Genomic DNA, 115,343 nt, shown 5'->3' with positions numbered 1-115,343 from the left:
CAGCAACCCAAATCCCAGTCCCCAAAGGAGTATCAGGACGAACACTACACTGCTGACCGCAAGTTGGAGCGAGGGTAGAGCCGCAAGTATTAGCATTGGGGCAGCCATCAAGATCAATGTTACTGCCATGGCAGTCTGTATGCCTTTATTGATCAGTGTCGCCCCTAGGCCATTTCCTATAAAACCGGCAACACCGAACACTAAGAGCGCAAGGCTGAGCATCTGTGAATTCAGGCCAATCAGTCCGTCCAGATAGGGCGCAACATAGGTATAGGCTGCAAACTGACCACTGAAGACCAATAAAACAGCAAGCAGACCTAGCCGTGGACTGGGTTCATTCATCAGTTTGAATAGCGCTGCAGCTCCAGTCTGGGTTTGGCTCGGCAAGGAAGGTAGCAACCGGTAAAGTGCCAGAGCCACCAGCATTGAAGTTACAGCCGCAACTTCAAATACTACCCGCCAGCCAAGCCAATCGCCGAGTAGGGTACCAGCAGGCACTCCCGCTACTGTGCCAAGGGACACGCCCGAGAAGATCAGCGCTGTTGCTCTGGCTCCCTGCGCAGGTCGGAGCCGGAACCCTAGGGTCCCAGCAATGGTCCAGAAGCTGCCAACGGCAAGTCCCAGCATAACTCGTCCAACCAGTAGTATCCAAAATGTGTCTGCTACCGAGACCAAAGCGTTAGAGATCGCCAGCAAACCCAAGAGACCAACCAGCAAAAAACGACGATCAAGCCGAGCAGCCCATTGCAAGGTTAACGGGGCTGCCAGTGCGGCCAAAAAGCCTGGTAGCGTAACCATCAGACCCGCTTGACCTTCCGTGATGGCCAGATCCGCTGCAATGTTAGGTAACAGTCCAACAGGTAAGAATTCAGTTGTCACCAGAGCAAAGGCACCTACGCCCACAGTGGCGACTGCTGGCCAGGTGCTCTCTAATGGCGTTTTATCAGATATGTGCATAAATTCCTCAATGAATCAGGCCGGCAGTGCCGGCCTGTGGATCAACCAAATTTCACCAGATCTAAGGCAGGTAAGGGGCCACCCGGAAACTGGGCCAGCCGACCTTGTTCAGTGCCACCCAAATCAATGCCCGCAAAACCGAGTTGAGCAATCAGTTTGGCAACAACCGCTTTGGCCGCGGTGTTTTCGCCGGAGTAAAACATGACCCGTTTGCCACCTTTCGCACTGGGTTGTGCCAGTAAGGCTGGTGGCAAATGATTAAACGCTTTTACGACCCTCGCCCCCGGTACAAGAGAGGCAACCACAGCACTGGATGCCTGCCCCTGCAAATCGACCGCTTTAAAGGCCGGGGCTTCAATGGGATTGTTGGTATCGACCACAATTCGTCCATCCCAGGGGCCAAGCCCCTGGACTGCGGAGGGTATTTTTGACCAGTTGACGGCCAGGAATACCAGGTCAGCCTTGGCTGCTTCGCTCGCGGACACCGCCTTTGCGGTTGGACCTAACTCCTCCACTAAAGCTGCCAGCGAAGCAGGACCTCTGCTGTTGGCAATTGCAAACGGGATCCCGGCCTGAGCCAGCAGGTGAGCAATGGCACTGCCAATACTTCCTGCGCCAATAATGCTGATTGTGTTCATCATAAGCTCCTTATGCGGTAAAACCGCCATCGACTAACAGTTCAGCTCCGGTCACGAAAGCGGCTTCGTCACTGGCAAGGAAGGTGACAGCACTTGCGATGTCTGCACCCTGACCATAACGTCCGACCGCGATGTTTGGCCGAACGAAGTCTGCGACTGCACCGTCGGCAGGGTTCATGTCGCTGTCGGTTGGGCCCGGGTGGACGGTATTCACAGTGATGCCTCTTGGGCCCAGATCACGGACCAGGCCTCTACTGAAACCGGCAACGGCCCCTTTGGTCAGGGTATAAGCGGAAGCGGTGCCGAAAGCCGCATACTGCACCATAGAGCTGCCGATATGGATGATACGGCCACCGGTTCCCATGTGTTTCAAGGCTTCCTGAGTGGCAACAAAGACGCCGGTCACATTGACGGCCAGAATGCGTTCAAAGTCAGTGAAGGCAATCTGCTCTGGCTGACCCAAAACACTAATCCCGGCGTTATTCACCAGAATATCGACTTTGCCGAAGCTGGCTGCCACTTGGTTTACGGCTTGGCGCACCGCTTCTGGATTGCCGGCATCGGCCTGGATAGCCAGTGCTTTACCGCCGGCCGCCTGAATTTCCGAGACCAGTGCTTCGGCTTTTTCAGGAGAGGCATTGTAAGTAAATGCCACAGTGGCGCCTTCAGCGGCCAAGCGACGCACAATGGCTGCGCCTATTGAACGTGAACCACCGGTAACGATGGCGATTTTGTTTTGCAGTTTAGTGGTTGCAGACATGATGTTTTCCTCAAGTGATGTTGTCAGTGCAGTGTCACTATAGAAAACTGAATCCACCTCCAGTAGCCGGTAATCAATGGAATTAATTTCAAGTTAAACTTGAAGATGGCAGCTTGAACAGCCTAAGCTTGACTGTGAATCACATGAACACGGAATGGCAACAGATCGGATGGAAGCCTTATCAAACCTTGAATCTTTTGTTCGCAGTGCTGAACAGCACAGCTTCTCCGCGGCGGCCCGGCTGCTTGCCCTGACGCCTGCGGCGGTGTCTCGAAATGTGGCGCAACTGGAAAAAAACCTGGGAGTACAACTGTTTCAGCGCAGCACCCGTAAGTTATTGCTGACCGAAGCAGGCGAACAATTTTTGCAGGCAGTGAGAGGAAACCTGACTGGTATCCAGACGGCGATAGCAGATATCAGTCAGAATGCTGGCCAACCAGCAGGTACGTTGCGGCTGAGCCTGAGCCCTGGTTTTGGGCTGGAGCACATACTGCCGTTGATGCCTGAGTTTCTGGCCCGTTATCCTGCGGTACGTCTGGATTGGCAATTATCGAACCGACAGGTGCATTTAGTTGAGGAGGGCTTCGACGCTGCTATTGGTGGTGGCATTGAGTTGGCACCTGGTGTCATAGCCCGAAGGCTTGCACCTGTGCATGTGATTTGGGTTGCTGCTCCGGAGTTATTGCACGAAAGAGGATATCCATCACATCCCTCAGAACTTAGTCAGTGGCCTGCAGTGCAAATGCGTTCCCCCCAGAGTGGTAAGCTTCATCAGTACGGGTTTAAGGGTCCTGCTGGTGAAACAGTAACGCCTATTCTCAATGCACGATTTATTGCCGATGATCCTGATGCATTAACTCGTGCCGCTTTGCTTAGAATGGGCGTTGCAGCGCTTGCCATGCCACATGCTGTTGCTCATCTCCAGTCTGGTCGCCTGGTACGGGTCTTACCAGATTGGTATGCCGATTTAGGCAGTATCAATCTTTATTTCAGCAGTCACCCAGCAGGGGCCGGCCTGATGCCTGCTAAAACGAGGGTGTTTGTTGATTATTTGGTGGCCGAATTTGGACGTCTGCAATTGGCGGCTCGATTCAGGCAGGAATTCCCTGTTCCGAGTTAATTAACTCCCATTGCACGTACGCTCTATCTGAATATTAATGGTTGATAACATGGCATGAGGACTCGCAATACGTTGGATCAGTTCATGAAATATGCCTTGGGTCGGGTTTTTGGCAAAATAGCTTGTAACATAATACAAGTATCTTTATGTTTTAATTTACTTTTTTGATATTTGCCGGAGAGCTGCTACAGTCCTGTCAACCACGTCAGGAGTTGTTTATATGACCTATGTTGTAAAACATGTCGAGCTTGCGAATGGTGAGCGACAGGTGTTGATTGATGAAATTGGCTACATTCCTCCGGTCCTACCCAATCTGTACTTCGCAGGGATTTACAATCAGGCATATCGAACAAAATGTCGACGTGCCCGCAACGTAGTGTTGCTGTTAAACTGGGCTTCAGATCACAAGATTGATTTGTTTGACCGGATCAAATCAGGTGAAGGTCTGACTTATGCAGAGCAGGCGTCGCTGGCTACTCGCCTACGTTACAAGTTGAACCCTAAAGAAGATGACTTGTACCTGAGTGCATCTACCTTTATGGATCGTTGCCGCGAGGTCAAATCGTTTCTGCACTACCTGATGAATCGTTTCAGAGACACCCGTCTTGACAAGGACTCATATGTGGCCAAAGTGGGCTTCCTTATCAACGATCTATTTGATTTCCTGTCAGGACAGAAGGTCAACACGCTAAAGGTCAAACGGGAGGGGTTTTCGCACGTGGAACGAATGGCGATGATGGAGTTGGTCCACCCGCTTAGCAATACAAACCCATTTCAATCACGTGTTCGTGAGCGTAATTGGCTTATTATCAATATATTGTATCAGACTGGTATCCGAACCGGAGAGTTGCTGTCGCTCCGCTGCAACGCAGTTCAGTCAGAATTCGATATTGCATTTGGGATGACGTACTTTTTGCTGGTGTCCCATAACGTGTTCTTGCATGAAGATCCACGCACATTGCCTCCAGATGCGAAAACGAATTCGAGGTTAATCCCCATTTCTGAGGGGCTGGCCATGCAGATTGATCACTATATCAAGACTGGTCGTAAGTATCGAAAAAGGGAGGCGCAAAAAGCTGCGCCATATCTGTTTCTGAACAGTAGTAAACACCCTGCTCCATTAAGCATCAGCGGATTAGGCAAAATGCTGAATCGGATCGAAAAGGTCGGGAATACGAAGAAGTTGGTGTTTTCCTCTATCGAAGCACATCGGTTCCGTTATTCGACGTTTGAGGATTTTGCTCGCGTTCTAGAGATGCCAATTGAAAGTGAGAAGTTCAAAAAGGTCATGAGGTATATGGGGGGATGGTCGAAAACAAGTAACCAGCATGAGCTTTATGCGGACAAAGAAATAAGATTTTTAGCACATCTCGCCTTGCAAAAGTTACATGAAGAGTTTAAGGTCTATTAGCAACCATTGGTTCCCTCACTGGTGGTTACTGCTGTGTTTCCCAAAGAACTAATACAGCGGTCATACAATTTCCAATAGTTGTTTGTGCGGTAAAAAACCGTGTTGTTTGAATGACACATGGCATTAATTGATAAAGGAGTTCAAAAAGACAAAGGTTTGGCATATGCGCCGTTGGCCTTTGATAAACCTGAACAATTACCTTCGGGGATTGATAGGGTTGTATACATTAATCAGATATTTCCAATAGGGTGCATCGCATCTCTTAGCAAAAGCTTGAACCTGAGGGTTCGAGAGGGTCGTGGAACCGGTATTTGGGCTGGTGAAGCGAATACGCTAATCAGTGACATCAGTTAAGTGATGGTCACGTTGGCATAACTATGACTACCTGGCCTTAATTGGGCGTACCACTGCGTATGTTCAGTGATTTGGCTCGTGACTTCTACTAAGCGTCACTGGTGGTCTATTGCTGAGAGAGTTGTAGACAATGCATCAAAAATCCTCTATCCGCGAAAAACGCGCTCGCGTCTTGGCTTTTGTTGAACGTAAGCCGTACACGCCTTTTACTATTCCTGTTGTTGACGCCCGGATCCGAGTGGTTGATACATCATCCAGTCGTTGGAACATTGGCGAAACCTCTCCCATCCTGTTGAATTTCTCCAGATTCAAAGGGGAAAGCTGCCTTATTGCGGCGGAATTCGTGGATAGCCTCAAATTCTTTTTCGCCCGAGAGCTTCCTCGAAAATCGCCGTTAACCTGCTATGGCATGTTCAATCTAATCTTCGATTTTCTATCCTCATATAATTGGGAGGAAGCTGACGGGGAATCACTGACGGAACTGCTCAGCGATAATCTGATTGATTATATCTACGCCAAGCGGATGCTGGCAGATGAGTCAAATCTAAGCGGGCTACGTTATTGGTATCATCGTAGCTATCTGATGGGCCTGCCAGGATTTGATCAGCAAACCGCGAAGGCTTTGACAGTCTTCAGATTCAAGGGCAATCTGAAAGGCCTTGATGTATTGTCATATATCCCCAACCGCAGCCCCTTGACGGCACAGGAGCTCAATGCCCTGAAACAGGCGTTAAACGAGGCGGCGTCTTACATTAAGCCAAAATCGCAAGTATTCGCCAATTTAGTCTGTATGTGGCTGGTCATCACGCTCGGAATTCGAAGCCGACAATTGGCCCTATTGATGCGCAGTGATTTTTTGGTGAATGTCGACTTGCAGACTGGCCAAAGGACCTATCAGTTGAGTGTGCCTTCCGTCAAAAAACGGTTTGAAACTCCGCGTTTGAGGTTTCAATTGCGAACTCTGCCCACTTTTTTGGGGAAGTTACTAGAGCAGCATCTGGCCTTGGCCGGGGGAGGCAGCCAGCTAACTTTGTTGGATGGGGATGCTGGTGACCAGGCAAACCAGGCTAGTCAGGCATCCGAAGTCCTTACATCCACCTCTGGCTGTGTCAGTCTGACATCGCAGCAAGTAATGGAAGCCAATAAGCGCGAAGAGTCTTACGCACGGAAGCTTGCCACGCAGCCTATTTTCCCAATAGAGAAGGTTGAGCGTAGACAAACTACTCAGTCTGTCCATAAATCGTACCTTCACACATCAAGCTCAGGTCGATTCAGTCTGATGCTGCATCAATTGATGGATACCATTGATAAGTACAGAGCGAAGACAGGTAAACCGCTACTTAATTTGGTCGTTACTCCTCGTCGGTTGCGTAAAACGTTTGCAACCCATGCTGCAGCGATGGGCACGCCGATTGTGGAGTTGGCTCAGCTACTGGACCATGAAGACCTTCAACATGTCATGGTGTATTACCAGTTAGGAATGTCGTTTGCGGAAAAGCTTGATCAAGTGTTCCAAGAGCAGTTCAAAGACATTCTGGCCTACTTTAAAGGCTCAATTAATTTGGCTGACCTGATTGATAAATCCGCTCCTAATACTGTGTTTGGCCCAGACAAATTACGTCGTTTGGTTGGGATCGGTATGTGCGCCAAGGGCACTCCATGCGATTTAACTCCGCCGAACGCTTGTTACGTGTGTCCCAAGTTTGAAGCCTGTAAAGACCCCAAACTTCATCGTGATGTGTTGGAGAGTATGAAGGAGGATGTAAAAGCCTGTTTTGGTGAAGACGCTCCTCCAGGGTTATTTAACGCCCCGCACATTCGTGCCTGTGAAGAATTGACCATCAAATTGGAGTCTTGCAATGGCTAAATTGAACGCTGCAGAGAAAATCGAAGTTTTGCCGGCTGAGCTGGTGCAATTATGGTCTCAGAGTGATTCCAGGCAGGAGCACTATGACAAGTTTGTGCTGTATTGCGAGCGTCAGTTGAAGCATGTGTTTCCAACTGTGGATTGGACCAGCAACGTTTGGGAAATTTCAGCGTTTGAACCTACGCGTTCCGCTCGGCAACTTTCCCATGCCAGCAATATCTTGTTTACACGGAGGAATGGATTAACGGTCAAAAAGAAAGTCGCAGCTTTGGACCAAATCCCTTTCAGACCGCCATTTTTAGAATTCGTGAAGGCGTTGGTTGTATTAGGGCATCTGGGGCGCCCTAAAACACATGGTGCACATATGGTGACGATGCGAGCGTTTCGCTATTTGTATGATGTGTTTGAGGATTCGATGCTTGAACACATCCATCAACTTTCTGGAGTACATTTTGATCAAGCCTTGATGAAGGCAATCAATCATGGAGAAAAGGAAGCGACCTTGTATCGAACTGGCGAGCATCTTAGTTACATTGCAAGTCAGTTGAATCTATTGACATTGTGCAGTTCGTTTGAATGGCACAATCCGGTTCCTCGAACATATAAATCTGGTGGCTCGTTACAACAACCGCTGTCTGGCAAAAGTACGGTTGAACAGGCGGAACAACTCCCAAAAACTATGTATTTGGTGCACTTGGCCGCATTGTGGCGCCACTATGATGAGCTCGAACCCGCGGACAAAATGACGGTTTGCATGGGCGTCATGCTGTTGTGCACTGGGCTACGGTTGGATGAGTTTTGTGGGTTGCATTTAGGCTGCATACCCAGCCGGGAGGAGTTCGATGCGTTGCCACCTGAGCTGACTTTTGATGGTCGTATGGGAAAAATGTTGCGCATGAGTGTGCTGGCTAGGAAGCGTTTTGTGTGGGATACCAAAATAATCCCTGCAAGTTTGACTGACACTGTGTTTCTTGTGGTTGAGCGGATGAAACTGTTGAGTGAGGAAGCACGTTATTACAGCCAAATGTTGCTGGAACAGCAACGTTGGCCGGCTCTGAATGGATTTAATGATGATGAGATCGTATTGGTGAAAGATCTTGCCGAGCATTTTGGTTTCGATAAATCATCGAATCTCATCACACAGTTGGAGCGATATGGCATATCACGTCATGAAAGTTCTGTGCCTAAGCGTACATCTTTCCTTATTGGGGATATTCACACGGGGATTGCTCAGGCCTATCGCGACGCAATCGGTGATGTCGCAGAGGGATTCGGACCGAGAGAGCACAAGATCCCGATTTGGGAGGTGCTTAGCCTGCAGTTTAAATTTGAGCACAGCCGCGGATCCTTAAAAATGTGTCCACTCCCTCTTACTGGTACTCAGGCACAAGATGCGTTTCGAGGTCGGGACTACGTGAGTCGGCTCTCTAAGGATGGCTCACGGATTCAGTCCTTGTTCGAGCGCTACCATTTTGAGGGACTGGATGTTGATCATGCTGGGGTGCGGACACATCAGTTCAGGCACTTGCTCAATACGATCATGCAGCAGTCTGTGATGTTTTCGCAGGAAGATATCGCCAAATATTTCCTGCGTGCAGGTGTTCGAGATAACGAGTTTTATGACCATTCATCACCCAAAGACTTGGTTATGGACGCTGCAAAAAAACTGCATGCTTACCAACAAAAGTTTGCACCGCAATTACAAGCCAATCTGGAAGAAATGGATGAGGCTCAGGTGTCTCAACTTATTCGGCGTTTTCCATTGTTGGACCCGCAGGAACTGATGGCCGAGCTTGATTCGAGGGGTTCCAGTCATTTCATGAACATAGGGAGGTGTCGACATGACTACACGCAAGAACCCTGTGGGAAGCACTATGCCTGTCTGAATAAGTGCAAGCACTACCGCCGTCAGAAAGGCAATCCGTCAGAAATCAAGCACCTGATGGAAATGAAGGACAGAGCGCAGCAACAAATTGAGGTTGCGCAGTTTGATGTTGATGACGGGTTTGCGAATTCCCATGTTTGGCTGGCGCATCATCAACGGTTCCTCGATGGGTGTAATGCTGCGCTCTCCATAGAAGAGGATTCGCGGTACGAAGTCGGGCAAATTGTCGCCATTTTCCCTAATGGCCGCGATTCCTGCGAAGCGCATTAATCAGATGCTGTCGCCGGGCTTGCCCGGCGTTTTGGAGGTTTTTGTGCCCAAAGTGAAAGTGACCAAAGTCGTGATCGAAAAACTGGTAAATCTTTGCAATAAATATAGCCGCGGTGAGCTCGGAGATAAATTTGGGTGGCAGGATTTGAATGATGTATGTGGTCTGCCTTACCAGACATTATGTAAGAACAAGGACATTTATCAAGCGTATCAGCACGCCAAGAAATCGTTAAAGGAGCGTCGACAGAGTAACGTTACTCAAATCTCTGCGGTCCGTGCGTCTTCTTGTGAACTGGAGATAATGAATGCGGAATTGGTCAGTAAAAATGTGGAGCTCGAGAAGAAATTAAAAGAATATGAACTGCGGTTTTCGACTTGGATGTTCAACCTGACATCGCTCGGAATTTCTCTAGAGTCTTTAGAGCAAGACATCCCTGCCAGTGTGAAATATGAGTTTAGGAAGAAAAATAATGTCAGGCCTATAAAATGAGTCGATTAAAATTGACGTTTGTCTATTTCAGTCTACTTTTAAATTGAGGCTTATTGCTAAGGAGCCTCAACACCCAACAAATATCCGCGCCATGGATGGTACATGCTCTGAGGGGAGCCATCCAATGACTGAAATTACATCAATGCCCCTGTTCGTCAGCGAACAGGAGCGCAAACGGTTCGCACTGCGTATTCAAAATGTCGTCGAGAGTCTGTTATCAGCATTGAATATTGACCCACGAGGCCGGCAACTCATCATTGCCTGTGGCACCGGCGATGAGCGGAATAACCGTGAGGCGTTAGTTGTTTGGCTCGGAAAGTCTATGTGCTGTGAGAATCGACTGGAAGCTTTCACCATTGACCACATCGTGCGGGAGCTCCGCCGGCATCTGGAGCGCTGTATCGGTTCCTGGACTGATTAGTCGACTAGATGATCTGGTACGTATTCAATGAGCTCGTCAACGGAAACATTGAAAAAAACGCATAGCCTATTTATCACGTCAGTTGTGATGTTGCAGCGCGGTCTATTTAACATTTTTGACAGCGTGGCGCGATGTACACCTGTACGTTCGGCAAGTTCGGCTATCTGTAACGGCGCCCCCGTCTTGGACTCGTAATTGCCAATACATCGGCGTAAATGGTATCGGATCATAGATTCTCCTCTGCCTACTCATCATACACGGCTAGATGATGGAGGCAAGGTACGACGATTGATCCTGGATAATGACGGAGATTATCATGGACAGCGTGGTTGCGTTCGGCCCACAACATTTTTGGTTGGGTCATTTGCTCTCGAAGGTGGATATCCAGGATATCGAATTCGCAGTACAAGCGGAAAAAATGCACAATCGATTTTTGTTCCCATATACCCGGCAGGGCGAGTATGGATTTACTCCGCTGCAAACGGTTGAGCAGCAGGCTTTTTGTCAGGCTTTGGCTCATAGGGGGTGTATACCTGCAGCGCTCCTGTTTGGGTATTCATTGTCTTACAATTACCCAGCCAGTAGTCGAGTGTTGTGTACGATCAGTAGCTTGGAATATCTGTTGGCTGGTCTGACAGCACTGTTGTGTCACCACCGAGACGTGGGCTTTAATGATGAGTTCACCTTTTTGTACGGTAACACTCTGTTATACAAAATTTGCCTGTACGTATTAGAACAATTGGGTTCAGCGTCTGAGCAGGAGCAACGCAACCCAGTCATAGAGTTCTGTGAATGGATGGTCGGTACCTTGGACAGCCAATTGCATCTGGATTCGTAGAGTCTTGTAATGTTGACCTATACCGCAATTCCTGCACAGGAACAGAAAGGGGGGCATGGCCTAGTCCTCATAGACCCGGGGCGTTTGGCAATGGTCTATGAGTGGCCAGCCAATCGGTTATTACATGTAACAAAGACAGCTATATATGGAGACCTTGCGCAAGGGTGGTCGTTTTGTATTGAGGAATTTGGAGTGCGCACGGTATTACTGTATTCGAACCGCAATGGTGGTGATGTTGACGCTGGACTGCGCATCGACTTGATTGAGCATCTTGGTCACGGACTTATCATTATGCCTAGTCAAAAATTGATATTTAAGTGCAGTGGTTTTTTTTGCAATGGTGTTACCTATATTGAATGAAATATTGATTTGAAAGTACTATAACTTGGCGCTCACACCTCCATATATCAGTGAGCTTGGCAATTTCTTCACAGATTAACCAGACTTCTACCGTTTCGCTTTAACTCAAATTCATTATACGTAAAGTGTTTAGGGCTATTAATTGAGTATTGAACACCAATACAGAATTTGATTTCGTACGATCAGAGGGCAGCTTGACTGGGTGTTTTTTTATAGCCTCTAGATATGTGAATTGTAGTGCTCAATTTTGTTTAGCTACTCAAGCATACGCAATACGCTTTGGTCTAGAGCTGCTCGAAAGGCTTCGAACCGCTCAAGATTAAGGCCTTCAGCTTTCGCTTCAAAATTGTAAATTCGCTTCATCGCAGGAGCTAGCGTAGGGTTGTTTTCGATCAATGTTTCCTTTGCTGCTATTTTGTGCAGTAAGGATCGGCACAAGTTTCGTCCCTGGTGTGTCAGCCCATTGAAAATAACTACAGTACTTACATTGGTTTCTAACCTCACGTACCGAATATGATCAGCGTATCGATGGAACCTCGGATGGAAAGCTTCGGTAAACTCCTTAGGGCCTGGATATCGATGTTTCTTTGCTGATATTGTCCCCCATATTTCGTCTGATTTGATGCTGTTACAGTCACTACAAGCTACCGCGAGATTCCAAAACTCAATTGAGAATTGTGGATAGTGCCGTCTCGGCAAGATATGCTCTATGGGTTTGGCGTGCGCAGTATTTGCCAACCACCGGCGACAATAGCAACAGCGACCTCCTTGAGTCTCCAACAGCCTGCGTCTGAAGGCTGATTTCACCGATGCACCTAAAATTGTTCCTTTATCTGTGACGTCAACCATCGCATCTAGTTTGGGCCATACGTCGACGTATGGGACAGAGTTAGCTTCTGACCTTAGATCTCTAAGCAGGATTTGCGTGCGTGCGACATGTTTTTTGGTCTTGTGTGATGAATTTAGGTACTTTCTTACCTCGCGACGCATCTCCTCTCGTGACGGATATTCACCTTCGAACCAACTCATCTTGGATTCTCTTTACTGGTTGTAGTGATCTCAGTGATGGCGGCTCTAGTGTAAGCAACTAACTCGAGATCCTCCTGGGCGTATTTCAACTGTGCCGAATTCCCCTGCCGAATAATTTGTTCCATCGACTCCAATTCATCGTACAACGGCTTTAGCATAGACACATCGCTCTCTTGTTGAGGTAATTTGTCGTTAAGGTGCTGAATAGTTTGTGACACAATCGCAGCACACCGTTCGTGTACCTGCCGGTTGTTTGCTGTGTAAGTACGGAATCCGTCGAACAATGCCCCTTCAACTGAGCGGCGTTGCTTAAAACCGAGTTCTTTTAAGGCATGCCTATGGGCAACGAAACACTTGTCGTTACTATTGGTAGCACTGGTGATGAGTACGGGGGAGTGAGTTGCTACTACCATAGAGCAACCTATTCGAGACCCTACAATTTCCAGCATTCTTGGGATGGCTCGTTGCCAGCTTACGTGTAGACTCAATTCAGGCTCATCTACTAGAACTATGCTATTTTTAGACGTGTAGGCCGTGAGCTTGAGCGCTAGAGTCAGCAACTGCTGTTCTCCTGAGCTCAATTCTTTAAACGTCGTGATCGAGCCGCTTGATTCTAGTCGCATGAGACCCAATTCAAAAGTCTTAAGACTTTCTTGCTGAAACATGCGAGCATTCTCTTCAACACTATCAGTCAACTGCTGCAGTTCAGCATAGTGTTCGCGATCATCTACTGCACCGTTTAGACGCTGCGGTACCAAGTATCTACGTTCGCCGAAACCTAGGTGTGCAACGATCGCATTGAATACCTCAAGCTTTTCAGTATTCAGGTGAATCTCTCTCATCAATCTATTCAATTCAGCTGATGTATGACCGAGGTTAATTCCTTGCTCAGTTGTGCGGGCACCAACATAGTTGAAAGCCTGCTCGTCGTCCTTGGAGCGCTTGAATGAAAATCGATCAGTTAATCCGAATGACATGCCTACGACACGGCGACCTTCATTTACTAGCTGCTCTGCTATCTCACGGAGAAGCATGCTCTTACCTTCGCCATTGTTGCCAATTACGTATATGCGCGTGCTATGATTCTGTGCTTGCCGTAGCAATTCTAATACTGGAGTGCTATTCAGTAATCGCATGAAAGTCTTGTGCTTCTTACTACTATTGGAATCGGTGATATAAAGAGCAGCTATAAGCTTGTATTCGTTATCAGCAAGCTCTCCAAATTGGACATGTCGGCAAACTCCCTCCACGTCTTTGTACCCATCCTTAAAGTAAGCTTCGATCAAAGTCTCGACGTCTTCACTGACGTATTGATGCAGTAAGGGATATCTGTTGTCTGACACGCCGAGTGACACGATGGCGGCAACTAGCTCCATCTGGGAACCTGCCCCGTGAAGTTTTCTGCCGGCGATACCTTTGGCATTGACCATTAGCACGTGATTTCTGAATTGCTCTCTTCTACGTCCTATAAGCCAAGCTGAGATTGGCCTGCGCGATTGATCGCGTCTATCTTGGGGGAGATCTATAACTGCGAGTAATCGACCGCTTTGTACAAGCTCTTCTCGCAGATGGTATCTCCACCCCTTGGCCGAACGATCTGCACCAGGAACAACTATCAGACCATCATCGAAGTTGCTTCGGATCTCTTGCAAGTACATCAGAGCCTCGAGTGATGAGTGGTGATCTTCCCATTTGAATGAAAATAGTCTTTGTCCCCTGGGTTTTCGGTGTGGATGATCTAACAGTAGAAAATGATGATCGACGAAGGAGCGGATATCATCTCCATGTGATTGTCGATCTACCGCATCAATGCCATGGAGTGCGAGTCGAAGTCGGATTATAAAATTCAGATGGTCCATTACTGCGATGTTGGCGAAAGTCTCAAGATTGAGCACGGAACGCCGTAAGACGGCGAACTCGCCAGTTGTAACGAAGTACTCCGAAATTCGAGCTGCATTTGCCGAAAGGAAGGCAGCCAAGGCGGCAACTGTGTCACCATTGCGGTATCCGATTGCCAACTGGCGACCAACTACACGATGGAAAACCTCATCGAAGAGGTTCAAAATTTGCTCTGATTTGGTGCCCCAAGGTAGCTCAAAACTTTCAACCAACCTGAGAATTTCATTAAATGCTTCGATGGATGCAACGTCACGTAAAACGCCTGTTTTACTAGTTAAATTGAAGAATTCTGTAAGTGCATCGAAAGCTTTAAACCATGCTTTTTTCCATCTATCGTTGTCCACGCTCTTGTTTAAGGCAGCATCGATTGTGTATTCAAATGCATCTGACACTGGAAAGGTCACTGTGACAGGCCAAGACCCAGATGACAGATCCACGCATTTAAGGCCTAGCACCATTAGGGCGAATTGCTCAAACTCAATTTCCCTCAGCCCGGAGATTCTATGAATTGGACGAAGGCGTTCCCAAAATTTAGCTGCTTGCACTGCTTTTTCGTCAATCATTTCCTATCCGTTGGAAGATAGCTATCTTCATGCTTAATATGTCTTAAGAGATATCATCCGAGGTGTGCGGTATTAAACATTAATGCCTAGCGATGAGCCAAACATAAATAAGATAACAGAACCAGTAGCACGAAGTGTGACAAGCGTATTTTCCTAGGAACATTGCAAACTGATGCGGCTATTTGCTTGAGTATTGATGACAGTAAGCTTCATTATGACGATTCTGAAAACAGAACAATCCTTTGATACGGTTTTCCAATGTAAAAAGGTGTGATTGTCCAAAATATCATAAATTAGTGGACACTTCAAAATTCCCCTCCTACGCTGTCTGTTAAATCGCCAATCATGTAGTTAGTAGACACTTTGTCTACTATTCGATTTAGGAGACACTCAGATGCGTCTTTTTGGTTATGCCCGCGTTTCAACCTGTCAGCAGTCTCTCGATATTCAACTGAAGGCTTTGGCCGAACAAGGTGTTGAGCCGCACAGGATCTTCAGCGACAAAGAATCTGGCAGTCACCTCAATCGTGAGGGGTTGCAAACGCTGTTGATGAAGGTGGAGAAAGGAGACCAGGTGCTCGTCAAAAAACTCGATCGGTTGGGCCGTGACACCGCAGACATGGTCAACCTCATCAAGGAATTCGACAACATGGGGGTGGCCGTTCGTTTTATTGATGACGGGATCAGCACAGACGGCGAAATGGGCAAAATGGTAGTCACGATTTTGTCAGCTGTTGCCCAGGCCGAGCGTCATCGTATTTTAGAGCGGACAAATGAAGGACGGCAAGAAGCAAAAGCCCGTGGGGTTAAGTTTGGTCGGAAGCCAAAAATAGATAAAACCAGAGTTATTGATATGAGGGCTGCAGGCAAATCTGCGACAGAAATCTCACGTGAGCTTTCTATTGGCCGCTCGACTGTTTACAAGATTTGCGAGTGACTATACAGGTTCCATGTGTAAGATTTCATACCCACATCTATGTATTACTGGCGCAATATTATCAATCTTTTCGCAATTATGAGTTGTATCGATTTTCTATACGCACTCATCTCGCAATCACTGGACAAATGTCGGTAAATAGTTGATTTTAAGTAATGATTTACAGTCTGTATGAACTAATTGGGCGCCCTAAATGCGCTTGGGTGACAAACACTTGTTATGACAACAGGAAGGTGGTGTTGTCGATGATATAACTGTGCTGAGTAGGGAATAACTGATGATAGAGAAAGCCACGGATAAATTTTCAGCTGGCGAGCAAGGATTGGGATACATTTATCAAGCACGTCTCGCTCTGTTACAACTGCTTCAATTCCAAGAAGATACTTCATTGTATCTGGAAAAAGACGATGACCTCGACTTTATCGATGTCCAAGGCGGCAAGTCCTTGGCATCGCTAAAACACAAGGCTATCGGAGAGCGGCTGACTGACCTTTCGACGGATTTCTGGAAATCAGTTAACATCTGGTTAGCCCGCTACAAAAGGGATGGGCGTGCAACATCAAATTTGCGGTTCTTTTTGTTTACGACCGGCTTGGTCGCGAGCGACTCATTCCTTACACGTTTTCTCCCCCATCAGTCGGTCACTACAGATGATTTGAAAACTCTCACTGAGCTTGCTGACGCTGCACTTGCCAGCTCCACATCGAAAATTATAGCGCCGATTGCTGTAGCTTTCGATGAACTGAGCGATTCCGAAAAACAGGATTTTCTTGAGCGAATCCTAATTCTTGACAGTAGCCCGCGTATCAGTGATATCCCAATGCTGATACAAGACAAATGCATGAGAAGCATCCGTCGCGAGCATCGTCAGTTTGTTTTCGAGCGACTGGAGGGGTGGTGGACCGACATCGTGATACAACAATTGACTGGCACCAAACAGGAAGGGATCTTCGGTTACGAAGTTTCCGATAAGCTCTCAAGTTTCGCTGAGGAATACAAGGCAGACAACTTACCAATTACTTTCCGTGGAAAGGCTCCCTCAAACGAGATTGACACTGATGCTGACCCACGTCTGTTTGTGGCGCAATTGCGCGAAATCGGCATTTCCTCAAGTCGGATTAGGAATGCGATTTTGGATTATTATCGGGCCTTTGAGCAGCGTTCAGCCTGGGCGCGTGAGAACCTGCTTGTGTTGGGAGAGGTTGAGAAATATGAAGATCGCCTCACCGATGAGTGGGGCCGCTACAAGGATTTTGCTTTTGAGAAGCTAAAAGACGATAGTCCAGAAGAAGCTCTGCGTGAAGCCGGTTCAACTCTCTATGCTTGGGCTGAATTCGATACTGGACAGATCGAATCCCTGCGCATACGAGCTCGGGTGACTGAGCCATACATCCTTCGAGGTAGCTTCCACATCTTGGCGGATGCAACTCCTGAACCCAGAATCTATTGGCACCCGAGATTCCTTGATCGCCTCGGTAAGGTGCTGGGGGTATCTTCATGAAAAGATGGGACCTACGTCCGTTCGAAATGCGTAATCTTTTCAATCCAGCATTCTGCGGTTTGGTTTTGTTTCGGGCTCTCAGCGGTTTTGAAGAGGAAGATGATAGAGGCATGCCTTTTTCGCTAACTCTGCTTGTTCTTCCTTTGTGTTTGTACAGGGATTCACGTGAGGTGATCGCCGAGAATTCGCGCAGTTACCTCATCAAAGTTGTAGAAAAGAACCAACAAATCATGGTCGGCTTTGCTGAGCGGGTCACACAGATGATGCCTTATGCTTTCGAGGCTTTTGGTTTGTTAATGGAAAGGGGATGCATCTTCGTGACCGAGGATGGGCGTATCAAAACTGTGCATAAGAAAGTGCGCAAGGCCATTGACGGCACTGTAGAGATAGTCGCTTGCCAAAAAGTAGCGCGCGTCGTCGGAAAAGAATTTGCCCGTATCGCCGATCGTGCGACTGTTTACACAACTTTTGGGATTCGACCATGAAAATTAACTCTATCCATGTTTACAGCCATAACGGTCAGCGTCGCGACCTAAAGTTCAACGTAGACGGACTCAATATCATTACTGGTCGTTCCTCCACTGGCAAATCAGCATTGTCGGAAATCATAGAGTATTGCATGGGGCGCTCTACGTTTAACGTCCCTGAAGGTATTATTCGAGACAAGGTTGCCTGGTTCACTGTGATTTATCAGTTCGATAAAGAACAGGTGTTAGTTGCAAAGCCCACCCCATCTGGTGGTGGTGCTAGTTGCAGCACAGCAATGATACGCAGGGGCGTTCGGTTGCAGATTCCCTCGTTCGACGAGTTGGTAGTAAACACAGACGACGAGGGTGTTGTCGAGCTATTATCGCGGCTACTCGGTATTCCAGAGAATCGTACGCAGGTCGCACTTGAACACAGCCGCGTTAGTTTCGATGCGAACATTAAGCATACGTTTTACTACTTGTTTCAGAAGCAGGGGCTCGTCGCAAACAAAGATCAACTTTTTTATCGGCAAAACGAGCAGTACCTACCACAGACAATCCGGGATACGCTGCCGATCTTACTTGGTGTTTCTTCCCATAACCGTTATGAATTGGAATCTAAGTTACGTATTGCTCAAAGGGACCTGAAGCTTATCCACAAGAAGCTAGAGCATGCGCGTGGTGCCGTCGACTCGATGCATGAGCAGGCTATTGGTCTCTATTCGGAAGCAAAGGCGGTAGGGATTCTTGGGAACATTTTCGAGAGTTTGAGTGCTGACAAGGTTGTCGAGGCGTTGACATCGGTTTTGACTTGGAAACCCGATACGCCAGCAGACGACGATAGCAACCGCATTTCGCTTCTGGAGGAAGAATTGGTCCAGTTGCGACAAGATCGTCGGGACACTCAGGCTAAGATTGATGCCGCACGACAATTCGCCAAGCGAGCTGGTGGATATGAAACCGAAGCAGCCGAACAGATACATCGACTCGCCTCAATTAAAGCGCTACCAAAGAACTCAGATAGTGGCGAGTGGCAATGGCCATTTAGCGAACCTAACCTGGCGTTAGAGTCTCCAGTCGCTGTTGTTCTGATTAACGAGCTGAAATCGCTCGAAAAGGAATTGCGCGTTGCCACTGGCCAGCGCCCAAAACTTGAAGCCTACTTGACCGAGTTAACAGGGAAAGTTGAGGATATAGTAAGTAAGATCAAACACAAGGAAGCAGAACTGTCTGCGGCAATATCGGCCAACGAAGTAATATCCCAAATGCGTACCCGCAATAATGCAGCTGCGCGTGTTGTAGGCCGCATCAGTCTATTTTTAGAAACTCTCCTTCCCAATGAGGACATTGCTAAACTTGAAGCCGAGAACCGCCGTCTAACCAATAAAGTCAGACAGCTTGAGGATGAAATTGGCGATGACGACAGCAATGAGCGCCTCACCTCGATCCTAAATAATATCTCTGCACAAGTTTCCAGATATATCCAACAGTTCAATGCCGAATTCGCACCTTTCCCTGCAAGGTTAAGCCTCCCCCAGTTAACGATCATCTTCGATCGTCCCGAACGCCCGGTGCCGATGAGTCGAACTGGCGGCGGCGAAAACCATTTGGCCTACCATTTGTCGGCATTACTTGCGTTACACCTATTCGCAGCACAGAACAATCGACCGCTACCGCGTTTTATGCTGATCGATCAACCAACTCAAGTCTATTTTCCGTCCGAGCAGGTTTACAGAGATGCCGATGGCTCGGTGCAGAACACTGAAAGGGACGCTGATCTGGATGCTGTACGTCGGTTATTCGAGTTGTTGCTGAAATTCACTCAAGAGGAAGTGCCAGGTTTCCAACTGATCGTAACTGAGCATGCCAACTTGCGGGATCAATGGTTCCAGGACGCGCTGGTCGAAGAGCCTTGGACAAAGCCACCTGCGCTGGTGCCTACAGATTGGGAAGACTTATGAGACATGCCGTATGTATGACGGCATAACAACTGGTTGCATCCGAATATGTATTAATCACGATAGCGAATAATGTACTTTTGACTAGGAGGTTCGTAGACATCTGACATTTTGAAACGGAGTCTACGGATCATGCAATCTATTCCATTTTCACGGGGCGAGAGTCAGTATTGCTATACTGCTTTTTCCGTTCTTTATCATAACGCTCTTATTCTCGACTCCATGACTTTCTTTTAGTAATTTTCTGAACTTACGAATCGATGTAACTTTGTGAATCCCTTCACGGCCTTGAAACCTTCGAATTTCTGCAATAGATGCAGCCCTGTAGGCGTTCTCAAATAAATTTTGCTGCGCTAATATCGCACGTTTTTGAGGGCAAATTAATGTAATTAACTCGTCAATTTTTGATATTTTTTCATGTAGATACGTGATTGCTTGTTGTTCATTAGTAATTCCGTATTTTTTCCATATCGGTTCATTATGTGAAACTCGATTCCTGAATTCTCTAACAGTTTTAACAAGATCTTTCACATAATGCAGAAAGTTTGACGTTGATGTCATTGGCCAAGTGCCTCTGAACACAGACCCTAAGTTTGATGGCCAAATCAATGGGGTTACTACTCCATTTGGCTTAGTCACCTGACCAAAAAATTCCCCGTCGAAAATGTGTTCCCAAGTAGACAAGTCAGTATTCGCAACAATTTGGCTGTGTGAAGGTTTTGCATGTGAGTTGTAGCGTGAACGCATATCACGTTTGGCTTGATGGAATGCTTTTTGAAAGTTATCTTTGACAACCTTAACTGAATGCGGTGTAGGTTGAGTTGGATTGTATGAACTGAATTGAAGTTTTGCCCCCGTCCACCACGCATTCCCCATTTTTTTTGTTAGCGCTGAATCAATTGAATTTCTTAATGAAATTTCAGCAGCAGCCAACAAAGGATAAATTGTTGAACAAATGTGTTTGTTCCACAGGTAAACACCGAGCAGATCACGATCATCGTTCACTTGAAATGTGTTTAAATAGCTCTGCAATCTTCCGTGTGTAATCAAATCTGTTTTGATGTGTGCAGGGTAAACTACAATCCTACTCATCCTTGGACATCCTTTGCTTTAAGAGTTGACGAATCTGTCAAAACCCATCATACTTTCCAACAGGTTGGTTGTCTGCTCCAATTTCAGTAAACTGATAAGACTTTCAACAAAGACCTAGAGTTTTCACCCCGGACATAGAGCCGGGGTTTTCCATTTATTAGACCCTATTCATTTACCTACTGGCATTTCACAATTTAAATTGGTCATTGCGATCAAACGTGCGTGTGCCATTCAATTTCGCCGATCTTGGCGCTGATTTTATTTGCACTTTAACGTGAGTATCTAGGTGTTGTGAGGTTACACAACAACAGAGTTGCCGGGATTTCCAATGCTTGGTTCTGAGCCGGTATCAAGGCATACTCGATACAGTCTGCTGATACAACGGAATGCACTGGTAAACATCCCGTTTTTAGTGGCAGCCTAAATTAGAGTTTTCCGTCTCTGCTCTTCGTTGTATTCCCGCATCCAGTGTTCTGTGCGCTCCCGAACTTCATTCAAGCTTTCAAACTCAACAATTGCTGAGGTTTCTGTTTGTTTATGCTGCTTGTGTTGTCGTACCGATGGAGAGCCGGTTGTTTAGGCATGGTTTTCGGTATTCAGTTTTGTTCCTTTTGGTGGTTCAGTTAGGGCAATTTGACTCCATCCATGGTCGAACGTAAATGTCCGAGCATGGGCTGTTGGGTTCTGAATCCGCAGCACCCTGGCTTTTTCCGGAGTTGTTGCATGCTCTACGATGTATAGCCAAAAGGCGTCACCTTTTTTGCTTGCGAAGTCGAATTGTGTGTGGGATACACCGACTGGACGGTTTAACAGACTACCTGTCATCGACTTGACCTCGACCCACCGTACTTGTTGTCCGCTATCATTTGTTTCGAATAGATCAAAGCCTGGGTTGCCCTTCTGTGTACGTTGTAGCGTCGGTTCCTGTTGAATGATCAACGAGATGGCTTGTTCCTCGATTTGCATTCGAGCTGCGTGGTCGAGGCCATCGGGGTCGCTATCTTCATCGTCAGGATGGGTACCGATATAAGAGATAAATGGCTTGCCACCGACCGAGCCTGATTTCCGCTCTCCCTGACCTCCTCCACCTGTTCCGTTACCTTTTCCACCGCCACTTGAAGGACCGCTATAGCCTGACCAACCAGACCGAGTTCCGCCTTGGCTACCGGGGCCACGGTTACCTGGCTCGTTATTGTCTGTATTAGGGGCTGGAGCTTCCTGATTCATGTCTGGCGTGTCATCACTTCCTTGCTCTATGTCGGATGCCATATTGGCCTCTGCTTCAGGAGTCTCGGTCTTTGTTTGCTGTTCAATGATACCGAGCCTAGCAGTCAAGTCAGCTACATTTGTGATACCGAGCTTACGCAGCAGATCGAGCGCGGCAGGATCAATCCCGGCTTCTTTCGCTAGCTGATCTATGAGTGGGGGCTTGAACATGATTTGGGTTAACAGGAAAGGATTGGGTTTCCAATTAAGGGTGTCGAATACCACAAGACTAGGCGGTACGAGTTCGTTGTTAGTATTGAGCACCCAAGCTGCGGTTGTGATGTTACGTATGAAAGCCGCAGGAAATGGTGGCGTCTTGCGTTCACCGTGGTGGGTCCATGTGTACGAACCATAAAAGATACTTTGCCCGCGACGCTCCGCCAAGTCGCCGAGACTCTCCCAGATCAAGCGTCCGCGCTCAGCTCGTTGTTCTAAGGGCAATTTTGGCAAGAGTTCGATGAGAGCATCAAACCCTTGAAGCGACCAGTCGATCACTCGATCGTTTATTCCTGAAGTGTCTTCGTAACCGGTTTTTCGGCGCAAATACAGCATCTGCTCAGAAGTTAAACTCATTGGATCTTTGATCGGACGTGGATAACGTAATGCGCCACATGACTCTAAAAGATCACGTACGTTCTCGCCTCGCAGGCAGCCGTAATTATCATCAACGATGAAGACACCTTTCACACCGGCAAATAGCTGTTTCAAACGATCCGTTGCGATGTATATCTGCTCAGGCTGCGCTCTGATTCGCTCACCGTCAGCTGTATGGATCGACATCACAAAAGATGTGTCTCGCAAAGCTGTGCGGAGTTTCTCTTTTTGGTTCGCTGAGTCGGTTCTAAAAGCTGTACAGATTCGTTCGATATCGTTAGCGTAAACATCATCTTCCAAATTTAATATTTCCTGCCGATATTTCGGCAGGATGTTTCGAATGATGTCATCCACTGGATCTGGTTCAGTGATTTTCAATGAGGTGAGGAAAGCGCGAGCCTCTGATGTTGTGCAAACTGAACGACGGACAGTAGGGAACCCGGTTGAGATGCTGCTGGGGAGAAAAGCCTTCGCCTCTCCATTCGCGCGCGCGACGACATGCGTACCATCATCGAGGCGAATAAGCGGAACAGTCTCCAGATAGCGACGCAGAGCATTTTCCTGGCCATTCAAAAACTCGTATAGCCGGAGTATCCAAGCATCTGATTGGGCTTCTAGGAACGTTTTTGTCAGGCTCGGTACCAACTTGATTGGCGTTATCTCTTCAATCTCAAGCTGGCGCATCAGGTACTGGCGAATGTCGGGGGCTTTGTCTTGTGTAATATCTCCCGACAGCCAAACAGCGACCTCCGAACCAAAGAGGGTTGCAACCTGCTCTGGGCTCAACAGCTCGCGCAATTCTTGTGTGCGCGCCAGCTTGGCTTGTTTAGCATTGACATGCCTGTTATCGAAGGTTGGAAGCAGATCCTCGTCTTGAAACGCTTTCCGGACTGCATCAAACATCGGTGCGAATCGTGAATCCTGTGGAAATTTCTCGCCGTCAAACGGCAGGCAGCGCAATGCTTCGACATCCAGCATTGAGTTGCCTCGCATCCACCGCATAGCCTCGACTAGCAAGCGGGACGTCTCTGTGACCAAATGTTGATTCCATGGATCGCCCGGCGGAATGTTGTCGCGACTCGGCGTTGTACGGTACGGTCCTTGGACAAGAAAGCCAAGGTGGCTCTCAACTACTGTTGGAAAAAAAACCACCATTGGTGACTTGGCAATCGGTTGTACCGTCCAACGATCTGGATTATCTTTCGATGTAACCAGACAAAAAGCGATCTCCACCCTTCCAACTTTCTGTCCCATTCCAGAAAACACGTCTCGGTGGAATACCAGCCAGTTCTGATCAATCTCAGGTTGGTTATCTTCTTTACCAATCACAGTAATACGTTGGACATTTCGCCCGAGAGATTCTGGTATATTGCGCATGTAGAACCCTGATGCGCCACCCTCGACACTCCAGTTGATCTCGTCAATCTGGCGCAGAAATAGCAGCGCTCCGGGGCCCAAGTTGTGCAATCCTACCTTGATGTCTTGCTCTGCACTTTCGTCTTCTGGCTTAAGCGGAAGGATTATTTGGGTCTCGTCCGCAGCGCGTATTGAGCGAACCAGTCTCTTAGGGAAAACATAATTTTCGATAGCAAAGTCTTCGTCGCCGGAGTGAATCTCTGGGAGATCGGTGACGGTGTAGACGGATTTGAACCCCAGTCCGAAGCGACCAATAGATGATTCGTTCTTGGTGCTCTCTGCGATATCACAAACGCTTTTAACGTCGGCCTCGCTAAAAGGCTTGCCGAAGTGTGAAAGAATTAGGCGTGTAGAGCTGAGGGTAAATGTAACCCTGCGCGAGCCTTGCCAGTCGGCCCGCCTACCCAGAGCGTCTTCAGCGTTTTGCAGAAGCTCGAAGATGAAATGTGTTCGGTCGTCGTATAGTCCCGCGGCCAATTTTCCAGATTTCTGAGCACCTTTGGTTCCATAACTCTCTCTGTTTTCCTCGCAAATTGCTTCATAGTTCGATGTCATGCCACTTCCTTTTGGGTTAATCATCCGATGTGGATGCCACGTTTGCCCACATCTGTTTAAGGTAATCGTAAATCCTGATATCACTTCATATTGGATATTTGTTGCTAACAATCACACTTTTTTGAAGTGACTTGTCTCTGACCCAAACTTGTCTGACAACATATTAGTTCTCTGTTGGTAGTATTAGGCTGCAACAAAATAAAAGAAATCGCAAAGTTGCCTGAGCTCAACCGGTGATGACTGTGTCTTTTCATGCTCTTTGGCTTGTTGAGTGCACCGCCTGAAAGAAATTTCGCCATGTCCCATAAAATGATTTGGCCTTGTCAGCGTTACTGATGAGGTACTCTTCATTCAAGCCCGTTTTTGATTTGATGGCGATTCTGCCGTATTCGGCAATGGGGATCTGATAATTGTCTTTGAACCGCCTATCCGGCGAGCCGTCTTTATTCACCTTGGCCCAGGTGTGCCCAACGGTTTTCGCATCATAAGGGATGATCTCTTCTTCGATAAAATTGGATAAATCAAAGGTAACTGTTAGGTCTTTGTATTCCAACAACGCGAAGCTGTCCGCTGTAACGAAATACAGTACGAACGCTGGATATAAGTAGAGATCTCCACCATTGGCATTTTCCAGGTGGGGGACCGTCCAATCAGATTCAATAATCTCACATTGCCCAAGCTCAAAATTTACAGGGTTGCGATCGATAACACGGGTGGCCATCGTCCGTTCCACGACCCTGTTTGTTGCTCGCTGGCCGATGGTGTCCCATATCCGATCACTATGAGCCAACATAGAAAATTCATCTATCAGCTGGTTGTATGAGTGGGCAACATGCTCAGGTATATCGATTTGAGTTTGTAATCTTGCCAGCTGTTCTTGTTCCTCCAGCTCGACCCGCTTGTCGGTGGACTCTTCGGCGATAACTCTGAGTTGTTCAAATTTGTTTGGAAACAGTTTTCGTCTCAGCCATCCATTGTGCCAACTGGTATACCGACCAACGGTGATTGATTCCTCTGATTTGGCTTTGCCAAGTTCTGAGACAATTATCCGGTGTTCACTTGATGCGGATTCGAGAAGCCGTTTGAATTCGGTGAGACCGGGTGTCGTTAATGACCGGGAGCCTGCGCTTTTAATGTCGTCCAGCTCATTTGCATCTATGCCAGGCAGTACATGGTTACCAACGTCGTCTTGCTGATGACTCTGACTGCTCTGATGATTTGAATTTGGGCTGATCGTGTGTCTGTAAGACAGTCCCGTGCCTGGAATCCTTGCCGTCACAGAAGTCCCGCGGGGGCCAATTGTTGTCCTGAATGGTCCGGCTCCTACAGAGGTTGATACGCCGCTTGGAGATAGGGTGATACGGACTCCTGGGAGGGGACTGAAAGATTTTCTGAATCGCCAGCTCATGGATAAAAAGGTCTCCAGGTTAAAAAAAACAAATCAGTTTATCGTTGGTTCATTTACGCTATATCGGTACAGCGATGAATTCAATCAGAAATGACGAAATGGATGCTCTGAAGGCGATATTACTGGGATTTGAAATAAAACAAATAATTAACAATTGAAATTGTGATTTAAAATCAGATAGATATTAGTGATTCGTTGTGTTGCTACAATGATTCAAGGCGAAAAATGGCAAAATGTAACGTAAAATCAGTTTTAACACCGATACGTTATACTTTTTCCATAAATTGCGTTGTTTTCGCCTTAAACTCCATTCATTCAATGGTTTGTGCGTTATTTTCTGGTGAAAGGTAAGTGCTTCCATTTTGATTGTTTTCGCTAAAAACCCTGCAACTGCAGGGTTTTTTCTCATCTTAAAACTACTGAAGTGAGAGGTTAAGGTGTGCGCTGACTACAGTCTTAGTGCATCGATCACCATCGAAAATGCCGGAGATGGCTGTTTTCTGCTGGGGTAGTACAGGTAGAAGCCGTCGAACGGCTGGCACCAGTCGGTCAGGGTTCGTTGCAGCAGGCCCTGAGCAAGGTAAGGGGCAAACTCATCTTCTGGCAGAAAGGCAATGCCGAGCCCTTGCAGCGCGGCCTGCACTATGTGTGGAGTGCTGTTAAAGACCAGCTGGCCTGTCACATGCACATTCTGTGGTACGCCGTTTTTCTCAAACTCCCAGACATACAAACCACCGTGGGTTGGAAAGCGGATATTGATGCAGTTGTGTTGCATCAGGTCTTTTGGGGTGGCCGGTTCGCCATGTTTATGGAAGTAGTCTGGGGTAGCGACGGCGGCCATTCTCAGTCCGGCGCTGATCGGGATCGCCACCATGTCTTTGTCTATGGTGCCGCCCAAACGAATGCCAGCATCAAACCGCTCGGCCACAATGTCACGAAAGCCATAATACACATCAAATTCAATCTGAATGTCCGGGTATTGCTGCAGCAGCGGCGTGAGCTTGGGCAGCAGCGTCTGCTGCAAAATGAAATCGGCGCAGGTGATCCGCACTGTGCCCGCCGGTTTGTCGCGCAGTGCCGACAGCATTTCCAGTTCGTGGTCAATTTCATCAAAGCGGCTGCCGAGGCTGTTCATCAGGCGTTCGCCTGCGTCTGTTGGCCGCACACTGCGGGTGGTCCGGTTCAGCAGCCGGATCCCCAGCTGTGCTTCCAGCGCACTGATCACCTGGCTGAGTGCTGAAGGGGTAATGCCAAGTTGTGCTGCCGCTTTGGTGAAGCTGCCTTCGCGGGCGACAGTGACAAAATACTGCAATTCATTCAGATTACGCCGCGCCATAGATCCTCGTTATTTTTAAGTAAGACTTAAAAGCGCTATTAGAATTCGTTAGCTAGTCTGATTAGTCAAGTCCTGAAACAATATCACCCCTTGATCAACTCAATCCGGCGTAATGCCTGGCTTCTACGGCATTCTATACTGGTGCTGCTGCGCAGGATGACGCAGGGCGCAGTGGTAACGCATTCAGTCGAAAAACTTCTCACTATCAAACCTCTACAGGAATGACTTTTTATGAAAACAATTGGATACGCCGCTCATTCAGCGGATGCAGTGATGGCTCCGTTTCACTTCGAACGCCGCGCGCTGCGCTCAAACGACGTTGCTATTGAGATTCTGTACTGTGGCGTGTGTCACTCAGACTTACATACAGTGAATGGCGACTGGGGCCCGCAGCCTTATCCATTGGTGCCGGGTCATGAGATTGTTGGTGTTGTGACGTCAGTCGGGCCTGGTGTCACCCGTTATAAAACGGGTGACAAAGTGGCGGTAGGCTGCATGGTTGACAGCTGCCAGCACTGCGACCAGTGTCATCATGGCGAAGAGCAGTTCTGCCGGGTTGGTATGACCCCGACGTACGGTGCACCGGACCGCATTGACGGCACCACCACGCAAGGCGGTTACTCCAAGCACATTGTGGTGCGCGAAGAGTTTGTACTGCAAATTCCAGACAACATGGATTTAGCCAAAGCCGCTCCTATTTTGTGTGCCGGTATTACGACCTATTCGCCACTGCGGACCTGGGGTGTGAAAAAAGGCAGCCGGGTTGGTGTGATTGGCTTGGGTGGTCTGGGCCATATGGCGGTAAAACTTGCGCATGCAATGGGCGCAGAAGTGACTGCGATCAGCCGCTCAACCAGCAAAGAAGCAGAATCGAAAGCCATGGGCGCCAAAGGCATTCTGGCGTCATCCGACCCTGCAGCTATGGCGGCAGCTGCCAGTTCTTTTGACTTGATTATCGACACCGCACCGGTGAAACACGATGTCAGTGTGTACGCGCCATTGCTCGACATTGACGGTACGCTGGTGGTGGTAGGTCAGGTCGGTCCGCTGGAAGAGCTGATGAGCGTGCCGCTGGTGTTTGGCCGCCGTCGTATTGCCGGTTCACTGATTGGTGGTATTGCCGAAACGCAGGAAGTGCTGAACTTCTGTGCTGAGCACAATGTGTACCCGGACTGTGAAATGATCCGCATGGACCAGATTAACGACGCCTTCCGCCGTCTGGAAAAAGGCGATTTGGCGCACCGTTTTGTGATTGATATGTCGTCATTAAATCTGGCTTAAGACGCATTCAGCCAGGCAGGCGCAGTCATAAGCTGTGCCTGCCTGCAGCAGATCGTTATTCATTGGCCAGCGGAGAGTTTTTCAGCCGGTCAATCACCAGCCGAAAGGCGGAGCTGATGTTTCTGCGGCCGGAATAACACAGGTAATAGCCATCAAAAGGCGGGCACCAGTCCGCCAGTACCCGGCGCAGGGTGCCGTTTTCAATATCTGCGGCGACTTCAGGTTCAGTGACAAAGGCAATGCCGTGGCCGGCTTTGGCGGCTTCGATGCAAATATCGCTTTCGCTGAAAATAAACTGGCAGGGCACTTTTTTCACCAGCGCCTGGCCATCCTTTTCAAACTCCCAGTCGTAAATGGCGCCATGGGCATGAAACCGCATGACCAGGCAGGCATGTTGATCTAAATCGGCAGGATGCAGAGGCACGCCGCGTTGGCGGAAGTAGTCGGGTGTTCCAACCGCTGCCATTCGGATCGCCGGGCCTATTTTCACCGCATTCATGTCCGGGCTGACAAACTCACGCAGGCGAACGCCCGCATCAAAACGGTCTTCCGCCAGATCCGTCAGCCGGCTTTCCAGGTTCAACTCAATTTGTACTTCGGGGTAGTCGCGGGCTATTTGCGACAATACAGGCCACAGCAGGGTGCGTACGGCTGGTTTGCTGGCGGCAATGCGCACCAGGCCACGCGGAGCATCGCCCAGCTCACGCAGTTCTTCAATCCGTGACTGGATCATGGAGAACCCGGGTTTGAGGCTGGCCAGCAGCTTTTCGCCGGCATCTGTGGTGGAGACTTTCCTGGACGTTCGGTTCAGCAGTTTAATGCCAATGCTTTCTTCCAGCCGCCGGATGGCGTAACTGATGGCGGATTGCGACAAGTTCAGCCGCACCGCGGCACGGGTAAAACTATGCTCTTCCGCCACCGTCATAAAGACCACCAGATCATTTAACTCTTCACGCATAATCAATGATCCCAAAGCATAGGTTTCTGCAATAAACCTATTTTATAGCAATATTTTACTTAGTTGAATGAATTGAATTCATTGTTGCAATGAGCGGCTGTGCCTTGTTGCTCAAACCTCTGAGGCGTATCTTGGTGCTCATTAAATGACCGGCCTGTAAGCGCAGACCGCTTTGGAGATGCAACAGATGACAACGATACGTTTAAGCGTGGCAGGAAAGTCGATGACTGCCACTCTGACAGACAGCGCGGCCAGCCGCGACTTTGTGCAGATGCTGCCTTTAACGCTGGAGCTGAGTGATTACGCCTCCACGGAGAAAATTGCCGACTTGCCAAAAAAGTTATCCACCGCTGGTGCTGCCGCCGGGTATGAGCCGTCTGTGGGAGACATTACCTACTACGCGCCCTGGGGCAATCTGGCTATTTTTTATCGGGATTTTGGCTATGCCAGCGGTTTGGTGTCGCTCGGCCGCATCATCCAGGGCGCAGAACACCTGAAGTTTTCTGGTTCTCAGAAAGTGACCATCGAAGTGATTGCGTCACAGCGTTAGTGGCCAGGTGCCAACACATCACCGATTAAATTCTGCAGGAGGAACTATGACCACCTTAATGAAATCAGCCCTGTATACCGCGGCTTTATCCTCAGCCGGTTTTGCGATGGACGCTGCGAGCGCTCAAAGCGAACCCACAGTGCAGGCGCAGCAGGTTCGTCCTCAGGGCTCGCAGCCAGGCATGCAAGGCCCGCAGCAGCTGTTTACCGGAACAGCTCAAATAGCACCACTGTTTCCTGGTACCGCAGAGATTAACGCGTCTGGCGCTTATGTCACCTTTGAAGCCGGTGCCAGAACGGCCTGGCATACCCATCCGAAGGGTCAGCACATTATTGTCACCCAAGGTGTGGGGTATACCCAGCAATGGGGTCAGCCGGTCACACAAATTAAGGTGGGGGATGTGGTGTGGTGTCCACCTGGTGTCAAACACTGGCATGGTGCCGCAGCCGACTCTGCGATGACCCATTTAGTGGTGACAGGACAAGACGAAGAAGGCCGCAATGTGGTCTGGCTGGAAAAGGTCAGTGACGCAGAGTACAGCGGCGCCCGAGACATCAACAACGAACAGTAGCGCCGCGCCGGGATCCGGCCGCATACACAATGAATCAGTAACATTTTGGAGACAGAGATGAGCAATCAATCACAGAACACCGCCGCCCCAGATAACACACGCCGTACCCTGCTGAAAATGACAGGCGCAGGCTTAGTTGCTCTTGGTGTCGGCTCAGCACTGAGTGCTCAGGCGCAGGCACAAGGCGCTGCGTTAACGCTCGGCAGTGACTGGGATAAAACCTTTGCCAAAAGTGACAAAGTGGACCACAAAAAAGTCAGCTTCACCAACCGCTATGGCATTACCTTAGCTGCTGATTTGTATCTGCCAAAAAATGCCAGCGGCAAGCAGGCGGCATTAGCCATCAGCGGCCCGTTTGGCGCCGTGAAAGAGCAATCGTCTGGTCTGTACGCCCAAACCATGGCTGAGCGTGGTTTTATTACACTGGCCTTTGATCCGTCGTACACCGGCGAAAGTGGCGGCGAACCCCGTCATGTAGCGTCACCTGATATCAATACCGAAGACTTCAGTGCCGCCGTAGACTATCTGGGCTTGTTGCCAACAGTCGACCGTAACCGCATTGGTATTATTGGGATTTGTGGTTGGGGTGGCATGGCGCTGAACGCCGCTTCAGTGGACAAACGCATCAAAGCGGTCGCCACCAGCACTATGTACGACATGACCCGAGTGATGTCCAAGGGCTATAACGACAGCACGACCAAAGAGCAGCGCACTGCGGCGCTGGAGCAAATGAGTCAGCAGCGCTGGCTGGATGCTGAAAAAGGTCAGCCTGCAGTAGGCCCGGTGTCGCTGGAATTAAAAGGCGGCGAACCGCTGTTTGTGCAGGAATATGCCGGCTACTACAAATCGAAGCAGCGTGGTTTTCACCCAAGGGCGATTAATTCCAATGCGTCCTGGACCTTAACCACTCCGCTGTCCTTTATGAATATGCCATTGCTGAGTTACATCGATGAAATTTCGCCACGGCCAGCCCTGATCATTCACGGCGAAAAAGCGCATTCGCGCTATTTCAGTGAAACGGCCTATGCGGCGGCGGCGGAACCAAAAGAGCTGCTGATTATCCCTGGTGCTAACCATGTGGATTTATACGATCAAATGGACAAAATCCCCTTTGATAAGCTGAGCAGTTTCTTTAAAACTCATTTAGCTTAAGACAGTGGTGGTGGCGTTACTGCGCCACCACCCATTTTCCGCTTTGTCAGGCCGCCCATGCCAACTGCGTGTTGCGGGGCCGGCAGATCAGCTGTTGAACCTTGTTGTATTCCTCGTGCCTGTCTGAGCAGCTTGGCTGTCCGGGCCTGGCCTTTTATCGCCCGCGCATTCAATCAATCTGGAGTTGTGTCGTTATGTCTGTTGAGAAAAACCCGTTGCCAAGTGCCACAGGGTCCGAACCGGCGCATTGGGGCGCGGTCAATGCGCTGGCCATTTGTTCCTTTGTGTTGGTTGCGGCCGAATTTATGCCGGTCAGCCTGCTGACGCCAATGGCGGCAGATTTGCAGTTAACCGAAGGCCAAGCAGGCCAGTCGGTATCGATTTGCTCGTTGGCGGCGCTGTTTTCCAGCTTGAGTATCCGCACTCTGGCCGGAACGCTGGACCGTCGCACTGTGCTGCTGTGCTTAACGGCGCTGTTAATTAGTTCGGGTCCGCTGGTGGCTTTTGCGCCGAATTTTACTGTGCTGATGCTTGGCCGTGTTTTGCTGGGGCTGTCGCTGGGTGGCTTCTGGTCATTGTCTGCGGCTACGGCCATGCGGCTGGTGCCTGCTGGCTCTGTAGCTAAAGCACTGGCGGTGATTTCGGGGGGCACCGCACTCGCCGGAACTGTGGCGGCGCCGTTGGGGAGTGTGCTGGGTGAGCTCATCGGTTGGCGTGGCGCCTTCTTTTGCCTGATCCCCGTTGCTGTAGTGGCATGTGCGCTGCAGTTTCGCTTCTTGCCGCAGTTGCCTGCGGTGCAACGAAGCACTGCTGTTGGTGTGTCGGGGTTACTGCGCCGCCCTGCGGTCGCTGTTGGTTATTTTGGCGCCATGCTGTTTTTCGCTGGCCAGTTCTCGCTGTACACCTACTTGCGGCCTTATCTGGAGCAAGTCACTCAGGCTGGCGTTAATCTGGTCTCGTTTAGCCTGTTAATGGTCGGCATCGCTGGTTTTGTCGGAACTTTAACTGTCAGCAAGCTGATTGGTCCCCGGCTGCATTGGACTCTGACCTGCCTGTCGCTGGTGATGGCGCTGATGGTGGCGGGATTATTGCTGTTCGGTGAAGGCCAGCTGCCGGTGTTGCTACTATTGGCGGTTTGGGGTTGGTGTGGAACTGCGGCTCAGGTGACCTGGTGGGCCTGGGTGACCCGGGCTGCGGCTGATGATGCCGAAGCCGGTGGTGGTTTGCTGGTGGCCGTGGCTCAGGTGGGCATTGCCAGTGGAGCAACCCTGGGGGGGCTCGCCTACGACAGCTTTGGACCTCTCGCCATTCCCGTTGGAAGCAGCCTGACGTTGGTGCTGGCGGCTCTAGTGGCCCTGAGCTCTGGCTGGTTAAAGCAGCCAGGCGGTATTAATGCAGCCAAAGCCTGTTTGAGCGACAAAACCTGATCCACATCAGCAGAGTGACAACTCCGCGGGTAAGAAGGGACACCTTGCTGTCACAGCACGATGTCCCGCCATTTGCTCTCGGCCCGCGCTGGCACATGTACCTGCTGTACCGGGATCGTGACAATCAGCCACTGCGACTAAGGTTGCTGATAGAACACTTACTGGCAGTGGCTCCGCCGGAGTATTAGGCCGCTAAGCGTCGTAGTGCAGCTTAACCGGGTTAAGTGGTGGAACCAATGGCGAAATAAAACCTCTGCATTCAAAGGTTTTCGTGGTGCAGGCGGTGCCTGCCATTCTGTTAAGGAGCATGGATGAAAATTCAATGGATAACGTTGTTACTGGCCAGTCTGATCGCCCCCGTGGTGCAGGCCGCCGAACCTGTCTATGGCCCACGGCTGGAGGGCTTCGACTACCCATACCCTGTGCAGTATTTCCGGCTGAACAGCCAGCAACAAGCACTGGAAATGGCGTATCTGGATGTCGCTGCGCCGCAGCCAAACGGCAAAGTGGTGGTGTTGCTGCACGGCAAAAACTTTTGTGCCGCCACCTGGGAAGGCAGCATTAAAGCGCTGACCGCTGCCGGCTACCGGGTGATAGCGCCGGACCAGGTCGGCTTTTGTAAATCCAGCAAACCGGCGCAGTACCAGTTTAGTTTTCAGCAGCTGGCAGCCAACACCAAAGCCTTGTTAGACAAACTGCAAATTAGCCAGGCGGCGGTATTGGGTCATTCCATGGGCGGCATGCTGGCCAGCCGTTTTGCCTTGTTGTATCCGGACAGCACAGAACAACTGGTGCTGGTAAACCCGATAGGGCTGGAAGACTGGAAAGCACTGGGAGTCCCGTACCGCACTGTCGATCAGTGGTATCAGCGTGATTTGGCCACCTCGGCGGCAGGCATCAAACAGTACCAGAAAGACACCTATTATGGCGGCCACTGGCGGCCGGAATTTGACCGTTGGGTGCAAATGCAGGCAGGTATGTACCGTGGTGACGGCAAACAACAGGTGGCCTGGAACTCGGCATTGACCGCCGACATGATTTTCACCCAGCCGGTGCTGTATGAGTTTGGCCAGTTGCAGATGCCAGTCACACTGATGATTGGTGAGCTGGACAATACTGCGATAGGCAAAGACGCGGCACCGGACGCACTGAAAAAACAGCTGGGCCAGTATGCCCAGCTCGGACCTGCCACGCTGAAAAAGTTGCCTAAAGGCCGTTTAGTCCGCTTTGCTGATTTAGGCCATTCGCCACAGATCCAGGCGCCTGAGCAGTTTCACCCGCAGTTACTGCAGGCGCTTAGTACCAAATTCTGAATCCGCAGCGCTGCGGCTGGGACCGGCTGCAGCGCAATTAAAGGACAGCTTGTGCCTAATGTTTGAACAAATCAGCAGTCTGGCGCAATTGGCCAGCCAACCCGGTCAGAGCGTGACTGGTGGCGGCGACCTCCTGGTTGGCAGCTGACACTGAAGTCCCCAGCCCGGCAAACGCAAGAATGCCATGCTGCAGCTCATTGGTCATTTGCTGCGAATCGCCCGCCAGACCTGCGGCCTGTTGACTGACCTCGGCTAAATCCAGAATGATCTGCCGGCCCGCTTCCAGCGTCTGTACCAAGTGATCGGCCAGCTCGACCGAACGCTGTGCTGTGGCCCGGTTCGACTGCATAGTGCCAACCGCATACTGAATGGAGCTGACAATAGCGGCCAGCATGCTGTTGATCTCCGTAGTGGCATTGTGGGTGCGCACCGCCAGGGTGCGGACTTCATCGGCCACCACGGCAAAGCCGCGACCAGAGTCACCGGCGCGGGCGGCTTCTATCGCGGCATTCAGCGCCAGTAAATTGGTTTGTGCGGCTATTTCGGCAATGCTGTTCACCACAGAACTCACCTGGTCGCCGTTGGACTGCAATGCCAATAGCATTTGAGCAGTGGCTTCAATATCGCCCGACAGCTGGCTGATGCTGGCGGACGTTTCCAGCACGGCTTGCTGGCTTTGTGACATGGAATCCGCACCGGCTTTGGCCGCGTCTGCTGCATGGCTGGAGCGGCTGACACTCTGGTGCATCTGCTGCTCCAGTTGCGCCATGTTTTGCACCAGGTCGCCGAGTTTTTGCTGCAGTTCAGTGACAGAACCTGAGGATTGACGGCTGCTGCCCGCCAGCGCTCCGACCGCCTGATGAATGCCTGAAATGGCCTGGTACATTTCTGCTATGCCTTGCTGAAACACCCGCAATAAATGGTTCACACTGGCGGCCACATGCTGCACTTCGGTGGCTCCCTCGCTTTGCAACTGCCGGGTTAAGTCGCGGCTGGCCGCCAGGTCGCCAAGCTCGGCAGACAGCCGCACCACAGGCTGGGCAATTTGCTTTTGTGCCAGGAAAAAAAACGCTATGGCGACCAGCAGGATCAGCAGCAACAAGGTGGCGACTGTTAAGGTATTGCTACTCAGACTGTCGCTGATCAGGGCGGTTTTACTGCGGGCTAACCCGGTGATCCGCTCGGCCAGGGCGTCTGCAGCCTGATTAAAACCGACCGCTGCCTGATTAATTTTTGTCAGCTGCTCGCGCGCCTGGTCCCAGTCTACTTCTGCGGCTTGCATCAGTTGGTTTAGCTGCACCAATGCCTGCTGTAGTTGCTGAAAGCGCTGGTCGGCGTCGGAACTTTGGAAGCTGGCCAGGCTGCTGAGCTGGTTGCGGATATCCTGCTGCAGTGCCTGTTGGGTCTGGTTGAACTGCGCCGGGCTGAGGGTAGTGCCATACAGCTCGTAGCCGGTCAGCACCCATTGTTTGGCGCTGCTCTGCATGCTGCTGACTGCATGCAGCGCGGGTAAGGACTCGTCCACAAAACCCGCCACCTGATGCGTTAACTGGCGGTTGCTGCTAATCAGCAAAATGGCGGCAGCAAGTGTCACCAGCAAAATAGCGGCGTAACCAATAAATATCCGGCTTTTAATTGAAGCAAACTGAGGCACTGGGCACCTTCCTCTGTTTGGTGGCGTAAAACGACCAAAGGTAGACCGGCGTCAGTGCCGCTTGCTTTCGGCGGCGCTGAAATTATCTGCAGGTCAGCTGGTTGCTGCTTAGGGCGCGTTGTTGTCCGCAGTGCGGCATAACTGACGTTTCAGCCAGTAATCACCACTCAGGTAGCGGCCACCACCGGTAAACAACAAGGACAGCAACATCAGCAGGTAGGTGGCGGCAAACTCAATGCCGTTATTGAGGATCACCAGGCTGCCGCTGCTGGTCAGCCAGTCGTAATCGCCATATTGCTGCAAAATGGCTTTGGCCGCGGCCAGCTTTTCCCGTGCCGCCAGCACCCGCTCGTCGTGCAGCAAGGTGCCATCGGCCAGCCAACTGGAGGTGTCGGCGATGGCCAGCCAGCCATTGGGCCAATGCACCGAAAAAATGGCCACCAGCATGGTGGCGATCAATGGCAGGCAGACCAGTCGGGTGGCCAGTCCAGCCAGTAACAGCAGGCCACCCAGCAGTTCGGCAGCAATAGCCAGCACGGCTAAGACCACCGGAGCGGGCAGGCCCAGGCCCCAATCCGGGTTGGCAAACCAGGCGACCGTGTCGTCAAACGCCTGGTATTTATTCCAACCCGCCTGGATCAGCACAGGTGCCAGATACAAACGTAATAAAAAGGCCGGAACCCCGCTGAATAAGGTCAGGGCAGCAGTAAAGCGCTGGTACCGGGACCAGGCCGATTGAAACAGGGCAGAGCGCATAATAAACCTCAGGGTGCAGAGCCGATAGACCAACAGACCTGCTCGAGGTAAAAAAACTTTCGGGGTGGGTAAGGCGAAAAGTGGGGAGGTGGTAGCCTCCCCAGCAACAGGTTACTGTGAGCTTTGTGCTGCGCGCTCTTTGGCGTGTTTCTCCGCCATTGCCTGAATTTTTGGCATCATGCCCTGCATCAGGGTTTGCATCATCTGCATCGACTGCTGTACCAGTTCAGGCTGGCGTTTCACCAGTTTCTGGCCGGCTGGCGACTGGTAAAAGTCCAGAATGCTCTGCATTTCGTCTTCGCTGAAGACCTGGGCATAGACCGCAATAATCGGCTCTTCCAGCTGAGACCAGGACATTTCAGAGCGGAACAGCTGCTGCATTTCGCGCTGCTGTTTCTGGCTTAATGCGTCATCGGGGTTGGTCCGGTTGGCCTGCACCATTTGCTCCATCTGGGCATAAGCGTAATCCAGCATCGCCGGTGCGTCAGTGGCTTTCAGCACTTGCTCAATGGTTTCCCGTTTGGCGGGCTCGGCCTGGCTGAAAAAACTGCTAAAGACTAAAGCGGCCAGGGTGATATGTGTAAGTTTCATAATATGCCTCCTTGCTGTTTGGCACCGCCAAGGGTGTCGTTTTTTGGCTGAATTGTCAAAAAAATGTTTCAAAAATTACCCATGCTATGGTCGGATAAAAGCGCACATCAGGCTTGGCAGCTAAGGCCTGGCGCTTTATGCTCTGTGCCGGGTAGTGGGTGCTGCGGCATCTGGCCTGTACGCAGGCAAATAAAAAAATAACAAAGGCAACAAGGGTAAATTATGGTGATCAGTGCGCTCGATTCAGCCATCGTCATTGGCTACGTGGTACTGCTGCTGGTATTGGCAATGTGGGTGTCGAAAGACAAAGCCGGCCATCAGAAAGACAGTAAAGATTTTTTCCTGGCCGGGCAAACCTTGCCCTGGTGGGCCATCGGTGCCTCGCTGATTGCGGCCAATATTTCTGCAGAACAAATTATCGGTATGTCGGGCTCCGGCTTTGTGGTGGGTCTGGCCATTGCTTCCTATGAATGGATGGCGGCGTTAACCCTGCTGTTAGTCGGCTGGTTTTTCCTGCCGGTGTTTCTGCGCAAAGGCATTTACACCATGCCGCAGTTTCTGGAGCAGCGTTTCGACAAAAGGGTGAAGTACGTAATGAGCCTGTTCTGGCTGTTGCTGTACACCTTTGTCAATTTAACTGCGGTACTCTGGCTGGGCGCGACCGCCATTGCTACCTTAACCGGCTTGTCTGTGGTGTGGGGCATGCTGGCGCTGGCGCTGATTGCGGTGTCCTATTCGCTGTATGGCGGTTTAAAGGCGGTGGCGCTGACCGACGGCATTCAAATTTTGCTGCTGGTGGGTGGTGGCTTGCTGCTGAGCTGGATAGCGCTGAATCAGGTGTCGGATGGCGCTGGTGTGCTGGCCGGTTTTGACACCTTATTGCAAAAGGCGCCGGAGAAATTCGACATGATCCTGGCCAAAGACCACCCGGAATACGCCAACCTGCCGGGTATGGCGGTGATCCTGGGCGGTATGTGGATGATGAACCTGAGTTACTGGGGTTTTAACCAATACATTATTCAACGCGCTTTGGCCGCCAGGAGTTTTGCCGAAGCACAAAAAGGCATTTTGTTTGCCGCCTTTCTGAAAATGCTGATGCCGGTCATTATCGTATTGCCTGGTATTGCGGCTTATGTGCTGAGTCAGGACCCAGCCAGCGGTATTGCGGTGGAAAAAGCCGATGCGGCCTACCCAACCTTGCTGGCTTTGGTGCCTGAAGGGATCCGTGGCCTTATCTTCGCGGCGCTTATTGCCGCCATAGTGTCGTCACTGGCGTCGATGATGAACTCCATCGCCACCATTTTTACGCTGGACTTATACAAGCCGCTTAGCAAAACCAGCAAAACCGAACAACAGCTGGTGGGTGTGGGTCGTCTGGTCAGTGGCCTGGCGCTGCTGATTGCTGTACTGGTGGCTAAACCGCTGCTGGGCAACTTCCCACAGGCCTTCCAGTATATTCAGGAATTTACCGGCTTCTTCACGCCGGGCATTTGCGCCATCTTTATGCTGGGCATTTTCTGGAAAGGTGCGTCAGGCAATGGTGCGCTGGCGGCCGCTCTGCTGTCCTGCTTTGGCTCACTGGCGATGAAACTGCTATTGCCTGAAGTGCCCTTTATGGACCGCGTTGGCTATATCTTCCTGCTGTGTTGTGTGGTGATGTGGCTGCTGCGTCAGCCTGCCAAAGCTGAACCTGAAGCCGCTGCGGTCAGCACTCTGGATATGACGCCAAGCCGTTTCTACCTGCACGGCAGCGCCATTATCAGCATGCTGCTGGTGTATCTGTACTGGCAGTTCTGGTGACAGGGCGGCGCTAATTTTTGCAGGGGCTGAGATTCAGCCCCTTTTTTATCTGCCAGCTCCCATTCAGCTGCCGCTGCAGGCGCCTTACCGAGAAACTGCGTTTTCCTCTTTGCCTGGCCGCGGTTTCGTTTTAGTTTGGTAAACAAAACAACAACTAAGTGCAGGAACAGCATGAAAATTTGGGCAGGCAGCATGGTGGCGCTTGGCTTCACTTTGTGTGGAGTGCAGGCAGAAGTCAGTTCTCAGCAACTGGAACAGTCACTGGATTTGCGAGAGCGCTGGATGGGCCTGACCCGCGATGTGCTGTTGGCACCGCAGTGGACTGACGACAACCAGAGCTTTTATTACAAACTCAGTGTTGAAGGTGGTTTTCGTTTTTACCTCGAGCAACTGGAACCGGGCCACAGAGCACAGGCCTTTGACCACCAGCGCATCAGTGACGCTCTGAGCAAAGCCAGCGGCCAGCAGTTCTCGCCATTGCAGTTGCCATTCGACAGCTTCAGTTATGGCCGCAATGCCGATATCCGTTTTTATTACGATGACAGCCTGTGGTCCTGTGCGCTGGACGGCAGCAGCTGCGCCCGCCAGCAACGCCAGGGCCAGCCGAAAGCTTTTGGTGTAGTGCGTGATTTAAGGGTTGCGCCACAAAACAGCGCTAAAGTGTCAGCGGACGGCCGTTATCAGGCGCAAACAGTGGGGTATAACCTGCGGATCAGCGACGCCAAAGGCGCCACTGTGCTGGAAAGTACCGACGGCAGCGCTGAGAATTTTTACGACCCGCAGTCAATTCAGTGGGCGCCGGACAGCAGCGCTTTGCTGGTGCTGAAAGTGAAACCCGGCACAGCCCGGCTGGTCAGCCGGGTGCTGGCGGCGCCGGCCGATCAGTTAGAACCGAAAACCATCACCCAGCTGTACCCTAAACCCGGCGACGCGGTGGACATTGAGCAGCCGGTGCTGGTGCAGCTGGCCAGCCGTCAGCTCAAGCCGATAGACCCGCAGTTATTCGCTAAACCTTACAGTCTGGATGAGCTGCAATGGCGCTCCGACAGCAGTGGTTTTGTGTTTAAGTACACCGAACGTGGCCATCAGCTGGCCAGAGTGGTGGCGGTTGACGCTAAAACTGCACAGGCCAGTGCGCTGGTCACTGAGCAAAGCCCGACTTTTATCGACCAGTGGGGCGGCAGCTACCTGCAGTTGTTACAGGGCAACAACCCAGGCTTACTCTGGTTATCCGAGCGGGACGGCTGGGCGCATTTATACCGCTACAACAACCAGGGCAAATTGCTGAACCAGGTAACCCAAGGCCAGTGGCGGGTGCGGGCTGTGCAGCGGGTGGACGAGGCGAAGCAACAAATCTGGTTTTCGGCCAGCGGCATGGACCCGAAACAAGACCCTTATTATGTGCACTACTACCGGATTAATTTTGATGGCAGCGGCCTGACCGCACTGACCAGCGCCAACGCCACGCATGAGGTGGTGTATTCGGCCGATTTCAGTCATTACATTGACCTGTATTCGCGGGTCGACCTGCCGAATCAGGCCGAACTGCGCCGCAGCGCCGACGGCAGTTTGCTGCGGGTGCTCGCCAAGGGGGATATCAGCCGGCTGACCGCCGCAGGCTTTAAAGCGCCAACCCCTTTTGTCAGCAAAGGCCGCGACGGCAAAACCGACATCTGGGGTTTACTGGTACGGCCGCAGCAGTTTGACCCGAACAAAAGCTACCCGGTGATCGAAAACATCTATGCCGGGCCACACTCCAGCTTTGTGCCCAAGAGTTTCTGGCCTTTTGGTTACCATTCCGGGGGCGATAAAGTGATCGGCATGCAAGCGCTGGCCGATCTGGGTTTTATTGTGGTGCAAATCGACGGCATGGGCACAGGCAACAGATCCAAAGCCTTTCATGATGTGGCCTGGCGCAACCTGGCCGATTCCGGCTTTCCCGACCGCATCCTCTGGCATAAAGCCGCAGCCGCCCAGTTTCCCTGGTACAGCCTGCAGCATGGTGTGGGGATTTACGGCGCCTCGGCTGGTGGCCAGAGCACAGTGGGTGCTTTGGTGTTTCATCCGGAGTTTTACAGCGTTGGGGTCGCTTACGCCGGTTGTTATGACAACCGCATGGATAAAATCAGCTGGAACGAGCAGTGGCTTGGGTATCCGGTCGGGGAGCAATACCGCGCATCTTCAGTGACCGAACATGCCAGCCAGCTGCGCGGCCGTTTGCTGATCATTAATGGTGAGCAGGACAGCAATGTCGACCCGGCGTCGACCATGCAGCTGGTGAATGCGCTGATCAAAGCCGACAAAGATTTCGATTTATTGCTGGTGCCAGGCGGCGAGCATGCGGTGGGGCGTTCCAGCGGGCCTATCCGTTATGTGCAGCGCCGCCAGTTTGATTTCTTCCTGCGGCATTTGCAGCAGCAACAAACGCCGGACTGGAATAAATAAGCGATAGCAGCACAGTGCCACAGCGGGCGCCGTGCTGCTTTGTTTGCATCGGCAAAATGCCAGCTGTTATAGTCCCGCCTTTCGCCACCTGACCAAAGGACCACCTGCTTGAAGTTTGCCTCCTTATTGACCTTGCTGCTGTACCTGGTTGTGCTGTTTCCGGCACAGGCCATGGTGGCGCACGAGCCAAGGGTCGAGGCCAAACGCAGCACCACCCTGGTGGCATTGCAGGCGCATGGCAGCAGTTTTTCGCCGCAAAAATGCCTGGCCGACACGCCCGATCAGCAGAAAACCCTGCTCAGTCATAGCACGCTGGCAGCGGCGGAATTCGGCGAGATGCCACTGGCGCCGCACCGCGGCTTAGCATCCGGGTTCAGTACCACACTTCCCTTTGACGCCAGAGCCCCGCCAGTCTAAGCCATTGGTTCCCGGATAGGGGTGTCCGTCACTCCTTAGTTCAGATTCAGCAGAGCGTTTGGGCTCTGCAAGGCAGGAAAAACCATGTTTGTTATAGACCAGATTATTCTGCTGGGCGCGTTGCTGATCGTGCTTGGCATCTTATCCAGTAAAATTTCCGCCCGGTTGGGCATGCCGGTATTGGTGTTGTTTTTGTTGGTCGGCATGCTGGCCGGCGAAGATGGCCCAGGTGGTATTAAGTTTGATAACGCGCAAATTGCCCATGCGCTTGGCTCGTTGGCGCTGGCCATTATTTTGTTCGACGGTGGTCTGCAAACCCCGCTGAAGTCGATTAAACAAGTCTGGAAACCCGCTTCGGTACTGGCGACGCTGGGGGTGGCTATTACCTCTGCCGTGACCGGCCTGGCCGCAGCTTATATTCTCGACGTGCCGCTGTATTACGGCCTGCTGATTGGTGCCATTGTCGGTTCTACCGACGCCGCCGCGGTGTTTTCGTTGCTGCGTAACGCCGGTATTCATATCAATGCCCGCCTGAAAGCCACGCTGGAAATTGAAAGTGCCACCAACGACCCGATGGCCATTTTCCTGACCGTGGGCTTGCTGGAAATTATGGTCAACCAGCTGGAGCCGGGCACAGGTCTGCTGATGTTGTTTGTGCAGCAAATGGGCCTGGGCTCTGTGGTGGGACTGGCGATCGGCTGGCTGGCGGTGCGGGTGATCAATAAAATTGAGCTGACCACTTCGGGTTTATACCCTGTGATGGTGCTGGCCTTTGGCTTACTGAGTTTTGGTATTGCCGCCAACCTGGGGGGCAGCGGCTTTTTGGCGATCTTTATCGCCGGTGTGGTGATTGGTAACAGCAACTTTGTGTTTCAGCGCACCACCTTTTTGTTCCACGACGGCCTGGCCTGGATGGGGCAAATTACCATGTTCGTGGTGTTGGGTTTGCTGATTAACCCTTCTACCTTGCTGGATGTCTGGTGGCAGGGGTTGTTAATAGCTGTGGCGCTGACCTTTGTGGCGCGGCCTCTGGCGGTGGTGCCGGTGCTGAAGTTGTTCGGTTTTAACAGCCGTGAAATTACCCTGGTGTCCTGGGTCGGTTTGCGTGGTTCTGTACCTATTATTCTGGCGATTTACCCGCTGATTTATGGCTTACCCAATGCACCACTGATTTTCAGCGCGGTATTTTTCGTAGTGCTTGTTTCTGCCACAGTACAAGGGTCGACCTTGCCTTGGGTTGCCCGCAGGCTGGGGTTAACCGAAGCGCCTCCGGTCACGCCAGCGGCGACGCTGGAAATTACCGCATTAGGTGACGTCGACGCCGAAATTGTCGAATACACCCTGGGCGAGCAGTGCCGGGCCGCAGGCCGTCGCCTGTCACAGACGGCGTTACCTGAAGGGACTGTGGTCGCGATGATCACCCGCGGTACTAAGGTGATTCCGCCGCGGGGCTCCACTCAGCTACTGGCTGGCGACCATTTGTTTATCGTCACTAAACCTGATGTCAGAGGCTTTATTGACCAGGTGTTATCTGGCCGGGCTGAATCTGCACAGGCGCTGGCCGACGGTGAGTTGCGGCTAAAAGGCTACACCAAAGTGGAAGACGTGCAGCATTCCTATGGCATCGACTTGCAGCTGCCTGCAGGTTTATCGCTGGATGATGCCTTGCGTCAGGCGTTGCCAGGCCAGCCGGAGCTTGGCAGTAAAGCCCTGTGTGGTCAGGTGGAATTGCAAGTCTGTGAAATGGTGGGAGCGCGCATTTCGACTGTGGCTGTGTGGCCGCTGCCGCAGCAAGAGCAGGCTGAAGCCTCTGCTGCGTAGCGACGCAATTCCACCGCTATAAAAAAAGCCAGTCAGCTTCACTGACTGGCTTTTTTGCAACTCACCAAGGCTGAACTGTCAGTTCTGGCTCATCTGGTGCAGGTAAGGCTTAAAGGCTTCGGAATAATGCTCGGTAAAGCTGCCATCCGGGTTTTTCTCAATCAGCATCACCGCCAGTTGTTCGGCGTTGGCAATCTCCAGTGCTTTGTCGACACCCATCACCAGAAAGCCGGTGGCCAGGCCGTCGGCTCGCATACAGGACGGATGCACCACAGTGACAGACGCCACGCGGTGAGTCACAGGACGACCGGTTTTCGGGTCAATCAGGTGTGAAAAGCGCTGGCCGTTTTCTTCGAAGAAAATCCGGTAATCGCCCGATGTCGCCACCGCATTGTCTTTGGGCTGGAATAAACGCTGCACCACCTGCTCGTCGGTCATCGGCTTCTCCACCGCTATCACCCAGTCTTTTTGCGCCAGTGACTGGCCTTTGGTTTTCAGCTCACCACCAATTTCCACCAGGTAATTGTGAATTTGGTTCTGGTCGAGCAGTTCAGCGACGGCATCCACGCCATAGCCTTTGGCAAAAGACGACATATCGATATAGAGCTCGGGGCGGGTTTTGCTGAGCTGATCGCCATTGAGCTGAATTTGGTGGTAACCAATTTGTGGCAGCATGGCGGCAATTTCGGCGTCAGATGGCGCTTTTTCTGGTCTGTGGGTAGGGCCAAAGCCCCATAAGTTCACCAGCGGACCTACGGTCGGGTCGAGGTAACCCTGGGTTAAATCGCCCAGCTGCAGCGCTTCGCGGACCAGCAGTTGCATCATGGCCGACGCCTGTACCGGTGTGGTGCTTTGCATGCTGTTAAAACGCGACAGTTCAGAATCGGGCATGTAGGTGGACGCCACCTGGTTCACTTGCAGCAACAAGGCATCAATTTTTTGCTGGATCTGCTGCTCGTCCTGCTGACCTGTCGGGTCAATGTAGGTGATATGGTAGGTGGTGCCCATGGTATGGCCTTCCAGTTTTACTTTTTGCGGGCCTGGGTCGGAGCAAGCCGTTAATCCAGCCAGCAAGGTGAACAGCAGAAGATTTCTTAACATCACAAACATAACCAAATCCCGTAGAAATAAACCGCGCGCAAGTGTACGCCTTTTGGCGTCAGGCTGAATCAAAACTTGCTGTTTTTCTGCCCGCCGCTGCAGTTTTTCCTGTTTTTGATTGTTCTGCTGCTGACTTTGTGGTCAACTTGACGGCAAATTTTGCCCGAGGTGTGCTGTTGACTCCGTTATCCCGCTGGCTGTTAAGCCTGATTATGTTGCTGATGCTCAATCACGCCTTTGCGGCCTGTGATGGTGTTGTGCTGCATATGCCGGATGAACACAACCATGTGCTGACCATGGATCAGGGCCAACACCAGTATACTGCCGATACCGATCATTCCCACGGCGATGACGACTCCGCCGAGCCGCACGCGCATGTGCTGTGTTTTGTCAGCTACCAGCCGCAGCAGTTGGCAGAGCCTATGCCGCTTGCTGGTCCAGGGGCTGCCCCCAGTTTTTTCCGTGGTTTGAATTACCGCCCTTTGTTACCGCCACCCACCGTTTGAGTTACTGATTAGTCATAGTTTTCAGTAATTTATACGGAGCATTTTTATGTCGATTTTATTTGGCCAACGTGTGCTGCTGTTGGCTATTGGGCTATCTGCCAGTTTTCAGCTGGTTGCGGCTGAACTCACATTGGCGGATGCCTTGCAGCGCACGCTGCAGCACAGTCCGGCACTACAACCTTACCCTTACCAATTGCGTCAGGACGCTGCGTTGCAGCAACTGGCGTTACTCAAGCCCGACCCTGAGCTGGAGCTGTCGGCTGAAAACCTGCTTGGTACTGGTGAGCAGAGTGGCGTCAAAGACGCTGAAGTCAGTTTACTGTTCAGTCAGTTGCTGGAACGTGGCGACAAGGCACAGCGGCGTAGCCAGCAGGCCAGCGAACAAACACAACTGACGCAGGCCCGTTTTGCTGCCGACAAGCTGGACGCGCTGGCGCTAAGCACCGGGCGTTTTATTGAAGTACTAAGCCTGCAACAGCAGCTGAACTGGCTGGCAGAGCGTGCCACGCTGGAGCAACAGGCGCTGGCTACGGCGCAGCAGCGCGCGGCACAAGCCCTGGTGCTGCAAGCCGACGTGGCGCGCTTAGAGAGGCGTTTATTGCAGACCTCACTCGACAGCGCGCGGCTGCAAGGCGAACTGGAACTGGCACGGCGTCAACTGGCCATGCTGTGGAATGCAGAGCCAGACTTTGACCGGCTCAGTGGTGACTTGTCGCAGTTGCCCTTGCTGCCAGACGAAGCCCAGCTGCAACAGCGCTTGCTGCAAAGCCCACAACTGGCGCTGTATTTAAGCCAGCAGCGCCTGGCTGAAAGTTTGCTGCAATTACAGGCCGCTTCGGCTGTGGCTGACCTGCGCTGGTCGGCCGGGGTACGGTATAACAACGAAGCCAATTCGCCATCGGTGCTGCTGGGGCTGAGTATGCCGCTGCAAAATCAGGCCCGCACTACAGCTCAGCTGGACGCGGCAACAGCCGCCGCCGGGCAGGCGGCGCTGGCCACAGAGCAACAGCAGCGCCAACTGCAACTGAGCCTGTTGGGGTTGCTGCGTCAGCTGCACAGTATCAGGGCGGAAATTCGGGCCACTGAAACCCGCATACTGCCGTCAGCCCGCGCTGTGCTAAAAGCCACCCAACAAGGCTATCAAAGCGGTGCTTATGACATGACAGACCTGCTGGCCGCCCAGTAGGAACTGCTCGACAGCCAGTTCAGCCTGTTGCAGCTGCAACAGCGTTTCCACTTGCAGCTGACACAATTGCAGCGCCTGACCGGTTTTGGTCTGGCGCAGTCAGGCCCTGTGGCTTTTTCACCTTCCCCCGATGTTTCTTTACTGGCGCCGGTTGCCTCTGCCCGGGCCAAGGAGTTGTTTGATGAAAACTAAATTATGGATGGCGGCACTGGCCGCGCTGTTGCTACCTGGCCTGGTGCTGGCCAGCGCTGACCCACAAACCCCGGCGTCACAGCAGCAGGCGCATTTGCATGATGAAGGGGCGGCAGCGTCTGAACCTGGCGAGCAACAGGGCGATGAGCACGGCCATGAACATGGCGAAGAAACAGCTGAATTCACAGAATTGAGCGCTGAAGTAGCGGCGCAATCTGGCCTGCTGACTGACAGTGCCGATGCCGGTGAAATTCGTCGTTTTGCCCATTTGTTTGGCGTCATTGCGGTGATCCCGGAGCAGCAATGGCGTATCAGCGCGCCTTATGCTGGCCTGGTGCAACAACTGCCGGTCAAAGTGGGCGACAAAGTGCAGGCTGGCCAGTTACTGGCCAAACTGCAACATGGCGTCACCTTACAAAGTTACAGCCTGCAGGCGCCAGCGGCGGCTGAAGTGACAGCGCGCTGGGCCAACCCGGGTGAGCGCGCCGCTGATGCCCCGCTGCTGCAACTGAGTGATTTCAGCTCTGTGTACCTGGAGTTGTCGGCCTTTCCCGGTGATTTAGCCGGCATCCGGCAGGGGAATGTGGTGCAGGTGGCGGATGTGCATGGCCAGCGTCAGGCACAAACCAGCCTGAGTTACCTGGCGCCTACCATGACAGAAGGCCATATAGCCCGCGCCCGCGCTGTGCTTGCCAACCCGGACGGCTTCTGGCGGCCCGGCATGCATGTGAAAGCCGATGTGGAAGTGTCGCGCCGCCAGGTGGCGGTGCGGGTGCTGCAGTCTGCACTGCAAAACTTTGAAGGCAACACAGTGGTGTTTGTACGTGAAGGTGAGCGTTATGAACCACGGCCTGTGGTGCTGGGTGAGCGTGACGACCTGTATGCCGAAGTGCTGTCTGGCCTGACAGCGGGTGAAATTTATGTCAGTCAGAACAGTTTTCTGATCAAAGCCGATTTGCAGAAATCCGGCGCTGGCCACGAGCACTAGGAGGTCAGCATGATTCAGTCTGTATTACGGTTGGCGTTAGCCAGGCCGGGCTTTACCCTGCTGCTGACCTTGTTGCTGGCGGGCGCTGGTTTCTGGCAGGCGCTGAAATTGCCGATGGACGCGGTGCCCGACATTACCAATGTGCAGGTACAAATTAACAGCAAAGCCGAAGGCTATTCGCCACTGGAAGCCGAACAGCGGGTGACTTATCTGGTGGAAAACGCCATGGCTGGCCTGCCGAAACTGCAGTACAGCCGGTCCTTGTCACGTTATGGTTTGTCGCAGGTGACTGTGGTGTTTGACGAAGGCACCGACATTTACTGGGCACGCCAGCAGGTCACCGAGCGCTTGCTGCAGGTGCGCGGCGAATTACCCGAAGGTGTTGAACCTGAACTGGGGCCTGTGGTGTCGGGGCTTGGCGAAATTTTTTCCTACACGGTAAAAGCCAGTGCCGACGCCCGCACCGCAAAGGGTCAGCCGTACAACGCCGAAGACTTACGCACCTTGCAGGACTGGCTGATTAAGCCCCAGTTGCTGAAGGTGAAAGGCGTCACTGAAATTAACACCATTGGTGGTTTTGTCCGTGAATACCAGGTGGCACCAGACCCGGTCAAACTGCTGGCGTTTAAACTCACCATCAATGATTTAGCCGAAGCGCTCAAGCGCAATAATGCCACCATTGGTGCCGGGTATATTGAGCGCAACGGTGAGCAGTGGCTGATCCGCTCGCCTGGCCAGCTGCTATCTATAGCGGCCATTGAGCAACTGGTGATCAGCAAACGCGACGACGCGCCGGTGCGGGTGAAAGACGTGGCCACAGTGCAAATTGGCAAGCAGCTGCGCACAGGGGCTGCCACTCAGGACGGTGGTGAAGTGGTGCTCGGCACCGTGATGATGCTGCTGGGTGAAAACAGCAGGACAGTGTCGGCCGCTGTGGCCGCCAAACTGACCGAAGTGAACCAGCGCTTGCCGCAGGGTGTGGTGGCTGAAATCAGCTACAACCGCGAAAGCCTGATCGACAAAACCATTGCCACTGTAGAGCGCAATCTGTTTGAAGGGGCGCTGCTGGTTATCGTCGTGCTCTTTGTGTTTTTGGGCAATTTACGGGCGGCGCTGATCACTGCGCTGGTGATCCCGCTGTCGTTGTTGTTTGCTTTTAGTGGCATGGCGGCCAATAAAGTCAGCGGTAACCTGATGAGCCTGGGAGCCATCGACTTCGGCCTGATTGTCGACGGCGCTGTCATTGTGGTGGAAAACTGCTTACGGCATCTGGCCGCAGCACAGCACCGGCTGGGCCGCACGCTGGGTTTAACAGAGCGGCTGGCGCTGGTCAGGCAGGCCAGTTCGGAAGTGATGACCCCAGCCACCTTTGGCGTGCTGATTATTATGCTGGTGTACCTGCCGCTGTTTGCACTGTCTGGGGTGGAAGGCAAAATGTTTGAGCCTATGGCCTTTACCGTGATAGCTGCGCTGCTGGGTGCTTTAGTGCTGGCCCTGACCTTTGTGCCTGCGGCGGTTGCTTTGCTGGTGACCGGCAAAGTGTCGGAACAGGAAAACCGCCTGATGCGAGGCCTGCGCCGCAGTTATCAGCCGCTATTGCAGCTGGCGCTGCATAAGCCCTTGTTGCCTGTGCTGGCGGCTGTGCTGCTCTGTACCGGTTCAGTCTGGCAGGCCAGCCGGATGGGCAGTGAGTTTCTGCCGCAGCTGGACGAAGGCGACATTGCGCTGCACGCCATGCGTATTCCGGGCACCAGTTTAAGCCAGTCGGTGCACATGCAGCTGCAGCTGGAGCAGGCTATTGCGGCCTTGCCACAGGTGGAGCGGGTGTTCTCTAAAATTGGCACACCGGAAGTGGCCAACGACCCGATGCCGCCCAATGTGGCCGACACCTTTGTGATTTTAAAACCCCGTTCGGCCTGGCCAGACCCCAGCCAGAGCAAAGCCCAGTTTGAGCAGCAGCTGCGGGCTGTGGTGGAAGCGGTGCCAGGCAATAACTATGAGTTTACCCAGCCAATCCAAATGCGGTTTAACGAGCTGATTGCCGGGGTGCGCACCGATTTGGCGGTGCGGGTGTATGGCGACGATTTGGACCAGCTGGCCAGCTTGGGTCAGCAGGTGGCCACAGCACTTGGCAAGGTAAGTGGCATAGTGGACGCCCGGATGGAACAAGCCAGTGGCTTGCCGATGTTGTCGATTGAACCGGAAACAGACCACCTGGCACTGGTGAATATGGACGTTGCCGGGGTGCAGCAGCTGGTGCAAACGGCAGTGGGTGGCCAGCAGCTGGGGCTGATTTATGAAGGCGACAAAAGCTTTAAGCTGATGCTGCGCCTGCCGGAAGCCATGCGGCAGGACCCGGCCAGTCTGGCGCGAATTCCTGTTACCTTACCGGCCGATGACAGCAGTGAGCTGCGCTATGTGCCGCTGGGGGAAGTGGCGCATATTCGCGAAACCGAAGGGCCGAACCAGATTAACCGCGAAAGTGGCAAACGCCATGTGCTGGTCACTGCCAATATCGAAGGGCGTGATTTAGGCTCTGTAGTGGCGGAAGTGCAGCAACAACTGGCCGTGATGCCATTGCCTGTGGGTTATTGGCTGGGTTATGGAGGTACCTTTGAGCAGTTGCAGTCGGCCACTGAGCGCTTAAGCCTGGTGGTGCCACTTACGCTGGCGCTGATTTTATTGCTGCTTTACAGCGCTTTGTCGAGCTGGCGCGACAGCCTGCTGGTGTTTAGCGCAGTGCCTATGGCGCTTACCGGCGGCGTCTGGGCTTTATGGCTGCGCGATATGCCACTGTCGATATCTGCTGCTGTGGGTTTTATCGCCCTGTCGGGTATAGCAGTGCTGAACGGCATTGTACTGGTGAGCGCCATTCGCCAGTTGCAGCAGCAAGGTAGCAGCGTGCTGGCCGCCATACTGCAAGGTGCGGGCAGCCGCTTACGGCCTGTGTTCATGACCGCCCTGGTGGCAGGTTTAGGCTTTGTGCCTATGGCCTTTAACAGCGGCACGGGCGCAGAAATTCAGCGGCCTTTGGCCACAGTCGTGATAGGCGGTATTGTCAGCTCCACCTTACTGACATTGCTGGTACTACCGGCTTTATACCGCTTGTTCTCAAAACGCTAACCGAATGGCCTTTAGGGCGGGGTTTACCCCGACCTAAAACCAGCAGCCACCGTCTTAACGCAAAAACCTTAACGCTTGTGCTTGGGCCCAATGTTCGTAGCGGGCAGGCAAAATCCGGCCCTGGTGGTAACGCAATGCGCCATTCACAAAAGTGCTGACAATACGGCCCGCCAGCGTTTCACCTTCCAGCGGCGACCAGCCACAGCGGTACAGCAGGTCTTCACGTGTTACCTGAGTCTGTTGTTGGGGGGCCAACAGCACGAGATCAGCAAAATAGCCTTCGCGTAAATAACCGCGTTCTGCGACGGCAAAACGCTGCGCCGGTGCATGGGCGGTTTTTTCCACCAGCTGTGGCAGGCTGAGCAGCCCGTCCCGGACCAGCTGGTACGCCGACAACAAAGCATGTTGCACCAAAGGCAAACCCGCGGGAGCCTGTGGGTAGGGCAGTTGTTTTTCACTAAGCAGATGCGGCGCATGGTCGGTGGCGATGATGTCGATGCGGCCATCCAATAAGGCGGCGCGCAACGCGTCGCGGTCGGCCAGACTTTTTACTGCCGGGTTGCATTTGAGCAGGTTGCCAAGCCGGGCGTAATCCTGATTGCTGTAACGCAGATGATGTACACAGACTTCCGCTGTGATGTGCTTTTTCCCTACTGGCAGGCTGCTGAACAGCTCCAGCTCTTTGGCTGTGGTCAGGTGCAACACATGCAACTGGCTGTGGTATTTTCTGGCCAGACTGACCGCATAAGAAGAGGAGGCATAACAGCTTTCGGTGTCACGCAGCAGTGGGTGATGCTCAGGCCCAAAGTCACGGATACCCTGCGCCAGCAGGCGCTGCTGGTTGGCCGCAATCACGTTGCCATCTTCGCAATGGGTGGCAATCAGCACAGGGCATTCGCGGAAAATCGCTTCCAGCGCTACCGGGTTGTCCACCAGCAGGTTGCCGGTGGAGGCACCCATAAACACCTTAACACCACAAACTTTTGTAATATCAACAGCTTTGATCTGATCCAGATTGCTATGACTGGCACCGAGGTAAAAGGAGTAGTTGGCTGCGGAATGCCGGGCAGCAATCGCAAATTTATGCTGCAGGGCCTGTTGGTTCAATGTGGGCGGATTGACGTTGGGCATTTCCATAAAGCTGGTAATGCCACCGGCCACAGCTGCGGCCGATTCGCTGGCTATGCTGCCTTTGGTGGTCAGGCCTGGCTCCCGAAAATGCACCTGATCGTCAATCATGCCAGGCAACAGCAGTAAACCACTGGCATCGATCACTTTGTCCGTTGGCAGGTGTTGCAGGCCATGGTCGATACGGGCGATGCGGTTGTTTTCAATAAACAGGTCGGCCTGCCGGACCAGGCCTTCATTCACCAGCTGTGCATTTAAAATCAATGTTCTGTTCATGGTGCTTTTCTGTCGATGCGATTGTCCGTTGGTTCTCTAATTGTGATAGTATCACATTTAATCGTCCTGCTATCAGGTCGGGTTGTTGTTACTTTATCGGCGCAAAGAAGGGGACAAGTGATGCAGTACAAAGGTTGTTGTGTTGCCATTCTGCTGACAACAGTGTTGGCAAGCCATCAGGCAGCGGCAGAGTATGAAGCGCACTCGGCCCATGTGCATGGCCAGGGCCAGTTGGAAGTGTTAAAGCAAGGTACTGAAGTACAGATTAATTTCTATGCGCCTGGCACCGACTTGTTAGGTTTCGAGCGCCAGCCGGCCGACGCCGCAGAAGCTGAAAAGGTAAACCAGGTTCGGCACCAGTTATTGCAGGGGACTGAGTTGTTCAAATTTGCTGGCACTGGCTGTCAGCTCAGCAAAGCGGAAACCAGTTTGACTCTGGTGGAAAGCCGCCCAGCCTCTGCTGACCACGACCACGACCACGACCACGACCACGACCACGACCACGACCACGACCACGACCACAAACATGGAGTGGGCGAAAAAGCGGGTTTCAGCGATATTAAAAGCAGTTACAGCTTTCAGTGCGCAGAAAAAGCCGGACTGGCACTGACCACTCAGTTATTCAGCCTGTTTCCCAGCCTGCAGCAGCTGCTGGCCAGCTGGATTTCCGACAGCGAGCAGTCAGCCAAAACCCTGACGCCGTCAGACGCTCAGTTGGTGTTGAAGTAAAGTCAGCCGGGGGCGACAGCGTTTGCCCCTGAGTTCCGGCGTGAGCTGGCCACTTAAGAGGTTCAGGGCAGACTTTATTTGTCGTGGCAGGGATCCGTGGTTACTATGGTGTACCCTGAATCGACTGCATTGGAGTCTGTTGTGAACTTCCCTTTGGTAGTGCAACTGTTGCAAAGCCGCCTACCGACACTGCTGGCTGTGTATGCCTTTGGTAGCCAGGTGGCAGGCACCGCGGATCAGCACAGTGATTTAGACCTGGCTGTATTGGTGGCCGGTTATGCCGACTCGATTGAGTTATGGGATATCAGCAGTGATGTGGCAGAGCTGGTGAATTGCGAGGTCGATTTACTGGATTTTCGCGCCGCCTCCACCGTGATGCAGTACCAGATCCTGACCAAAGGTAAGCGCCTGTTCGCGCTGGACAGCAGCATTGACAGTTATGAAGCCGGCTTGCTGTCTGACATGACGGCGCTCAACGAAGCCCGGGCAGCCCTGCTGGCCGACATTCAACAAGGTGGGTTTGTGTATGGCCGTTAACCAAGGCCCGTTGCCTGATGACGTTTTAATTAATAAAGCGGCCACTATTGAGCGCTGTATTCAGCGTGCCCGCGAGGAATATGACAAAGCCCCTGCTACTTTTGCCAGCGATTTTACCCGCCAGGATGCCGCTATTCTGAATATTCAACGCGCTTGTGAAGCCGCATTAGATATGGGGCAGCACCTGATCCGCCTGCATAAACTGGGGGTGCCGCAAAGTTCACGTGATGTGTTCACCTTATTGGCGGCTGCCAGCCTGATTTCGGCAGACTTAGCGGCCAACCTGAAGAAAATGGTCGGCTTCAGAAATATTGCCGTGCACGAATATCAACGCATCCAGTTGCCAATAGTCGAAATGGTGATCCTGCACCGGCTGGACGACTTTCGTATCTACAGCAGTACTCTGCTCACCGCAAACGGCGAAGCAATCCTGCCTCCGCAAAGCTGAAGGATGCTGTTACCCGCCAGCCATATGTACCGTATTAAAAGTGTAGCGGCGTAGCTTGCTGCGCCGTTATCTGTCCACGCCTCGTGCTGTGTTTGCTTGGTTGGTACTCACTGCGGGGAAAGATCCCTACCTGCTACTCAAACCAATCTCCGCCGCAACCAATCCCTCCGCCGTGACCCGTACTTTAATCTCACCTTTTTGTTGGCTGCTGCGCACTATGGCGAGGCCAAGGCCGTTAAAGCTGTGACGTTTTGCGCTGGCGAACGAGGTGAGGTCAGCGGGGTCGCCATTGTCGGTGGCGGCGAGTTCGGCTGGGCCGCTAATGTGCACCTCAAAGGCTTGTTTGGCGGTGGGGACGACTCGGCCTTGGGCGTCCAGCAGTTTGATGGTGATAAAGCTGAGATCGCGGCCGTCGGCGCTTAGTGTGGTGCGGTCGGCTTCCAGCTGCAGCTGGCTGGGTGCGCCTGTGGTTTCAATGCGTTGTTCGGCCCATTTAGCGCCATTTTTATAGGCGATCACTGTGACTTCACCAGGCTGGTAACGCACCTTATCCCAGCGCAGGCGGTACTGACCGGGTTGTTTTTTCAGCCGGCCCTGGCTTTGACCGTTGACGAAGAGTTCAGCTTCGTCGCCCGAAGTGAAAGCGTGCACTGGGGTGATTTCGCCTTCGCGGCCGGGCCAGTTCCAGTGTGGCAGCAGGTGCACCATCGGCAGTTCGGGCCGCCAGGCGGCCTGGTACAGGTAGAAGCGGTCTTTTTTAAAACCGGCTAAATCAATGACACCAAAATAGGAGCTGCGCGCGGCGTAATAGGGCGTGGGTTCGCCTAAGTAATCCCAGCCGCTCCAGACAAAACCACCGGCCACTTCCGGGTGCGCTGCCAGCGAACGCAGCACTTTGTCGGCCGACGAGCCAAAAGGCGCGGTGTACAGCTCGTAGCTGCTCACTTGCAGGCTGGCCGGGTCGCCGCCTGCGCCGTCGGCCACTGGCGCGCTGTCATGTGGTGTCAGCGGAAATTGGTATTCGCCGCGAGAACTGACGGCGGCGGCATTTTCGCTGCTGAAAATCAGTTTGTCGGGAAAGGCTTTGGCAAAGGCCGGGTACAGCGGTTCGGTGCGAATGCCCTGCAAATGCTGGTAGGCCGGGGCATTGCGAATGCCTTCGCCCTGATAGTTCAGGCTGATGCTGTCCATCACTGCGGTAATGGGCATGTCGGGTTTGGCGTAGTTAAACGACGCGGCGGTCGGCCGGGTTGGGTCTTCTTGTTTGGCGATGTCGTGTAAGCGCTGGGCCACCGCAGCTCCTGCTTCGCCTGTGTACTGCTCGCCCACTTCGTTGCCCAGGCTCCACATAATCACCGAGGGGTGCTGGCGGTCGCGGCGGATAAAAGCGCGCAGGTCGGCTTCAGACCAGTCGTCAAAAATCAGGTGAAAGTCGTGCGGTGTTTTTTTGCGTTGCCAGACGTCGAAAATTTCGTTCACCACCAAAAAGCCCATTTCATCGGTCAGGTCCAGTAATTCGGGCGCCGCTGGGTTATGCGCCAAGCGTATTGCATTCACCCCCAGCTCGCGCAGCAGCTGCAACTGGCGCTCGGCCGCACGGCGGTTAAAGGCGGCGCCCAAGGCACCTAAGTCATGGTGCTGGTTGACGCCTTGCAGATAAATTTTTTCGCCATTGACCAACACACCCTGGCCACTCACCAGTTTGACGTCCCGAATGCCAAAGCGCTGCTGCTGGCGGTCGACCAGCTTGCCCTGTTGCCATAGCTCAGTCACGGCCAGATAAAGGTGAGGGTGTTGCTGTGGCAGCGGGCCCCAGAGTTTGGGGTTAGTCAGCTGTAATTCGGTATGCAGCTGCACCTTGCCTGCGGCCGGAATGTGGCTGCTGACGTCAGGCCACTGCGCCAGCGCCGGGCCCAGTGGCTGGCCGTCCTGCCAGGCATAAAGGCGGCTTTTAAGCGTCAGCTCGGCGCTTTGGGTCTGGTGGTTTTCGACATTACTTTGCAGCGTTAAGCGGGCGCTGCTGGTACTGACCTGGCTGCTTTGCACCAGCGTGCCCCACTGGCTGAACTGCAGTTGTGGCCGCTTGCTCAGCCACACGTCGCGGTACAAACCGCCGCCTGGGTACCAGCGTGACGACGCCGCCGGGTTGTCGAGCCGGATGGCCAGCTGGTTCGGCCGGTCAAACCGCACATAAGGCGTCAGGTCCAGCTCAAATGAGGCATAACCATAAGGCCAGCCACCCACCAGTTCACCATTGAGCCAGACCATGGCGTACGACATGGCACCGTCTATTTCCAGGTAAATGCGTTGCTGTTTGTCTTGTTCATTCAGGCTGAATTTATTGCGGTACCAGGCCACGCCCGGGCTTGGCAGGCGGCCCATACCACCGCCAACAGCGGCGTCGTCACCGGCCAGAAATGGCCCGGCTATGGCCCAGTCGTGCGGCAGCCGCACCTGTTGCCACTGGCTGTCGTCAAAATTAGTCTGCACAAAGGGAAAATCGCTGCCCGGGTTACCGGCCGGGCGCTGGTGTTGCTGCGCCGGGTTGGCAATAAAGGCGTTGGCTGTGGGTAGCACCCAGGCTTTCAGTACGGCCTGGTTGCGGGTAAGTTCTACCGCTTCGGTCGGCTGAGCGTCGGCGGCTTTGCCGTCTTCATCATCCAGCAGCGGCGGGCGCACGTCGTAAATCAGCCTGTCTGCCTGTTCTGCCGTGGGGTATTTGTAAAAACGCCAGCCCTGATCCAGTGCTACCCGACTGCGCGGCTCGGCGGTTGCTGTGGTTTGTGCTGTTGCTGTGCTCTGATCGGAAGAAGGGGATGGGCTGCAGCCCAGAATCAGCTGCAGGCCTGCGGCCAGCCATACCAAGCGCTTCATCTGCTGTCCTTTTTAACAAAAGCGGGGGCCTTAGTTGTAAAACAGCAGCGCGTTGCGGCAAATAACTATTGCTGACAATGGCCTTATGTTTTTGGCTGGCTGTTAGTAATCCAGCGTCCGCCCGCTGACAATAAAGGTGCCGGCGCCTAAGTGATGCAGGCTGTGCAGGTCCTGGTTGTCGTCGCGAAAATCCCAGCGGCCATTGGCAAAAATACGTGGGTCGGCCGCAGCCGATACCACTTCAGCAAAGCAGGTGTCGTAGGCCTGTTCGCTGTGAGGCTCTGGGATCAGGCGGCATTCCAGCCATGCCGCGCAACCTTGCTCCAGTAAGGGCAAGCCCAGCACCGGGCCGGTAATGGGGGTTAAACCAAACTGCTGAAATTTATCGCCAGCCTCCGCCAGGTCCCGGCCGCTGCAGCTGCCCACGGCATAAGTGGTTTTCGCCAAAGCGGCACCCGGAATACACAAACCAAATACGCCAGATTCGCTGATCAGCTGTTTGCTAAAGGTGTTTTTGTCTATGACCACTGCCACCCTTGGCGGCGTAAATTCTACGGGCATCGACCAGGCCGCTGCCATGATATTGCGTGTCTGGCCACTTTGGCTGGTGACGAGCACCACGGCACCATGGTTCAGCAAGCGGCTGGCGTGTTTTAATTCGACCGGAGTAAATGAAGACATAGCAGGTTCCAGATTTAAATTGATGTTTCATCCAACAGCTGGCGGCAGTGGCGCACGGTCAGCACAGTGATTTGTTGGTTAGCGCTGTAGATGACCCTGTAGTTGCCGATGATCAACTCGCGGTAGTGCATGTTCGGTAGTTCTGGTACGACCCGGCCCATCTGTGGCATGGAGCTTAACAAGGCTGCTTTATCAAATAATTCGTTGACCCAGCTTTCGGCCGCAGTTGCTTTATCCTGAGCAATGTATTCAGCAATTTCTGCCAATTTTGCCAGAGCAAGCGGCGACCAAACCACCTTCATTTGCGCAGTTGGCTTAACAGCTGTGCCCGGGCTTCGTCATTCGAGACGCCAAGCCCTGCGGCGAGTTGAGTTTCTGCGGTACGGATTTCTTCCAGAAGCTCTATTTTTTCGCGCATCGCTTCGTATTCCGCAACATCCAGCACCACAGCCACACCTTTGCCGTGTTGAGTGATCAGCAATGGACGACGGGTTTCATTAATCTGACGAATAAAAGCCGCAGCACCAGCTCTAAACTCAGACAAGGGCTGTATATCCTGATCGAGACGTAAACGGGTCATGGCGGTCCTTATTTTGTACTAAATATCGTATTGATTGTAGTCTCGTAAATGGAGCCTAGCAATTCATTCGACCAGACGGGCAAACCAGTAGACGTCGAATTTGGTGTCAAAACGTCGGCTTTGTGAGCCGGACCAGCGCAGAACAGGCGGACTGTCATTTTTGCTGTGTTACTATCGCCACTTATTTTTGCGTCCCGCTTGGAGTGCCAATGACTTCTGTATTTCGCCCGGCAGCTGTGTGCAGCGCCATTCTTTCTGCCTTGCTGCTGAGCAGCTGCGCCAGCCAGGCGCCGGTATCTGACACTGTGTCGGTCAAAGTGCTGGCCATTAATGACCTGCACGGCAATTTAAAAACGCCTGGCAAAGGTGTGAAGGTAAAAGGCGAAGACCCGGCCCAGCCAGATGTGGCGGTAGAAGTGCAGGCCGGTGGCGTGGAATATATCCACACCGCGGTGGCAGAGCTGAAAAGTAAAAACCCGAACCATGTGTTTGTGGCGGCGGGCGACTTAATTGGCGCATCACCGCTGTTGTCGGCGCTGTTTCATGACGAGCCAACCATTGAGTCATTGAACCTGATGGGACTGGACCTGGCTGCGGTAGGTAACCACGAATTTGACCATGGGTTAGTCGAGCTGCTGCGTAAACAAAACGGCGGCTGCCACCCGGAAACAGGCTGTACGTCGGGCCAGCCGTTTACAGGTGCTAAGTTTCAGTATCTGGCGGCCAGCACCCGTTATGCCGACAGCGGGAAAACCGTGTTGCCTGCCTACCAAATTAAAGAGTTTGACGGCGTGCCTGTGGCCTTTATTGGTCTGACGCTGGAAGGCACCAGCAAAGTGGTGTCCGCCACTGGCATTGCCGGTTTAACCTTTGCCGACGAAGCCGAGACGGTCAATGCGTTGGTGCCAGAGCTGAAAGCCAAAGGAGTGGAAGCCATTGTGGTGCTGATCCATGAAGGCGGCACCCCAGTCGGCAGCATTAACGAATGCCCTGGCATTTCCGGCCCTATTGTGCAAATTGTGAAACAACTGGATAAAGCGATCGACCTGATCGTCAGCGGCCATACTCACGAAGCCTATACCTGTGAAATTGATGGCCGGTTAGTGACCAGTGGCCACAGATACGGCACTTTAGTCACTGAAATTGACTTGCAGCTGAGCCGCCAGAGCGGCGATGTCGTGAGCAGCAGCGCCAATAATCTGGTGGTGCGCCACAGCCAGTTTAAAGCCGAACCTAAGCAAACCGCGCTGATCGCCCGCTATGAAGCCTTAAGTGCACCACTGGCCAACCGGGTGGTCAGCACTATTGGTGCAGAATTCAGCCGCGAGCTGGATGAATCCGGTGCTTCGGCCATGGGCCAGCTGCTGGCTGACGCTCACCTGGCTGCCACCACAGCGGCAGACAAAGGCGCTGCGGTGATCGCGCTGACCAACTTTGGTGGTGTCCGCGCTGCGCTGCAACCGGGCCAGAATGGCCAGATCACCTTTGGTGATATTTATGCGGTGCAACCATTTTCCAACAACCTGGTCACGGTCAGCCTGACCGGTGATCAGTTGCGCCGTATTCTGGAGCAGCAGTTCCACCCGAATGGCCAGGAATACGAAATGTTGCAAGTTTCACAGGGCTTCAGCTACCAGTGGGATGATCGCAAACCGTTGGGACAGAAAATTGTGCCAGGCAGCATCAAGCTGAACGGCCAGCCGCTGCAGATGGCGCAAAGCTACCGGGTGACTATTAATAACTTTGTTGCCTCAGGCGCTGATGGATTTACCGTGTTTACTGAAGCGACTAACCCATTAACAGGTGGTCTGGACGTCGACGTGCTGGAGCAGTACCTGACCGCCCACCCAGGCATCAAACCTGCGGCCTTTGACCGGGTGCAGAAAGTCCAGTAATCCTTGCATTGGGGTCAGGTCTTGAATTTTGCATTGAAACGCAAAATTCAAGACCTGACCCCAATAGATTGCCTGAAGGGGTGATTCGCCTTATGGTATGGAAATAGCTGATAACAAGAGCGAAAACGCCATGCTAAATGCGGTTGCCAAACCCCTGGTCAAACTGACCGAACGTTACCTGCCTGACCCTTATGTCTTTGTGCTGCTGCTCAGCCTGTTGGTGGGGCTGGCTGCGGTGCTGACTCAGCCTCATAGCCCGCAGGCCGTGCTGCAAATGTGGGGCGACGGCTTCTGGGGCCTGCTGAGTTTCTCAATGCAGATGCTGCTGGTGTTGGTCACTGGTTTTATGCTGGCGAGTACCCCTTTAGTCAAAAACCTGCTGAACCGGCTGGCTGGGCTGGCGCAAACCGGCGGTCAGGCCATTGTGCTGGTCACTTTGGTGTCTTTGCTCGCCAGCTGGCTGAACTGGGGCTTTGGTTTAGTGGTGGGGGCTTTATTTGCCAAAGCCTTAGCGCGGCGGGTGCGGGTGGATTACGCCCTGCTGGTTGCCAGTGCGTATTCTGGTTTTGTCATTTGGCACGGCGGCTTATCGGGTTCGGTGCCGTTAACCATTGCCACCGCCGGGCATTTTGCCGAAGCACAAATCGGCCTGATCCCGACCAGCGACACTATTTTCTCTGCGTTTAACCTCTGTGCAGTGTTGGCTTTGCTGCTGACAGTGCCGCTGCTGAACTGGCTGATGCAGCCCAAAGCCCATGAAATTAAAGCGGTGGACCCGACCTTATTGCAGGAGCAGCTGATGCCGGAGCAGCCATCCCAAAGACCGGCCGATCAGTTGGAAAACAGCTGGTTGTTGGCGCTGTTGGTCGGCGTGGCGGGCCTGGCCTATTTGCTGAACTACTTTGCCAAAGCGGGCGGCCTGAACCTGAATATCGTCAACTTCCTGTTTTTGACGCTGGCTATTGTGCTGCACGGTACACCACGGCGCTTATTGCATAGCCTGCAGCAGGCGATTCAGGGTGGCGCTGGTATTGTGATTCAGTTTCCTTTTTATGCCGGCATTATGGCGGTGATGGTGCAATCCGGCCTGGCTGCCAGTTTGTCGCAGTGGTTTGTCAGTTTTTCCAGTGCCGACAGTCTGCCGTTCTGGACTTTTATCAGTGCAGGGGTGCTGAATATTTTTATCCCGTCTGGCGGCGGTCAGTGGGCGGTTCAGGCCCCGGTGATGATCCCGGCCGCGCTGGAATTGGGCGCTGAAGTAAACCGCATCGCCATGGCGGTAGCCTGGGGCGATGCCTGGACCAATCTCATCCAACCCTTCTGGGCCTTACCAGTGCTCGCCATCGCTGGTTTAAAAGCCAAAGACATTATGGGCTATTGCCTGCTGCAACTGCTGGTCACAGGTGTGGTGATTAGCCTGGCACTGAGGTTTATCTAGTTGCCTGTTATCGGGGTCAGGTCTTGAATTTTGCATTGAAACGCAAAATTCAAGACCTGACCCCAATAGGTTTGACCCCTTCTCTTTCTTCTCTTTGCAGCAGCCTGATTTCAGGGTAACGTAAAAATATTGTTATCAGGCGTAGACGCACACATGAAAACCATAGGGTTATTAGGCGGCATGAGCTGGGAGTCGACCATTCCTTATTACCGTCAGATCAATGAGCAGGTGAAACAACAACTGGGTGGGCTGCATTCGGCCCGGCTGGTGCTGTACAGCGTGGATTTTCAGCAGATTGAACAGCTGCAGCGCAGTGGTGACTGGGCTCAGGCCGGTGCTGTGCTGGCAGAGGCGGCGCAGGCACTGCAGGCCGCCGGGGCGGACTTTATCGTGCTCTGTACCAATACCATGCATAAAGTGGCGGCGGCTATTGAGGCGGCTGTGGCTATTCCGCTGCTGCATATTGCCGATCCGACCGCTCAGGCCATTAGCGATGCCGGCTTGAAAACCGTCGGCTTGTTGGGCACCCGTTTTACCATGGAACAAAGCTTTTACCGCGAGCGGCTTGAACAACAGGGCCTGAAGGTGTTGGTGCCAGAGGAAGCAGATCGTGAGCTGGTGCATCAGGTGATCTATCAGGAGCTTTGTTTGGGCAAGGTACTGGCCGAATCACGCCTGCAGTACCAGCAGGTGATGCAACAGCTGGTCGTACAAGGTGCCGAAGCCATTATTCTCGGCTGCACAGAAATAGGTTTATTGCTGGGGCCAGCCGACGCGGCAGTGCCTTTGTTTGATACCACAGCGCTGCATGCCCGGGCCTCAGTAGCTAAGGCGCTGGCATGATGAGCAGCCTGAATCCGGACAAGGTCAAGCTACAGCTGGTGGAGCTGGAGCAGCAGTTGTTTCAGCCGGAAACCAGAGCCTGCCCGGAACGTCTGGCTGCACTGATTGCCGATGATTTTGAGGAAATTAATGCCGCCGGGCAGCGTTATGGCAAGGAGCCGGTACTGCAGCGGTTACCGGGCGAGCAGGCGCCAAAAATTCAGGCAGGGAATTATCAGCTCAGGTTGTTGGGGCCGGACCATGCGCAGCTGTTGTATCTGGCCATAGTGACCAGGGCAGGCGCTGAACCGGCTTATTCGCAGCGCTGCTCTATTTGGCGCCGCCAGCAACAGCACTGGCAGATGATCTATCATCAGGGTACCAACTGCGCGGCTTTTGACGCCGCCTTTTTGCAAGGGTGATAACGGAATTACAGAGAGCAAAGGACAGCTATGAAAAAAACTCTGGGTTTTACCCTGTTGGTGGTGATGGGCTGGCTTTATTATCAGACCACGTTAATTAAACAAGCAACTGTGCCGCCGGTTGTGGAGTTGCCTGTAGTAGAGCCAGTGCCTGCTGCTGAATTGGACTACCAGCCTGTGACCGCGCCGTCAAAAGCTTTGCCTAAGCCACAGCCGCCCATCAAAACCATTCCTCAATCCGCTCGTTTTGTCTGTGACGGACGCCAGTACTGCAGCCAGATGAGATCCAGAGCTGAAGCTGAGTATTTCCTGCGAAACTGCCCGAACACCAAAATGGATGGCGACCGGGATGGCATTCCTTGTGAAAACGACAGCAGATTCTGAGTAGTAATGATGACACCAGAACAAATAGGCCAGGCCTACGACCAAATCACTCATTTATGGACCCGCGACAGTTTTAACCGCCACAACGGTCTGGCGCAGTTGCAACGGGCTATGGCCTTTGTGCGCAAGCCTGGCCCAGCGCTGGATGTTGGCTGCGGCTGCACCGGCCGTTTTTTAGATGCCATGTTGCAGCACAACTATCAGCCGGAAGGGCTGGATATTTCAGTGCAGATGCTGAAACTGGCCCGGCAGCGACATCCGCAGCTGACTTTCTGGGCAGCCGATCTGCTTAGTTGGCAGCCGGACAAGTGCTATCAGCTGATCAGCGCCTGGGATAGCCTTTGGCATATCGAGTTGTCACAGCAGGCCCTGGTGCTGAAAAAACTGATGGCGGCGCTGGCTCCGGGCGGCGTGCTGATGTTTTCTGCCGGTGGGGTTGATGCACCAGGCGAACATCTGGATGCCAGCATGGGGCCAGAGCTTTATTACGCGTCGTTGGGCGTTAGCGGTTATCTGCAACTGGCTGCTGAGCAGGGCCTGCACTGCCGTCACTTTGAATTTGATCAATACCCAGAGCTGCACTGCTGGTTTGTGCTGCAAAAACCCGAACTAACGAATCAACAGGGCTAATCAACAGGACTAACAATGACAACAATAACAAACGACAGTCTCGCTGCGGCGCAACAAGATATGCGCGAGGGTTATCAGTGTGGTGCTCCCGGTGTGCTGGCCTCGGCGCTGGTCTGGACCATGGCAGCGCTGGTGGTACTGAACACCGGCGCCAGTCATGGGGTTTGGGCCTTGCTGATTGGGGGTATCTTTATTCATCCGCTCGGGCTGTTGTTGGCCAAACTGGCTGGGCGCAAAGCCACCCATCAGAAGAGTAATCCCTTAGGGCCGCTGGCGCTGGAAAACACCCTGTGGCTGATGTTTTCTCTGCCGCTGGCGTATGGCTTGTCGCTGTACCGGCTGGACTGGTTTTTCCCGGCCATGTTGCTGCTGATTGGTGGCCGGTATCTGACTTTTCAGACCTTGTATGGCCTGAAGCTGTATTGGGCCTGCGGGATCTCGCTGGCTATTGCTGCTTTTGTGGTGCTGGCGACTCAAGCCAATGCGGTCGCAGGTGCAGTGGCCGGCGCTGTGATTGAACTGCTGTTTGCGGCGCTGCTGTATAAACAAGCTCAGCAGGCACAAGCGTCTTAGCCGATTGTTAAATGCCTGCTGGCAATGGCGGTGATTTGGCGGCCAGTGAGGAGGGGTGGTGTCGATGTGGATTTTGTTGCTATTTGCCAGCCTGATGGCCGGTTTTGGCCTCTGGATGTTGTGTTGGCCGCTGCGCTTTGCGGCGGCTGTGCAGCGTTTTTCCGAGCAGAGTTGGTTTCATCGTTTTGAGCTGGCGAGCCGGTTGGCACTGGCACTGCTGTTTAGTGGGCTGGCTTATGTTCAGCCTGAGCAATGGCTGTTTAAGCTACTGGCGCTGGTGCTCTGGCTGGCCTGTGGGTTTTTAATCTGGGTTGGGCCTGCCAGACACCGGCAGATTGCCCAGCTCATCGCTCTTTGGGGACCAGCCTTTCGTTGGTTGGGGCTGGTTGCTTTGCTGGTGGCGGCCACACTACTGGCATACGCCTTTCACGCCTCCTTCTGAGCTGCTCATCTGATGAAAAAGCAAGCAACAGGTCCGAACTGAAAGCCCTTACAAAATGACTGTGGCATACTCAATTTTCCTGAGTCTCTGATAAAAAAGGATTTTAAGCATGCGACATCTATTATTGGCGGCCGCTGTGCTGCTGAGCCTGACGCCGGGTTTAAACCAGGCGGCAGCCAGTCAGGCTTTTGTGCGGGCCCAAGGCACCGAGATTGTTGACCCAAATGGCCAGCCGCTACTGCTGCGAGGCATGGGCCTGGGCGGTTGGATGTTGCAGGAAGGCTATATGCTGGAGCTTGGTCAGCTGGGCCCGCAGCATAAAATCCGCGCTGCTTTTACCGGGTTGATTGGCGAGCAGAAAACCGCTGAGTTTTATCAGGCCTGGCTGACAAACTTTATTACCAAAGCCGACATTGATGCGATGGCCGACTGGGGCTATAACTCGGTGCGGCTGCCACTGCACTTTAACCTCTTTACCTTGCCGGTGGAGCAGGAGCCTGTGGCTGGACAAAACACCTGGCTCGACACCGGTTTTGCACTGACCGACCAGCTGCTGGCCTGGGCCAAAGCCAACCGCATTTATCTGATCCTCGATTTGCATGCAGCTCCTGGCGGGCAGGGCAATGATTTAGCCATTTCCGATCGCGACCCGGCCAAAGCCTCGTTATGGGACAGCCAGGCCAATCAGCAAAAAACCATCGCTTTATGGCAAAAGCTGGCCAGCCGCTACGCCAACGAACCCTGGATAGCCGGTTATGACCTGCTGAATGAGCCAAACTGGGGTTTTAGCGGCAGCGACGATAAACACGGTTGCCGCGAAACCAGCAATGCGCCACTGCGCCAGCTGCTGATGCAAATTACCGCCGTCATTCGTCAGGTGGACCAACAGCATTTGATCTTTATTGAAGGCAACTGCTGGGGCAATAACTACCAGGGGTTGCTGCCGGTGTGGGACAAAAATATGGCGCTGAGTTTCCATAAATACTGGAACAATACCGACCTTGCCAGTCTGGACGGCGCGCTGAAATTGCGTCAGCAGCATCAGGTGCCTATCTGGCTGGGGGAGTCCGGTGAAAACTCGAATCAGTGGTTTAGCGACACCATAGCGACGTTGGAAAGCCAGCAAATAGGCTGGGCCTTTTGGCCGTTAAAAAAGCTGCGGCTAAATAACCCGCTGCATATTCAGGCCAATGCCGGTTACCAACAATTGGTGGCCTATTTGCAGGGCAAAGCCGCCAAACCCAGTGCCGACGCAGCCTATCAGGCGTTGATGCAGTTGGCGACGCAGGATGTGCGTTTTGAATACAACAAGGTGCAGCGCGACGTGGTGGCCGCTATGTTGCAACAACCACAGCATCCGCAAGCCAGTGCTTTTGTGCCACTGAAACTGAGCCCGCAGGGCTTAAGCTGGCAGGCGGCCGACTATGATTTGGGTGGCCAGCTGCATGGCTATTTTGCGCTGACCGCCAGCAATACCAGCGGTAAACCGGCCAATGCACAAAGTTGGTGGAACAGCGGTATGGTGTATCGCAATGACGGCATTGACCTGGCACTGGACGCTGACCAGCTGCCTGTAGTCAATGCCTTGCAACAAGGCGAATGGCTGCATTACAGCCTGAAGGCGCCAGCAGCCGGTGCTTTTGAGTTGTGGGCTGAAGTAAAAGCGCCTGCTGGTGCCAGCTTGCAGGCCAGCCTGAATCAGCAACAGCAGGCTGCAGTCAAAGTGCAGAGCGAACAATGGCAGTGGCAACAGCTGGCCAGACTGCAACTGCTGCCGGGCAATAACAGCCTGCAGCTGGCCAGCCCGGGCGCCGCCGTGCAGCTGCGTCAGCTAAAACTGCAACCGCTGTGATCGGGTGACACTCCTTATTTGGAGGCACTTCTAATTTTGCGACGCTAAGGAGCCACTGATGGCAGAAATCAGCAAAGTACGATTTGTCCTGGCAGTACCAAATCTCGAGCGATCGACACTGTATTACCAGCAGGTGCTCGGTATGCAGCTGGAGTTTGAAGCGCCAGGCTGGAGCTTTTTAGCGTTGGGCGCGTTCCGGCTGATGTTGGGTGAATGCCCCGACGCCACCCCGGCACTGCAACTTGGCGATCACTCCTGGTATGGCTATATCACAGTGGACAATGCTGCTGAGCTTTATGCGCACTACCAGCACACCGGTGCTGAATTTACCCAGCCATTGGCGGACAAAGCCTGGGGCATGCGGGAGTTTGGCATTCGCACTATAGACGGCCATCGGCTGATGTTTGGTCAGGAGCTGTGAAGTGCAAGGCTGAGACAGGGCCTGCTTTGCACAGACCCTTTGCACCGCACCTGTCAATGCAGGCTTAGCGTACCGCCTTTGACCAGCTGTTGATGGCTGATAAAGCTGCTGCCAAGTGGCTGTTGCTGCCAGAGCCATTGAGAGCCCGGCTGCTGCGGGCCTGTCAGCTGGTTTTTAATCTGCAGCGTGTTACCGCTGTAATAGTGGCTGCTTAGCTGAATGGTCACTTCGTCAAAGCTCGGTTGCACCAGAGCGTAATCCATCAGACCCGGGCTGACCGGGTACAGGCCCAGCATCGAAAACGCCAGCCAGGCCGACATAGTGCCCGTGTCGTCATTGCCCGGTAACCCGTCGGGTTTATTGCCAAAATGCTGGGTAATTTGCTGCTGCACCCGGGCGCTGCTGCGCCAGCTTTGGCCTGGCACAAAATGATACAGGTAGGGGTAGGTAATGTCCGGCTCGTTGGCCATATCAAAATTGCCGGTACTGAAGGTGGCGTCCAGCTGAGTTAAAAACGCCTGGTCACCACCCAGCAGCTGAATTAGCCCCGGTGTGTCATGTGGCACATAAAAGCGGTAGTTCCAGGCATTGCCTTCTATGTAACCTGGCGTAGGTTCAAAGTTACGGCCTTGCTCCGGGTTATAGGGGTTGTGCCACTCACCGCTGCGCTGTTTTGGCCGCAGCATGCCGGTGTCCTTGTCAAACAACAGCCGGTAGTTTTGTGCCCGTTGCCGGTAGCGGTCGGCATCTTTGGTTTTACCTAAAGCACTGGCAAACTGGCTTAAGTTAAAGTCGGCCAGATAATACTCCAGACTGGTCGAAACGCTGCCATCATAGGGGCCTTCGTCGTCAACCGGCACATAACCCAGCTTCAGGTAATCGAGGTTTTCCGGACGCAGCAGGTTATCTTTCGGCTGTTCTGCCGCTCTTCGCATGGCTTTGTAAGCGGCTTCAGTGTCAAAGTCACGAATGCCACGTAAGTAACTGTCTGCAATCATCACTGTGCCCGGGTCACCCACCATCACCTGGGTTTCCATGCCGTACAGCTCCCACTTCGGCAGCCAGCCACTTTCGTTGGCCATAGCAACGGCCGATTGCACCATTTCGCTTTGCAGCTCTGGGTACAACAAGCTCAGTAGCGGATGCACATTGCGGTTGGTGTCCCACAGTGAATAGACGCTGTAACGGTTTTTGCCGCCGCTATTGCCCACACCGCTCTGGCCCATCAGCGGGTAGTCGCCGTTGACGTCCTGAATAATATTGGGGTGGATCAGGCTGTGATACAGCGCTGTGTACAGCAGGGTTTTGTTTTCAGAGCTGCCTTTCACCTGCACTTTATCCAGCAGCTGGTCCCAGGCCTTTACCGCCTGCTGGCGGGTTTTATCAAAGTCGAACCCCGGCTGCTCCGCGTCGAGGTTAGCGCGGGCATTGGCAATGCTGACAAAGGAAATACCCAGTTTTACGTCAATCTGCTCATTGGCTTTGGTGTCAAAGCTGAACCAGGCACCAATTTCATCGCCGGACATCTCTTGGCGGTACCCCGGGTAAGGTTTGATGCTGTGGTTGTACTGCATCCAGTCGGCTTCGACCTTGTGGTACTGCGGCATTTGTTTAAAGGCGCCGGTTTGTGTTGCCGCTTTGCTGAAACGGGCGACAAAATACACAGGCCGCACATCTTCCGGGTGGTAGCAGAAGGTGCCAATCATCCGGCTGCCTTCGATTTCCTGATCCGACACTATTTTTAAACTGCCGCCGCTTTCATTGGTCAGACCCAGGCCTAAATTCAGCAGCAGGTGCGACTGACCGGCCGGAAAAGTAAAACGGCTTAGGCCGGTGCGTAAGGTGCTGGTCAGTTCGCTGGTGACGCCGTATTTGTCCAGGCTGTGGCGGTAATAACCAGCGCTGGCCTGTTCGGCGGAATAGGTGCTGCCGTAACTTTTGGCATCCAGATTTAACTCGCCTGTGGTTGGCATCAGCAGTAACACGCCGGCTTCCGGGCAGCCGACACCACTTAAATTCAGGTGGCTGTAACCGGTCAGGTAGCGGTTTTCATAAATGTAACCGCGCGAATTCCAGGCGGCGTCTTTCTCAAATTTATTCAGCTCGCCGCCATAGGCCACATTAAAGGGCGACACCGAGGCCAGCGCATTGGGGTACTGCGCCCCCGGGTGGGTGGCGCCGAAATTGGAGGTGCCAATAAAGGGGTTTACATACTGGCTGTTGCCCGCCAGCACTGAACAGCTGCAACCAAGCAGCAGGCCGAGTAACACTGATTTCATGGCGTTGCACTCATTTCAAATTTAAGTTCACCACCTTGCATCAGTTGCTGGTGGCTTAACATAAAGTGGGTCAGGCGCTGGTTGTTCCAATACACCGCTTTGACATAGGGGTGGCTGTCAGCCTGGTCGACCGTACTGATACGCAGCTGTTTGCCGTTTACCAGCTGCACCACGGCGCTTGTGACTTCCGGGCTGCCTAACACATACTGGCCCGACACCGGGTCAACCGGGTAAAAGCCCAAAGCACTGAATAAATACCAGGCGGACATCTGGCCAGCGTCTTCATTGCCCGCCAACCCGTCCGGTGCTGTATGGTACAGCTCCTTCATAATGCGACGCACCAACAGCTGGGTTTTATGACCTTGGCCCAGATACTGATACAGGTAAGGCACATGGTGGCTGGGTTCGTTGCCATGCACATACTGGCCTATATAACCCGAAATCCACTCTGGTAATTCACCGGGTTTTTGTTCAGTGCTAAACATGGCATCCAGTTTGGCCGCCACTGCGTGTTGACCGCCCATCAGTTCAATCATGCCGCTGATGTCGTGTGGCACAAAAAAGTTGTATTGCCAGGCATTGGCTTCGCAATAATCTTCCGGGTGATAAGCATTCGGGTCAAACGGCAGGCGGAACTGGCCTTGTTGGTTTTTCGCCCGCATAAACCCAGACGCCGGGTCGAAATGCCTGCGGTAATTCAGGGCGCGTTGTTCAAATTCGGCCGCGACCTGCGGTTGGCCTATGGCTTGGGCCAGCCGGGCAATGGCCGAGTCGTCAAAGGCGTATTCCATGGTCAGCGCCACGTTCCAGTTGCGCTCTTCAAAGGGCACATAGCCCAGTTGCTGGTAGCTGGCCAGGCCAAATTCCTGCTGACGGGCACTGTGCAGCGCGGCTTGCAGCAGCTCTTGTGGGTCCAGTTGGATCTGACCTTTCAGATAGGCATCCACCAGCACCGGCACCGAATGGTAGCCCAGCATCATATCGGTTTCGTTGCCTTCAAAACTCCAGACCGGTAAGCGGCCTGCTTCGCGGTAATGCGCCAGCAGGCTTTGCAGCATATCGGCGTTTTGCTTAGGTTTCACCAGCGTCAGCCAGGGGTGCAAGGCACGGAAGGTGTCCCATAAAGAGAAGAACTCATAGCGTGGCTGGTCTTTGCTTTGGTGAATTTCGCCGTCCGGGCCTTTGTAACGGCCGTCGACGTCGGAATACAGGCGCGGCGCCAGTGCACTATGGTACATCGCGGTGTAAAACTGGGTTTTATTGTCGTCCGATGCCTCCACCTGAATACGGCTGAGCTCCTGGCGCCAGCGTTGTTCGGCGTCTGCCCGCAGAGCGTCAAAATTCAGCAGCGCCGGTTCTGCCAACAGGTTGGCTTTGGCGTTGTCGATACTGACCGAACTGATGGCGGTTTGCAGCAACAGTGGCTGGCCATTCAGTGCAAAATCCATTTCCAGCGCGATATCCACGCCTGAAGCTTCTGCGACAGACAGGGTTTTAGCGTCGGCCATGATCTGATGGCTGTTGATCGGCTGCGACAACTGGCTATAAAAATACACCCGCTGGTCTTTCGCCCAGCCGGTGGATTTGCGGTAACCGGCAATATGGTAAGGGTCGATCACCTGCACATAAGTGGCGGTGGTTTTGTCCCAGTTGCGGCTATAGCCTAAATCCAGCCGCACCACGCCGGTTTTGCTGTCGGCTGGAAAGCTGTAGCGCTGCAGACCACTGCGTGGCCCGGCGGTCAGTTCGACATTAATGCCGTAGTCTTGCAGCAGTACCTGGTAATAACCGGCTTTGGCTTGCTCTTGTTGGTGGCTGAAGGCTGAAACTATTGTTCCACCATTTGGGCCGCCTTCAGTCGGCTGGCGCGCAAAAGGCCGGGTCAGCGGCATAAAGGAAATGTCGTACAGGTCGCCGGCGCCGGTGCCAGACAAATGGGTATGGCTAAAGCCGGCAATCAGGTTATCCGGGTAAAAATAACCAGCTATCCAGTCCCAGCCGGTGCGGCCGTTATCCGGGCTTAATTGCACCATGCCATGCGGCACAGTGGCGCCAGGGTAGGTTTTGCCTTTGCCGTCTGTGCCAATTAATGGGTTTACATACGGCAAAGGGTCAAACGCAGTGGGTGGGGTCTGTGCGCTCTGGCCGCAGCCAAATAACAGCGCCGCCGCCAGGGTCATCACAGCAACTCGCATCCGTTTCTTCCTCTGTCTGAGTCTGACGCCGGCTTATGCCAGCGCCCCTTGCGCATGAGTAGAGAGGCCTAAAGTGCGTAACACTTCAAAACAGGCACACAAGGTGTGGTAGTCACACTTGGCACCGGCGGCACTTTTCTGATTGGAGTACTTGCTGTTGTCACGGTGCAGCACGCGGAACCAGGCGCCGTATTGGTGATCCACCATATGCTGCCAGCTGTATTGCCAGAGCGACTGGTACTGCTGCAGGTATTTCGCTTCGCCGGTTTGCTGGTGCAGCATGGCCGCAGCGGCCAGGCTTTCGGCCTGCACCCAGAAATATTTGTCGTCGTCACACCATTGGCCTTGTGGGTCAAAGCCATAAATCAGGCCGCCGTGCTCAGCGTCCCAGGCTTTGCTGTAGGCTTGATCAAAGAGTGAAGCGGCGCGTTGCAGCATCCAGTCTTGTGGCGCATGACGGTGCAATATCAGCAGCAGTTTGGTCCATTCGGTCTGATGGCCAGGCTGGAAACCCCAGGGACGGTACAGGTTTTTCGGGTCGTCTTTGTTGTAATCCCAGTCGATGCTGAAATCTGGCTTGTAGTGCTCCCACACCAAACCACCGGTCTGGTCGGCCTGACGCACCGCAATGTTGTGCGCCAGGGTTTGGGCGCGTTGTAAAAACAGCGGCTCGCCACAGGCTTCGAAAGCGGCAAGCATGGCTTCACACAAATGCATATTGGAATTTTGGCCACGGTAGGGGCTGAGTTCGCCAGCCACGCTGATTTCGTCCGCATAGAGGCCATAATCCGCCTGCCAGAAGCGCTGCTCCAGCAACTGATAAGTTTGTTTTAACGGCTCGGCTGAATCGATCAGTTTGGCTTTATACGCCGCTGAATAAGCCAGCAACACAAAGGCATAACCATAAGCCTGCTGGGTCATATCCAGTGGCTGATGGTTGTTTAAGGTCCAGGCGTAGGTCTGTGTTTCTGCCTGCCAGTGCACCTGCTCCAGATAGTTCAGGCCATGCTGAGCTATGGCTTTGTAATCGGCATTGTCATACACCAGGGACGCCAGTGCGTAATTGACAATAATACGGGTGCTGCTGACCAGCTGTTTAAAGTGGCTGTCAAACAGGCTGCCGTCATCCAGATAGTTCTGGTGATAACCGCCGCTTGGGTCCACCACTTTGTCGGTGTAAAAATCCAGAATGCTCTGGCAATGCTCAAGTAAAAAGGCTTCAGAATAAAAATTCATCACAGGCTCCGGAAAAAGGCTGGGTCAAAGTCGGTCGGGGACAGCTGGTGCTGTTGCATCAGCTGGGCAACGGCCTGCTGATCAGGCAAAGCTGGGAAGGCGCCCGGCAAGGTGACGGCATAAGCACCACAGAAACTGGCGAAAGTCAGCAACTGCTTCAGTAAAGTGGCGTCGCTGAATACGGCCTGCTGGTTGGCAAGCACGCTCAGGCCAAACAACACCCCACCAATAAAGGCGTCGCCGCCTGCTGTGGTGTCGACTGCTTTGACTTTGGGTGGCTGAATGTGGCCACTGTGCTGCTGGCCATAAAAGTCGATGCGGTTAGCACCGTCTGTCACCAGCAATAAAGCACAACCGGCTTGCAGGCAGTCCTGCAGATACGCCTCGGATTGGCCCTGCGCTAAATACTCCAGCTCATCGCGGGAGAACTTCACCAAATCGGCTTGTTTAACCAGCGCGTTAACGACAGCGCGGTCAGCCTGACCGGCCGCCCACAGGTTATGGCGCAGGTTCACATCAAAACTAATAAACTGACCAGCGGCTTTAGCCTGCGCAATCAGCGCTGTGGTGCTTTGTGCAATAGCAGGGGTGGTCAGCGTGTTGCTGCAGATATGCACTAAACCATCCGGGCTGAACCAGTCTGCACTGATTTGCGCCGGGGTCAGCATCACGTCGGCGGTTTCATGGCGATAAAAGGAAAAACTGCGGTCGCCACTGTCATCCAGCATCACAAAAGCCAGACTGGTTTTGGCGCTGGGGTGGCGCAGTAAAAAGCGGGTATCGACACCGTACTGCTCAAGCGCGGACGACAGAAAATCACCAAATTTGTCCGCACCGACCTGGCCGGCAAAACGTGCCTGTCCACCCAGTTGTGCCACCGCCACGGCGGCGTTCGCTGGTGCTCCGCCCGGATACTGGCGGAATTCCGGCAGGCTGAGTGGCCCCTGGCTGGTTGCACCTATGTGCAGGAAGTCGATCAGTGCTTCGCCGAAACAAAGAACGTTTTTCATGATGTTGCCTTAGTCTCACTTGAGTTGTGGCTGATGTTGCTGCCGGATAAGGCATACCAGCCAATGTAGAAATAGGCCAGTGCCGGTACCAGGAAACTCCATTGCACCGAACTGGCGTCTGCCACCAGACCTTGCAGCAGCGGCACTAAAGCTCCGCCAACAATGGCCTGACATAATAAACCTGAACCCCGGCTGGTTAAGTCGCCCAGGCCACGAATGGCCAGGGTGAAAATAGTCGGGAACATAATAGAGTTAAAGAATCCCACTGCCAGCACAGACCAGACAGCGACAGTGCCAGTGCTGTTGATTGTGACCAGCAGTAACAGCACCGCCATCACAGAGTTAAACGCCAGCACATAGACTGGGGCAATCCAGCGGGTGATCAGTGCTCCGGCAAAGCGGCCCAGCATAGCGCCGCCCCAATAATAAGACACCATCTGACTGGCTTGTTTTTCACTCAGACCGGCAATATCCGGTTGGGCGAAGTAGTTCACCAAAAAGCTGCCAATCGATACTTCAGCACCGACGTAGACAAAAATCGCGATGGCACCAAATACCAGGTGTTTGTGTTGCCAGATGCTGTCTTTCTGCTGACCGTCGCTGGTTACCGGGCTGCTTAGCTCAGGCAATTGCAGGAAACGAAAACCAACGGCAGTGGCCACTACGGCTGCGGCCAGGATCAGATAAGGCAGTTGCACCGCTTTGGCGCTGTCGGCGTGCATAGCACCAAAAATCAGCGCGGCACCAAAGAGGGGCGCCAGGGTATGACCCAAGGAGTTAATCGCCTGCGCCAGGCTTAACCGGCTGGCAGCGGTGCGTTCTTCGCCCAGAATGGCGACATAAGGGTTGGCCGACACCTGCAAAATGGTAATGCCGCTGGCCAGTACAAACAGGCCCAGCAAAAACACACCATAAACCGCCACTTCGGCGGCCGGGTAAAACAGCAGGCAACCGGCGGCCATGGTCAACAGGCCGGTAATAATGCCGCGAATATAACCGATGCGTTCAATCAGTTTGCCGGCCAGTGGCGACACAATGAAGTAGGCACCAAAAAAACAAAACTGCACCAGCATCGCCTGGAAGTAACTGAGTTCAAAGGCGGCTTTAAGGTGTGGAATTAAAATATCGTTGAGGGCAGTAACAAAGCCCCAGATAAAAAACAGGCTGGTCATGGCTGCAAAGGCAAACTGGCTGGATTTACCGCTGCTTTGCACTGCCTGAGCTGAGCTGAAAGTGGCCATAAAAGTTCTCTCTGAAAAAGGCCAGAGCAGGGCTCTGGCCAGAAGGGTTAGTGGCTGGTGGACATGGAATAAGGAGCGGTATCCGGGCCGGCAAGCCGGTTTTGATTTGGCGCGGCGCCCATGCTGAACTGCAGTTCACCGCCTTGCAGCAGTGCCTGATGGCTGAGCCAGCTTTGCGTCTGGGTCTGGCCATTCAACTGCACCTGCTGCACATAAGGGTGGTCAGCCAGGTTGTTGCTGGCGCTGATGGTCAGTTGCTTGCCGTTTGGCAGGCTCAGCACGGCTTTATCAAACAGCGGGCTACCCAGCACATACTGCGGCACGCCCGGGGTGACCGGGTAAAACCCTAAAGCACTGAACACATACCAGGCCGACGTCTGGCCGTTGTCTTCATCACCGGCATAACCATCCGGCGTGGCGGCATAGAGTTTGTCCATCACTTCACGCAGCCGGGCTTCACCTTTCCATGGCTGGCCAGCGTAGTTGTACAGGTACAGCATATGCTGAATGGGCTGGTTGCCATGGGCGTAGTTGCCCATATTCACAATCTGCATTTCGCGGATTTCGTGAATGGTGAAGCCGTAGTAGGAATCGTCAAATACCGGCGGCATTTCAAACACCTGGTCCAGTTTGGCGACAAAAGCCTGGTCGCCGCCCATCAGCTGTTTTAAGCCAGCAATGTCATGGAAAACCGACCAGCTGTAGTGCAAGGCGTTGCCTTCGGTAAAGGCGTCGCCCCATTTCAGTGGGTTAAACGGGCTCTGGAAACTGCCGTCCTGGTTTTTACCGCGCATCCAGCCGCTTTGTGCGTCAAACAGTTTTTGGTAGTTATGCGCCCGCTTTAAAAACAGGGCGGCGTCGTCGGTTTTACCCAGGGCTGTGGCCAGTTGCGACAAGTTAAAGTCGGCAAAGGCATATTCCAGACTGCGTGCCACATTTTCGTGAATACCTGAGTCATAGGGCACATAACCCAGCTGGTTGTAGTAGTTCACTCCTTCGCGGCCGACCGACTTCACCGGCCGTCCGGCGTCCACTTCAGCGTTCTTTTTCATCGCCTGATACAGGGTGTCGATATCAAAACCGCGCACGCCTTTCATATAGGCGTCAGCAATAATATTGGTCGAGTTGGAACCGATCATCACGTCACGGTGGCCAGGGCTGGCCCATTCAGGCAACCAGCCGGATTCGTGATACGTATTGACCAGACCCTGCATGATCTGGCTGTTCAGCTCCGGGTACATCAGGCTGAAAAACGGGAATACCGCGCGGAAGGTGTCCCAGAAGCCATTGTCGGTGAACATATAACCTGGTAGCACCTGGCCATTGTACGGGCTGTAATGCACCACCTGGTCTTTGGCATCCAGTTCATAAAATTTGCGTGGAAACAGCAGCACCCGGTACAGGGTGGAATAGAAGGTGCGAACCTGATCCAGGTCCTGGTCGTGCAGGCGGATTTTGCTCAGTTCAGCCTGCCAGCTGGCGCGGGCTTTGCTGCGGGTTTGCTCAAAGTTATCTTTGCCAATTTCGCGCTGCAGGTTCAGCTCAGCCTGTTCAGGGCTGATAAAAGACGAGGCCACTTTCACCTGCACCTGCTCACCTTTTTTGGTTTTAAAACCAATAATGGCGCCAACATGCTGGCCTTCACTTTGAGTGCTGTCGTGCTGTAGTGCCCAGTTGTCACCCCAGGTGTGGGTCAGTTCGAAGTCTTTATCAAACTGCAGCACAAAGTAGTTATGGAAGTTGTCCGGTACGCCGCCGTGGTTGTTGCGGGCATAACCGATAATTTTGCGTTCGGCCGGAATAATCTGCACTTTGGAACCTTTATCAAAGGCGTCCAGCAGAATGTAGCTGTGCTGGTTATCCGGGAAGGTAAAACGGAACTGGGCTGCACGTTCGGTTGGCGCTACTTCAGCTGTAACGTCATAGTCGGCCAGATACACCGAATAATAATCCGGCCCTGAGGTTTCCGCTTTATGTGAAAACCAGGAGGCGCGTTTATCCTGTTCAAACTTCAGCTCACCCGTGACCGCCATCAGCGAAAACGCGCCATAGTCGTTCAGCCAGGGGCTGGGTTGGTGGGTTTGTTTAATGCCTCGAATGGTATCGTCACGGTATTTGTAGGTCCAGCCGTCACCCATGGCTGCTGTCATAGGTGTCCAGAAGTGCATACCCCATGGTGTGGCCACGGCCGGGTAGGTATTGCCATTGGATAAACTGAACTTGGAGTCGGTGCCCATCAACGGATTGACGTAGCTGACTAAGTCCTGTTGTACCAGATTGACTGGTGCCTGTTGTTGATTTTGCTGCTGGCTGCACGCCGGTAAAACCAGACTAAAAGCGGCAAGCAGGCTGAGTTGTTTAATAGTTATCATCTTTCAGCTCTGATTGTCCCGGTGCTGTGACCGGCTGCTTTTGCTGTAGCCTGGTTGCCTCACACCGGTTCATTTTCCCCTGATTTTGACTGTAAACGATTACATTTGGTTCTGTCCAGAAAAAAACGGTCTTGTCCTACCAGAGGAAGAATTGGCAGGTTAAACTGCTAATATTTGGCAAATTTGCCGACTGATGATACCGTTTACATTATTGTTTGGCTGAGACAACCTGGCCATGATTTGATGGCAGGTTCAGCTTGTGAAAGGTAAAATTTTATCTGCGGATATAAGAATTTTGTTAGGGAATTCAAAAGGTCATGACCAATATTAAAAAGGTAAGTGAGTTGGCCGGTGTGTCGACGGCAACTGTGTCCAGAACCTTGAAGTCCCCTGATCTGGTGACAGCCCAGACCCGTGAAAAAGTGATGGAAGCGGTAAAACGGGCCGGATACCGGCCGAACTGGCTGGCGTCCAGTGTCAAATCAGGTAAATCCAATTCCATTGTGGTGCTGGTTCCCAACCTGGTGAACCCGTTTTTTATGCGCATTATTGAAGGCATAGAACAGGCGGCGCAGGAAAATGGCTACTCCGTACTGCTCGGCGATACCCAAGGCAGAGCGGAGCGGGAAAATGAATACGCCAGTATGGTACTGACCAACAGAGCCGACGGTTTAATTCAGCTCGATCATTCCTTTCCGTTTTCCGCTGCAGACGCTGAGCTGGCAGCGGCTGTACCTATGGTCAGTGTCTGTGAGCGCATTGAAGGCGAGAAGAAGTTTCCGGTGATTGAGCTGGATAACTACGCGGCAGGGCGAGCCTTAACCCACCATCTGATCAGTTACGGTCACCAGCGGTTTGGCATTATTGCCGGCCAAATCGCCAGTCAAATCCACCATGACCGGCTGGCAGGCATCCGTTCCGTAATGCAGGAAGAAGGCCTTGAGTTTGATGAAAAAATGCTGGTTGGCGGCAGTTATCAGATTGAAACCGGCATTCAGGGTGTGCAGGATTTACTGAAATTACCAGCCCGACCGACCGCCATTATCTGTTTTAACGACGACATTGCCATTGGTGCTTTGCACGAAATTAAGCGGCAGGGTCTGCGGGTACCGCAAGATATCTCCCTGACTGGCTTTGATAATATCCGGGTGTCGCCGTACATGGACCCGCCACTGACTACTGTAGACCAACCGGCCAACGACATGGGCCGCCGCGCGGTTGAGGTGTTGCTGCAATTGATTAAACGCCAGCCACTTAAACGTAGCCGCGAGATTCTGCCATTCCATCTGCTGGAACGTGGCAGCAGTGGTCCTGTGCCGCGTTAAATCGTTGAATTTCTGGTCAGAGATCTATTTTTTCCTAAATTAAAACAACAGCTTGCCTGTTGTTTTTTCTTTTATCGCTCCAGCAAAACTGCGCTGATTTTGAGCTGATATTGACAGCTAAATGATCCGGGGCTAGTATCTGACGCTGCCTGTAAACGATTACATTTATATTCATGGCAATGAACTGCTAATACTTAATGGCAGTTGTATAAGTATTAGAAATATAAAGAAATTATCGGTTCATTTTTGTTTAGATGAATACGATTACATTAAGTCCGAGGGGGAGCCGGTAATGGCTAAACGGAATTCAACAGGGTATACAGATCGCTACAAAGGCTTTGCTAAGTCTTTGTTATATATATCAATGTTCAGCACCATTGGCCTGGCTCACGCCCAGGAAGAGCAAACTGCTGAACAAAAGAAAGACAAAGAAGCCCAGACCGAAGTGATTGAAGTTCGGGGTATTCGTGCGTCATCGGCAGAAAACCTGGCGGTGAAGCGGATGTCTCTGGCGACCATTGACGCCATTACCTCAGAAGACATTGGTAAATTCCCGGATAAAAACGTCGCCGACTCGCTGCAGCGGGTGCCAGGTGTTACCATTCAGCGTGACGGTGGTGAAGGCTCCACTGTATCTATCCGCGGCTTATCTTCAGATTTAACCTTCACTCAGCTGAACGGCAATTTCATTGCCTCATCGCCGGGTGAACCGTCGCGTTCTTTCTCTTATGCCCTGTTGCCGTCCACCATGATTGATCGGGTTGAGGTGTACAAATCCTCTGAAGCCCGTCTGGACGAAGGTGGGATCGGCGGTACCGTACTGATGTACAGCCGCAAACCTCTGAGCATGGACGCCAACGAAGGCGTGCTGAATGTCGAATACAGCAATTCCGACATCACCGACAAAAACGAACCTCAGCTCAGCGGTATCTATTCCTGGAAAAATGACGACGAAGATTTCGGTTTCCTGTTCGGTTACACCCAACAGGACAGAACCAACCGCACCCAGGATTCCCGCGTCAACATCATGAACCGTAACTACTACTACGGCGAAATGGTGGACAAACAAACCGTCGCTGGTGGCGCCAAAGGTTATGCCGCCCAGAGTATGGTGCAGGAAGTGCTGGAAGAAGACCGTGAACGCCGCGGTTACCAGGCCACTACGCAATGGCGCATTAACGACCGATTGGAAGTAGGTTTTAACTATTTCCGTTTTACCCTGGGTTTAAACTCCATTCTGAACCAGCTGGAATACCCGGAGTGGAACAACAACGACAACTACTGGACTGATATCCGCGTCGACGCCGACGCCGAATTTGTCACCGGCATTGACTACTCAGCCGCTGCGTCCGGTACCTTGCTGGACACGCCAATTCCGCGGATTAACGGCGAATACAAAATTGAAGAAGCGACGTCAGACACCTTCGATTTCTTTGCCGATTACGAAGGCGATAACTTTAAGTCGCATATCACCTTTGGCCGCACCAAAGCAGACGGTGGCCCGACTGAAAAATACCGTGCGGCTTACTACGCCGGTGCGTCGTCTGGCTACTACGGCTATGACCTGACCAACAAAAACATGACCACCTACATGGACCAGAACATGATTAATAATCTGGTTCAGGGCATTGGTGGTGAAGCGGACGCCGGTGCAACCGACTCCAGCTTTGTGGCTGGTACTCAGGATGAAGATTACGCCAGCATCGACGTAGACCAGTTCGTTAATCTGGGCATTGTCGAAACATTGCATTACGGTGCTAAATACCGCAAAGGTAAAATCCACCGTGAAACCCGTAACACCTTCTTCCTGGCGAAAGATTTTGATATTGCTGCAGGCGAAGCGGCCGGCACTATTGACCTGGATGATGACTACTCGAAAAACGGTGGTATTCCACTGATTACTGACGTGATTCTGCCGCAGTCGCTGCAAAACCTGTCTGGTGCTATTAATACCAACCTGTTCCCGGCAGTGGACTGGCGTAAATACCGGCAGATCATCGGGGAAAACTTCCAGAAATACACGCGTTATGAGCCGAACTATGTGTATGACGTAGAAGAGGAAATCTCGGCGGCTTATATTCAGGCTGATTATCAGTATGAGAGCCTGCGCGGTAACCTGGGTGTGCGTTTTGTCCGCACCACCACCACCACCGGCTCGTCTGACAAAATTACTTATCGTCTGGACTGGACTGACGACAGCGGCGCCGAGCTGCCAATCGACCAGCAACGGGTGGAAGATTTTGTTTATATCGAAAAAGAAAGCACCGAAACCAAAGCCTTACCTAGCCTGAACCTGGTGTGGGATATTGATGACAACTGGGTACTGCGTGGCGCAGCGTCCAAAACTATGGCGCGCCCTGGCTACAACTCCTTAGGCCGTTTCCAGACCTTAACCTACACCTCCAGCGAATACTCAGCAGACCGCTCGTCGGCTGATAACTTCGACGAAGTGATCGACGGCGAAGGCTGGACTGGTTCGGGTGGTAACACTGAACTGAAACCATACGAAGCCACCCAGTTTGACTTGTCACTGGAGTATTACTACGGCAATGGTTCAGGTTTTGGTGCCGCGCTGTTTAAGAAAGACGTCGACAACTTTGTAGTTCCGTTGATCCTGGATATTACCCAGGATATGCCGGTGGAACAGTTTGAACTGATCAACGCCGGTAATGAGCTGATCAGTGTCGGCGGCGCTAACCAGCTGGTGCGTGATTTCTCCACCTCAGGTAACGGGACCAACGCGACCGTGAAAGGGATGGAAGTCTTTATGCAGCACTTCTTCGAAAACGGTTTTGGTTTATACGCTAACTACACCCGTACCCTGACCAACCAGGCCAATGTGGAACTGAATGGTGAAAAACTGGGTGAATCGCCACTGATTGGCAGCTCGAAGTACCAGATGAACTTCTCAGCCTTCTACGAAGACGACCTGTTCAGCGTACGTGCTTCGTACAACAGACGTGGCCCAACAGTCGGCAGCTACAACTCTGACTGGGAAATGAACTACTACGAAGACGTGTATGACCAGGTCGACGTCAACGCCAGTTACAACCTGACTGAGAGTCTGATTCTGTCTGCCTCCGTCATTAACCTGACCAAATCTGAGGTGTATCAGCATTTGGGCAATGACACCGACAAGCGTTTCATTATGAACGCATACAGCGGCCGCCGGTTCTACGCCGGAGCCACCTACAGATTCTGATCTGTAGCGCCAATGTCAGGTTAACGAAAAGGAAATAAACAGATGAAAACCTTTAAAACAACTCAATCAGCTTTAGCCCTGGCGGTCGCTTTTGGTGTACTGACAGGTTGTGGTGGCGGCAAAGAAGTCGACCCGAACGATGTCCCGGTGCAACTGGATACCACCTCGGCCGATCTGGCCGGTTCAGTGGTCAAAGGCACCTTAAGTAATGCCGCTATTCAGGTCACTCAGCTGAACGGTTCAGCGCTGACCTTAAGCAGTACCCCACGTACTGACGCGACAGGTGAAGCCGGTTTCAGCGTATCAGGTCAACCAGGTTACGGCATTAACTCGATGCTGAAAATTGCGGTGACTGCAGACGCACAAAGCCAGATGGTGTGTGACGCCATCAACTGTGCTGGTACGGCAATGGGCGGCAGCTTGTCAGGTGACACCCTGGCCACGTTGAAACTCAACACCATGACTTATCTGCAGGTGGCGTACGCCAGCCAGGCGGACAACCAGGTCGATGCCCAGTTTTATGCCAACGCGCTGACCACTATAGCCACAGCACTGGTGGAAAAAGATGTCGCCGGTGGCCGTAATGTGGCGGTGCGTGCGCTGTACGAACTGGCGCTGGCCGACAATGCCCGTCGCGCCCTGCGTGCTTTGGGCCTGGACAGCAAAACCAATGTGTTCAACACCGCACTGGTTAGCGCCGAAGCCTATGAAAATTTTGTCACCGACACCCAATGTGAAGACGTGGAAGTGACAGACGGTGACGGCAATACCACAGTGCAGGAGCAATGCACCGATGTGCTGGTGGCGCCTGACGTGATCAAGCTGTCACTGCTTAATGCTGCATTTGCCAACCTGCAATCGAGCGAACAATTTGACCAGCTGTTCGCCTCAGCACTGGACGCCATTTACCTGGCGCAGGATGGGGATGAAACGGCACTGGAGCCGCTGCGTCAGCGTTTACTTGATTCCATCGCAGCAGTGCCTTACCTGGACCAGCTGAACCTGACCGCCGAAGATGTGGTGGACCTGAAGCTGAAGTTTGCCGAAGAACAGGCAGACACAGGCCCAATTCACCGTATTACCACCGCAGCCAACCTGGCCACAGCGGTGATCACTGGCCGTAACCGCATCAGTGATGCCGAAGCGGAAGCCAAAGCCTTTGACGGCGATACGTCGACTAAATGGCTGGATCACAACGACTGGAAAGGTGCGCCCACTGAGGAAAATCCATCCTGGATCCAAATTCAGTTTGCCACGCCTCAGGCGGTGAACACCCTGTCGATCACCAGTGCCAACGACTCACCAAGCCGTGACCCGGAAAACTTTACCGTATTGGGTTCTAACGACGGTGAAACCTGGGTCACTTTAGGCAGCTTTATCGGCGAAAGCTTTGACGAGCGTTTTGAAAGCAAAGACTTTAAGTTTGATAACGGTCTGGCGTACAGCTACTACAAGCTGAATATCACCAAAAACAAGGGTGATGACGGTCTGATGCAGCTGGCTGAGATTGAGCTGTTTGGTCCTATCTACCCGGACCTGAAACACCCAACGGCCAATGCCAATATCACAGCACGCGGTCAGATCAGCGATGCAGAAGCGCCAACCAAAGCCTTTGACGGTGATACCGAAACCAAGTGGCTGGACAACAAAGGTGTGCCAAGCGAAGCCGAGCCTAGCTGGGTGCAACTGGATTACCCGGCACCTGTGGCCATCAGCTCACTGGCCCTGACCAGTGCCAACGATTCACCAGGCCGTGACCCGGAAAACTTTAATCTGCAAGGGTCAAACGACGGCGTGACCTGGGTCACCTTAGGTTCCTGGTTAGGTGAGTCCTTTGACGAGCGTTTTGAGCGTCAGAGCTTCCGCGTTGATAACAGCCTGGCGTTTAGCAGCTACCGGCTGAACATCACCAAAAACAAAGGTGATGACGTATTAATGCAGGTGGCTGAAATTGAACTGATTGGCCCTGAAGTGCCTGGCCTGAACCATGGCCGCAGCAGTGGTGTACAAATCACCGGTCGCGCCGCCATCAGTGACGGCGAAGCGGTAACCAAAGCCTTTGACGGCGACAGCAGCACCAAGTGGCTGGATAACGAAGCGGTGCCAACCGCTGCGGCGCCAGCCTGGGCAGAGATCAGTTTGCCAACCGCACAGGCAGTGACCCAACTGGCGCTGACCAGTGCCAATGATGCACCAGACCGTGACCCGGAAAACTTCACACTGCAGGCGTCGAAAGACGGTGAAACCTGGATTGACCTGGCCAGCTGGTTAGGCGTGAGCTTCGATGCGCGCTTCCAGCGTCAGATCTTCTCGGTGGGCAACCAGTTAGGTTTCCCTTACTACCGTCTGAACATCACCAAAAACAAAGGTGACGCCAACCTGATGCAAGTCGCTGAAATTGAGCTGATTGGTCCGCAGCACCAGGCCGTGGTGCACAGCCATCAAGCCGGTGTCGCCATTACTGGCCGGGCCGCTATCAGCGACAACGAAGCCGCCAGCAAAGCCTTTGACGGCGACAGCAGCACCAAGTGGCTGGACAACGAAGCGGTACCGACCGCCGAAGCGCCAAGCTGGGTTGAGCTGGATATGGGCGCTGAAGTCATTGTGAATGCGCTGGCGCTGACCAGTGCCAACGATGCGCCAGACCGCGATCCGGAAAACTTCAGCCTGTTAGGCTCGAACGACGGCGAAAGCTGGTTTACTGTGGGGTCATGGATTGGTGAAGCCTTTGACCAGCGGTTTGAACGTAAGCTGTTCAATACCGGCAGTGGCCGCGCCTTCCGCTTTTACCGGGTGGAGATCAGCAAAAACAAAGGTGACAGCAACCTGATGCAGGTGGCTGAAATCGAACTGATCGGCCCTGACATCTAACCTGGCTGCAACAGCCATGCAGGCTCCGGTACGCCGGAGCCTGGTTTTACAGGATTTAACACATGATTCAGATCAGTAAGGGGCTGCACACTTCTGCAGCAAAAGGCGACGAGCTGCTATTTGTCGGCATAGACGGTGGTGCCAGCCATTGCCGTGCTTTGTTGCAAAACACGGCCGGCGTCAGTCTGGGTAGCGGCAAAAGCGGCCCGGCCAACCCGGTCAATGGTCTGGAACAATGCAAAAACTCTATTCTGGCTGCTGTGACTGAAGCCCTGCAACAGGCAGGCCTCAGCACGGCAGACTTTTCCCGTCTGGTGGTGGGCGCTGGCCTGGCTGGTCTGCATTTACCGGCGATGCGTGACGCCATGGCGTCATGGCAGCACCCTTTTCATTCGTTATACCTGACCACAGACTTGCATGCAGCCGCGGCCGGAGCCCACCAGGGGCTGGATGGCGCTGTGCTGATCCTTGGCACCGGCTTTAGTTCGCTGGCCAATGTGGCAGGGAAACAAACTCAGGTTGGCGGTTATGGTTTTCCCATTAATGCCACCTGCAGCGGTTCCTGGTTTGGTCTGGAAGCGGTGAAGGCGGTGCTATTGGATGCCGATGGTGTCGGACTGCCAACCAGCCTGACGCAAAGCATGCTGGCCTGTTGCAGTGCCACTGAACTGGCGCAGCAACTAATGAACGCCAGTGCCACCGAATTTGCCCGTTATGCCCCGCTGGTGTTCAGTGCGGCAGACGCTGGCGACAAAGTCAGCCTGGGCCTGATCCAACAAGGCGCCAGCTTCGTCAATCAGGTGATCCGGCGTTTATTGGCCTGTGGTGCCGACCGGCTGGCGCTGATTGGCGGCATTACCGAACGGATTAAACCCTGGCTGGACCCACAGCTGGCGGCCTGCATTACGCCAGCGCTGGCGTCGCCTGAGCAGGGTGCCATTTTATTGGCCCATCAACAACGCAACAGCCTGCAGGGGGCAAACCAATGAGATCACGGCGCGATTTTCTGAAACTGTCAGCCTTATTGGGCGTGACAGGTTTGTTTAAAAGCCAGCAGGTGCTGGCAGCACCGGCTAAAGCGAATAAACCTGTGGTGGTGTCCACCTGGGAACATGGCATGCCGGCCAACGAAGCCGCCTGGCAAGTGCTGAGCAAAGGCGGCCGGGCGCTCGACGCGGTCGAAGCCGGAGTGCGGGTGCCGGAAGCGGACCCGAAAGTGCGCACCGTCGGTTACGGTGGTTACCCGGATAAAAACGGTATCGTCACCTTAGACGCCTGCATCATGGATGAAAACATGAACTGCGGTTCAGTGGCATTTTTGCAGAATATTAAACACCCGATTTCCGTGGCCCGCGCCGTGATGGAGAAAACACCACACGTGATGCTGGTCGGTGAAGGTGCCAAACAATTTGCCTTGTCGCAGGGATTTGTCGAAGAAGACCTGCTGACAGCAGAAAGCAAAGCCGACTGGCTGGCCTGGCAAAAAGACCAGCAGCTGCAACTGATTAATATCGAAAACCACGACACCATCGGCATGCTGGCGCTGGACGCCAACGGCAATTTAAGTGGCGCCTGCACCACCAGTGGCGCCGCCTACAAAATGCATGGCCGGGTCGGCGACTCACCCATTATTGGCGCCGGTTTGTATGTGGACAACGAAGTCGGTGCCGCCACTGCCACTGGCATGGGCGAGCTGATGATCAAAACCGTCGGCAGCCACCTGGTGGTGGAACTGATGCGTCAGGGTGCGAGCCCGGAGCAGGCCTGCCGTGAAGCTGTCGAACGTATCGCCCGCAAAATTGGTGATTACGCTGCGTTTCAGGTGGGCTTTTTAGCCTTAAACCGGCAAGGCCAGTATGGTGCATTCTGTATTCAACCTGGTTTTAACTACGCCGTGCGTCAGCAAAGCGGCAGCCAGCTGATTGATGGCAAAAGCCTGCTCGGAGCCAAAGCCTGATGCGAAGTTTGTTCTGGGGCTGTGTGGCGCTGTGCAGCTGTCTGGCGCAGCCAGTTGCTTCAGCGCAGCCCGCAGAAAGGACGCAGGCCGCTGGCCTTCAGCCAGCCGAACCGCCTTTTGCGCTGACGCTGCAGCAACTGACGGACTGGACAGAGCAGGGCGCGACCGCCAGTGCGGCCAACCGCAGCCTGGTGCCGTTAGCGCGGCGACAGAGTGCGCCGCTGACGGGGCTGGCGGTACAGGACTCTTACGCCAAGGTGTTATACGCGCCTGATGGCATGAATAACTTTGGCAATTATGTAACGCCTCAGCCGAAGTTTAATCTGTACAACTTCAGCCACTGGTCGCAAATCGACATTCTGAACTGGTTTGCCGGTACTGCCGATTTAACAGTGCAAATTCCGGCCCGGCCCTGGGTCGATACCGCCCATAAAAATGGCGTCAAAGTGATAGGGTCTGTGTTTCTGGGTATTGCGCAGTGGGGCGGCAACCCGGACACAGTCGAAACCTTGCTGCAGCAGGATGCTCAAGGCCGTTTTGTGCTGGCAGACCAGCTGATCCGCATTGCCAAGTTTTATGGGTTTGACGGCTGGCTGGTGAATCAGGAAACTGATTTAACTGCCGTGAAAGACGCCGCTAACCAATTGGTGAAAGGCGAGAAAAACCCGCAACGTGGTGCTGAGCTGGCCGCGCGGTTATTGGCGTTTATGCAGTACCTGACCGCCCGTGCGCCGCAGGGCATGGAAATTCATTGGTACGACTCGATGCTGCCGAGTGGCGTGGTGCGCTGGCAAAATGAGCTGAATGAACAGAACCAGCGTTATCTGCAGGGCGCGGTGCGCAGCAGTGACGCTATTTTTCTGAATTATTGGTGGGACCAGCCAATGATCCGCCAATCGGCCGAGCGTGCGCTGATGCTGGGGCGCAGCCCTTATGAGGTTTACACAGGGGCGGATTTATGGCCAAGTCGCACAGCTCAGCGCGCCTTCAGTCAAAGCCGTTGGCTGGACGACTTAATGGTCGACGGCAAAGCCCTGACCTCCATTGCGCTGTTTGCGCCTAACGTGAATTTTAACTTCAGTGGTGACGCCGATACTCCGGCCTTCAGCACTTTTGCCGAAAACCCTCACGATGAGCGGCGCTTTTATCAGACCGAACAACGACTGTTCGCTGGCGACGATTTAAATCAGGCCACCACAGATGCAACCGGCTGGAAAGGCCTGGGCGCGTATCTGGCGGCCAAAACCACAGTGCTCAGCCTGCCATTTCACACCCGATTTAACACAGGGCACGGCAAACAGCTGTGGCTGAATGGCCAGACCAAAGGCGCGGCCTGGAGCGATATCAGTCAGCAGGACGTACTACCCACCTGGCAATTTGCGGTGGAAGGTGACGCTGCATTGCAGATTTTTTACGACTTTCACCAAGCCTGGTCTGGTGGCAGCTCGTTAGCCATTCAAAGCAGCGCGACGACCAAAACCAGTCATATTCCACTGTACCGCACTCAGTTGCAGCCCGGCAGCGGCCTGACGCTGAAGGTACGGGTTCAGGGGCAGGCCGCAGGCCTCAGCCTCTACGTACAGACCGCCGACGGCAACAGGCTGAGCCTGCCACTGCAAAACAGTGACCACTGGCAGCAACTGACTGCCCACTGGCCAGAGTTACAGGGCCAGCAGATAGTGCAGTTGGGTTTGCTGCTGAGCGCCGGTCAGAAACCACTGAATGCCCGGATTGGTGAACTGGAGCTGCTGCCATGACCGCAGTCAGCGCTATCCCATTGGAAGCCTGCATTAATGCCGACGACTTGTCTGCGTTAGCTGGCGATCTGCAGGCAGTCTTGGCAGGCGGAGCGCGCCGGATTGAACTATGTGGCGCGATGGAGCAAGACGGTTTAACCCCGTCGTTGGCTGCGATGACTATTGCCCGTCACAGCCTGGCTGACCTGCCCGGTTTGCTGGTGATGATCCGGCCGCGCGGCGGTGATTTTTGCTACAGCGCCGCTGAGCTGCTGCAAATGCAACGCAGCATTGAACTGGCCGCACAGGCTGGAGCCGACGGCGTGGTGCTGGGGCTGTTAACGGAGCAGGGCCAACTGGATATTAGCCGGTTAAAGCCTTTGCTTGCGCAAAGCCAGGCCGCCGGTTTGCAGGTCACTTTTCACCGCGCTTTTGACGCCTTGCCCGACCCACTGGTTGCGTTAGAGCAATTGGTTGACTTGGGTGTGCAGCGCATTTTAACCGCAGGCACCGCCTGGGGCAGTGGTCTGGGTATTCTGCACGGTGTGCCCTTGGTGCAGCAGTTACTGCAGCAGGCCGCTGGCCGCGTAGAGCTGGTGCTGGGTGGCGGGGTGAACCAGCAAAATCTGCCGCAGCTGTTGCCAGCACTGCAAAGCTGGCGTCAGGGTTTTTCAATCCATAGTTATTCCGCTTTGCTGACTCAGGGCCGGGTCGACCCAGACAAAGTCAGGCAGCTGACACAGTGGTGCCGCTGAGCAGAGCGAACAAAAGAACAGCGCCAATGAGGGCGTCATTTAAGTCATTACAAGAGCATTTATCATGGTTGTATCTGAGTCTTCAGGCATTTTGGATCTGAACGGTGACTGGCAATTCCGCCAGGCGGACCAGCAGGACTGGTTTGCGGCGACAGTGCCGGGTTGTAACTTTACCGATTTGCAGGCCAATGGTCTGATCGACGAACCTTTCTACCGTGACAATGAAAACAAGTTGCAATGGATTGAGCAGAAAGACTGGCATTACCGCAAAAGCTTTGTGTTGCCGGCCGACTGGCTGGCGCAGGATATTGAGCTGGTGGCTGAAGGTCTGGATACCTTTTGCGACTTGTATCTGAATGGCCAGTTGCTGGGGAAAAGCCAGAATATGTTTATTGGTCAGCAGTTTGCTTGTACTGAACTGCTGAAAGCCGGTGAAAATCGGCTGGAAATCCGTTTTCGCTCGCCGATCAATGAAACCATGCCACAACACCTGGCAGCGGGTTACACCTACCCGGCGGAAAACGACAAGTCGGACGAAAAACTCAGTGTGTATTGCCGCAAAGCACCTTGCCATTTCGGCTGGGACTGGGGCCCACGTTTTGTTACCAGCGGTATCTGGCGGCCAATTTATCTGCGTAAAGTGCCGAAAGCCCGCATCAGCAATCTGCATTTTGTCCAGCAGCGTTTGTCGGCAACGCTGGCGGAATTCAGCTTTGTTGCCAGCTATCAGCTGAAACAAAGCTGTGAAGCTGTGTTGCAGGTGCGTTGTGCCCAGGCACCAGAGCTGAACCAGCAGTTGCGGCTGCAACTGACAGAAGGCCAAGCCACAGAACTGAAGTTTCAGTTGGCCCAGCCGCAGTTATGGTGGCCTAATGGGTTGGGCGAGGCCTTTCTATACCAGTTTGACTTTAGCCTGACGGTGGACGGTGAACTGCTGGATCAACAGCAACAAAAAATTGGTTTGCGCAGCATTGAAGTGGTGAATAAACCCGACGCCGACGGCGTCAGCTTTTTCCTGAAAGTGAATGGTAAGCCGGTCTTTATGAAAGGCGCCAACTACATTCCGGGCGACAGTTTCATTCATCGTATGACTGCCGAGCGGCACCAGGCTGATTTTGCCGCTGTGACCGCCGCCAATATGAATATGCTGCGGGTCTGGGGTGGTGGCGTTTATCAGGACGATGTGTTTTACCAACTGGCGGACGAAAACGGCATTCTGATTTGGCAGGATTTTATGTTCGCCTGCTCACTGTACCCGGGTGACGCGGCTTTTATGGCCAATGTGGCGGAAGAAGCGCAGTACAACATTAAACGGCTGCGTAACCACCCTTGTATTGCACTTTGGTGTGGCAACAACGAAGTGGATATGGCCATTGAAAAATGGGACTGGCCAGCCAAATTTGGTTACAGCGATGAACTCTTTAGCCGTTTAAAACAACAGTATATGGCGTTGTTTGGTGAGCTGTTACCACAGCAGCTGCAGCAGCTGGACCCAACGCGTTTTTACCTGCGATCCTCGCCTGGGGTGTTCTGGGAAGATGATTCGGACCATTTGGGTAACCATCATTTCTGGGGCGTCTGGCATGGCGAGCAGCCCTTTAGCGAATACCAGAAACGTATTCCGCGTTTTATGTCGGAATATGGCTTCCAGTCGTTTCCTGTGCAGTCGTCGATGCAGCGGTTTACCGAAGCAGAAGACTGGGATTTAGGCTCAGAGGTATTGAGGGTGCATCAGAAACACCCACGCGGCAATAAGCTGATCCACAGCTATTTGCAGCAGGAACACCGGGACGCCGTCGACTTTACTGACCTGATGTACTTAAGCCAGGTGCAGCAGGCCGAAGGCTTAAAACTGGCCTTTGAAGCGCACCGCGCCGCCATGCCGTTTTGTATGGGTACCTTGTACTGGCAGTTGAATGACACCTGGCCGGCGGCGTCCTGGTCTGGCATTGACTATTACGGCCGCTGGAAAGCCTTGCATTACCAGGCGGGCCGTAGCTTTGGCACGGATTTACTGGTGATCACTGAACAACAGCAGCAGCTGCAAATACAGCTGGTGTCGGACCGCCACAGTGCGTTGGCCGCCCGTCTGGAGCTGCAACTGCTGGATTTCAGTGGTGCCCTGTTGTGGCAGCAACAGTCAGAACTGACCACAGCAGCCAATGCCTCTGTGCTGGTTTGGTCGAAACCGAAGGCTGAACTGTTGGCTGGTAAAACCGCTGAACAGCTGGTGTTTCAGGCCAAATTACTGAACAGCTCGGGTCAGTTACTGACCGAAAATCTGTATTATTTTGTTCCAGCCAAACAACAGACACTGAGCCGGCCAGAGCTGAGTATTCAAAGCAGTACCGAAGGCGATTGCCTGGTGCTGCAGCTGCAAAGCCGGGCTTTGGTGCGCCAATGTTTCCTGGAGTTCAGCCCTATGCCGGCCAATTTATCGGACAACTTCTTTGACTTGCTGCCCAACCAGCCGAAAACGATCCGCCTGCAAGCGGCAGGCTGGACAGCCCAGCAACTGCAGGCCTTGCTGCCAAGCCTGAGCTGGCGGACGCTGGGGGGCTTTCACTCATGACGCTGCATTGGTTCGACTTGCTGGTCATCGCGCTCTATATGGCCGGGACTTTAGGTCTGGGCTTTTATATTGCCAACAAAGCGCGGCAGGACATGAATGCCTACTTCCTGGGCGGTAAAAAAATTCCCTGGTGGGCGCTGGGCGTGTCGAACGCGTCTGGCATGTTCGATATTGCCGGCACCATGTGGCTGGTGACAGTCTGTTTTATCTATGGGCTGAAAAGCGTCTGGTTGCCCTGGGTCTGGCCTATTTTCAACCAGGTGTTTTTGATGGTGTACCTGTCACTCTGGTTGCGTCGCTCCAATGTGATGACGGGCGCAGAGTGGCTGGAAACCCGCTTTGGTAAAGGCCGCGGTGCAGAGTTATGCCAGTGGGTGGTGGTTATTTTTGCCATTGTCAGCGCCATTGGCTTTATTGCTTATGCCTTTAAAGGCATTGGCAAATTTGCCGCTATTTTCTTCCCCTGGCACTGGTCGCCCGACACTTATGCCTTGCTTATTTTCGCCTTTACTACCTTGTATGTGCTCAAAGGCGGTATGTATTCGGTGGTACTGACCGAGTTGCTGCAGTTCGTCATTATGACGCTGGCAGCGGTGGCAGTCGGTGTGATTGCGATGTCGCTGGTCAGTCCGGAGCAAATTCAGCAGGCCACGCCCAATGGCTGGGATCAGCTGTGGTTTGGCTGGCAGGTCGGTTTAGACTGGCAGGGGTTGCTCGACAGTGCCAATGACCGCATTCAGTCTGACGGCATGGAGCTGTTTGGCTTGATGATCATGATGATGCTGTTTAAAGGCGTGTTGTTCAGCATGGCAGGCCCGGTACCGAACTACGATATGCAGCGGATTCTGGCGGCGAAAACACCGAAAGAAGCGGCCAAAATGAGTGGTTTGGTGTCCTTGGTCATGTTCTTCCCAAGGTACATGATGGTGGCTGGTTTTACTGTGCTGGCCCTGGTGTATATGGGGCCGGAAATTAAAGCCCAGGGCCAGAACTTCGACTTTGAGCAGCTGCTGCCTATTGCGATTTCGCAGTATGTGCCGGTCGGGCTGGCTGGTTTGCTGATCGCCGGTTTGCTGGCGGCCTTTATGTCGACGCTGGCAGCGTCAGTCAATGCCGCACCTGTCTACCTGGTGAACGACGTCTACAAAAAGTACTTTAACCCGAACGCAGAGGCTAAAACCTATGTGCGGCTCAGTACCCTGATGTCGCTGGTGCTGGTGGTGATTGGGGTGGGTATGGGTTTTATGCTCAGCAGCATCAACAACATTATGCAGTGGATTTTTGGCGCGCTGTTTGGCGGTTATGCAGCGGCCAACCTGCTGAAGTGGCACTGGTGGCGCTTTAATGCCTATGGCTATTTCTGGGGCATGATGTCGGGTCTGGTGGCGTCCCTGGTGTTGCCACTGCTGCTGCCGGATACCCATCCGCTCTATGCCTTCCCGGCTTTATTAGCGCTTAGCCTGGCAGGTTCTGTGCTGGGTACGCTGATGACCCCGGCTGAGCCTATGCAGGTACTCTGCGATTTCTACCGCCAGGTACGGCCATGGGGCTTTTGGGCCCCGGTGAAACAGCAGGTGCTGGCACAACAACCAGATTTTGACCCGGACACTCATCCAGGCCGTGACGCCATTAATATTCTGGTGGGCATGGTCTGGCAATTGGCGCTGGTGGCGCTGCCTATCTATCTGGTGATCCAACAATGGCCTGAGTTCGGTTGGACTCTGGCTGTCGCCTTGCTCTCCAGTTGGTTTTTAAAGAAAAACTGGCTGGATAAACTGAAGGACTAACAATGAAACAACTCCTGCTTGGCAGTGCGCTAGCACTGCTGAGTCTGGCTGCTTGCGCCTCGCAAACGGCTGACTCGCCAAAAAACACCGCAAATTCGCCACTGTCGTACGTGGATCCGCTGATTGGCACCGGCGGTCATGGCCACACTTTTCCTGGCGCTGTAGTGCCTTTTGGCATGGTGCAATTAAGCCCGGACAATCCGTCCAAAGGCTGGGACTGGACTTCGGGTTACCATTATTCCGACGACACCTTGCTGGGATTTAGCCACACCCATTTGTCCGGCACCGGGGTGGGCGACATGCTGGATTTACTGGTGATGCCGTTTCGCGGTGATTACTTAAAGCGCGAACGCGACGACAAAGGCCGTATTTTCACCAAGTACAGCCACCAAGGCGAAGTGGCTCAACCTGGTTATTACGCGCTGGAGCTGCCAGCAGAACAGGTGAAAGCCGAATTAACGGCCAGTGCCAGAGTAGGGGTGCATCACTACAGTTTCAGTGGAGGGCAGGACGCCCAGCTGCTGCTGGATTTAGGTTATGCGCAGAACTTTGATAAACCGGTGACGACTTTTATCCGGGTAGAAAACGACCACACTATTGTGGGCTACCGGGTTTCCACCGGCTGGGCCAAACTGCAGCCACTGTATTTTGTTGCCCACTTCAACCAGCCGTTCAGCTACCAGCTGTATCAGGCGCAAAAACCAGCCAAAGGCGAGCAATTGCAGGCCGAACAAAGCCAAATCGTGCTGAATTTTGGTCAACCGAAAACGGCGGTTGAAGCACAGATGGCCTTGTCTTACACCAGCATTGCCGGTGCCAAACGCAACCTGGCGGCAGAAACGGCCGGTAAAAACTTTGCACAAGTGAAAGCGCAGGCGCAGCAGGCCTGGGCAGCGCAGCTGGGCCGCTTTGCTGTGGTAGACGACAACAAGGTGAATAAAACCAAGTTTTACACCGCGCTGTACCACAGCTTTTTAGCACCACAGCTGTTCAGCGATGTGGACGGCGCCTATTTGGGTGCTGATGGCGCGACGCACACTCAGCCGGGCTATCAGCGTCATAGCCTGTTTTCGCTGTGGGATACCTTCCGAGCCTTGCACCCGCTGTTGACGCTGAGCAACCCGGAACGGGTGGATGATATGGTCAAATCCATGTTGGGGTTTTATGACGAAACCGGTTTATTGCCAAGCTGGGATTTAATGTCGAACGAAACCGACGTGATGATTGGTTACCACGCGGTGCCGGTGATAGTGGACGCTTACTTAAAAGGCCTTACCAGCGCCGATCCGGAGCACCTGCTGCGGGCGGTCAAAGCCTCGGCCATGCAGAATAAATTTGGCACTGACCTGTACCGCCAGTATGGCTATATCCCGTCTGAACTGGAGCTGGAAGCTGTGTCAAAAACGCTGGAATACGCCTTTGACGACGCCGCTATTGCCCGCCTGGCGCAGGCTATGGGTAAAACCGACGATGCAGCGTTATTCAGCAAACGTGCCCTGAGTTACCGCCAGCTGTTTGATAGCAGCACAGGCTTTATGCGTGGCAAAACCAAAGAGGGCCAGTGGGTCAGCCCGTTCAGCCCGACTTATGTGGCGCACCGCACCACGGACTACACCGAAGCCAATGCCTGGCAATACAACTTCTTTGTGCCGCATGATGTTGAAGGCATGATGGCGTTATACCCGTCTGAACAGGCGTTTTTAGCTAAACTGGACGAGCTGTTTACCACCAAAGAGAAAATGCATGGCGATGTGTCGCCGGACATTACCGGCCTGATTGGCCAGTATGCGCATGGCAATGAGCCGGTGCATCATGTGGCGTATTTATACGCTTTTACCAGTGCACCGGAAAAAGGCCAGCACTGGTTACGTCATATTCGTGACACTATGTACAAAGCGGAACCGGACGGTCTGGCCGGTAACGACGACGTTGGCCAGATGTCGGCCTGGTATGTGTTCAGTGCTCTGGGTTTTTACCCGGTGAACCCGGTGGACGACGGTTTTGTTCGTGGTTTACCGCAGTTCCGTCAGGTGCAGCTCAGCCTGCCGGGTGGCAAAAGCCTGACCATTCGCACTGAAGGCGATTTGGCGGGCACAGTGCAAAGCTGGCAGCTGAACGGCCAGCCGCTGGGGCTGAAAGTCAACTATCAGCAGCTGATGCAAGGTGGTGAGCTGGTGTTTCGGATGAGCAAATAACCTGTGCAGGATAGTACCTGGGCTGGTTGCAGAAGCAAAAGGCGCTACTTAAGGCGAGCAATGGTCTGGCTCTAAGCAGACCCTCTGCGGCAGGGATGCCGCAGCGGAGCCTATAGGGATATATCCACGGCGCGTCTGCGTGAGCCAGGCCTTTGCCGCTGCATCCGGACTATTTATTTATTGGGAGCCCCAGCCGTTCCTTTGGCTACAGCTGAGGTAACCCAGCAGCAGAAAGATCACAAACAGCACCCCTTGCGCCACTGCAAAAGGCGGTTCACTTTGGGTGGGCGCCAGCTGCTGCAGGGGTGGCAGTTTCATAAAAGCCTGCACCACAGCGACAAAAGCATTTAAGTAAAAGGCGAACAGGCTGCAGACAATAAAGCCAATACGCCAGCCGCCGCTCAGTGCCGTTTTCCACCAGGCATAACCAGATACTGCCAGTACCAGCAGTGACAGGATCACAAAAAGGTGCGAAGGTAAGAACTGCTCCGCAGGCAAAATGACGCCGCTCAGGCTGGTCAGCAGCGTCAGCCACCAAAACAGACTATGCAGCAGGGCGCCGGGTTTGTGCTTCAGCAAGGCCAGGCTGAAACAGGCACCGGCCAGTAATGCCAGCAGGCTAATCAGAACGTGCAGGGTCAGTAACATAAAGGCTCCTTGGCCAGTGGACTGAGAGGTCTCAAAAGGCTTAGCAGAGCTGTCATCAGGCGGCTAAAATCGCCCAAAAGAGTGATGGGCTGAGCGCTGGAACCAGTGCCCGACCTCAATGCAGAAGCAAGGAAAAACGATGCGATTATTTGCTCCAATCTGGCTGGTGGCCGCGCTGTTCAGCAGTGTGCTTTGGGCCGAACCTGTACAACTGATTAGCTGGAATATCCGGATGGATACCCAGGCCGACAAGGAGCTGGCCTGGCCGCACCGTGCTTTGCGGGTGACCGGTTGGCTGCAGCAACAGCAGCCAGATGTGTTGGGGTTACAGGAAGTGCTGCATCATCAACTGGAGCAGGTGAAACAAGCGCTGCCCGGTTATGCAGCTGTTGGGGTAGGCCGCGACGATGGCAAACAAGGCGGTGAATACAGCCCTGTGCTGTATAAACAAAGCCGGTTTGAATTACTCGACAGCGGCACCTTCTGGCTGAACCCCGATAACAGCGTGGGTAAGGCGGGCTGGGATGCAGCGTTGCCGCGTATTTGCAGCTGGGTCTTGTTGCAGGACAAACACAACCAGCAACAATGGCGGGTGCTGAACCTGCATCTGGACCATTTGGGCGCGGAAGCGCGTCGTCAGTCGGTGCAGTTGGTGGCCACGAAGCTGGCCGCCTGGCCGCAAGGCGCTGTGGCTGTGGTGATGGGCGACTTTAATCCCTCTGGCGACGATGCTCTGTTGCAGGTCATGCAAAAGGCGCTGCCACAATATCAGGATGTGCTGGCACTGACCCCTTCGACAGGTCCGGCTTACAGTTACCTCGATTGGTACGACAAACCAGAGCAGGGCAAACGACTGGATTTTATGCTGGTGCCAAAAACCCGGTTGTCGGTGCAAAAAGCCCAACTGGTGGCGGACGATCTGCACAACCGCCGCTCCGATCATCTGGCCTTGCAGGCCTGGTTACAAATTCAGTGATATTGGCCCCTGCACGCAACGCAGCTTCGTCTGGTTTGGTTGATTCCTACAATGTGAGAGAAAATGGATTTAGAAACTGCCGCTGCCACAGCAACTGCTTATCCACTTCACTGAGTCTGGCTTCATCACAGACAAGCTCCCAGTGATCGGTAATCGCCTGTATTTGGTATTCGAATATCGCTTTGGCTTCATCCCCAGAGAGCAAAAAGTTATGTGCTGCGGCCAGGCAGGTTGCTAACTGGCTCAGTTTGTTATTCCCTGTGATCAACATAGCCTGGGTTGCTTCATTACCGGTGCGGCCCTGGGGGCAAATGTCGTAAGCAGGAGTCAGCGACAGTGTTTGACCATCCCAAAACGCAGCATGGTTTCTCGCATGATCATCTGTGTTGCCGGACAAAATATTAAAGCTAAGGCGGCAAAATAGCTCTCGCAGCGTTTTTTTGGGTGTGGTGAAGCGGTGGCGGATAATCTCGGCTAGTGTTTCGTAGCTTGCGTACCGTGCCATCATGTCATCCAATGCAAATAAGGTGAGGGCAGAAACGACAGACTTGCGTGACCAGCCATTTGGTGTAACAACCCGGTCAAATCGTTCGACCAGCAAAACATCCTTATTTGCAGCTTGTGTTAGTTTGACTGGAGCTGCATCAACTCCAGCCAATTTAGCCAACCGCATCGCGATGAATTCCGCTTTTACCACATTGTAAAGGTCATTACTTGCTGAGAATTTTGCGATGTATTTGGTGTTGTTTTCCTCGATTAATGCTTTCGGGCGCGCACCACCGATGGAGCTGCCATGAAAGAGGGCCTGGTCCAATTCCGCAGTCAATGGGATGCCTTTCTCGACGCGGGCAGCAGATTCTTGTAATTCTTCCAAGCTGACGTTTATTGCAGATCTGGGCACATATTCTGTTGGTGACTGTTGAAAGTCTAATGCGCCTATCCGGTCTGAGCCTGATTCAAGCAAATAGGTGAGTTCGTCGAGCTGATCGGTATCAATGTCTTTGCCTTTGAATCCAAGGCGTCGATTGATGATGACCCGCCGTCCCCAGGCATCTGGTGCTCCGTCTCTGATACAGCCGGGAATGCTCAGACCATCCTGCAGTGGCAAGATGCCAGGCTGTAAGGGTAGTTCTGGTTCATAAATGGGCATGGCATCCTGAAATCTCTCAAGATAGCTTTTACCGTAGTTGAACAGCAGCTTGTTTCCTTCTGGCGCCAAACGCCCTGCAACGACAGGAGTTGTTGCTTGTGGCAGCCAAACCCAGACAAATGCTTCTTTATAGTTATTTTTAGAAGTCATCCATGACTACCTTTTTCTCTTTTCGGGCGCTTTTGGGTAAAAGAGCCAACTTATATTCTACCTGTTTGCTGTGCATGGCCAGTCGCCCCGGTTCTGCTTCAAATAAAGACACACCAACAATTCTGGCTACTTCAAATGTGGCGCCGATTTCACATTTAGGATCTGCCTTTTCGATCCGGGAGAGCATGCCTCTGGAAATACCCGCACGATCAGCAAGGTCCTGAGCGGTCATTTTGTTTTCAAGCCTTGCTGCACGTATCAAGCCAGCCAAAAGTGTTAATACTTCTTCGGTATAGCGGGAATAAGTTCTTGTCACAGATTTTGGCACTTTTGCTCCATATATAAATCACATTGGGCTTATATGTATCATGTATAGTGCATTTTTCAGTTATCTGCAATTTACTTTCAGCATAATGTTCCATATATGTAGCGTGAGCGGTTTTCTTGCTCTATATGTGGCGCAAATGGCAATTGAGCTGGATTTTGTAGGCTGGTAATCCCATTTATCAACAGATTTTCTCCTTGATGCGGCGCCTGCAAAGCCCCCTGATAATGAACTCATCCTTTGGTCGCATTTTGTGGTTGGACACTGGGAATTCTGCAGGCGGCGCTTTACCATAAGCGCCGCCTTCCATTTCTTACTTAAAAAGCGTTTAGCCCTATGATTGTCCGGCCCAAGCTGCACTGGTTGCGTATGTTATTTGTCTGGCGTGGTTCAGTGGTGGTGCGCATTTTGCCGCAGCTCTGTACCCTGGTGCTGATTGCTGGGGTGGTGGTGCTGGCGAAACGCTTTTATCCGGCCTATGTGCCCGACTTAACGCCCGTGCCTTTTACCCTGCTTGGCATTGCGCTGGCGATTTTTTTGAGTTTTCGCAATTCGGTCAGTTATGAGCGCTTCTGGGAAGCCCGCAAGTTATGGGGCGCTGTGCTGGTGGAAACCCGCGCCTTAACCCGGCAGCTGTTATCGGCCAGCGACGCCAGCGACACTCAGCAGCGCCAGTTTGTCCACAGCCTGATTGCCTTTGTGTATGCACTGCGGGCGCAATTACGCCAGCAGGACGCGGCCAGTCTGTTGCAGCCGCTGGTGCGGCCTTTATTGTGGCCTGAGTTGTCGAGGGCCCGTTTTAAACCGGCGCTGGTGGTGCGCGATCTCTCGCTGCAACTTGCCGAGCTGCGCCGTGCTAAACAACTGGAACCGATTTTATTTGCCAGCATGGACCAGCAGTTATCTCAGCTGGCGGCTTGTCTCGGCGGTTGTGAACGGATTGCCAGCACGCCGGTGCCTTTTGCTTATGCGGTGATTTTGCACCGCACTGTCTACCTCTACAGCTTTTTATTGCCCTTGGGACTGGTGGCAACCCTGGGTGTGATGACGCCGCTGATTGTGGCTTTTGTCGCTTACACCTTTTTAGCCATTGAAGCGCTGGCCGAAGAGCTGCAGGAACCCTTTGGTACAGAAGCCAATGATCTGGCGCTGGATGCGATGACTGAAGTGATTGAGTCGTCGTTAAAAGAAATGCTGGGAGAGCAGGTGAATCCGGCACCCGCAGTGCCGGACAATTGCATTGTGACCTGAGCCTGGTGGCAAACCTGGTGGCAGGCCGCTGCCTTTATTGCAGCTGTTGCAGAACTTTGGCCTGGTCAGAAAAATCGTCAATCTGCGCCAGCACTTTGCCGTCTTTCAGCTTCAGCAGCACTGGGATACTGCGCACATTAAAGTGCTGAAACAGTACGCCATACTGGTCAATCCGGAACGGCACTTTCATCTGGTACTGGCGGTTAAAGTCAGCCAGTGCTTTGTCGTCCGTCCACAGATGGTTCACCAGCCCTTGCCAGTTGGCCTTCGGCAATTTGGCCACCAGCGCATTTAAATCGGTCTGCGCTTGTTTGCACTGCGCCGCCATGGTCGGGCGCGTGTCGGCCAGATACCAATCGCACCAGGTGGCGGTTATAAACAGCAGTTGCTCACCCTGGCTGACCGTCGCCAATTGCTGTTGCTGCTGCGCCGGGCTGACTTTATCGGCAGGTTCAGGCGGTAATTGCTGGCCTTGGGCCAGGCGCTGAATAAAACCATCCAGTGCAGCATCCGATTCATGGCTGCTGTATACCTGCTGACCCTGGCTGTTCATCAGCACTGAAAATGGCGTACCTACTAACCCCAGTGCTAACGCCAACTGACCGTTCTGGTCCAGCCATACCGGCATGGTCAGGCCAAAGCGCTGGATCACCTTGTTCACTTCGGCGGGCTGTTCGTTGATATTGATATTCACCGCGACAAAATTCACCTGGTCGCCGTAGTCTTTATACAGCTGCTCAAAATGCGGCATTTGTTCCATACAGGGTTTGCACCAGCTGGCCCATAACTTCACGTACAAAGGTTTATTGGCGTCGAGCTGCCCCAGCTGCAGTTGCTTGTCCGAGCCGAATTGTTGCAGCGGTACGGTTTTGTAATCGGGTAAAGCGGCCTGGCTGGCAAAGCCGGTCAACAGAACCAGGGCCCCCAACAGGGATTTCAGGCTAGACATAACAAACTCCGGTTATTTCACTGGTTCCAGTCTGGCTGGTAGTTAGTTTTTTGCCTTGTAAATTTGCGACAGCTTGCGCTGGCGGTAGCTGGCTGGTGTTTCGCCGACAAAATCACGGAAGGCATGGCTGAAATGGGCCTGGTCATAAAAACCAAGGTCCAGCGCCAATTGGGCCAGCGGTTGTTGGGTCTGCGCCAGCCGCAGTCTGGCCTGCTTTAAGCGCTGACAGAGTTGAAAATAGGCCGGGCTCAGGCCGACCTGCTGCAGCAATTGCCGCTCCAGAGTACGGCTGCTGATACCCAGTTCAGCCGCGGCGCTGGCGACATTCAGTTCGGGTTGTTGCAGCAACTGCAATGCCGCCTGAGTGCGGGCTGAACCGACCGAATCCAGCCAGAGCCGGATCAGCCACTGTTCTAAACTGGCCACCGCAGCTGCTGTGCTCAGGTCGGGCAACTGCTGCAGCAACAGCAGCAGCTGCTGGCGCATGGTCCCACTGAGCAGCTCTGTGGCATCGCAACCATGGTCAGGCAGCTCGGAAGGAGGCAAACGGAATAGCTGAAACAAAGCGCCGGCAAAGAGCCGCACGCTGATTTGTGGCTGGCGGGTGAAAAACTGCCGGGTTTTAGTCTGGCGGTTAAATTCAAAGCAGGCGGACGCCTGTTGCAGGCCAAGCTCAAAGGTCAGGCTGCAGCCGCCGTCCGGGTAGAGTTTCTCCAACGAACTTGGCGGTAAACCCTGGCCACCGCCGATGGCCCAAAAGCAATCCACCAGCTCGCACAGCATGGCTTCCGGGTAAAAGCGGCGAAAACCAAGGTAACTGAACTCTTGTTGTTGCTGTTCCCGCATCGGCTGATCTGCTGGATTTTTTCGTCACTTTAACCGCTTTCAGAGCGGTCAGCCAGCCCAGCCCCAGTCAAAGGATCCGGGAGGGCAAGCCCTCCCTTGCAAAGTCTGTATTACAGGTCGCTGTGTGGGCCAAACACCTCGTAATGAATGGCTTCGGCATGCACGCCTAACGCCAGCAACTGGTCTTTGGCAAACTTCATAAAGCCGGTGGGGCCACAAAGATAAAACTGGCCTGTCAGCAGTGGGAGTTCACTGGCAATGGCGTCCAACTGCATCAGACCGCAGAACTCATCTGCTGTCGCTGGTTGCGGTTGCTGGTACCAGCTGTAGCTTTGCAGCGCCGGGTACTGCTGCTGCAGCTCGCTGATACGCTGGCGGAACGAGTGCTGCTGTGGGTTTTCGCAGGCGTGCAGGTACCAGACCGGCACATCGGCTTTTGCGGCCGCCAGTGTTTCCAGCATGGCCAGCATCGGGGTCAGGCCGACACCGGCTGAAATCAATACAGTGGGCACCGTCTGCGATTTCAGGTAGAAGTCACCGGCCGGTGGCATCAGTTCCAGCACATCACCTGGCTGAATATGCTGATGCAGGTAGTTGGATACCAGGCCAGGCTGCGGCTGCTCTTCGCGTTTGACGCTGATGCGGTAGTTGCGGCCATTGGCTTTGTCCGACAGCGAATACTGGCGAATTTCGACATAGTCCGCATAAGGCGGCTTCACTTTGACACCCAGGTACTGGCCTGGCTGGTAGCCGATCACCGGGCCTCCGTCTTCCGGAGTCAGCACAAAGCTGGACACCAGCTCTGACTCTTTGGTTTTTTCACTGACCACAAAACGGCGGGCACCCGACCAGCCTCCAGTGGCCTCGCTGGACTGCTGGTACAGCTGTTTTTCACGGCCGATCAGAATGCCGGCCAGCAGCTGATACGCGAGAGTCCAGGCTTCGGCGACATCGTCAGTAAACTGCGCTGGGGCCAGTTCTTTTAAGGTAGCGATCAGGTGATGACCAACAATGTCGTAATGGGCAGGTTCAATCACAAAGCTGCTGTGTTTGTGAGCGATACGCTCCACCGCAGCGCCAAGTGCGCCTAAGTTATCAATATTTTTGGCATAAGCGGCTACGGCGCTGAACAGGGCGAACTGTTGTTTACCGCTGGCCTGGTGGGCCATATTAAAAATGTTTTTCAGCTGTGGATTGGCAGTAAACATCCGTTTGTAAAAATAATCGGTCACCGCAACGCCGGCGTTTTCCAGCAGGGGCACCGTACTTTTGACCAATTGAATCTGTTCGGCAGATAACATAACAACCTCGTGAAGATAACAAATCAGCCCGCCCGGCCATCAAGGCGGGGGGATGTCAGAATGGGCCAGTAGACCCAGGTAAATATCAGAAAAGCAGCAAGCCAAAGCGCTGCGCTCAACTGCCACAGCAGATGCGGTGCACCCAGTGCCGTTGCCAGGCTGCGGCAGAAGCCACAGAGCAACAAAGTGGCAAAACTCCAGGCCATCACAGGCCGGGCAGCTAAAGACCGGCCTGTATGACCGAGTGACACCCGGGCCATCATTGCCAGCATCATGGCAGCCATGGCTCCCACCGCGATAAGGTGCAGCATGTCTTTAAAATTCAGCCAGCCAGTCAGCAGGCTGAAGCCCATCAGCAATAAACCGGAGGCTAAAGCGAGATAAGAGCCATGCAAAGACCAGAGCAGAGGTTGCTGTAACAGGCCGGGTGTAAACCAGCAGCCCAGCCGCCACAGGTGCAGCAGACCCGCCAGTAGTAACAGCCCGCCAGGGGAAGGCAGGGCTGGCCACCAGGCGCTGACGATAAAATGCCCGCTGGCGGCCAGAGTGCTGACCAGAACCCACCGGTCAAGCCGCACTGTGCGCGGCTGTTCAGTCTGAGTGGCTCTGGCGGTGAAAAATGGAATAACCCGGCCACCCACTATACCCATCAGCAGGCAGAACAGCAGGATCATGCTGTGGCTTAAATGGGAGGCTAAGGCCCAGTGTTGGCTCTGGCTTAGCCATAGCACGGCTGCATTCAGGCCGGCCATCGCCAGCAGCAACGGCAGAAACTGGTAGTTGTTGCGGCTTTTCGCCAGCCAGAGCTGACGGCCTAATGCCGCAATCACGCCCAGCCACCACAGGCTTTGCAGGGCGATCAGCAGCCAGATGTCCTGACTGGGCGCGACAAAAGGCGTGAGTCGGGCCAGCAGCCAGATTAGGCACAGCAGCGCCAGTTTGCCGCCCTTCAGTCCCGGTACGCCTGTCCAGTTTTGTGCGGCGGTCAGCAGGAAACCTGCCGCCACCAAAGCGCCAAAACCAAACAGCATTTCGTGGGCATGCCAGAGCGTGGCTGGCAGCAACAGCTGACCTGACCACCAGCCGGACAACTGGCCTAGCCACAGAGCAATGGCCAGTACAGCCCACAGCCCGGCCAATAAAAAGAACGGCCGGAACGCCAGTGCCAGCACGGCTGGCATGGTGCTGCTGGCCGGGTTCGGCTCAATAGTCAGCGGTTGCATACTCAGCGAACCTCTTGCTGTAAACCGTATTGGGCGACACAGCGGCCCACATAGCTGATTTTCATCAGGGTGGCGCTGCCAATCAGGCTCAGGTGACCAGCGATCAGTTGCTGTATGCTGAACCATTGCTCAAAGGGGTAGCAGATCAGCACAGTGGCCATGAGGGTCAGTACTGACAACGACAGCAATCCATTGCACCAGCCCAATAACTTCTGGTACCCGGCCAGGCTGAAGAATGACCTTGTGGTTTGCATACAGAGCTCCAGGTTTAGGTGAATTACAGCCTTACCAGAGCATTGAGCGTGCCACTTTTAATTTTTATTTAAAATCAATAGTATAGATAAATTCTTTTGGTGATCGTGTCATTTTGACCTATACTGTTTTGAGGTTAATTTGTAACGAAAGAGTCAGTTTGACATGTCTGCTGCAACAACAGAGCAAAACACAGCTGTGCTGCTGGAAGTGGCATTGGATTTAGCCAATAGCCTGAACAATGAAAACCGCTTTGACCGCTTGCTGACCTCGATTCGCAAAGCCATCCGCTGTGATGCAGTAGCGCTGATGGGCTTGCATCAGCAGGTGCTGACACCACTGGCTATTCAGGGCCTGTCGACGGACACCATGGGGCGACGTTTTAGCCTGAGCGAGCACCCCAGACTGGCGCTTTTGTGCCAAAGCCCGGGGCCTTACCGATTCCCGGCAGACAGTGAGCTGGCCGATCCCTACGACGGTTTGTTATTGGCCCGTTCCGGCGATTTGCCTGTGCACTCCTGCATGGGGTTGCCGCTGTATTCCGACCAGCAACTGATTGGTCTGCTGACCATCGACAGCCTGGAGCCTTATGCCTTTGACGGCATCAGCGACAAAACACTGGAGCTGATGGCGGCCTTGTCGGCTGCCACCTTAAAAAGCGCTTTTGAGATGACCAAACTGGCGCTCAGTGCTCAGCATGCGCAGCAACTGGTGCAGGAGCTGACCCAGGAAGCTTTGCTGCGGGATGGTGGTGAACTGATAGGCCAGAGTGCGGCGATGCAGGCGCTGCGCAGTGATATTCAACTGGTGGCCGGCTCGGACTACACAGTGCTGGTGCAGGGCGAAACCGGTGTCGGCAAGGAACTGGTGGCCCGCACCTTACACCAGTTGTCGCCACGCAAAACCGCGCCATTGGTGCATCTGAACTGCGCGTCCTTGCCGGAGAGCCTGGCTGAAGCTGAATTGTTCGGCCACGCCCGCGGTGCTTTTACCGGCGCGGAAAAAGATCGTCCCGGTAAGTTTTTATTGGCCGACGGCGGCAGCATTTTTCTGGATGAAGTGGGTGAGTTACCGCTGAGTATTCAGGCCAAGCTGCTGCGGGTGCTGCAAAGTGGTGAAATTCAGCCGGTCGGCAAAGATGCGGTGCAAAAGGTCAATGTGCGGGTGATTGCCGCCACCAACCGCAATTTACAACTGGAAGTGGAGCAGGGCCGGTTTCGGGCGGATCTGTACCACCGGCTGACGGTGTATCCGCTGACGGTGCCGCCGCTGCGTCAGCGCCAGAATGATGTGCTGCTGCTGGCCGGTTATTTCCTCGAGCAAACCAGCCGTAAACTGGGGATTCGTCAGTTGAAACTGGCAGCGGATGCGGCGCAAGCTTTGCTCAGCTACAACTGGCCTGGCAATGTGCGGGAGCTGGAGCATGTGCTGAGCCGGGCCGCGCTGAAAGCCGCCGGACAAAAAGGCCGGGCAGCTATTGTCAGCGTGGACGCTGCGCAGCTGGAGCTGACGCCGGCAGCACCTGTGGCACTGTCCAGCCAGCCTTCAGTGTTGCCAGAGCAGCTGACCGATTTAAAAACTGCGACCGACAGCTTTCAGCGCCAGCTGATTTTACAGACCTTGCAGCAAACGGGCGGCAACTGGGCCGAAGCTGCCCGGCGCTTGCAGCAGGACAGAGCCAACCTGACCCGGCTGGCCAGGCGGCTGGGAATTGCAGTGCAAAAACAGATTATTGGCTGAGTGAGTTGTCAGAAAAACAAAGCAGCCCATTGCAGGCCGCTTTGCGCATTAATCCATTAAATCTTCGTCAAGCATTTGCTCTGGCAGTTTTTCAGCCAGCACTTTATCGACACGTTTGCCGTCCATATCCAGAATTTCCAGGCGCCAGCCGGCAATTTCCAGCACATCTGTGGTTTGCGGGATACGGCCCAGTTGGTACATCAACAACCCGTTCAGGGTTTGGTAACGGCCTTCGTCTTCTTCAGGCAGCTGTTTAATGTCCAGTGTGTCTTTCAGGTCAATGACCGGCAATAAACCGTCCAGCAGCAGGCTGCCGTCTTCGCGACGGATCACCATTTTTTCGTCGTCATCCTGCTGTTCGAATTCGCCGGTTAAGGCGTCCATCATGTCCTGCAGTGTGACCATACCTTTGAGGTCGCCGTATTCGTCCACTACGAATACCATCTGACTGCCGCTGGTGCGGAAATGGTCGAGTAATTCCATACCTGACAGGCTGTCCGGCACAAAATTGACCGGTTTGGCGAGCGTGGCAATCTGGATGTTTTTGCCAGCAATCGACTGGGCCAGCAGCTGTTTGGCTGAAACTATACCCACTACATCATCGATGTTGTTGCGGCAAATTGGGAACCGCGAATGTGGTGACTGCATCACCCGCTTCAGGTTTTCTTCCAGTGGCTGATTCACGTCCAGAAAGATGATGTCTGAGCGCGGCACCATCAAGGATGAAATGCTGCGCTCGTCCAGCCGGAATACGTTTTTCACCATGGCGTGTTCGCTGTGTTCGATCACACCGGCACTGGAGCCTTCCTGCAACAAGGCCTGAATATCTTCATGGGTAACGTTGTCGCCCATTTGCTGGTTAAAGCCCAGTAACCGCATCAGCGCATGGGTTGAACCAGACAACATCCAGACAAAAGGTTTGGTCACAACCGCCAGCAGTGCCATAGGTTTGGCAATCAGACAGGCAATGGTTTCGGCCGACACCTGGCCAACACGTTTGGGCACCAGTTCACCGACCACAATAGACACATAAGTGACCACAATAACGACCAGCACAGTGGACAGTACGCTGGCGATGTTCAGTGGCATGCCGTAACTTTGCAGCCAGATGGAAAAAGGCTCAGCCAGGATAGATTCACCGAAAATACCGTTCAGAATACCGATGGAGGTGATACCGATCTGCACTGTTGATAAAAACTGGGTCGGGTCTTCCGCCAGCTTCAGCGCTATTTTGGCAGAACTGCTGCCGCCATGCGCCAGGGCCGTCAATCGCGATTTCCGCGCTGTGACCAGCGCAATTTCAGACATCGCAAAAATACCATTCAAGACGATCAAACCGACAAGAATGAAAATTTCCATAAAGTTTCTATATGCTCCGCGTATTAAGAAAAAGGATAGCAACCTGCCATCCGGGCAGGTGCTGAAAAAGCTGAATGAAGGTTTGATACCGCCATCGCCACCCAAGTGGCGGGGATCAGAAAGGCTTGCGCTGCAGGCAAATAACCAAAGGCAATAACCACAGCCGTCTGACGCGGGCTGTCGGTTGGTTTCAGGTTGTCAGACGCTACAATCGGTTGGATTGCAGCGCACCTTCGGTCGGGTTTCATAGGCCTGTGGCGAAAAAAGATGATGCCGCCATCTTAGTGATTTTAAAGCCGAAGTAAAGTGAATTCCCTGTTGCTGAGGCGTTAGCACTGGTTTGTCCGCCGAATAGCGGCCAGGAGTGAGGTCAGGCCAGCACTGGGGTCAGGTCTTGAATTTTGCGTTTCAATGCAAAATTCAAGACCTGACCCCAAAAGCCCACAAGACCTGACCCCTTAGGATTAGCGGGCTAATGGCACAAAGACGGCGCGGCAGCAGGCGGCTAAATCGGCAGGGGCCAGTTGCAGTTCCAGTCCACGCCGGCCTGCGCTAACATAGATCTGGGCAAAGTCGCTGGCGCTGCTGTCTATCAGGGTTCGCAGAGGTTTTTTCTGCCCCAGCGGGCTGACACCGCCCAGCACATAGCCGGTGGTCCGTTCCACCAAAGCGGCGTCGGCCATCTGGGCTTTTTTACCACCAGCCTGGCGGGCCAGTGCTTTCAGGTCCAGCTGATGCTGCACCGGCACCAGGGCGACCAGTAATTCGCTGCCGTCCAGCTGGATCACCAAGGTCTTGAAGACCTGCTCAGGTGGCAACTGCAGTTTTTCGGCCGCTTCCAGACCATAAGAAGTGGCCGCCGGGTCGTGGCCATATTCCAACACGTCAAAGCGAATACCGGCGCGGCGTGCGGTCAGAATAGCCGGAGTCATATTGGTTCTCCTTGCCGGAATTGATTGCGAAGTTGTTCTTTATAACGTCGGGACAAGGCCAGCCGCTGGCCTGTGTTGAGCTCAATTTCACCGTCACCACTGGCTTCATAGCTGATGCTGCGGATCGCCTGGTGGTTGACAGCCAAACTGCGGTGAATGCGGCTGAAACCCTGAGCTTCCAACTGACTGCATAGCTGTACCAGCGTGGCCCGCAGCGGGTAAATCCGGCCTGCGCTGTGCAGATTAACATAATTGCCATTGGCTTCCAGCCAGTCAATGTCGGCCACTTTCACCAGAAACTCTTTGTCCAGCTTGCGCACCAAAAAGTGTTTCGGAGCAACAGCTGTGGCTTCTGTGGTATCAATTTTGTCGGCTTGTTCGGCGATCAGCCTGGCATCGCCTTTTAACCGGCGCCAGACAAAACCCAGCAACTGGTGGCTTGTCAGCAAAAACAGGTAACCCCAGACATCTTTACGGTATTCGTACCAGAGTTCGCGGGCCAAAGGCCCAAAGTCGTAGCCCATGTCCTGCCAGTGGTACACCAGTTCCCTTAGCAGCACCATCAGGCCGATATGGCTCAGGCTGAACAGCAGACTGGCCAGTGCATGCGCCAGTAACTGCTGGCGCAGCGCACTGAAACGCGGCGGGTAATGGCGGAAAAACCAGAACAGCAGCGGGCAGAGGGACAGGGTCGACAGCAGGCTGCTGAACTCCCACAGCCAGGGTTCCCACCACAACAAAGTATTGGCCGGATCGCGACTGTGCTCTATCCAGACCGAGCTGGCATTAATGCTGTTATTCAGCAGCATGTAGAGTGCCAGCGCCAGATAGCCCCAAAGCGCCGGGCTTTTATCAATAAGCGCAAACCAGCCTGGATTTTTCGTCCCCATCAACCACCTCTTATCCCTGAACGCCACCGCCAGACCACTTCAACCCCTGCTTCAGTGCAGCTTGCGGCAGAGTCTGCAGACGCAACTGAAGGAGACTTAGCATGACACGAACTGACACTGAACGTCGATACGAACTGGACTGGCTGCGCTGTCTGGCCTTTGCCGTTCTGATCCTGTACCACCTGGGTATGTATTATGTGGCCGACTGGGGTTGGCATGTAAAAACTGACCAGCCGCAAGTCTGGTTGCAGGACCTGATGATCTTCAGCAACCCCTGGCGGATGTCGCTGCTGTTTTTACTTGGAGGTATGGCACTTAGCCTGATCTGTCAAAAGTACCAGCCCTTGCAACTGCTGGGGCTGCGCTCCAAACGTTTATTGATCCCGCTGCTGTTTACCATGGCGGTGTTGGTGGTGCCGCAAGTGTATTTTGAAGCTCTGAGCCAGCAGCTGATTGAACCTGGCTATTTGAAGTTCTGGCAGCAGTACATTAACCCCTGGACCTCGTTATTGCCACAACACCACAGCCCCATTGGCTTGCTGACCTGGAACCACGCCTGGTTTATTCCTTACCTCTGGTGTTACAGCCTGCTGGCGCTGGCGGCTCTGCCACTATTGCAATGGCTGGTGCGGCAGGCGCAGCACTGGCCAGCCTGGCTGGCGCTGCTGTTGGTCTTGCTGGTGCTGGCGGCTGCCTGGTACTGGTTAAAGCCGCTGCACCCAAGCACGCATGCCCTGGTCGATGACTGGTATAACCATGCCAAATACCTGCCGGTGTTTCTGGCTGGTTTTGTGCTGGCGCGGCAAAATCTGTGGTGGGGTCAACTGCTGCATTACCGCCGGCTTTGGCTGCTGTTGGCGCTGCTGAGTTATGCGTTGATTATTGCTGACCGCCACCAGTGGTTTGACAGCCTGGAAGACCCCGCTGGTACCCAGTGGTGGCTGATGCTGATCGTTGTTCTGGTGGTGGTGCTGAACCACTGGTGCTTTTTGCTGGCGATCCTGGGGTATGCCGGCCGCTATCTTGCCGGACGCAACAGCAGCTGGCTGGCCTATTGTAACCAGGCCATTCTGCCCTGGTACCTGTTGCATCAAACGCTGATTATTGTCTTTGCGATGACACTGAAACCGCTGGCGCTGGCCGCAGGGCCGGAAGCACTGCTGATCCTGCTTTGCACTCTTGGCAGTGGGGCTTTGGCTTTTGAAGGTATTCGCCGTTCGCGTTTAAGCTGCCTGTTGTTTGGCCTGAACCCACCCGCGTTACCCAAGTCAGTTGACGTTGCGGGAACGCGGCAAGTCAGTGGCGCCCCAGAAGCCTAGTCAACCCAGCTGACTGGGGCGAGAGGGTGCAGTCAACCAAGCCGCAGTTTCAAGGGCGAACGGTATAATTCATCAAAGCTGTAGCTGGTGGAGAATTAATCAGCTGGAGCAATTGGCCGGCAGCCTCTAGCATAGTCATCAACTGCTGCCGGATTTAGATGCCTTGCTGGCTTTTGCGCTGATTGGTCTGACGCTGGCAACTTTAGGATTTAAAAAGCGGTTGGATTAACAGAAAAGCAGTATTGGGGTTCTGGGGTCAGGTCTTGAATTTTGCATTGAAACGCAAAATTCAAGACCTGACCCCACAGAATTAAGACCTGACCCCACAGAATTAGAAGCTGAGCTGTGGGTAACTTTGTTGGTCAGGTTGGCCCAATAAGCGTTGCAGCAGGCCACGTTGTTGCGCCAGCAGCTCGCCGTTTTTCTGGTTCAGTTGTTGGCAAAGCTCAGTATGGCGCTGCACTTTTTGCAGTAAATCTTCGCTGGCGTTGCGAATACCGGCCGGAAGTTTTTGCAGCAGCTGGGCAAAACCCTGCTCTGTCAGCGGCAGCTGCAAGTCGGCCATCGCCAGCTTGCGCAATTGGTGATTCCGCTGAACCTGGGCCAGCAGGTCAGTGGCCTGCTGATTTAACAGATCCAGTTCGGCGCTTTTACGCAGACTGAGCAGCACATACTGCTTTTGCAGCAAGGGCGACAGTTGCTGCAGCAGTTGTTGGTCCTGCTGCAGGCTCTGGATAATCTGCTTCAGCGCCTGCTGGTTCATTTCTTATGGAACTCCAGCAAATCCTGGGCGGTTTGCGCATCGTTCAGTTTGAACTGACCGGATGCCAGCGCTTGTTTAATCGCCGTGACTTTGTCCAGGTCTACATCCGGTTGCTGGTCCAATTCAGCAAAAGCCTGTTGCAACTGCCGGGTTGCCGCACCGATGCTGTTGTTGTCCGGTGCCGAACCCTGGGCCTGAGGTTCTGTTTTTACCACCTGACTTTCGGCCTGTGCGCCCGATTTTTTCAGGGCTTGAACCGGGTTGTACTGATCAATTTTCAGCATAACTCACCTGTGTATTTTTTCTGTTATCTCTATAGAGCGACCGACTACAGCGGCAACTTTAATCTTTTCTGAATAAAGTTTGCACCGTGTTTTCCGCCACCACTTCCGCTTCCAGTTCGGTGCCTGAACTGCTGTTGCGCACCTTGATGCGCTGCTGCAACACGCCGTCTTCTAACGCGACGCCAGTGGTGCTGGCGGCAAAGTCAGTGGCTTTCACCTGAATAATCACCTGCTCGCCCTTGCGCACCAATAATTGAGCTTCCAGCAGATGGCGACTGACGGGCTGGCCAGCACTGAACCGGCGTTTGGTGCGCATACCCACTAAGGGTTCTAGCTGTAACTCCGGGTCCAGCCGCGACTGACGCAATTCGGTCAGTTCCAGCTTTAACATGCCGGCATTCAGTACCTCGTCGCGTTGTAAAGCTCTGCTGGTCACCACAATGGGCAGCCAGACCTGCACCTGCGCTGTGGCCCGGCTTTGCCAGCTGGGTTGCCCTTTGCAGTTCAGACTGTAGCTGACCCGGCCCCAGGGCGCTTGTTGCGGGTTGGAGCGGCTGATTTGCAGGCCGGGGCAGGCGGCTTTGTCCTGTAGGGCCGCCGGCAGGCTCAGGCTGATTTTGCTTTTGGGTTGCGCCGGGCCGCCAAGCTTCTGACTGAAGCGGTTCACCTCGTGCTGAATCGCTTGTTGCACCTGTTGCTCCAGACTGGCAGCAAGGGCAGATCCCGACCAGAGCAGGAGGAAGGGCATTAGCTTCCACAGCGGAAGAAACGCTTCCGCTTTTCGTTGCTGTTGTCGAGGTTTTGTTATGTAAAGCATTGAATTATTTGGCCTTTAAAGGGTGGCACAGACTTTGTACCTAAGCAGTATCGCCTGCTACAGGATACAACGATGGAATTTTTTGACAAAGCTTTAGGTGTGCACCCGTTTTCTCTGCAACTGCGTTTAGACAGAGCGGAAATTATTTCCGGCAATCTGGCCAACGTGGACACCCCGGGTTTTCAGGCCAGAGACCTGGACTACAAAAGCATTCTGCAAAACATTGAATCGGATATCAGCAACCGCGACGGCGGCAGTTTCAGTGGCGCCGACCTGCGTCAGGAGTTGCTGTACCGGGTGCCAAACCAGCCGTCCGCTGACGGCAACACGGCGGAACTTAGCGTGGAGCAAGCCAACTTTGCTTCGAACAGCATGGACTTTCAGACCAGCCTGACTTTTTTAAATATGAAGATTGGCGGTTTGCACAAAGCCATCAAAGGAGAATAAGCATGTCGTTTTCGGCAATTTATGACATTGGCGGCAGCGCAATGCGTGCTCAGGTGATGCGGCTGGACACAGTAGCGTCCAACCTGGCCAATGCCGACACCGCAGCGGCCAGTGAAGACACTGCATACCGCTCTATCAAGCCGGTGTTCTCTGCGCTGTACAGCCAGGATTTTGATAACCGCTCTGTGTCTGCTCAGGTGCAGACCTTAGGTGTGGTGAGGTCAGACCGCAGTGTCGAACAACGGTTTGAGCCGAACAGCCCGCTGGCTGATGGCAATGGCATGGTGTACTACTCCAACGTCAATCCGGTCGCAGAAATGGCTGACATGATGTCAGCGTCGCGCGCCTTTCAAACCTCAGTCGAAGTGATGAACCGCGTCTCCAGCATGCAGCAAAGCCTGCTGAAACTGGGGCAATAAGGAATCTTATGTCAGCTGTCAGCAATAACAGCCAGGTGAGCAGCACCGGCACCGACACCAGCATCAGCAGCAACGGCAAAACCGATGCGGCTGGTTTATCCAGTATGTTTCTGGAGCTGCTGGTGGCGCAGATCAGTCACCAGAACCCGTTAAATCCAATGGACGGCACTCAGTATGTCAGCCAGCTGGCAGAGTTCAGCAGTGTCGAAAGCCTGGAAAACCTGAACACTCAGGCCGCCAGCCAACTGAAGTACATGCAGAGCCTGCAGGCACTGGAAGCTACCGGGATGGTGGGGCAGAGCGTGGATGTGGCAGCTGACACCATAGTGCTGGAGCAGGATGGCCCGGTCAGCGGTGCACTGAACCTGGGGGCCGAAGTCGACAGCGTGACCTTCCGGCTGTACGACCAAAGCGGTGAGCTGGTTGCCGAGCAGCAACTGGACCAGCCGGGCATTGGCACCTTCCGTTTTGCCTTCGACAGCCAGGACGCTGGCGTGTACCGCGTAGAAGCGGAAGTCACCGCGGGCCAGAGCAAACAAAAAGCGCCAGTTTACCTGAGTAGCACTGTGGAGCGGGTATCCGTAGGCTCAGGACCGGATGACATTATTCTGCAGGTGAATGGCCTGGGGAATCATTACCTCTTTGATATCAATCAGCTGACCAAAGCAACTGCGGGTTAAAGGAAACGAATATGTCGATGTTTAATATTGGCCTGAGTGGCCTGAACAGCACCCAGAAAGCACTGGAAGTCACCTCGAACAATATCGCCAACTCGGGCACTGCGGGTTATAAAACGGCCAGCACTGAATTTTCCGCTATTTATAACGGCGGTCAGCGCAGCGGTGTTGGTGTGTCAGCCACCAGCGAAAACTTTGAAAAACAAGGCACTCTGGTGTCGACTGGCCAAAGCCTGGATCTGGCGATTACCGGCAAAGGCTTTTTTGTAATTTCAGAAAACGGTCGCTTAGCTTATACCCAGGCCGGTCAGTTTAAGCTGGATGATGAGCGCAACTTAATAACCAACAACGGCAACCAGTTGCAGGGGTACGGCATTGATGATCAGGGCAACCTGGTGCCAGGTATTCTGACCGGTCTGAAAGTCGAAGCAGGTAATATTCCGGCCAAAGCCACTGAAACTGTGAATTTTTCACTGAACCTGAATTCTGCTGCGCCAGTTCAGACCTTCCCGACGGCAACAGCCTTTGATCCAAAA

General features: G+C 53.4%; 98 protein-coding genes (2 of these 98 running past the window's edge). 59 read left to right on the top strand and 39 right to left on the bottom strand.

Annotated elements, in window-relative coordinates; all coding sequences use genetic code 11:
- The 3 genes in view from ACFO3I_RS02785 to ACFO3I_RS02775 are tightly spaced (at most 41 nt apart) and all read right to left on the bottom strand, a layout consistent with a single transcriptional unit that may run on beyond the window.
- Positions 1-957 carry the 5' portion of an MFS transporter gene (locus ACFO3I_RS02785; RefSeq protein WP_377331562.1) on the bottom strand. The gene continues 243 nt to the left of window position 1, outside the view, so the window shows 957 of its 1,200 coding nt (coding positions 1-957); it begins with the start codon at positions 955-957; its stop codon lies off the left edge, out of view.
- 41 nt (positions 958-998) lie between these two features.
- Entirely contained in the window at positions 999-1,595 is a 597-nt protein-coding gene (locus ACFO3I_RS02780) for an NADPH-dependent F420 reductase (protein WP_377331560.1), read from the bottom strand.
- Between the two features lie 10 nt (positions 1,596-1,605).
- A complete protein-coding gene (locus ACFO3I_RS02775; RefSeq protein WP_377331558.1) occupies positions 1,606-2,355 on the bottom strand; it encodes a 3-oxoacyl-ACP reductase family protein in 750 nt (249 codons plus the stop codon).
- 154 nt (positions 2,356-2,509) lie between these two features.
- On the opposite strand from ACFO3I_RS02775, the gene ACFO3I_RS02770 reads away from it, so the two are divergent.
- From ACFO3I_RS02770 to ACFO3I_RS02740, 7 genes are all read left to right on the top strand, one after another.
- Positions 2,510-3,475: a LysR family transcriptional regulator gene (locus ACFO3I_RS02770; RefSeq protein ID WP_377331556.1), complete on the top strand. Its 966-nt coding sequence runs from the start codon at positions 2,510-2,512 to the stop codon at positions 3,473-3,475.
- A 220-nt stretch (positions 3,476-3,695) separates the two neighbouring features.
- Entirely contained in the window at positions 3,696-4,886 is a 1,191-nt protein-coding gene (locus tag ACFO3I_RS02765; protein WP_377331554.1) for a hypothetical protein, read from the top strand.
- 117 nt (positions 4,887-5,003) lie between these two features.
- Entirely contained in the window at positions 5,004-5,240 is a 237-nt protein-coding gene (locus tag ACFO3I_RS02760; protein ID WP_377331552.1) for a hypothetical protein, read from the top strand.
- Between the two features lie 130 nt (positions 5,241-5,370).
- The gene (locus ACFO3I_RS02755; protein WP_377331550.1) at positions 5,371-7,107 is read left to right on the top strand and encodes a site-specific integrase; all 1,737 of its coding nucleotides are present in this window, start codon (positions 5,371-5,373) and stop codon (positions 7,105-7,107) included.
- Complete coding sequence (locus ACFO3I_RS02750) at positions 7,100-9,262, top strand: hypothetical protein (protein ID WP_377331548.1); 2,163 nt, start codon at positions 7,100-7,102, stop codon at positions 9,260-9,262. Before ACFO3I_RS02755 ends, ACFO3I_RS02750 begins: the two co-directional genes overlap by 8 nt.
- Positions 9,234-9,752 carry a hypothetical protein gene (locus ACFO3I_RS02745; RefSeq protein ID WP_377331547.1) on the top strand — a complete coding sequence of 173 codons (519 nt, stop codon included), beginning with the start codon at positions 9,234-9,236 and terminating at the stop codon, positions 9,750-9,752. The genes ACFO3I_RS02750 and ACFO3I_RS02745 overlap by 29 nt, the downstream gene beginning before the upstream one ends.
- A gap of 124 nt (positions 9,753-9,876) precedes the next feature.
- Positions 9,877-10,173, top strand: coding sequence for a hypothetical protein (locus ACFO3I_RS02740; RefSeq protein ID WP_377331546.1), 297 nt, complete (start codon positions 9,877-9,879; stop codon positions 10,171-10,173).
- On the opposite strand, the gene ACFO3I_RS02735 is transcribed toward ACFO3I_RS02740, so the two are convergent.
- Positions 10,170-10,403, bottom strand: a complete 234-nt coding sequence (locus ACFO3I_RS02735; RefSeq protein WP_377331544.1) for a helix-turn-helix domain-containing protein — start codon at positions 10,401-10,403, stop codon at positions 10,170-10,172. The two genes, ACFO3I_RS02740 and ACFO3I_RS02735, sit on opposite strands and share 4 nt — an antisense overlap.
- A gap of 86 nt (positions 10,404-10,489) precedes the next feature.
- Between ACFO3I_RS02735 and ACFO3I_RS02730 the strand changes: the two genes are divergently transcribed.
- Together ACFO3I_RS02730 and ACFO3I_RS02725 are read left to right on the top strand one after the other, a co-directional pair.
- Entirely contained in the window at positions 10,490-11,011 is a 522-nt protein-coding gene (locus ACFO3I_RS02730; protein ID WP_377331543.1) for a hypothetical protein, read from the top strand.
- A gap of 9 nt (positions 11,012-11,020) precedes the next feature.
- On the top strand, positions 11,021-11,371 hold the full coding sequence (locus ACFO3I_RS02725) for a hypothetical protein (protein WP_377331542.1): 351 nt from the start codon (positions 11,021-11,023) through the stop codon (positions 11,369-11,371).
- Positions 11,372-12,396: 1,025 nt separating this feature from the next.
- Here ACFO3I_RS02725 and ACFO3I_RS02720 read toward each other — a convergent pair.
- Positions 12,397-14,862 carry an AAA family ATPase gene (locus ACFO3I_RS02720; RefSeq protein ID WP_377331541.1) on the bottom strand — a complete coding sequence of 822 codons (2,466 nt, stop codon included), beginning with the start codon at positions 14,860-14,862 and terminating at the stop codon, positions 12,397-12,399.
- 394 nt (positions 14,863-15,256) lie between these two features.
- Between ACFO3I_RS02720 and ACFO3I_RS02715 the strand changes: the two genes are divergently transcribed.
- The 4 genes from ACFO3I_RS02715 (at position 15,257) to ACFO3I_RS02700 (ending at position 19,728) form a co-directional block, all read left to right on the top strand.
- Positions 15,257-15,799, top strand: a complete 543-nt coding sequence (locus ACFO3I_RS02715; RefSeq protein WP_377331538.1) for a recombinase family protein — start codon at positions 15,257-15,259, stop codon at positions 15,797-15,799.
- A 277-nt stretch (positions 15,800-16,076) separates the two neighbouring features.
- Positions 16,077-17,300, top strand: a complete 1,224-nt coding sequence (locus ACFO3I_RS02710; protein ID WP_377331537.1) for an ABC-three component system protein — start codon at positions 16,077-16,079, stop codon at positions 17,298-17,300.
- A complete protein-coding gene (locus ACFO3I_RS02705) occupies positions 17,297-17,785 on the top strand; it encodes a three component ABC system middle component (RefSeq protein WP_377331536.1) in 489 nt (162 codons plus the stop codon). Before ACFO3I_RS02710 ends, ACFO3I_RS02705 begins: the two co-directional genes overlap by 4 nt.
- The gene (locus tag ACFO3I_RS02700) at positions 17,782-19,728 is read left to right on the top strand and encodes a DUF3732 domain-containing protein (protein ID WP_377331535.1); all 1,947 of its coding nucleotides are present in this window, start codon (positions 17,782-17,784) and stop codon (positions 19,726-19,728) included. Before ACFO3I_RS02705 ends, ACFO3I_RS02700 begins: the two co-directional genes overlap by 4 nt.
- A gap of 147 nt (positions 19,729-19,875) precedes the next feature.
- On the opposite strand, the gene ACFO3I_RS02695 is transcribed toward ACFO3I_RS02700, so the two are convergent.
- The 4 genes from ACFO3I_RS02695 to ACFO3I_RS02680 all read right to left on the bottom strand — a co-directional run bounded on the left by ACFO3I_RS02695 (position 19,876) and on the right by ACFO3I_RS02680 (position 27,392).
- Positions 19,876-20,817 carry an Abi family protein gene (locus ACFO3I_RS02695; RefSeq protein WP_377331534.1) on the bottom strand — a complete coding sequence of 314 codons (942 nt, stop codon included), beginning with the start codon at positions 20,815-20,817 and terminating at the stop codon, positions 19,876-19,878.
- A gap of 576 nt (positions 20,818-21,393) precedes the next feature.
- Positions 21,394-24,648 (bottom strand): sacsin N-terminal ATP-binding-like domain-containing protein, encoded by a 3,255-nt coding sequence (locus tag ACFO3I_RS02690; protein ID WP_377331532.1) that lies wholly within the window; start codon positions 24,646-24,648, stop codon positions 21,394-21,396.
- Between the two features lie 250 nt (positions 24,649-24,898).
- Entirely contained in the window at positions 24,899-26,056 is a 1,158-nt protein-coding gene (locus tag ACFO3I_RS02685; RefSeq protein WP_377331530.1) for a DUF4236 domain-containing protein, read from the bottom strand.
- A 448-nt stretch (positions 26,057-26,504) separates the two neighbouring features.
- Positions 26,505-27,392: a LysR family transcriptional regulator gene (locus ACFO3I_RS02680; protein ID WP_377331529.1), complete on the bottom strand. Its 888-nt coding sequence runs from the start codon at positions 27,390-27,392 to the stop codon at positions 26,505-26,507.
- 231 nt (positions 27,393-27,623) lie between these two features.
- On the opposite strand from ACFO3I_RS02680, the gene ACFO3I_RS02675 reads away from it, so the two are divergent.
- Complete coding sequence (locus ACFO3I_RS02675; RefSeq protein WP_377331528.1) at positions 27,624-28,673, top strand: NAD(P)-dependent alcohol dehydrogenase; 1,050 nt, start codon at positions 27,624-27,626, stop codon at positions 28,671-28,673.
- A gap of 55 nt (positions 28,674-28,728) precedes the next feature.
- Here the strand turns inward: ACFO3I_RS02675 and ACFO3I_RS02670 are convergent, their stop codons facing one another.
- The gene (locus ACFO3I_RS02670) at positions 28,729-29,631 is read right to left on the bottom strand and encodes a LysR family transcriptional regulator (RefSeq protein WP_377331527.1); all 903 of its coding nucleotides are present in this window, start codon (positions 29,629-29,631) and stop codon (positions 28,729-28,731) included.
- Positions 29,632-29,818: 187 nt separating this feature from the next.
- Between ACFO3I_RS02670 and ACFO3I_RS02665 the strand changes: the two genes are divergently transcribed.
- The 5 genes from ACFO3I_RS02665 to ACFO3I_RS02645 all read left to right on the top strand — a co-directional run bounded on the left by ACFO3I_RS02665 (position 29,819) and on the right by ACFO3I_RS02645 (position 34,644).
- Positions 29,819-30,181, top strand: a complete 363-nt coding sequence (locus ACFO3I_RS02665; RefSeq protein ID WP_377331525.1) for a cyclophilin-like fold protein — start codon at positions 29,819-29,821, stop codon at positions 30,179-30,181.
- A gap of 46 nt (positions 30,182-30,227) precedes the next feature.
- Entirely contained in the window at positions 30,228-30,752 is a 525-nt protein-coding gene (locus ACFO3I_RS02660; protein WP_377331523.1) for a (R)-mandelonitrile lyase, read from the top strand.
- A 57-nt stretch (positions 30,753-30,809) separates the two neighbouring features.
- Positions 30,810-31,904, top strand: coding sequence for an alpha/beta hydrolase (locus ACFO3I_RS02655; RefSeq protein ID WP_377331522.1), 1,095 nt, complete (start codon positions 30,810-30,812; stop codon positions 31,902-31,904).
- A gap of 194 nt (positions 31,905-32,098) precedes the next feature.
- Positions 32,099-33,331, top strand: coding sequence for an MFS transporter (locus ACFO3I_RS02650; protein ID WP_377331520.1), 1,233 nt, complete (start codon positions 32,099-32,101; stop codon positions 33,329-33,331).
- 311 nt (positions 33,332-33,642) lie between these two features.
- On the top strand, positions 33,643-34,644 hold the full coding sequence (locus ACFO3I_RS02645) for an alpha/beta fold hydrolase (protein ID WP_377331518.1): 1,002 nt from the start codon (positions 33,643-33,645) through the stop codon (positions 34,642-34,644).
- Positions 34,645-34,699: 55 nt separating this feature from the next.
- On the opposite strand, the gene ACFO3I_RS02640 is transcribed toward ACFO3I_RS02645, so the two are convergent.
- The 3 genes from ACFO3I_RS02640 to ACFO3I_RS02630 all read right to left on the bottom strand — a co-directional run bounded on the left by ACFO3I_RS02640 (position 34,700) and on the right by ACFO3I_RS02630 (position 37,645).
- Positions 34,700-36,298: a methyl-accepting chemotaxis protein gene (locus tag ACFO3I_RS02640; RefSeq protein WP_377331517.1), complete on the bottom strand. Its 1,599-nt coding sequence runs from the start codon at positions 36,296-36,298 to the stop codon at positions 34,700-34,702.
- 108 nt (positions 36,299-36,406) lie between these two features.
- The gene (locus ACFO3I_RS02635) at positions 36,407-37,054 is read right to left on the bottom strand and encodes an HvfX family Cu-binding RiPP maturation protein (protein WP_377331515.1); all 648 of its coding nucleotides are present in this window, start codon (positions 37,052-37,054) and stop codon (positions 36,407-36,409) included.
- Between the two features lie 111 nt (positions 37,055-37,165).
- The gene (locus ACFO3I_RS02630) at positions 37,166-37,645 is read right to left on the bottom strand and encodes a DUF2059 domain-containing protein (protein ID WP_377331514.1); all 480 of its coding nucleotides are present in this window, start codon (positions 37,643-37,645) and stop codon (positions 37,166-37,168) included.
- Positions 37,646-37,867: 222 nt separating this feature from the next.
- On the opposite strand from ACFO3I_RS02630, the gene ACFO3I_RS02625 reads away from it, so the two are divergent.
- The 4 genes from ACFO3I_RS02625 (at position 37,868) to ACFO3I_RS02610 (ending at position 44,128) form a co-directional block, all read left to right on the top strand.
- Entirely contained in the window at positions 37,868-39,445 is a 1,578-nt protein-coding gene (locus ACFO3I_RS02625) for a sodium/sugar symporter (protein WP_377331512.1), read from the top strand.
- 171 nt (positions 39,446-39,616) lie between these two features.
- Positions 39,617-41,890, top strand: coding sequence for a S9 family peptidase (locus ACFO3I_RS02620; protein WP_377331511.1), 2,274 nt, complete (start codon positions 39,617-39,619; stop codon positions 41,888-41,890).
- 108 nt (positions 41,891-41,998) lie between these two features.
- A complete protein-coding gene (locus tag ACFO3I_RS02615; protein ID WP_377331510.1) occupies positions 41,999-42,307 on the top strand; it encodes a hypothetical protein in 309 nt (102 codons plus the stop codon).
- An 84-nt stretch (positions 42,308-42,391) separates the two neighbouring features.
- Positions 42,392-44,128, top strand: a complete 1,737-nt coding sequence (locus ACFO3I_RS02610; protein ID WP_377331508.1) for a potassium/proton antiporter — start codon at positions 42,392-42,394, stop codon at positions 44,126-44,128.
- 78 nt (positions 44,129-44,206) lie between these two features.
- Here the strand turns inward: ACFO3I_RS02610 and ACFO3I_RS02605 are convergent, their stop codons facing one another.
- A complete protein-coding gene (locus tag ACFO3I_RS02605; RefSeq protein ID WP_377331506.1) occupies positions 44,207-45,229 on the bottom strand; it encodes an FAD:protein FMN transferase in 1,023 nt (340 codons plus the stop codon).
- 176 nt (positions 45,230-45,405) lie between these two features.
- On the opposite strand from ACFO3I_RS02605, the gene ACFO3I_RS02600 reads away from it, so the two are divergent.
- The 5 genes from ACFO3I_RS02600 to ACFO3I_RS02580 are packed head-to-tail and all read left to right on the top strand — an operon-like array spanning position 45,406 to position 51,224.
- Complete coding sequence (locus ACFO3I_RS02600) at positions 45,406-45,735, top strand: hypothetical protein (RefSeq protein WP_377331504.1); 330 nt, start codon at positions 45,406-45,408, stop codon at positions 45,733-45,735.
- Between the two features lie 46 nt (positions 45,736-45,781).
- Positions 45,782-46,921, top strand: coding sequence for a TolC family protein (locus tag ACFO3I_RS02595; protein ID WP_377331502.1), 1,140 nt, complete (start codon positions 45,782-45,784; stop codon positions 46,919-46,921).
- A gap of 27 nt (positions 46,922-46,948) precedes the next feature.
- A complete protein-coding gene (locus tag ACFO3I_RS02590; protein WP_377331500.1) occupies positions 46,949-47,113 on the top strand; it encodes a hypothetical protein in 165 nt (54 codons plus the stop codon).
- Positions 47,103-48,101, top strand: a complete 999-nt coding sequence (locus tag ACFO3I_RS02585) for an efflux RND transporter periplasmic adaptor subunit (protein ID WP_377331498.1) — start codon at positions 47,103-47,105, stop codon at positions 48,099-48,101. Before ACFO3I_RS02590 ends, ACFO3I_RS02585 begins: the two co-directional genes overlap by 11 nt.
- Positions 48,102-48,110: 9 nt before the next feature.
- On the top strand, positions 48,111-51,224 hold the full coding sequence (locus ACFO3I_RS02580) for an efflux RND transporter permease subunit (RefSeq protein WP_377331497.1): 3,114 nt from the start codon (positions 48,111-48,113) through the stop codon (positions 51,222-51,224).
- A 54-nt stretch (positions 51,225-51,278) separates the two neighbouring features.
- Here ACFO3I_RS02580 and ACFO3I_RS02575 read toward each other — a convergent pair whose 3' ends face one another.
- The gene (locus tag ACFO3I_RS02575) at positions 51,279-52,628 is read right to left on the bottom strand and encodes a dihydroorotase (protein WP_377331495.1); all 1,350 of its coding nucleotides are present in this window, start codon (positions 52,626-52,628) and stop codon (positions 51,279-51,281) included.
- Positions 52,629-52,748: 120 nt separating this feature from the next.
- Between ACFO3I_RS02575 and ACFO3I_RS02570 the strand changes: the two genes are divergently transcribed.
- The 3 genes from ACFO3I_RS02570 to hepT all read left to right on the top strand — a co-directional run bounded on the left by ACFO3I_RS02570 (position 52,749) and on the right by hepT (position 54,342).
- The gene (locus tag ACFO3I_RS02570; protein ID WP_377331494.1) at positions 52,749-53,357 is read left to right on the top strand and encodes a ZrgA family zinc uptake protein; all 609 of its coding nucleotides are present in this window, start codon (positions 52,749-52,751) and stop codon (positions 53,355-53,357) included.
- A 141-nt stretch (positions 53,358-53,498) separates the two neighbouring features.
- Positions 53,499-53,894 carry a type VII toxin-antitoxin system MntA family adenylyltransferase antitoxin gene (gene mntA, locus ACFO3I_RS02565; protein WP_377331492.1) on the top strand — a complete coding sequence of 132 codons (396 nt, stop codon included), beginning with the start codon at positions 53,499-53,501 and terminating at the stop codon, positions 53,892-53,894.
- Positions 53,884-54,342, top strand: a complete 459-nt coding sequence (gene hepT, locus ACFO3I_RS02560) for a type VII toxin-antitoxin system HepT family RNase toxin (RefSeq protein ID WP_377331491.1) — start codon at positions 53,884-53,886, stop codon at positions 54,340-54,342. The genes mntA and hepT overlap by 11 nt, the downstream gene beginning before the upstream one ends.
- Positions 54,343-54,468: 126 nt before the next feature.
- Here the strand turns inward: hepT and galB are convergent, their stop codons facing one another.
- The 4 genes from galB to ACFO3I_RS02540 form a co-directional block, all read right to left on the bottom strand.
- Positions 54,469-57,216, bottom strand: a complete 2,748-nt coding sequence (galB, locus tag ACFO3I_RS02555; protein WP_377331489.1) for a beta-galactosidase GalB — start codon at positions 57,214-57,216, stop codon at positions 54,469-54,471.
- Between the two features lie 102 nt (positions 57,217-57,318).
- On the bottom strand, positions 57,319-57,897 hold the full coding sequence (locus tag ACFO3I_RS02550; protein WP_377331488.1) for a flavin reductase family protein: 579 nt from the start codon (positions 57,895-57,897) through the stop codon (positions 57,319-57,321).
- Between the two features lie 14 nt (positions 57,898-57,911).
- Entirely contained in the window at positions 57,912-58,199 is a 288-nt protein-coding gene (locus ACFO3I_RS02545) for a type II toxin-antitoxin system RelE/ParE family toxin (RefSeq protein ID WP_377331486.1), read from the bottom strand.
- Entirely contained in the window at positions 58,196-58,477 is a 282-nt protein-coding gene (locus ACFO3I_RS02540) for a type II toxin-antitoxin system Phd/YefM family antitoxin (RefSeq protein ID WP_377331484.1), read from the bottom strand. The genes ACFO3I_RS02545 and ACFO3I_RS02540 overlap by 4 nt, the downstream gene beginning before the upstream one ends.
- 209 nt (positions 58,478-58,686) lie before the next feature.
- Here ACFO3I_RS02540 and ACFO3I_RS02535 point away from each other — a divergent pair, with 209 nt between their 5' ends.
- The 10 genes from ACFO3I_RS02535 to ACFO3I_RS02490 all read left to right on the top strand — a co-directional run bounded on the left by ACFO3I_RS02535 (position 58,687) and on the right by ACFO3I_RS02490 (position 67,356).
- Positions 58,687-60,372, top strand: coding sequence for a bifunctional metallophosphatase/5'-nucleotidase (locus ACFO3I_RS02535; protein ID WP_377331483.1), 1,686 nt, complete (start codon positions 58,687-58,689; stop codon positions 60,370-60,372).
- A gap of 97 nt (positions 60,373-60,469) precedes the next feature.
- On the top strand, positions 60,470-61,810 hold the full coding sequence (locus ACFO3I_RS02530; RefSeq protein ID WP_377331481.1) for a short-chain fatty acid transporter: 1,341 nt from the start codon (positions 60,470-60,472) through the stop codon (positions 61,808-61,810).
- Positions 61,811-61,963: 153 nt separating this feature from the next.
- Positions 61,964-62,653, top strand: coding sequence for an aspartate/glutamate racemase family protein (locus ACFO3I_RS02525; RefSeq protein WP_377331480.1), 690 nt, complete (start codon positions 61,964-61,966; stop codon positions 62,651-62,653).
- Positions 62,653-63,054, top strand: a complete 402-nt coding sequence (locus tag ACFO3I_RS02520; RefSeq protein WP_377331479.1) for a nuclear transport factor 2 family protein — start codon at positions 62,653-62,655, stop codon at positions 63,052-63,054. Before ACFO3I_RS02525 ends, ACFO3I_RS02520 begins: the two co-directional genes overlap by 1 nt.
- Before the next feature lie 30 nt (positions 63,055-63,084).
- A complete protein-coding gene (locus ACFO3I_RS02515; protein ID WP_377331478.1) occupies positions 63,085-63,438 on the top strand; it encodes an excalibur calcium-binding domain-containing protein in 354 nt (117 codons plus the stop codon).
- Between the two features lie 9 nt (positions 63,439-63,447).
- Positions 63,448-64,068 (top strand): class I SAM-dependent methyltransferase, encoded by a 621-nt coding sequence (locus ACFO3I_RS02510; RefSeq protein ID WP_377331477.1) that lies wholly within the window; start codon positions 63,448-63,450, stop codon positions 64,066-64,068.
- 15 nt (positions 64,069-64,083) lie between these two features.
- Entirely contained in the window at positions 64,084-64,641 is a 558-nt protein-coding gene (locus ACFO3I_RS02505) for a DUF7010 family protein (RefSeq protein ID WP_377331476.1), read from the top strand.
- Between the two features lie 58 nt (positions 64,642-64,699).
- Positions 64,700-65,083: a hypothetical protein gene (locus ACFO3I_RS02500; RefSeq protein WP_377331475.1), complete on the top strand. Its 384-nt coding sequence runs from the start codon at positions 64,700-64,702 to the stop codon at positions 65,081-65,083.
- 109 nt (positions 65,084-65,192) lie between these two features.
- Complete coding sequence (locus ACFO3I_RS02495) at positions 65,193-66,935, top strand: cellulase family glycosylhydrolase (protein WP_377331473.1); 1,743 nt, start codon at positions 65,193-65,195, stop codon at positions 66,933-66,935.
- 58 nt (positions 66,936-66,993) lie between these two features.
- Positions 66,994-67,356: a VOC family protein gene (locus ACFO3I_RS02490; RefSeq protein WP_377331472.1), complete on the top strand. Its 363-nt coding sequence runs from the start codon at positions 66,994-66,996 to the stop codon at positions 67,354-67,356.
- 53 nt (positions 67,357-67,409) lie between these two features.
- Here the strand turns inward: ACFO3I_RS02490 and ACFO3I_RS02485 are convergent, their stop codons facing one another.
- From ACFO3I_RS02485 to ACFO3I_RS02460, 6 genes are read right to left on the bottom strand one after another with little or no spacing between them, the layout of a single operon-like run.
- Complete coding sequence (locus ACFO3I_RS02485) at positions 67,410-69,635, bottom strand: GH92 family glycosyl hydrolase (RefSeq protein ID WP_377331471.1); 2,226 nt, start codon at positions 69,633-69,635, stop codon at positions 67,410-67,412.
- Complete coding sequence (locus ACFO3I_RS02480; protein WP_377331470.1) at positions 69,632-71,830, bottom strand: GH92 family glycosyl hydrolase; 2,199 nt, start codon at positions 71,828-71,830, stop codon at positions 69,632-69,634. The genes ACFO3I_RS02485 and ACFO3I_RS02480 overlap by 4 nt, the downstream gene beginning before the upstream one ends.
- Before the next feature lie 33 nt (positions 71,831-71,863).
- Positions 71,864-73,066 (bottom strand): AGE family epimerase/isomerase, encoded by a 1,203-nt coding sequence (locus ACFO3I_RS02475; protein WP_377331469.1) that lies wholly within the window; start codon positions 73,064-73,066, stop codon positions 71,864-71,866.
- Positions 73,066-74,076, bottom strand: a complete 1,011-nt coding sequence (locus tag ACFO3I_RS02470) for a carbohydrate kinase family protein (RefSeq protein ID WP_377331468.1) — start codon at positions 74,074-74,076, stop codon at positions 73,066-73,068. Before ACFO3I_RS02470 ends, ACFO3I_RS02475 begins: the two co-directional genes overlap by 1 nt.
- A complete protein-coding gene (locus ACFO3I_RS02465) occupies positions 74,073-75,317 on the bottom strand; it encodes a sugar MFS transporter (RefSeq protein ID WP_377331467.1) in 1,245 nt (414 codons plus the stop codon). Before ACFO3I_RS02465 ends, ACFO3I_RS02470 begins: the two co-directional genes overlap by 4 nt.
- A gap of 47 nt (positions 75,318-75,364) precedes the next feature.
- A complete protein-coding gene (locus ACFO3I_RS02460; protein WP_377331466.1) occupies positions 75,365-77,689 on the bottom strand; it encodes a GH92 family glycosyl hydrolase in 2,325 nt (774 codons plus the stop codon).
- Positions 77,690-78,006: 317 nt separating this feature from the next.
- Here ACFO3I_RS02460 and ACFO3I_RS02455 point away from each other — a divergent pair, with 317 nt between their 5' ends.
- The 10 genes from ACFO3I_RS02455 (at position 78,007) to ACFO3I_RS02410 (ending at position 96,089) form a co-directional block, all read left to right on the top strand.
- On the top strand, positions 78,007-79,014 hold the full coding sequence (locus ACFO3I_RS02455) for a LacI family DNA-binding transcriptional regulator (protein ID WP_377331464.1): 1,008 nt from the start codon (positions 78,007-78,009) through the stop codon (positions 79,012-79,014).
- Between the two features lie 292 nt (positions 79,015-79,306).
- Positions 79,307-82,216: a TonB-dependent receptor gene (locus ACFO3I_RS02450; protein ID WP_377331463.1), complete on the top strand. Its 2,910-nt coding sequence runs from the start codon at positions 79,307-79,309 to the stop codon at positions 82,214-82,216.
- Positions 82,217-82,258: 42 nt separating this feature from the next.
- Complete coding sequence (locus ACFO3I_RS02445) at positions 82,259-85,087, top strand: discoidin domain-containing protein (RefSeq protein WP_377331461.1); 2,829 nt, start codon at positions 82,259-82,261, stop codon at positions 85,085-85,087.
- A 62-nt stretch (positions 85,088-85,149) separates the two neighbouring features.
- The gene (locus ACFO3I_RS02440) at positions 85,150-86,076 is read left to right on the top strand and encodes a glucosamine kinase nucleotide-binding domain-containing protein (RefSeq protein ID WP_377331460.1); all 927 of its coding nucleotides are present in this window, start codon (positions 85,150-85,152) and stop codon (positions 86,074-86,076) included.
- Positions 86,073-87,044, top strand: a complete 972-nt coding sequence (locus tag ACFO3I_RS02435; protein ID WP_377331459.1) for a glycosylasparaginase — start codon at positions 86,073-86,075, stop codon at positions 87,042-87,044. Before ACFO3I_RS02440 ends, ACFO3I_RS02435 begins: the two co-directional genes overlap by 4 nt.
- Complete coding sequence (locus ACFO3I_RS02430; RefSeq protein ID WP_377331457.1) at positions 87,044-88,801, top strand: endo-beta-N-acetylglucosaminidase; 1,758 nt, start codon at positions 87,044-87,046, stop codon at positions 88,799-88,801. The genes ACFO3I_RS02435 and ACFO3I_RS02430 overlap by 1 nt, the downstream gene beginning before the upstream one ends.
- Positions 88,798-89,535 (top strand): copper homeostasis protein CutC, encoded by a 738-nt coding sequence (locus ACFO3I_RS02425; protein ID WP_377331456.1) that lies wholly within the window; start codon positions 88,798-88,800, stop codon positions 89,533-89,535. The genes ACFO3I_RS02430 and ACFO3I_RS02425 overlap by 4 nt, the downstream gene beginning before the upstream one ends.
- Positions 89,536-89,599: 64 nt before the next feature.
- Positions 89,600-92,107, top strand: a complete 2,508-nt coding sequence (locus ACFO3I_RS02420; protein ID WP_337879911.1) for a beta-mannosidase — start codon at positions 89,600-89,602, stop codon at positions 92,105-92,107.
- Positions 92,104-93,894 (top strand): sodium:solute symporter family protein, encoded by a 1,791-nt coding sequence (locus tag ACFO3I_RS02415; protein WP_377331454.1) that lies wholly within the window; start codon positions 92,104-92,106, stop codon positions 93,892-93,894. Before ACFO3I_RS02420 ends, ACFO3I_RS02415 begins: the two co-directional genes overlap by 4 nt.
- Before the next feature lie 2 nt (positions 93,895-93,896).
- Positions 93,897-96,089, top strand: coding sequence for a GH92 family glycosyl hydrolase (locus tag ACFO3I_RS02410; RefSeq protein WP_377331453.1), 2,193 nt, complete (start codon positions 93,897-93,899; stop codon positions 96,087-96,089).
- 177 nt (positions 96,090-96,266) lie between these two features.
- Here ACFO3I_RS02410 and ACFO3I_RS02405 read toward each other — a convergent pair whose 3' ends face one another.
- Positions 96,267-96,737 carry a hypothetical protein gene (locus tag ACFO3I_RS02405; RefSeq protein ID WP_377331452.1) on the bottom strand — a complete coding sequence of 157 codons (471 nt, stop codon included), beginning with the start codon at positions 96,735-96,737 and terminating at the stop codon, positions 96,267-96,269.
- A 139-nt stretch (positions 96,738-96,876) separates the two neighbouring features.
- Between ACFO3I_RS02405 and ACFO3I_RS02400 the strand changes: the two genes are divergently transcribed.
- Entirely contained in the window at positions 96,877-97,713 is an 837-nt protein-coding gene (locus ACFO3I_RS02400; protein ID WP_377331450.1) for an endonuclease/exonuclease/phosphatase family protein, read from the top strand.
- 46 nt (positions 97,714-97,759) lie between these two features.
- Here ACFO3I_RS02400 and ACFO3I_RS02395 read toward each other — a convergent pair whose 3' ends face one another.
- Both ACFO3I_RS02395 and ACFO3I_RS02390 read right to left on the bottom strand, forming a co-directional pair.
- The gene (locus tag ACFO3I_RS02395) at positions 97,760-99,013 is read right to left on the bottom strand and encodes a type II toxin-antitoxin system HipA family toxin (RefSeq protein WP_377331449.1); all 1,254 of its coding nucleotides are present in this window, start codon (positions 99,011-99,013) and stop codon (positions 97,760-97,762) included.
- Entirely contained in the window at positions 99,003-99,341 is a 339-nt protein-coding gene (locus tag ACFO3I_RS02390) for a helix-turn-helix transcriptional regulator (RefSeq protein WP_377331447.1), read from the bottom strand. The genes ACFO3I_RS02395 and ACFO3I_RS02390 overlap by 11 nt, the downstream gene beginning before the upstream one ends.
- A gap of 333 nt (positions 99,342-99,674) precedes the next feature.
- On the opposite strand from ACFO3I_RS02390, the gene ACFO3I_RS02385 reads away from it, so the two are divergent.
- Complete coding sequence (locus tag ACFO3I_RS02385; protein ID WP_337879903.1) at positions 99,675-100,589, top strand: bestrophin family protein; 915 nt, start codon at positions 99,675-99,677, stop codon at positions 100,587-100,589.
- A 34-nt stretch (positions 100,590-100,623) separates the two neighbouring features.
- Here ACFO3I_RS02385 and ACFO3I_RS02380 read toward each other — a convergent pair whose 3' ends face one another.
- The 5 genes from ACFO3I_RS02380 to ACFO3I_RS02360 form a co-directional block, all read right to left on the bottom strand.
- Positions 100,624-101,538, bottom strand: coding sequence for a redoxin family protein (locus ACFO3I_RS02380; RefSeq protein ID WP_377331446.1), 915 nt, complete (start codon positions 101,536-101,538; stop codon positions 100,624-100,626).
- 42 nt (positions 101,539-101,580) lie between these two features.
- Positions 101,581-102,384 carry a helix-turn-helix domain-containing protein gene (locus ACFO3I_RS02375; protein ID WP_377331444.1) on the bottom strand — a complete coding sequence of 268 codons (804 nt, stop codon included), beginning with the start codon at positions 102,382-102,384 and terminating at the stop codon, positions 101,581-101,583.
- A 110-nt stretch (positions 102,385-102,494) separates the two neighbouring features.
- Positions 102,495-103,685, bottom strand: coding sequence for an NO-inducible flavohemoprotein (hmpA, locus tag ACFO3I_RS02370; protein WP_377331443.1), 1,191 nt, complete (start codon positions 103,683-103,685; stop codon positions 102,495-102,497).
- A gap of 23 nt (positions 103,686-103,708) precedes the next feature.
- Positions 103,709-104,908 carry an NnrS family protein gene (locus ACFO3I_RS02365; RefSeq protein WP_377331441.1) on the bottom strand — a complete coding sequence of 400 codons (1,200 nt, stop codon included), beginning with the start codon at positions 104,906-104,908 and terminating at the stop codon, positions 103,709-103,711.
- 2 nt (positions 104,909-104,910) lie between these two features.
- A complete protein-coding gene (locus ACFO3I_RS02360) occupies positions 104,911-105,162 on the bottom strand; it encodes a hypothetical protein (RefSeq protein ID WP_377331440.1) in 252 nt (83 codons plus the stop codon).
- Positions 105,163-105,325: 163 nt separating this feature from the next.
- Here ACFO3I_RS02360 and norR point away from each other — a divergent pair, with 163 nt between their 5' ends.
- On the top strand, positions 105,326-106,900 hold the full coding sequence (gene norR, locus ACFO3I_RS02355) for a nitric oxide reductase transcriptional regulator NorR (RefSeq protein ID WP_377331438.1): 1,575 nt from the start codon (positions 105,326-105,328) through the stop codon (positions 106,898-106,900).
- A gap of 48 nt (positions 106,901-106,948) precedes the next feature.
- Here the strand turns inward: norR and ACFO3I_RS02350 are convergent, their stop codons facing one another.
- From ACFO3I_RS02350 to ACFO3I_RS02340, 3 genes are all read right to left on the bottom strand, one after another.
- Complete coding sequence (locus tag ACFO3I_RS02350; RefSeq protein ID WP_337879893.1) at positions 106,949-108,259, bottom strand: hemolysin family protein; 1,311 nt, start codon at positions 108,257-108,259, stop codon at positions 106,949-106,951.
- Between the two features lie 464 nt (positions 108,260-108,723).
- Complete coding sequence (ybaK, locus tag ACFO3I_RS02345) at positions 108,724-109,191, bottom strand: Cys-tRNA(Pro) deacylase (protein WP_337879892.1); 468 nt, start codon at positions 109,189-109,191, stop codon at positions 108,724-108,726.
- Positions 109,188-110,081: a LytR/AlgR family response regulator transcription factor gene (locus tag ACFO3I_RS02340; protein ID WP_377331436.1), complete on the bottom strand. Its 894-nt coding sequence runs from the start codon at positions 110,079-110,081 to the stop codon at positions 109,188-109,190. The genes ybaK and ACFO3I_RS02340 overlap by 4 nt, the downstream gene beginning before the upstream one ends.
- A gap of 101 nt (positions 110,082-110,182) precedes the next feature.
- Here ACFO3I_RS02340 and ACFO3I_RS02335 point away from each other — a divergent pair, with 101 nt between their 5' ends.
- A complete protein-coding gene (locus ACFO3I_RS02335; protein ID WP_377331434.1) occupies positions 110,183-111,400 on the top strand; it encodes an acyltransferase family protein in 1,218 nt (405 codons plus the stop codon).
- A gap of 331 nt (positions 111,401-111,731) precedes the next feature.
- Here ACFO3I_RS02335 and flgN read toward each other — a convergent pair whose 3' ends face one another.
- From flgN to flgA, 3 genes are read right to left on the bottom strand one after another with little or no spacing between them, the layout of a single operon-like run.
- Positions 111,732-112,163, bottom strand: coding sequence for a flagellar export chaperone FlgN (gene flgN, locus ACFO3I_RS02330; protein ID WP_377331433.1), 432 nt, complete (start codon positions 112,161-112,163; stop codon positions 111,732-111,734).
- Complete coding sequence (flgM, locus tag ACFO3I_RS02325; protein WP_377331432.1) at positions 112,160-112,447, bottom strand: flagellar biosynthesis anti-sigma factor FlgM; 288 nt, start codon at positions 112,445-112,447, stop codon at positions 112,160-112,162. Before flgM ends, flgN begins: the two co-directional genes overlap by 4 nt.
- A 58-nt stretch (positions 112,448-112,505) precedes the next feature.
- Positions 112,506-113,138 carry a flagellar basal body P-ring formation chaperone FlgA gene (flgA, locus tag ACFO3I_RS02320; protein WP_377331431.1) on the bottom strand — a complete coding sequence of 211 codons (633 nt, stop codon included), beginning with the start codon at positions 113,136-113,138 and terminating at the stop codon, positions 112,506-112,508.
- A 198-nt stretch (positions 113,139-113,336) separates the two neighbouring features.
- Here flgA and flgB point away from each other — a divergent pair, with 198 nt between their 5' ends.
- The 4 genes in view from flgB to ACFO3I_RS02300 are tightly spaced (at most 11 nt apart) and all read left to right on the top strand, a layout consistent with a single transcriptional unit that may run on beyond the window.
- Positions 113,337-113,711, top strand: coding sequence for a flagellar basal body rod protein FlgB (flgB, locus tag ACFO3I_RS02315; RefSeq protein WP_377331430.1), 375 nt, complete (start codon positions 113,337-113,339; stop codon positions 113,709-113,711).
- Between the two features lie 2 nt (positions 113,712-113,713).
- Complete coding sequence (gene flgC / locus ACFO3I_RS02310; RefSeq protein WP_377331429.1) at positions 113,714-114,130, top strand: flagellar basal body rod protein FlgC; 417 nt, start codon at positions 113,714-113,716, stop codon at positions 114,128-114,130.
- An 8-nt stretch (positions 114,131-114,138) separates the two neighbouring features.
- The gene (locus ACFO3I_RS02305; protein ID WP_377331428.1) at positions 114,139-114,810 is read left to right on the top strand and encodes a flagellar hook assembly protein FlgD; all 672 of its coding nucleotides are present in this window, start codon (positions 114,139-114,141) and stop codon (positions 114,808-114,810) included.
- 11 nt (positions 114,811-114,821) lie between these two features.
- A protein-coding gene (locus tag ACFO3I_RS02300) for a flagellar hook-basal body complex protein (RefSeq protein ID WP_377331426.1) crosses the window boundary here: on the top strand, positions 114,822-115,343 show its start. It continues 807 nt past the right edge of the window; the window shows 522 of its 1,329 coding nt (coding positions 1-522); its start codon is at positions 114,822-114,824; its stop codon lies off the right edge, out of view.

Origin of the sequence: Rheinheimera marina, from assembly GCF_042654345.1 — a bacterium.
GTDB lineage: Bacteria > Pseudomonadota > Gammaproteobacteria > Enterobacterales > Alteromonadaceae > Pararheinheimera > Pararheinheimera marina.
This window is presented reverse-complemented; position numbering and strand designations above follow the sequence as displayed.

Coding starts and splice junctions, on each gene's coding strand:
- ACFO3I_RS02780 (WP_377331560.1), bottom strand. CDS start 1,595: ATGAACACAATCAGCATTATTGGCGCAGGAAGTATTGGCAGTGCCATT.
- ACFO3I_RS02775 (WP_377331558.1), bottom strand. CDS start 2,355: ATGTCTGCAACCACTAAACTGCAAAACAAAATCGCCATCGTTACCGGT.
- ACFO3I_RS02770 (WP_377331556.1), top strand. CDS start 2,510: ATGGCAACAGATCGGATGGAAGCCTTATCAAACCTTGAATCTTTTGTT.
- ACFO3I_RS02765 (WP_377331554.1), top strand. CDS start 3,696: ATGACCTATGTTGTAAAACATGTCGAGCTTGCGAATGGTGAGCGACAG.
- ACFO3I_RS02760 (WP_377331552.1), top strand. CDS start 5,004: ATGGCATTAATTGATAAAGGAGTTCAAAAAGACAAAGGTTTGGCATAT.
- ACFO3I_RS02755 (WP_377331550.1), top strand. CDS start 5,371: ATGCATCAAAAATCCTCTATCCGCGAAAAACGCGCTCGCGTCTTGGCT.
- ACFO3I_RS02750 (WP_377331548.1), top strand. CDS start 7,100: ATGGCTAAATTGAACGCTGCAGAGAAAATCGAAGTTTTGCCGGCTGAG.
- ACFO3I_RS02745 (WP_377331547.1), top strand. CDS start 9,234: ATGGCCGCGATTCCTGCGAAGCGCATTAATCAGATGCTGTCGCCGGGC.
- ACFO3I_RS02740 (WP_377331546.1), top strand. CDS start 9,877: ATGACTGAAATTACATCAATGCCCCTGTTCGTCAGCGAACAGGAGCGC.
- ACFO3I_RS02735 (WP_377331544.1), bottom strand. CDS start 10,403: ATGATCCGATACCATTTACGCCGATGTATTGGCAATTACGAGTCCAAG.
- ACFO3I_RS02730 (WP_377331543.1), top strand. CDS start 10,490: ATGGACAGCGTGGTTGCGTTCGGCCCACAACATTTTTGGTTGGGTCAT.
- ACFO3I_RS02725 (WP_377331542.1), top strand. CDS start 11,021: ATGTTGACCTATACCGCAATTCCTGCACAGGAACAGAAAGGGGGGCAT.
- ACFO3I_RS02720 (WP_377331541.1), bottom strand. CDS start 14,862: ATGATTGACGAAAAAGCAGTGCAAGCAGCTAAATTTTGGGAACGCCTT.
- ACFO3I_RS02715 (WP_377331538.1), top strand. CDS start 15,257: ATGCGTCTTTTTGGTTATGCCCGCGTTTCAACCTGTCAGCAGTCTCTC.
- ACFO3I_RS02710 (WP_377331537.1), top strand. CDS start 16,077: ATGATAGAGAAAGCCACGGATAAATTTTCAGCTGGCGAGCAAGGATTG.
- ACFO3I_RS02705 (WP_377331536.1), top strand. CDS start 17,297: ATGAAAAGATGGGACCTACGTCCGTTCGAAATGCGTAATCTTTTCAAT.
- ACFO3I_RS02700 (WP_377331535.1), top strand. CDS start 17,782: ATGAAAATTAACTCTATCCATGTTTACAGCCATAACGGTCAGCGTCGC.
- ACFO3I_RS02695 (WP_377331534.1), bottom strand. CDS start 20,817: ATGAGTAGGATTGTAGTTTACCCTGCACACATCAAAACAGATTTGATT.
- ACFO3I_RS02690 (WP_377331532.1), bottom strand. CDS start 24,648: ATGACATCGAACTATGAAGCAATTTGCGAGGAAAACAGAGAGAGTTAT.
- ACFO3I_RS02685 (WP_377331530.1), bottom strand. CDS start 26,056: ATGAGCTGGCGATTCAGAAAATCTTTCAGTCCCCTCCCAGGAGTCCGT.
- ACFO3I_RS02680 (WP_377331529.1), bottom strand. CDS start 27,392: ATGGCGCGGCGTAATCTGAATGAATTGCAGTATTTTGTCACTGTCGCC.
- ACFO3I_RS02675 (WP_377331528.1), top strand. CDS start 27,624: ATGAAAACAATTGGATACGCCGCTCATTCAGCGGATGCAGTGATGGCT.
- ACFO3I_RS02670 (WP_377331527.1), bottom strand. CDS start 29,631: ATGCGTGAAGAGTTAAATGATCTGGTGGTCTTTATGACGGTGGCGGAA.
- ACFO3I_RS02665 (WP_377331525.1), top strand. CDS start 29,819: ATGACAACGATACGTTTAAGCGTGGCAGGAAAGTCGATGACTGCCACT.
- ACFO3I_RS02660 (WP_377331523.1), top strand. CDS start 30,228: ATGACCACCTTAATGAAATCAGCCCTGTATACCGCGGCTTTATCCTCA.
- ACFO3I_RS02655 (WP_377331522.1), top strand. CDS start 30,810: ATGAGCAATCAATCACAGAACACCGCCGCCCCAGATAACACACGCCGT.
- ACFO3I_RS02650 (WP_377331520.1), top strand. CDS start 32,099: ATGTCTGTTGAGAAAAACCCGTTGCCAAGTGCCACAGGGTCCGAACCG.
- ACFO3I_RS02645 (WP_377331518.1), top strand. CDS start 33,643: ATGAAAATTCAATGGATAACGTTGTTACTGGCCAGTCTGATCGCCCCC.
- ACFO3I_RS02635 (WP_377331515.1), bottom strand. CDS start 37,054: ATGCGCTCTGCCCTGTTTCAATCGGCCTGGTCCCGGTACCAGCGCTTT.
- ACFO3I_RS02630 (WP_377331514.1), bottom strand. CDS start 37,645: ATGAAACTTACACATATCACCCTGGCCGCTTTAGTCTTTAGCAGTTTT.
- ACFO3I_RS02625 (WP_377331512.1), top strand. CDS start 37,868: ATGGTGATCAGTGCGCTCGATTCAGCCATCGTCATTGGCTACGTGGTA.
- ACFO3I_RS02620 (WP_377331511.1), top strand. CDS start 39,617: ATGAAAATTTGGGCAGGCAGCATGGTGGCGCTTGGCTTCACTTTGTGT.
- ACFO3I_RS02610 (WP_377331508.1), top strand. CDS start 42,392: ATGTTTGTTATAGACCAGATTATTCTGCTGGGCGCGTTGCTGATCGTG.
- ACFO3I_RS02605 (WP_377331506.1), bottom strand. CDS start 45,229: ATGTTAAGAAATCTTCTGCTGTTCACCTTGCTGGCTGGATTAACGGCT.
- ACFO3I_RS02595 (WP_377331502.1), top strand. CDS start 45,782: ATGTCGATTTTATTTGGCCAACGTGTGCTGCTGTTGGCTATTGGGCTA.
- ACFO3I_RS02585 (WP_377331498.1), top strand. CDS start 47,103: ATGAAAACTAAATTATGGATGGCGGCACTGGCCGCGCTGTTGCTACCT.
- ACFO3I_RS02580 (WP_377331497.1), top strand. CDS start 48,111: ATGATTCAGTCTGTATTACGGTTGGCGTTAGCCAGGCCGGGCTTTACC.
- ACFO3I_RS02575 (WP_377331495.1), bottom strand. CDS start 52,628: ATGAACAGAACATTGATTTTAAATGCACAGCTGGTGAATGAAGGCCTG.
- ACFO3I_RS02570 (WP_377331494.1), top strand. CDS start 52,749: ATGCAGTACAAAGGTTGTTGTGTTGCCATTCTGCTGACAACAGTGTTG.
- hepT (WP_377331491.1), top strand. CDS start 53,884: ATGGCCGTTAACCAAGGCCCGTTGCCTGATGACGTTTTAATTAATAAA.
- galB (WP_377331489.1), bottom strand. CDS start 57,216: ATGAAGCGCTTGGTATGGCTGGCCGCAGGCCTGCAGCTGATTCTGGGC.
- ACFO3I_RS02550 (WP_377331488.1), bottom strand. CDS start 57,897: ATGTCTTCATTTACTCCGGTCGAATTAAAACACGCCAGCCGCTTGCTG.
- ACFO3I_RS02545 (WP_377331486.1), bottom strand. CDS start 58,199: ATGAAGGTGGTTTGGTCGCCGCTTGCTCTGGCAAAATTGGCAGAAATT.
- ACFO3I_RS02540 (WP_377331484.1), bottom strand. CDS start 58,477: ATGACCCGTTTACGTCTCGATCAGGATATACAGCCCTTGTCTGAGTTT.
- ACFO3I_RS02535 (WP_377331483.1), top strand. CDS start 58,687: ATGACTTCTGTATTTCGCCCGGCAGCTGTGTGCAGCGCCATTCTTTCT.
- ACFO3I_RS02530 (WP_377331481.1), top strand. CDS start 60,470: ATGGAAATAGCTGATAACAAGAGCGAAAACGCCATGCTAAATGCGGTT.
- ACFO3I_RS02525 (WP_377331480.1), top strand. CDS start 61,964: ATGAAAACCATAGGGTTATTAGGCGGCATGAGCTGGGAGTCGACCATT.
- ACFO3I_RS02520 (WP_377331479.1), top strand. CDS start 62,653: ATGAGCAGCCTGAATCCGGACAAGGTCAAGCTACAGCTGGTGGAGCTG.
- ACFO3I_RS02515 (WP_377331478.1), top strand. CDS start 63,085: ATGAAAAAAACTCTGGGTTTTACCCTGTTGGTGGTGATGGGCTGGCTT.
- ACFO3I_RS02510 (WP_377331477.1), top strand. CDS start 63,448: ATGACACCAGAACAAATAGGCCAGGCCTACGACCAAATCACTCATTTA.
- ACFO3I_RS02505 (WP_377331476.1), top strand. CDS start 64,084: ATGACAACAATAACAAACGACAGTCTCGCTGCGGCGCAACAAGATATG.
- ACFO3I_RS02495 (WP_377331473.1), top strand. CDS start 65,193: ATGCGACATCTATTATTGGCGGCCGCTGTGCTGCTGAGCCTGACGCCG.
- ACFO3I_RS02490 (WP_377331472.1), top strand. CDS start 66,994: ATGGCAGAAATCAGCAAAGTACGATTTGTCCTGGCAGTACCAAATCTC.
- ACFO3I_RS02485 (WP_377331471.1), bottom strand. CDS start 69,635: ATGAAATCAGTGTTACTCGGCCTGCTGCTTGGTTGCAGCTGTTCAGTG.
- ACFO3I_RS02480 (WP_377331470.1), bottom strand. CDS start 71,830: ATGCGAGTTGCTGTGATGACCCTGGCGGCGGCGCTGTTATTTGGCTGC.
- ACFO3I_RS02475 (WP_377331469.1), bottom strand. CDS start 73,066: ATGAATTTTTATTCTGAAGCCTTTTTACTTGAGCATTGCCAGAGCATT.
- ACFO3I_RS02470 (WP_377331468.1), bottom strand. CDS start 74,076: ATGAAAAACGTTCTTTGTTTCGGCGAAGCACTGATCGACTTCCTGCAC.
- ACFO3I_RS02465 (WP_377331467.1), bottom strand. CDS start 75,317: ATGGCCACTTTCAGCTCAGCTCAGGCAGTGCAAAGCAGCGGTAAATCC.
- ACFO3I_RS02460 (WP_377331466.1), bottom strand. CDS start 77,689: ATGATAACTATTAAACAACTCAGCCTGCTTGCCGCTTTTAGTCTGGTT.
- ACFO3I_RS02455 (WP_377331464.1), top strand. CDS start 78,007: ATGACCAATATTAAAAAGGTAAGTGAGTTGGCCGGTGTGTCGACGGCA.
- ACFO3I_RS02450 (WP_377331463.1), top strand. CDS start 79,307: ATGGCTAAACGGAATTCAACAGGGTATACAGATCGCTACAAAGGCTTT.
- ACFO3I_RS02445 (WP_377331461.1), top strand. CDS start 82,259: ATGAAAACCTTTAAAACAACTCAATCAGCTTTAGCCCTGGCGGTCGCT.
- ACFO3I_RS02440 (WP_377331460.1), top strand. CDS start 85,150: ATGATTCAGATCAGTAAGGGGCTGCACACTTCTGCAGCAAAAGGCGAC.
- ACFO3I_RS02435 (WP_377331459.1), top strand. CDS start 86,073: ATGAGATCACGGCGCGATTTTCTGAAACTGTCAGCCTTATTGGGCGTG.
- ACFO3I_RS02430 (WP_377331457.1), top strand. CDS start 87,044: ATGCGAAGTTTGTTCTGGGGCTGTGTGGCGCTGTGCAGCTGTCTGGCG.
- ACFO3I_RS02425 (WP_377331456.1), top strand. CDS start 88,798: ATGACCGCAGTCAGCGCTATCCCATTGGAAGCCTGCATTAATGCCGAC.
- ACFO3I_RS02420 (WP_337879911.1), top strand. CDS start 89,600: ATGGTTGTATCTGAGTCTTCAGGCATTTTGGATCTGAACGGTGACTGG.
- ACFO3I_RS02415 (WP_377331454.1), top strand. CDS start 92,104: ATGACGCTGCATTGGTTCGACTTGCTGGTCATCGCGCTCTATATGGCC.
- ACFO3I_RS02410 (WP_377331453.1), top strand. CDS start 93,897: ATGAAACAACTCCTGCTTGGCAGTGCGCTAGCACTGCTGAGTCTGGCT.
- ACFO3I_RS02405 (WP_377331452.1), bottom strand. CDS start 96,737: ATGTTACTGACCCTGCACGTTCTGATTAGCCTGCTGGCATTACTGGCC.
- ACFO3I_RS02400 (WP_377331450.1), top strand. CDS start 96,877: ATGCGATTATTTGCTCCAATCTGGCTGGTGGCCGCGCTGTTCAGCAGT.
- ACFO3I_RS02395 (WP_377331449.1), bottom strand. CDS start 99,013: ATGACTTCTAAAAATAACTATAAAGAAGCATTTGTCTGGGTTTGGCTG.
- ACFO3I_RS02385 (WP_337879903.1), top strand. CDS start 99,675: ATGATTGTCCGGCCCAAGCTGCACTGGTTGCGTATGTTATTTGTCTGG.
- ACFO3I_RS02380 (WP_377331446.1), bottom strand. CDS start 101,538: ATGTCTAGCCTGAAATCCCTGTTGGGGGCCCTGGTTCTGTTGACCGGC.
- ACFO3I_RS02375 (WP_377331444.1), bottom strand. CDS start 102,384: ATGCGGGAACAGCAACAACAAGAGTTCAGTTACCTTGGTTTTCGCCGC.
- hmpA (WP_377331443.1), bottom strand. CDS start 103,685: ATGTTATCTGCCGAACAGATTCAATTGGTCAAAAGTACGGTGCCCCTG.
- ACFO3I_RS02365 (WP_377331441.1), bottom strand. CDS start 104,908: ATGCAACCGCTGACTATTGAGCCGAACCCGGCCAGCAGCACCATGCCA.
- ACFO3I_RS02360 (WP_377331440.1), bottom strand. CDS start 105,162: ATGCAAACCACAAGGTCATTCTTCAGCCTGGCCGGGTACCAGAAGTTA.
- norR (WP_377331438.1), top strand. CDS start 105,326: ATGTCTGCTGCAACAACAGAGCAAAACACAGCTGTGCTGCTGGAAGTG.
- ACFO3I_RS02350 (WP_337879893.1), bottom strand. CDS start 108,259: ATGGAAATTTTCATTCTTGTCGGTTTGATCGTCTTGAATGGTATTTTT.
- ybaK (WP_337879892.1), bottom strand. CDS start 109,191: ATGACTCCGGCTATTCTGACCGCACGCCGCGCCGGTATTCGCTTTGAC.
- ACFO3I_RS02340 (WP_377331436.1), bottom strand. CDS start 110,081: ATGGGGACGAAAAATCCAGGCTGGTTTGCGCTTATTGATAAAAGCCCG.
- ACFO3I_RS02335 (WP_377331434.1), top strand. CDS start 110,183: ATGACACGAACTGACACTGAACGTCGATACGAACTGGACTGGCTGCGC.
- flgN (WP_377331433.1), bottom strand. CDS start 112,163: ATGAACCAGCAGGCGCTGAAGCAGATTATCCAGAGCCTGCAGCAGGAC.
- flgM (WP_377331432.1), bottom strand. CDS start 112,447: ATGCTGAAAATTGATCAGTACAACCCGGTTCAAGCCCTGAAAAAATCG.
- flgB (WP_377331430.1), top strand. CDS start 113,337: ATGGAATTTTTTGACAAAGCTTTAGGTGTGCACCCGTTTTCTCTGCAA.
- flgC (WP_377331429.1), top strand. CDS start 113,714: ATGTCGTTTTCGGCAATTTATGACATTGGCGGCAGCGCAATGCGTGCT.
- ACFO3I_RS02305 (WP_377331428.1), top strand. CDS start 114,139: ATGTCAGCTGTCAGCAATAACAGCCAGGTGAGCAGCACCGGCACCGAC.